Source organism: Pelotomaculum propionicicum (assembly GCF_048984525.1).
Lineage (GTDB): Bacteria > Bacillota > Desulfotomaculia > Desulfotomaculales > Pelotomaculaceae > Syntrophopropionicum > Syntrophopropionicum propionicicum_A.
The window spans coordinates 1-115,343 of sequence record NZ_JBMGJC010000010.1 but is presented as its reverse complement, the minus strand read 5'-3'; the positions used below and the strand labels follow the sequence as shown (position 1 = coordinate 115,343).

The window sequence follows — 115,343 nt, the reverse complement described above, 5'->3', positions numbered from 1 at the left end:
CAATTGTATTTATTGCCAATAAAATACAATCAAACATCCGTATTCTGGAAGGAGCTTTAAATCGTGTCATAGCCCGTTCATCCTTAAACGGAGAAGAAATAAACCCTGAAATGGCCGCGGATGTGCTGAAAGATATTCTGCCAAACCGTCCCCGTCAGATTACCATTCAACTGATTCAAGAAGTTGTAGCAGATTTTTACAGCTTAAGGGTTGAAGATTTTAAATCTAAAAAAAGAAATCGCTCAATTTCTTTTCCCCGCCAGATAGCTATGTACCTGTCAAGAGAATTGACCGACTCTTCTCTGCCGCAGATCGGCAATGCTTTTGGCGGTCGTGACCACACCACCGTTATCCACGCTAATGAAAAAATAAACGATGAATTAAATAAAAACGGTAATTTTCAGGAAACCGTCAAAGACCTTATAAACCTGATTAAAAAAAGTTAAGATACAGTGAATAAAATGTTATTTTTTTTGTGGGTATCCTTAAAATTTTTTTAGTAATTATTTTGGACAGCCAAAAAACTATTTTTTATAAACAGCCGTTACTCTTTTTTGTTTAACGTTTATTTTGCCTTATGCACATAGTCACAGCTATTACTATTACTATTTAAAAAAATAAACATAACAATAATAATAATGGGGGAAGTAAAATGAATTTTGCGAGCAATAAAGAAGAATTGCTCAACGCCGTACAGATTGTGCAAAGAGCAGTCTCGTTAAAAAATCCCCTGCCAATATTGAGCGGCATAAAATTCGTGGCGGGGGAGGGCAGTGTCAATATCTCGGCAACCGACCTCGAAATGGGTATCAGCTGTTCGTTTCCGGCCGAGGTAATTGAGCAGGGAAATGCTGTCCTGCCGGCAAAGGTAATAACAGAATTAATAAGGCGGTTTCCAGACGTGACAATTTTCTTCCGGTCTGATCCTCTGAGCGGAAGTGTAACCCTGCAGTATGGCCAGTCGGAAGCCAATATTAACGGTTATCCGGTGGAAGAGTTTCCTGAATTTCCATTGCCGCAGGGTGATATAAAATTCAGTATTCCCGGCGAAGTTTTAAGAGAGGTAATCACGCAGGTAATTTTTGCCACCGCCAGGGATGAAAACAGGCCGCTTTACACGGGGGTGCTTTTTGAAATCGTCAATGGTGAGATAAATATTGTGGCCACCGATACTCACCGTTTGGCATGGCGCAAAATTTTAATTGAGAACACTGGTGATCTTAATATAAATTTAATAATTCCTGGTAAAACTCTTAATGAGCTGATCAAGGTCGCCGGACTGTCGGATGAACCGTTAGAAATTATCGTGGCCGAAAACCAGGTTATTTTTAAAACAGAAAATATATGTTTAATTTCCAGGCTGATAGGCGGTAATTTTCCAAATTACCGGCAGGTCATCCCAACAGAATATATATCCAGAATACGTTTGAAAGCCAGGGACCTGGCAGAGGCGGCGGAAAGGGCCGCGCTGCTTACCAGGGAAGGATCACCGGTAATTAAAATTAACATTGGTGATAATATTCTGGTGGTTTCAGTCAATACTGAGGCAGGCCGTGTGCGGGAGGAAATGCCTGTTTTCCAGGAGGGGGAGAACCTCCAGTTTGCTTTTAACGCGAGATATTTAAGCGATGCATTAAAGGCAATCGGTACGGAAGAGGTAGTGATGGAGTTTACAGGCCCCTTGAGCCCGGTAATTATTAAACCAGCAGGGGAGATGGAGTACCTTTCCCTGCTCCTTCCGGTCCGGCTGCGCGAGGAGAGCTGATTGATTGTACCTCAAGCGCCTGGAAATCGCCAACTTCAGGAATTACAGCAGTCAGGTAATTGAGCCGGATAATTTTTTTAATGTATTCAGCGGCTCTAACGCGCAGGGTAAAACCAATTTACTGGAGTCAATATTTCTTTCCTGCACGGGTAAATCGTTTCGCACGCAGAGAGAAGCTGAAATAATATCCTGGCAGAAAGATTTTTCGTATATAAACAGCCTTTTTGAAACCGATAGCAGGCAGGTTGAAGTAAGGGTGGAGCTCCTGCCGGGCAAAAAGAAAATAGGGGTAAACGGTGTTTTAACCCGCGGTTATCCGCTGGGATGGCCGGGCGTAGTATTGTTTAAACCCGAAGACCTGGTCCTGGTCAAGGGTTCACCTTTTGAGCGGCGGCGCTTTCTGGACCTTGAGTTTGGCCCTTTTCTCCCACAATACAATCATTTGCTTGGGCAATACAACAGGGTGCTTTTTCAGCGCAACAACCTGCTGAGGGATATTAAAGAAAAAAAATCAAAAAGCGACTCACTGCAGGTGTGGAATGATCAGCTCTGCCGGTACGGCGCGAGGCTGCTTTCCCTGAGGATAAAAATATTTAAAGATCTAAGTCCGCTGATCAGAAATATCCACCATGATTTAACCGGTAAGCAGGAAGATCTTGATATCAGGTACCTTTCATCGCTGAAATTAAACATGCCTTCTTCGGAAGATGATTTATACGGGCAGTTTCAAAAAGGGCTGCGGGAAGTTGAAGAAGAAGAAATTAAACGGTCTCAGACTTTGATCGGCCCGCACAGAGATGATTTTGCTTTATATATTAATGACAAGGACGCGCGTACTTACGGTTCCCAGGGACAGCAGCGGACCATAGTTTTAACCTTAAAGATTTCTCAAATACTGCACTGGCATAAAGAAATAGGTGAATACCCGATCCTGCTTCTCGACGATGTTCTCTTTGAGCTCGATGAAGGCCGGCGCCGGGCTTTGTTAAACAGGGTGAGGGGATTCGTACAGACATTTGTAACCTCCACCGGAGAGCATAAAATTACGGTCAAAGATAATTTTGCAGTGAAAAAATTTTTTATACGCTCGGGCAGGGTCGCTGATACTAAGGAGGAGTAACATGTTTTTACACCTTGGAGCAGACGTCGTGGTCCTGAAAAAGGACATTATCGCCATCCTGGATATAACTACCGCGCAGGCGGCCGTGACAAAAGAATTTATAGAAATTGCCAGGGATGAAGGTTTTATAAGAAATATTTATGAAAAGGACAGGGAGAAATCGTTTGTGGTAACGACCAGGGACATATACATGTCCCCGATTTCATGCAGTACGCTGAAGAAAAGGTCGAAAGATATTTTTGAACTTTAGATGTCCATAACCAAAAACAAATTGACAGGATTAACAGGATTTTAAACAAGATTTACAGGATTTTAAAGAGTTTAAATTCTTCACGGACATGTTTATCGGCGATTATTAGGAGTTATTGAGGATTATTAAAATTTGTTGTTATATACTTAAAAAGCATTGTTTAAATCCTGTTAATCCTTAATAATCCTGTAATCCTCTGTCAATGTGTTGGACCTAAAAGTTTTGACCCCACTTATTTATTTTTCTAGATTATATAGAATTTTTTAATTAAAAAAGGAGTGGTTTCGTATTGACTGAAGTCAGCGAAAACAACCGCTACGGAGCTGAAGAGATTCAGGTTCTGGAAGGGCTGGAAGCAGTAAGACGCAGGCCCAGCATGTACATTGGCAGTACAAGCTCAAGAGGTCTGCACCACCTGGTTTACGAGGTTGTGGATAACAGCATAGACGAGGCCATGGCCGGGTTTTGCAACAAGATAGAGGTGGTTATCAATGAAGACAATTCCATTGTCGTAATTGATAACGGCCGTGGCATCCCTGTCGGTATACAATCCCAAACGGGGCGGCCGGCAGTGGAAGTGGTGCTGACCATACTGCACGCCGGAGGCAAGTTCGGAGGCGGCGGCTATAAAGTATCCGGCGGGCTGCACGGTGTGGGCGTTTCAGTGGTAAACGCGCTTTCCGAGTGGCTTGAGGTGGAAGTCAGGCTTAACGGGAATGTTTATTATCAAAAATATCACAGGGGCATACCAGTTACCGAGTTAAAAATCATAGGTAAGAGCAAAACAAACGGGACAAAAATAAGTTTTAAACCTGACTACCAAATATTCGAAGACCTTATTTTCAACCAGGATACACTTACCCATCGTTTAAGAGAGCTGTCTTTCCTGAACGCTGGCGTAAAAATCACCCTTAAGGACAAGCGTACAGGCCAGGTGGTAGAGTACGAGCACGAAGGCGGCATTAAAGATTATGTTAAACACCTGAACAGGAGCAAGACGCCGCTCCATTCCAAGCCTATCTATTTCCAAAAACAGAGGGAAGACGTAATGGTGGAAATAGCCTTGCAGTACACAGATTCCTATGCTGTAGATAATATATTTTCTTATGCCAACAACATCAACACCATTGATGGAGGGACACACGAGGCGGGTTTCAAAGCCGCCCTCACCAGGGTTATAAATGACTACGGGCGCAAATACAACATTCTGAAAAACGGAGTGAGCAACCTTTCGGGTGAAGATATCAGGGAGGGGCTAACAGCTGTTATCAGCGTCAAAGTGCCGGAGCCGCAGTTTGAAGGACAGACCAAGACCAAGCTTGGAAACAGCGAGGTAAGAAGCATAGTCGATACGGTTATGGGCGAAGGGCTGGGGACATTTCTTGAGGAAAATCCCCCGGTGGCCAAACGTATTCTGGAGAAAGCGATCACCTCTTCCAGGGCGCGCGAGGCTGCCCGCAAGGCAAAAGAACTGACCAGGCGTAAAAGCGCCCTGGAAAGCTCAACCCTGCCGGGCAAACTGGCGGACTGCTCCGAACGGGACCCTTCAGCTTGTGAGCTGTATCTTGTGGAGGGTGACTCCGCCGGCGGATCTGCCAAGCAGGGCCGTGACAGGCGGTTTCAGGCCATCCTGCCCCTGCGGGGCAAAATTTTAAATGTTGAGAAAGCCCGCCTGGACAAAATCCTGGCCAATGAAGAAATACGAACCATGATCACCGCACTGGGGACAGGCATCAGTGAAGAATTTGACATATCCAGGGCCAGGTACCACAAGGTTATCCTGATGTCAGACGCCGATATTGACGGCGCTCACATCAGGACGCTCCTGCTGACGTTCTTTTACCGGTATATGAAGCCGCTGGTGGAATCAGGATACGTTTATATCGCTCAGCCGCCTTTATACAGGGTGAAAAAGGGCAGAAGCGAAAATTACGTGTACAACGACGCAGAGCTGGAAAAACTTTTAAGCAAGATCGGCAGGGGAGGCATTTCCATCCAGAGGTATAAAGGTCTGGGTGAAATGGATGCCGTCCAGCTCTGGGAAACCACCATGAATCCTGAAACAAGGACCGTGATGCAGGTTACCCTGGAAGACGCCATCGAGGCTGACTCTATTTTTTCCATGCTGATGGGGGACAGGGTGGAGCCGCGCCGGGACTATATCATGGAAAACGCCCACCTGGTGCGAAACCTGGATGTGTAAACTCAGTCGCCGGTCGTCAGACGTCGGATGTCAGTAATATCTGCATTCCTGGTATTTGTCTACACTTGAAACCACCCGTTTTTCAGGGTGGTTTTTAAATTTTTTGGAAGAGCCAAATTATTGGTAATGCAGAGAAATAAGGAGTTTATAAAAGACAGGCGGAGCTAGTTTCCAAATTTTACCTAAAAACGGATTTGCACCGGTGTGGTAGTATGTAAATCAAAAACGGGTGGCAATAAATGTAAATTTTAACAAGACAAATTCTGTCTGACTGCTGATAAAAAATAAAGAGATGGCGGCAGACAATTTAATATAAACGACAAAGATTAATTGAAAGGGAGCTGAAAGCCTGCAGTAAACAGACAAATAAGATAAGCAGTTTAATCCACCGGCCTTTATCAATTGGGTGACCAAGGAGAGGATAAGAATGAAAACGATCACTGTTTACAGGCCGACGAAGACAAAAAAGGCAAAATCCCTGTTTCTTGTGGCGCTGCTCCTGGTGATGGCTTTTTTAGCCGGCGCTGTCACGGAGAAATCTGCCCACTTCCTTCAGGATGTTATAGCGGCTGCGCCTGTGGCGCTGGACGGGGTAAAAGCGTTTCTCCGGGAAAAAATTATATTCAGGGTTGGCACTGCAGTCGAACAGGTTAAATGGGCAGCGGTAATTATAATTTCAATAATAACGCAGTCAGGTTCTCATATAATCAGGGGGCCTTAAAATCAGAAAACAGGAGCGGGGGAGGTGTGTAGTTGGCGGAAACGAAAATAATAGTTATTTCGCGGCGGTGGCCGCAGACATTACTGGGCAGGTTTGGGCAGAATTTAAAACTTGCCCCCCGCAATGCTGGCAGAAAGATCTTTCGTACGTACGAATCGATTAAGAGAAAGAAAGTATAATAAAAGGATTTGAGGTGAAGCAGCTTGATTGTGTGAAACCCTCCAAGGTATACGTGCAGATTACAAAAACCTGGAGGGGAAAACAGGCTAATACTGCCGCAGCGGCTAAAAGGCTGTAATTAACGGGGTTGCGTGCACAATTTCCCCGGGGCGGATCGGCCCTTATTTTAAGCCAGGCCGCATAAGGCAGCTTTAAATAACAGTTCCATATTTACAAAAATGGAATTTGAGCGGGCTAAAAAAGCCTGCTTTTTTTGCCCCGCAGGAGTTTCGCTTAAAATTGCATTTAAGCTTTAATTTTGGTATAATTCCCCTGGTAGTTTAATGTGGAGGTGACCGGTTTGCCGTCTATAACCGGTAAAGTGGTTCCGCTTGATATAAATGAGGAGATGAAACACTCCTACCTGGACTATGCTATGAGCGTTATTGTGGCGAGGGCGCTGCCGGACGTGAGGGACGGCCTAAAACCTGTGCACCGCCGTATACTTTATGCCATGCATTCCCTTGGCTTGTCGTCGGATAAGCCTCACCGCAAATCTGCTTACATTGTAGGGGAAGTCCTGGCAAAATATCACCCGCACGGTGATACTTCCGTGTATGATGCTCTGGTCCGGCTGGCCCAGGACTTCGCCTGCCGCTACCCCCTGGTGGACGGCCACGGCAACTTCGGCTCCGTGGACGGTGACTCAGCCGCGGCCATGCGGTACACCGAGGCGCGCATGGCCAAGATTACCGCGGAAATGCTGGTTGATATAGAAAAAGAAACAGTTGATTTTATTCCCAACTACGATGATAAGAACGAGGAACCAACAGTTTTGCCTGCCCGGATACCAAACTTGCTTATTAACGGTTCCGCCGGCATAGCTGTGGGAATGGCCACCAATATTCCGCCCCACAACCTGGCCGAGGTGATCGACGGGGTAATCATGTTAATTGATAAACCTGAAGCTGAAGTGCAGGAGATCATGACCGTAATCAAGGGGCCTGATTTTCCGACCGGCGGCAAGATTATGGGCAGGGAAGGTATCTGGAACGCTTACCGCACCGGCAGGGGAACTATAAGAGTACGCGCCCAGACAATGATCGAAAAAACCGACAGCGGCAGAAACTGCATCATTGTTAATGAAATACCTTACCAGGTTAATAAGGCCAGGCTTATCGAAAAAATAGCCGAGCTGGTTAAGGACAAGAAGATCGACGGCATCAGCGACCTGCGTGACGAGTCGGACCGCCGCGGGATGAGGATTATGATTGAACTCAAGCGGGATGCTAATCCGCAGGTGATCCTAAACCAGCTTTACAAGCACACCCAGTTGCAGGACAGCTTCGGGGTCAACATGCTGGCCCTGGTCAACGGGCAGCCCCGGGTATTAAACCTTAAGCAAATTTTATTTTACTACCTGGAACACCAAAAAGATGTGATTGTCAGGAGGACCCGCTTTGATCTGAGAAAGGCGGAGGAGCGGGCGCATATTGTAGAGGGACTGCGCATCGCTATTGCCTACCTGGACGAGGTCATAAAAATAATCAGGTCTTCACAGACTACAGACCTGGCCAAGAAAGCTTTGTGCGAAAAATTCGGACTGACGGAAAGACAGGCTGAGGCTATCGTTGAAATGAGGCTTAAGCAGCTGACCGGTCTGGAGCGTGAAAAACTCGAGCAGGAATACAAGGAGCTTCTAAGTAAAATTGCTTACCTGCGCTCCATTCTGGAGAGCGAGAAGAAGGTCCTGGATATCATTAAAAAAGAGCTATTAGTTATTAAGAAAAAGTTTGCCGACCCTCGGCGATCTTTCATATCAGACGAAGAAGTGGCACTGGGAACAGAAGACCTTATTCCCGAAGAGGACGTCGTGATTACAATCACAAACCAGGGCTACACAAAAAGAATTCCGCTGGACACATACCGCAACCAGCGCAGGGGCGGCCGCGGCGTGATGGCCATGGGCACCAAGACCGAGGATTTCGTGCGGCACCTCTTTGTGACCACGACCCACCACTTTTTCTTGTTTTTTACCAACCAGGGCAAGGTGTTCCGCCTCAAGGTGCATGAAATACCGGAAGCCGGGCGGCAGGCCAAGGGCACCGCTATCGTTAACCTGTTGTACATTGGCGGTGACGAAAAAATAACGGCTGTAATCCCGGTAAAAGAATTTGATTCAGAACAGTACCTGTTTATGGCCACCAGACACGGCCTGGTCAAAAAGACATCTCTTGACCAGTACGACACTTCCCGGCGGGACGGCATTATTGCGATTTCTTTGAATGAGGAAGACCAGCTTGTCGATGTAAAACTTACCAGCGGCGAAGAACAGATTGTCCTGGCCACCAAGAGAGGGCAGGCGATCCGTTTCCCGGAGGAGCAGGTGCGACCGATGGGACGCAACACCCGCGGGGTGAGAGGGATCAGCCTGGCCGCTAACGACGAGGTTGTCGGCATGGAAACCGTCCGGCCGGACGCTTATTTGCTCACTGTGACGGCGAACGGGTTCGGTAAGCGGACTCTGCTCACAGAGTACCGCGCCCAGACCAGAGCAGGTAAAGGTGTTATCAACATTAAAGTGAACAAGAGGAACGGTCTGGTGGTGGCTGTCCAGGTGGTCAAGAGCGATGAAGAAGTAATGATGGTCAGCGCTGAAGGAATAGCGATCAGGTTCAGCGCCGAGGACATCTCAAAAATAGGACGGGCTACCCAGGGCGTTACCCTGATGAAACTTGACCAGGGCGACACCGTGGTGGCGGTGGCCAGTGTCCTTACAGACGACTAATATATTGGGGACATACCTCTGCTTTTCCAATCGGGGACATTCCTCGCATGCAGGAATGCCTGTGAGAAAGGGGTGTCCCCATTCCTCTGTCTGGTACCATTTAACGATATATTTGGACCTCATAAAGAATGAGGTTCGTTTTTCAGGACGCTTGCGATAACGCAAAAAACTGTGAGAAAAGAAGATATAAAGAGCAGATTTTAAATTTTCGACCTTTAACACAGAATAAAGGAACTGCCCGTAGTTGACAGCATATGTTATTATTTACATAAAATAACATTAACAGGGAGGGGTGTTATAAAATAAAGAAAAAATTATTAATATTTTTTATGCTGGTCCTGTCCGTTTCATTATCGCTAAGCGCGGGCGCCCTTCTCGAAAAGACGCTTTACTATATACGCCCTTTCGTAGAATGACAGAAATTTGTTAACGCCTTTAAGGGCGTTTTTTTGTTATCCCAACAGATTTACTTGTTTTTGAATATAAATTATTATAGAATAATTTGATAGTTAAAAGGACTTGATTGGAGGCATTTTTCGTGGTTGAAAAGGGAACCTGGACTGTAAAAAAAGGCCTTGCTGAAATGTTAAAGGGCGGCGTGATCATGGATGTCACGACTCCCGAGCAGGCTAAGATAGCGGAAGAGGCAGGGGCTTGCGCTGTAATGGCTTTGGAACGGGTTCCGGCGGATATAAGGGCTGCCGGAGGTGTGGCCAGAATGGCCGACCCCACTATAATTACACGCATTATGGATTCTGTAACCATTCCTGTAATGGCCAAAGCACGCATCGGCCATTTTGTTGAAGCCCGGATCCTGGAAGCGCTGGGCGTGGACTATATTGACGAAAGTGAAGTGCTCACCCCGGCGGATGAAAACTTCCACATAGATAAAAACTCCTTCAACGTGCCCTTTGTTTGCGGCGCCCGCAATTTGGGGGAAGCACTCAGGCGCATTGGCGAGGGAGCGGCGATGATCAGGACCAAAGGAGAGCCCGGCACCGGAAACGTGGTTGAGGCTGTAAGGCATATGAGAATGGTAATGGGAGAGATCAGGCGCGTTCAGAATATGCCGAGAGAGGAATTAATGTCCGCGGCGAAAGATATGGGCGCCCCGTACCACCTTTTATTGGAGGTAGCGGAATCCGGGCGCCTGACGGTGGTGAACTTTGCCGCCGGAGGCATAGCCACCCCCGCAGACGCGGCTTTAATGATGAGCCTGGGCTGCGACGGCATCTTTGTCGGTTCCGGCATATTCAAATCAAAAGATCCAGCCGCCAGGGCAAAAGCAATCGTTGCGGCCACCACTCACTATAACGACCCGCAAATTCTGGCCGAAATCTCCAAAGGCCTGGGTGAGGCCATGCCCGGCCTGGAAATACAGACTATAGCCCCTGAACAGAGGATGCAGGACCGCGGCTGGTAAATTATTAATGAGAGAGGCCTGGATGGTTTGATGTAACCAGACAGCGGAATGGGGACACCTCTCACCTATGTCGGCAGACTCGTGTCTTAGAAAACATACTATGACAGAGGAATGGGGACACCTCTTTCTCACAGGCATTCCTGCATGCGAGGAATGTCCCCGATTGGAAAAGCTGAGGTATGACCCCGATCGGTATGGCTTTGATTATAGAAGTTAATTATTTTTAAAGGATGTTGGATATGAAAGTGGGGGTCCTGGCCCTGCAGGGGGCTTTCAGAGAGCACGAGAATATTCTGGCCGCCTGCGGAGTGGAAGCCGAACAGATAAGAAAGCCGCAGCAGCTTGATAAAATCTCGTCGTTGATTATCCCCGGCGGAGAAAGCACTACTATCGGCAAACTTTTAAACGAGTTCAGGCTTTTTGAGCCGATTGTTAAAATGGGGCGGGAGGGGCTGCCCATATTCGGCACATGTGCGGGCCTGATTATGCTGGCCAGGGAAATCGAAGGCTCCACGCAGCCTCGCCTGGGGCTGATGGATATCCGTGTTGAGAGAAACGCCTTCGGCCGGCAGGTGGACAGCTTTGAAGCCGGCCTGGACATAACGGCCATAGGCGGGCAGCCATTCCGGGCTGTGTTTATCAGGGCTCCTTATATCATTGAGACCGGCAGCGACGTGGAAGTACTGGCCACATTCCGTGAAAAAATTGTGTTGGCCCGGCAGGGCAGGTTCCTGGCAGCTGCTTTTCACCCGGAACTAACGGGCGATCTCCGCATCCACAAATATTTTCTTGAAAAATGTGTGCAAAACGACACAGATAAAAAATAGCAACACAAATTAACAAATTAAAAGGTAAAATCTCTAAATATTTAAAATAGCGCGTAATTATAAATCGCTATTGCAAATCAATCTTAGGTGTAGTAATATTTTAAACATATTTAATCGACACATACTAACCCGGTGAAGGGGTAAAGTAATCCGCCGAAATTTTAAGAGAGCCGGTGGTGGCTGAGAACCGGTAATTTCGTCAGGACGAAAAGGCTCCCCCGAGGGGGTCCGCTGAAAGCAGCAGTAGGCGGGCACGGGCAGTTCCCGTTATCACATGCTCGAGAGGACCGGATAATATCCGGTCAATAAGGGTGGCACCGCGGGAGTAACCTCTCGTCCCTGTATAATTTTACAGAGACGGGGGGTTTAAATATTTTAGGCTGAAAATTTTATTTTAATGAAAGGGGATATTATAAAAATGCAGGACAAACAATACCTAATGATACCAGGACCGACACCTGTGCCTCCGACGGTAACAGCAGCCATATCGATGCCTATCATCGGCCACAGGACTGAAAATTTTGCCCAGATGCACGAACAGATCGTTAAAAAAGTGCAAAAGGTTTTCCAGACCAAAAACGACGTCTTTGTAATTACAAATACCGGCACCGGCGCCCTGGAGACGGCCATAGCCAATACAGTGAGCCCCGGAGACAAGGTCCTTTCCCTGATTACAGGTAATTTTGGAGAGCGTTTTGCCAACATCGCCAAGGCTTACAACGGCGAAGTGATAGAGGTGAACTTCGGTTACGGCAACGATGTGGATCTAAATGTGGTCAAGGAGAAACTGGCTGAGCACCCCGATGTCAAGGTTGTGCTGGCCACCCAGAACGAAACATCCACCGGTGTATGCAACGATATAGAGGGCATCGGCGCCCTGGTGGCGAAAACCCCCGCGGTGCTGCTGGTAGACGGTGTCAGCGGCGTGGGCGGCATAGAAATAAAAGTGGACGAGTGGGGCGTGGATATGCTCTGCACAGCTTCCCAGAAGGCATTTATGCTCCCGCCCGGCCTGGCCATGGTAAGTGTCAGCGACAAGGCCTGGGAAGTATCGAAGAAAAATAAATCCCCCCGGTTTTATTTCAGCCTGCCGGCTTTCAAAAAAGTTTATGACAAGTGGAACACGGCTTATACACCTTCCGTTTCGCTGTTCTACGGGCTTGACGCGTCGCTGGACATGATGCTGGCGGAAGGGATGGATAACGTATACAAGCGCCACGCCATTTTGGCCAGAGCCACCCGTGCCGCCGTTAAAGCGCTGGGTTTGAAACTTTTGGCGGAGGACCGCTGCGCATCAAACGTGCTGACTGCCGTGTGGGGCCCGGAAAACATAGGCGCCGACGATCTGCGCAAAATAATCAAAAAAAATTACGGTGTGACTTTTGCCGGCGGGCAGGGACCTATCAAGGGTAAAGCCTTCCGGATTGCCCACATGGGATTTTGCGACAAAATGGATGTCATAATCGCGGTAAGCGCTCTTGAAATGGGCCTCGCGCAGGCCGGCTATCCCGTAGAGATGGGAGTTGGCGTTAAGGCGGCCCAGGAAGTATTTTTGGGGAGGTAGTCATACGATGAAAGTACTTGTGCTGGACAACGTTGAAGAAGAGGGCCTGCAGGCCCTTAGGCGTGAGCCTGATATTGAAATCGATACCAGAAACAAAATGACCGAGGACGAGCTTGTTGAAATTATCGGCGACTACGACGGGATGATAGTGCGCAGCGCCACCAAGGTAACCGCCAGGGTGCTGGAGCACGCCGCGAAAATGAAAGTAGTCGGCCGCGCCGGGGTGGGCGTGGACAATATAGATATTGCCGCCGCCACCGCCAGGGGAGTCCTCGTGGTGAACGCGCCGGGCGGTAATACAATAGCGGTGGCCGAGCTCACCATGGCCATGATGCAGGCCCTGGCCCGCAACATTCCCCAGGCCAACGCCAGCCTGCGCGCGGGCAAATGGGACAAAAAGGCGTACAAGGGTGTTGAGCTCAGGGATAAGGTCCTCGGCGTAATCGGCCTGGGACGGATCGGCTCGGCCGTGGCCAAGCGGGCGCAAGGTATGGAAATGAAAATCGTGGCCTACGACCCATATATCACCGAGGAAAAAGCGGAAATGCAGGGTGTCAAGCTCCTGCCCCTGGAAGAAGTATTCAAAACAGCAGACTTTATCACTGTGCACCTGCCCCTGACCAAGGAGTCCAGGTACCTCCTGGGCAAAGAAGCTTTTGATTTGATGAAGCCGGGAGTAAGGATTGTCAACTGTGCCCGGGGCGGCGTGATAGACGAAGCTGCCCTGTATGAGGCAATGAAATCAGGCAAGGTTGCCGGGGCGGCGCTGGATGTTTTTGAAAAAGAACCTAATACCGACAGCCCTCTTTTTGAATTAAACAACTTTATCGCCACACCCCACCTGGGCGCGTCAACATCTGAAGCGCAGCTGTGCGTGGCCGTTGATGTTGCCGAAGAGGTTGTATCCGCGCTGAAAGGGGACTTAGTGAAAAACACGGTGAATATTCCGTCCCTCAGCCCGAAAATCATGGCTGTAGTCAAACCGTTTTTGCCGCTGGCCGAAAAGATGGGCCGGTTTACCGCCCAGCTGATCGACGGGCGGGTTAATAAAATAGAGATCACCTACAGCGGCGACCTGGCCAACCAGGAGGTAGTGCCTATAACTACCGCGTTGTTAAAGGGTTTTCTTGACAACATCCTGCAGGAGATGGTCAACTATGTAAACGCCCCGCTCCTGGCAAGAAACCGGGGCATCACCGTCGTCCAAAAACAGGCGGAAAAAGAAGGAGACTACGCCAACCTGATTTCAGTGCAGGCAGTATCAGACAATGATGATATTTCTGTAGAAGGCACTGTGTTCAGGGGACACGACCCACGCATAGTATCCATAAACGGCTACCACGTCGACGCGGTCCCCGAAGGGCATATCCTTTATGTGCCGCACATTGACAAACCGAGGATTATCGGGCCGGTGGGCAACCTCATCGGCGCCCATAACGTGAACATCTCGGCGATGCAGGTCGGGCGCAAGGTAGTCGGCGGAAAAGCCGTTATGCTGCTCAGCGTCGACGGCCCTGTTCCGGATGAGACACTGGCGGAGATCGCCAAGATCGACGGGGTGCTGGGTGTTAAAAACGTCAGCATCTAAAAATTCGGGGACATACCTCGTATGCGAAGGCAAGCCCTAAACAGAGGTGTGTCCCCATTCCTCTGTCATAGTATGTTTGTTAAGACACGAGTTTGCTGACAAATGTAAGGTGGGTCCCCATCCCGCCAAAGATGTGCGGCTGAAGCCGCACCTACAGGATCCTGATCGGGGCCTCCCCCAATTCTGTAGGGCGGGCTTCAGCCCGCCATCCCAGTATGTTTATAAAGACACAAGTCTGTTGAGGCGCCTTTGCGGGCGCCTTTTCAGTGTATCCATAGTTTTACAAACCTGGCGTCCGTGTAGTATAATAGATAAGCTTTACAGATCGTTAACTTCCAATGGAGGCAGATTACATGCTTGATCTGAAATTTGTGCGCGGCAACCCGCAGAAGGTACAGGAAGCCCTGGCCAGCCGCGGATCAAACCTTTCACTGACAGAATTTCTCCAGCTTGACGAGCAGCGCCGCGAAAAATTATTTGTTGTTGAACAGATGAAAAACCGGCGCAATGTCGTTTCAGAAGAGATAGGACGGCTGAAAAAAGCCGGCAAAGACGCGCCGGACATGGTACTGGAAATGCGCGACCTCTCCAGGTCGATAAAAGAAAAAGACGAAGAGATTAAAGAAGTGGAAGGCAGGCTGCAGGAAATCCTGCTGGACATTCCAAACATCCCGCACGAGTCTGTGCCGGTGGGAGAGAGCGCTGACGACAATCCCGTTGTCCGCAAGTGGGGGAAGCCGAGGGACTTTGGCTTTACTCCCAAGCCGCACTGGGAAATCGGGGAAAACCTGAATATACTCGACTTTGAGCGGGGCGGCAAAGTCACTGGCGCAAGGTTTCTTTTTTACAAGGGGCTCGGCGCGAAGCTGGAGCGGGCGGTAATCAGCTTTATGCTGGACCTGCACACCAGTGAACACGGTTATACTGAAATATTTCCACCTTTCATGGTAAACCGCGACAGCATGATCGGCACCGGGCAGCTGCCCAAGTTTGCCGAGGATATGTTTAAAATAGAAGGTACGGAATATTACCTCATCCCCACGGCTGAAGTGCCGGTAACCAACCTGTACCGCAACGAGATCCTGGACGGCGGGAAACTGCCAATTTCGCACTGCGCCTACAGCGCCTGTTTCAGGGCCGAGGCGGGCGCCGCCGGACGGGACACCAGGGGCCTGATCCGGCTGCACCAGTTCAACAAGGTGGAGCTGGTCAAGTTCTGCAAGCCGGAAGAATCATACGACGAATTGGAAAAACTGACCGGCAACGCGGAAAAAGTCCTCCAGGTCCTGGGGCTGCCCTACCGGACCGTGGTCCTGTGCACCGGCGACATGGGCTTCTCATCGGCAAAAACGTATGACCTTGAGGTGTGGCTGCCAAGCTACCAGGATTACAAGGAGATCTCCTCCTGCAGCAACTTTGGGGATTTTCAGGCCCGCCGGGCCGGCATCAGATACAGGAACGACAAAGGCCGGGTTGAACTGGCGCATACCCTGAACGGCTCCGGGCTGGCGGTCGGCCGGACGGTAGCCGCGATCATGGAGAACTGCCAGGAGGCCGACGGGACGGTAACGGTACCGGAGGCACTGCGGCCATATATGGGTGGTTTGGCTAAAATCGGCTAAAGAAAAAACCGCGAAAACGGTTTGAAGCTGGTTTATTGACACCGTTTTTAATCTATGTTAGACTTGATAATGCGTTTGGCAACCGAGAGTAAAAAGGAAATAGCCAAAGGCGATTTCCAACAAGCAATCCGACTACTGACGTCTGACGACCGACGACCAAATTGGAGGGGTGTCCGAGCGGTTGAAGGAGGCGGTCTTGAAAACCGTTGGTCCTTAACGGGTCCCGTGGGTTCGAATCCCACCCCCTCCGCCAATATTTGATACCCGGCATCTTTACAGTTATTTTGACTGGAAGGCAATAAAACTGTAAAATATATTATAAATAGATTATGGAGAGTTGGCCGAGTAGGTTGAAGGCGCTCGCCTGCTAAGCGAGTATACGGGCATAAACCTGTATCGAGGGTTCGAATCCCTCACTCTCCGCCATGAGATAAAAAGCGTATTTCTTTAAGGAAATGCGCTTTTTTCAATGTGAACGTTTTTATTAACTAACTAAAAAGGTATATGAAATTTTTGCATAAACCAGTCGTCGTCATGTTTGCGGCGGGCAAAGTAATCAAGGCGCTGTTCGCCGGCACCGCCCTTTAAAACGCGCTCGTTTATTCTTTTGGCGCTGCCGGCTTCGTCAATAAGGTCCAGGACTTTTCCGATCCGTTCGTTATTAAAATGGGAATAGGCCAAGCGCAGCATATTGTAAAGGAAGTGTTCCATTTTTACCGGGTAGGGGTGTTTTCTGCGAAAAAGGTGAAGGATTTTCACCTGCGGCGCTACGAATAAACGGTACCCGAACAGCCAGAGCTTGAGGGAAAACTCCACGTCCTCGTGGCCCCAGGCGATAAAGCCGGGGTCGAACCCTCCGGCCCGCCGGAATACATCCCTGCGGGCGGCGACACAGCCTCCCGGCAGCAGGGGCACTGCTGCGGTTTTCAGACCCGGCGGCGGCGGCAGCCAGGCCACCTGGAGCCGTTCGTTCCAGGTCTGGCCGTATCCCGTGGCGCCCGGGTTTTCCAGGGAGCCGATAGCTGGAGAAACAGCGTCAACCCCGTCAAGGTTAAAAGCGCTGAGCAGGTTGTCCGGCCAGCCTGCCGGAACGGTGATATGGGCGTCACAGAAGACTAGATACTCGCCCCGGGAGGCCGAGGCGCCCAGGTTCCTGGCCCGTGAAACCCCCAGCCGGGAGGACGAAATAAGATTTACGCTGCTGTATTTATTGTTTTCTTTTATAAATTCGCAGCAGCCGTCGTTGGAGCCGTCGTCTACAACAATGTATTCCACCCGGGCGGCCGGGGCCGCGGCCAGGAGCGAATCGAGCGTCATTTTAACGTTTTGCCCTTCGTTTTTACAGGGGATTATTAGAGACGCGTCAGCTTTATCAGCGTGGGACAACATGAACACCTGCCAAAAAAGGTTTTTAAACATTTTATTAAGCGGAGTACAAATGCTGTCCCATTTAAAAAATATTTTTCTTTACTATAATTTTCTTTACTATAAGCGGAAGTTAATATGTCGGGTATTTGAAGCTTCCAGCCGGTTTGCCTTGACTAGCTATTATGATTTTGTTACAATGGAACTTGCCACGGAAACGAGGCTAAAAAAAATGCGCCTGTAGCTCAGCTGGATAGAGCGTCTGACTACGGATCAGAAGGTCGGGGGTTCGAATCTCTCCAGGCGCGCCACTGAAATTAAAGGCTCCGGGAAACCGGAGCTTTGCTGTATCTACCCGTTTACTGCATATTTACTGAAAAAGTTTAAACCGCCAGCCTGGTACGCCGGCAGTTTAATATATGCTCCGTTTTTTTAATAGCTATTGTAAATCCCCTAGGCTCTAGAGGTTGTCCGTCATTCCTGCAAAAAAGCGTCTCAGAGATTTGAGTTGCTTTTGATTTTAATATACTTATTCAGAAGAGGAAGTTTGATAATTATGTAGAAAAAAACATAAAAAGTTTTTTATGGAGGGCATGGGGGATGCTGGCATTTACTGATCAAAGCGGAAATATACATAGAAACGCTCCTGAAACCAGGCCAGTTTTGCTGACTTTATGTATGATGGAAAATGAAGTAGGAGACCTTACAAGGAGAATTCATAATATTAAAGAGCGTATATTTGGGCTTGATGACCAGGAAAAGCCAAGGGAAATTAAGGCAATAAATCTTATTAATCCAAAGAGTATAACTAGAAGAACAAATAATAAACAACTGGCTGATGAAGTAATAAATTTAATGCCATCCTATAATGTTGCAGTATTTGCTGCTGTTATGGAAAGACCTGATATAAACCTTCCGAGAGAAAATGCCGATATATTACCTAACAGGTATAGATTTCTTTTAGAAAGGGTTGGTTTTGTTGCTTCAGAAAAGAGGTCCTATGCTCTATTAGTTTATGATGAAGAAAGTCAAGAAAAATTAATGTGGAAAGCAATAAATAATTATTTGTTTAAGCATCCGACAGGAAAAAACTTACGAGTTCTTGAGATGCCGCTTTTTGTTAAATCTGTGATAACACCAGGAGTACAAGTTGCTGATTTGATGGCAGGCATTATTAGGCATTATTTTGAAAGATGTCTTGATAAACGGGAACCCGAAGAACCATTTGAAAAGTGGTTGTGCGAATTATTTAGTATTATTAGAAGTATGTCTGTTGATTATATTAATGAAAGAGGAACGAAAAACTACGGTATTTTCCAAATGGCAAAGAATAATTATTAATAAAAAGGAAATACTAGTTTACATATTAAGTAAAATATGATAGCATATTTCTGAGGCTAGCGTAACCCCTTCAAAGGGTTATAGTGTAGTTCCTTCCAAGAGCTATAATAGCCTTAGGATTAAAAACAGGCAACAAGCCTGTTTTTGTTTTTAATGGAAAATAATATAAAGGGACAAGAAAGCAAGAAACCATTTCGGAAAGGGTTTATCCTTTCAGATTTTTCTATTGGGTCTCCAGGCTTCAAGCTGGGCTTCAGCGGTGGTTTGAAAATATAATAGTTTAAAATATTAATCCTGTATTATCTCAAGAGCGCCTGATTCTTTCATCATGGACCTTACCCGGTCGGCCTCATGCTTCGGGGTTTCTACCGCTACAATAATGCCTCTTTTACCGGGCGTAAGCCCTTTAACGCCTTCGGCAAAAGGACCTGATTCCCATAACCCTTCTCTCTCGGTTTTTATAAAAGCAATATCACCGGCGAGTTCAACCGGATCTTGGGGGTCCTGTTCATCTGCGTCGTTTAAGGAAGAGACGACCATATCCTTCCGGTCGAATCCTCCATTGCGGAGGGTATCAATCAGAAATCCCACCGGCTGTTTATCTTCAAACCTTGCGATTAAACGCATTTTTTAACCTCCTGCATTTATCTTCTTTATTTATTAGCGTCCTCAAGGCTTATGCTGAAGGACTCTTTTTTTTCCGGAGCCTTATCGTCCCCATAGTCAGGGGGAGGGAACTTTTTATCATCTGCGGGATTGAAAAAAGTTGACTTAATGGGGAACCCTTTATCGATGGCTTTTTCCTCTTTTTTCTTGACTTTATCCAATTAAGACACCTCCAGGGTTAGGATGTTTCTTATTCGGATTATTATGCAAAACTCTATGTGTTTCAAATAAAGCAAAAACCCGCAAACTTGCGGGTTTTGTTTTTAGTCCGGTTGCTCAAGGCCGGGATGTATTTACCCCGGTAGCGGCAGCTACCTTCTTTCAGTCGAAACCTGCAGTCCCTCCCCGTCAGTTTCGAAAACAACATCTCCGTCAAGATCAGTCCGGAACAACTGAATACCCCTGAGCTTCTGCAGGGTTGCCGCGTGGGGAAAACCATAATCGTTTCCCGCGCCACAGGAGATAACTGAATATTTCGGCCTGACAGCGTTAAGGAATGCCGGTGAAGTGGAAGAATAGCTGCCGTGGTGTCCCACCTTTAACACATCTGCCTCGAGACTGTATCCATCTGCCAGCATCTCCCGTTCAGACTGCGACTCGGCGTCCCCCGTTAACAGGAAACCGGTCTTGCCGAAGGAGAGTTTAATGACTGTGGAATAATTATTTATTTCTTCGTACGCGGCGCTGTTGGGAGCAATCATCTCCGCTCTCAGCCCGCCGGAGTTAATAATTTCAACGCCGTCTGAAGCAGCATTTATTTTCAGCCCTTCAGCCTGTATACCCTTCAGCAGATCTTCGTAAACTTTAGTAGTGTATGTGACTCTGGGCATGTAAACCCGGTCGATGTCAAACCTCCGGATAATAGCTGTCATGCCTCCGATGTGGTCTTCATGCGGGTGGGTGGCGACAAGGTAGTCTATTTTTTTAACCCCGGCTTTTTTCAGGTAATTAACAACATCCGTACCTGCTTCTCTGGGGCCGGCGTCCACCAGCATATTATGGCCATTTGGCAGCTGCACAAAAATGCTGTCGCCCTGGCCGACATCGAGGAAATGGACTATCATCCGGCCCTGGGTATTCTCTGAGGTTTGAGCGGTATTTAAAAGTGGTCCGGTAGAGGAAGAGCTGCCGCAGCCTGCGGTAGCCAGCAGTAAAACAAGCAGAATAAGAGCGCCTGGCAGTCTTTTGATCAAGTTTAAGCTCCTATTCTTTAAATAATTTATCAGCCAGATTGTCCGCAGACTGCTTCCGCTGCCTGGCAGCTTCCTTATCGACGGTAATTTGTATTGTTATGACGTCTCCTTCCCTGGCGCTTTTAGGCAGGAGGACCTTGGGTATGTGAAAAATCCTGCGGTTCATTTCTATGAGTGCGTATTCGCCCTCAAAGCGATCAATGGTAAGCATTAATTAACCTCCTCCAAATAGACGCTGGAGCGTATACAAGCTCCGGTTTAAAAATTTTTACTCTCGCGTGTGCTGTATCTCTATTAATTCTCTCTTTTGTTTTATTAGCCTGCCAGGTCCGGCCACATTTATGTGTTAATCCTCGCAGGTATCAAACCGGTTATTTGAAACAAGGAAACAAGGAATAATTGCGGCCCGCTTCTTGACAAAGGATCCTTATCCCGCTATACTATAACTCTGTAATGTAAGCTCACCTTCGTTATAAAATTTTTCATAGTGCAGGCGCCCGTAGCTCAGGCGGATAGAGCAGCGGTTTCCTAAACCGCGTGCCGGGGGTTCGAGTCCCTCCGGGCGCGCCAGAAAAGACAGGCCCCGCAGGGATTTGCGGGGCTGTTGTTTTCCCGGGTAAAAGTTTGTATTTAGGTGGCAGGAGATGTGTTGGGCGAGCTGCTATTTGGCCAGCCAAATAAGGGACCATATAAAAGCCCAGCCGACTTTATCCAGGATAAACCAGGCCAGGGCAAAAGCAGCTATCATAAGCAGGTACTGCTTCATTGGCGACATCATAATAACAGATACCTCCGCATGACAAATTTTACCCGGCCGGACTGGAAATTTCAATACTTATCTTACAGGTTGATAAATTATCGGGCAATACTTTATAATGTAGAAAATATTTAAGGGAGTTCCTGATAGTATGGAGAAAATTTTAAAAGATGATCTGAGAAATTTGCTGGGCCGTTTGGAAAGCGATGAAACCTTTCGGAAGTTAGTAAAGAAATGGCTTCGTTCCGAGTATGAAATGTCCGATTATAGGCTTAACCAGTTGTTTTTAATGCTGGAGGAAACATGCGGGAACGAAGATATCAAGGAATTTTCCCTGGAAAGTGCCGGCAGTGAGTTTGAAGAGCCTTTGATTACACTGCTCAGTGTTTATAAAAACCAGTGCGGTTAAGCCTGTTGAGTAAAGCAAAATTTAATCTGCCTTGAGCAGGGAAAGGGTGCGTTATGGCTGAATACCTGGTCCTGAAAGCGGAAGATATTTGTGATGATAATAATTGCGTTAAGTCAAGGTTAATATTTTATTATAAGCATTATGCCTTATTCAATGAAGATTTTTTCCGTGAAACCGAGCCCAAGACAGCAGAGGCCCCAATAGATATTTGTTTAGACTTTAATGTCTTCCCGGGTATCTACGAATTGATTTTTGAAGGGGAAGAGGAAGGACAGCCCGGCCTGGTGTCGATAAAATTTGTTAAGCCGGTTGACCTGTGGGAAACACAGGACATAGAGAATGAGCCTGCAGCTAATCATTGTTCTTGCTCTAATGAATAAAGAAGATTAGTCTAACTTGGGTCGGCTTCATCATATGAGAGGGTAGTTTAAAACGGAATGCAACGGCTTTTCAAAGTTGAAACACATTGTTTTAGAAGTGTGCTTTATCTTTCTTGACATGCCTCGCGGGGTTATGCTAAGCTTATAAAGCGCTTGATATAACCATATATTTTTATGGTTTACCGGGCGCGCCATTACAGTTTTTCTGAAGGGGAAAGCCTTGTGGATCACGCCGGATATATGCGCGAAGCCCTGGTGGAAGCCGAAAAAGCTTATGCCCTGGGCGAGGTGCCCGTTGGCGCCGTTGTGGTGCTTGACGGGTTAGTAATCGGGCGGGGGCACAATCTGCGCGAGATCCTGAAAGACAGTTCCGCCCACGCTGAAATGCTGGCCCTGCGTGAGGCCGCCGCACAACAGGGGGACTGGCGGTTGAGCGGCGCTGTGCTGTACTCGACCCTGGAGCCCTGTCCCATGTGTGCCGGGGCGCTGGTGCAGTTCAGGGTCAAAACACTGGTCTACGGGGCGGTTGACCCAAAGGCCGGCGCGATAGATTCAGTGATTGACGTGGTCAGGCAGCCTCGCTTTAACCACCGGGTTGAGGTGGTGTCCGGTGTGCTGGAAGAGGAATGCCGCAGTGTTTTGCAGAAGTTTTTCCGGGAATTAAGAGTAAAGAAATCAGCTGGAGAGATGGCCGAGCTGGTCGAAGGCGCTCGACTCGAAATCGAGTAGGCCGTGATGAGCGGTCTCCAGGGTTCGAATCCCTGTCTCTCCGCCAATATTGCTTTAAAATCAAGGGTTATCGCAAAAAAAGCGATAACCCCTTGAATTTTTGTCTTTAAAAATTATGCGCATTAAACACTTTAGGAGCGACAGACTCCGTCATTTCAACCCGGCCACGACTGCCTCCAACTCCGCTATAGTATGGTCCCTGTTCGATCTCTCGTTAGCCAGATGGTTCATGTAATCCCAGAAGGCTGCCGTCATATTGCTTTCATTGATAGCGAAAACAACCGAGGGCGGCATAGTTTTTCCCATCAATACTCCCACATCCTCCCGGACATAAACCAAACTTCCGTCCAGGTGCTTATTGCGGGTTAGATGCACATGGTAGTTATCATAAGTCTTAAGAAGCAGGATAATATTTTGCAGATGTTGGCGATATTCCCCCGGTGTGTAGAACAGCAGGCTATCGTTGAGCATGTCAGAGAAATTTACCAGCACTTTTCCGGCCAATATATTCTCCGGGTCCGGGAGGGAGGCTATTTCAGTAAAACGACATCTTTTCAGGCTGTCTAGAAACCTGTCGATCCTTATTTGCTGGTAGGATAAAAGACGCTCTCTGGCGGGACTTTCTATTCGTGCCAGTATGCTTTTAACAACACCGGGAGGCATAGTAACATTGGTAAGGGTATCGGTTTTTACAATCGCGTGCCCCTCCTCGCCCTCGAACTCAGCCAGGAGCGCTAAATAATCGTCGTTGCCAAAAGGAGTATATATACGCATCAGCAAACGGCAGCGGGACAGCAAATCGTTATATTCCTCGATTAACGCTTTAACAGTGTTTTTATTAGTGAATAGGAAGTTGGCCGCTTTCTTGGTGCTGTTTCCTACAGAGCCGGATGTTACGGCGGCGGTATCCGGGGCTATGAATAATGTCCTGCGGAATAAACCGTCGCGTATTCTCGGATAGTAATATGGTTCAATGCTGCCGGTCATATACAAGGGCACCCATTCTCTTATGGCCGCAAGCATCTCATTAAAATCACGGTTTACCGTATGGATAATTTTTATTTTATGGCCGCTTTTCAAGACCTGGGCCAGCAGGTTCGACCATTTCAAGGTAAACTCGCGGTTTTCAGTCAGCCATCCCATGTCCTCGTCGCTGTAGAGAAGCAGTGTTTGCGGACTCTTGCTTTGCAGCACCAAAGATAAAAAAGTAAGCACCGCTTCCTGCTTGCCCCCGGTTCCATAATACTCTTCGACCTCGGAGACTGCCTGGCAATACGGCGTATGAGTATCAACAGACTTCAACGGATCTGTTTTTTTAAACTGAAAGTGGCCGAGGTCATTTAGAAATTTGTTAATCGAGTCAGACCTGTCTTGATTTTCATCCCCGAGCCATTTATAAAGCAGTTCTTCCATATTACCGGTTTTTTGCTGCTGTTCTTTAAAGCTGCTCTTCATGGCTTCCTGAAGGGCGGCTTTTTGGTAGTCGGTTTTGCAGCAGCGAGTAAAATATTCAACCATGGCCCGTATATAGTTGACGTTTCTGGCAGGTGTGCGGGTTCCCCTGCGCAGGCGGCTGATAAAAGACGCGTCCAGCGAAATGTTACGGGCCAACATGCTATTGGAAGTTTTTGTGATGTTCATCAAAAAATCAAGTTTTTCCGCAAATGTCATATTTATAACACCTCTTAGTTTATATTATCAAAATAGACGACAATATAACAAGCAAATTGACATGTTTTGTGCCTGTAAATTGGCATTGCCAGTTTCCTTGCAGAAAATATTTTGGTTAGCAAAGCTGGTAGAATCTAACCTGAGGGGTGAATTCCATGACCTTAGAGGTTAAGCTTAAAGCCGGTTTTTTTAAAACCAAGCACTATTATCTTTCAATTGGTCACGGGCAGATATTTTTAACACCTCATGATGCTGATAATGAAGAGTTTATTATTGATAATAATGAGTTGATTTCTATATGTATCTTTAAAAAGAGCTGTCAAACAGGAGAACTTGAAATTGTTGCCCAAAGCCGGGTGTACACCTTGGATTTTGCTATCCAGTCGAACCTGGATAGCGTGCGCCAGGCTTTCGCTAAAGAGTTCGGCAACAAATTTATTTCTCAATAAGAAAGTCTAAACAGTTTATATATATAAAGCGCTTTGAGGGACCAAGCGGGATAACATTTCACAAACAGGTTGCCTGCATTTTAACACTCACAGAGAAAAAAACGACGGGAGGGATTTTAGCATATGAACACTATGGCGCCCATCCAGACGCCTCGCTGGAAAACAGCGCTGAACATGATCCTGAATCCGGGGGAAGTAGTCAAAAGCCAAATGTCCAGGGTTCCCTGGCCTTATTCCCTGGCGGTATCCGGGTTGTCATTCACCCTGTTTTTCCTGCAAACCGGGCTTGATATGCAGAGGTCGGGTCAAATCCAGATGTCAACCGTTGTGTTGATTACCCTGCTGGGGCTTTTCTACGGCACGGCGGGGGTGGTATTGATTGCGCTTCTAGCCTGGGCTTCATCTCAGGCCGCGAGCCGCGCCTATACTTTTGACTGGGCCATATCTTCTTTCGCCCTGGGTTATTCCGCCACACTGGTCTACACGCTGTCCGGGCTTGTATTCTCTTTGGCCCTGGGTTGGAATACCGCGGTGGCCTTTGGGGTCACCGGTGTTTTATGGGCTTTGAGGCCTAATCTCTTTACCATCCGGCAGATGTCCGGCGACCGGGTTGCCTTCAGCATAGTTTTAACCACTGTCTGCGGCGCCCTGCTCCTTGCCGGGTGGGCCTTGCTCGGCCGCTTTGGTGCGTAAGATCCAGCTTAATGCTATTTAAAGGAGGCCTGATATTATATGGAGATGAAACTTGGCCATGCCGGGGGTCCCGGCCAAAAGGCAGTATTAATGTGGCCGGTTTATTTGTGCTTTATGGTGTTTGGCATGTTGATCCCTTTCACCAAAACCGATTTTCAAGCAATGACCTTTGTATTTTCGGTATTGCTCTCTCTGGCAGCCGGCCTGCTGACGGTAAAGCTGCTTATTATGCTGTTTAATATGGTTAACCCGCAATTGCTGGCTGCTGCCGGCCAGTTTGCCGGAGAAGCGGTGGGTACCGGCATGTTGTTCATGGTCCCGTTTACCGTGCTGGCCGTTTTAGCCCAGTTTTTACTGGGCTGGGATGCGGTAATGCCCTTTGCATCAGCGGCAGTTATGACCTCGGTGGCTACTGCCGGCTCAGAAGTGATGAAAAAGGGCGCCCAGGGGATTAAAAATATGATCATCCCGTCGGTTGTAGCCTTTCTGATCTCGACCGGCTGGATGCTTTTGATTGGTTTGTTACCATGAATAGGGGGGTGAACAGCTTGTCGAATCTGCAAAAATACATAAGCATAATTTTTGTTGTTACGGCATTTATGCTGCTGTCAATAAGTTTGCCGGAACCGGCGGCAGCCGCCGACCCCGGTGAAGTGGTCTTCAGAGTTGCCAGAGATAATTTACATAACTTAGATAATGATGGCAAGGTCAGCCCCGGCACAGAACCGGTATCCGGGGGCAGGTTTAAGTTTTATGAGATTATAGGGGACCTGGGCAGCGGCTGGGCTTCTATTTCAGTTGACCACCCTGTCGACGGCGCGACCATGCAGGCAGTACTGAATTGGAAAAATAATGATAATTTAAGGTATGCGGTAGACTTCAACAAAATCAGCGCCACTTCCATGCCGGGCTATGAACTGCATGAGTATACCGCCTCCGATATGGCTGGGGTATGGTTTGTATTACCTGACTATTTGATTGAGGTTGAAATATATGAAACCGGGAATGACAGCGCGGTTGATTTTCAGACGGCCAAAAAAATTGCCGGGCAGGTTATGGAGGGGCTGCAGCAAAGCGGGCCGGCCAGCCAGCCTGCCTTAACTGAACAGGAAAAGCCGGCGAGCCAAGGCGAAAAGATCCCGGCCGCTGCGGCGGGAGTAACCGGAAAACCGCTGGATGAGCCGGTCAAGGTTTCCGATACCATGAATATTGCAGGGGTTTATAACGGAGCGACGGTCCCTACCACATTCAGCGTCAGCAGCCCCCATCTGGTAACCTACATATCGACCTATCACTGGAATAATGCCCGGGGAGTGCCTGGCGGCACTATAGCCCTGAAGGGCAGCGATGGAAAAATATACGGACCCTGGCAGGTCAGCACGAGACCGGGACAGGGGGGAGTACCCAATGCATACTGGGAAGTAACGCCAAATATCGTAATACCCGCCGGTACTTATACAGTAATCGATTCAGACCCGGCCACCTGGTCCCAGAATACACAGTCCGGAGGCAAAGGAATGGGAGAAGTTCGCGCTACTCCTCATTTTGAAACTGCCGGCGGTTCAGTAAACGATTTAAAGAAAGGCACTTCCGGAAGCAGGAAGTCGTCAGCCGCCGGGGGCCATACTGAAAGCCCGGCCGGAGTGGGTTCGGTAGGCAATATACCGGGTCCCTCCAATACAACTGAAGCCCTGGTCGGAGTGGCGGTGCCCGGTTTAATCGCCACAATTTTGGGCGCTATGGCCGGGTTGGGCGGCGGGGGCGGCGGCTTTACCCCGACCGCGGCCGCACCTTTGTCTCCAACTGCGGGAGGTCCGGCGCCGGGTGCGGGAGGAACACCTGGAACTGGCGCCAGGAGCAGCGCTCCAGTCCAGGAGGCCGTAAAGTTGGGGAGAAGGCGGCCCGGAACTCAACCAGGCCCCGGAGCGGATAATTTGAGCATGAACACCGAAGCTCCGCACGCTCAGAAAGAGGGCGGGGACGAACCGGACATATTCATCGATACGGTAGATATGTTTGAAGGGCCGGGGGCCACTACAACAGGGGCTCAAGGCGCACCGGCAGATAAAGGGCTGATTATAGATACCGCGGATGAGGCGGGCATATTTGTACAGCCCGAATCCGGAATAATAATCGAAACTGCGGCAGAAGAGGCCGGGGTTATCAAGCCTGACTCCGGGATTATTATAGATACCGCAGATGAGGCGGGAGTATTTGTTGAGCCTGAACCCGGCTTAATAATCGAGGGTCCTGGAGAAGCCGGTGTAATCAAACCTGGATCCGGGACTTTCATTGACGATTCTGACGGAGGAATACTGGTTGATACCAGTGCCCTGGAAGACAAGGCCCCTGCCGGAGCAGGCGCAGCCCAGGCCGGCGGAGAAGCCGGGGCGGAAGCCGCACCGGTCTCTGGAGCGGAAGCAGCCGGAATTAGTGAAGAAAGCGCCTACGGCCAGGATGGTTACAACAGCGAAGGATTTGACAGGGACGGCTTTGACCGGGAAGGCTTCAACAAAGAAGGCTTTGATAAAGATGGCTTCGACCGTGAGGGCTTTGATAAAGATGGCTTTGACAGCGAAGGCTTCGATAAAGAAGGTTTTGACAAGGACGGGTTCAATAAAGAAGGTTTTAATAAAGATGGGTTTGATAAAGAGGGCTTCGACCAGGAAGGCTTCAATAAAGAGGGCTTCAATAAAGAAGGCTTCGACAGGGACGGGTATAACAAAGCAGGCTTCAACAAAGATGGGTTCAACAAGCAAGGTTACGACAAAGATGGATTTAACAAAGAGGGCTTCGACCAGGAAGGCTTCGACAAAGCAGGCTTCAATAAAGAAGGCTTCGACAGGGAAGGTTTCAACAAAGCCGGCTTTGGCAAGGACGGGTATAACAAAGAAGGCTTCAACAAAGATGGGTTCAACAAGCAAGGTTACGGCAAAGATGGATTTAACAAAGAGGGCTTCGACCAGGAAGGCTTCGACAAAGCAGGCTTCAATAAAGAAGGTTTCGACAGGGAAGGTTTCAACAAAGCCGGCTTTGACAAGGACGGGTTTAACAAAGAAGGCTTCAACAAAGATGGGTTTAACAAGCAAGGTTATGATAAAGAAGGCTTTAACAAGGAAGGCTTCGACCAGGAAGGGTTTAATAAGGAAGGTTTCAACAAGCAGGGTTTTGATAAAGAAGGCTTTAATAAAGATGGTTTCAACAAAGACGGTTTTGACAGAGAAGGCTTTAACCGGGAAGGTTTCGATAAAAACGGCTTTGACCGGGAGGGCTACGGCAAAAACGGCTTTGACCGGGAGGGCTACAACCGGGAAGGTTACGATGTAAACGGTTATGACCGCAAAGGTTATAACCGCAGCGGGTATGACGCCAAGGGATATGACCGGCAGGGTTATGACAAAGCAGGCTTCAATAAAGAGGGATGGGACCGGGACGGTTACGACCGCAACGGTTTTAACAAGGACGGCTTTGACCGGGAAGGCTACGACAAGGCCGGTTATGACAAGGACGGCTATGATCGTGACGGTTATGACCGGAAAGGTATGGAGCGGGAAGGTTATGACGCGGACGGTTATGATCAGGACGGATTTAACAAAAACGGCGTCGACAAAGACGGTTACGACCGGGAAGGCTTCAATTACGAAGGGTATAACCGCGATGGCTATGATCCCTGGGGTTATGACAAACAGGGTTATGGCAAGGACGGCTACCACTGGAGCGGCTACAACGCCGACGGATACAACCGCGATGGGAGACATTGGAGCGAGAATCCCTTTGAAGGGGACGGCAATCCCTTCAATGTAGCCAAGCAGGATCCATTTGGGGAAAAAGAAGTGATACCTTTTGGCGCTGAATGGAAGCCTACCAAACCTAAATTGGGAGAACCGTATCCCCGGACCGTGGAAAAATACGGGCCCAAGCCCTGGACTGATGAGATACCCAAGCCGGAACCGGAAAAACCCACCGTTCCCGCGACGGAAGATACTGGTGTCATCGGCCCTGAAGACCCCATGAATACCTTAAAAAATCATGGACTGGATAAAGGCGCCCCGGCAGCGCCGGAGGGTCCGGATGGAACCGGGCTGCCTATCCCGGAAGAAGATCTTCCGGAAACCGGGCCAGACGGGCGGGACATCCCTGATCAGCAAGTGAAGACCGGGGATTCAGACACCTTTACCTATACTGATCCGGAAACAGGCAAGACTTCCACTTATGAATATGAAAAAGGTTATACCGGCCCCAGGCATGGCGATACTCAAATATTGGTCGGCAAAAGCGACGGGCAAACCTATGAATTGGAATTTGACGCGGTAAAAGGCAAGTGGGTCAATACCGAATCCGGCAATGAATTTAACCCTGACGACTTTGACCGCTGGCAGAATGACCTGGTCGAAGACCATCGCCGGGCGGCCATTGACCTGGAAAAGATGGCCAAACGCGAGGACGCCACCAGCAAATCCATTGATAAGAACCTGGACGACTGGAGAAAGCTGGAGCAAATGCAGAAGGCTGCCGACAAGTATAATATCGGTGAACCCGGCGGCCCCGGAGATGTGGACAAGGCTATCGAAGATTTGAAAAAGGATATGCTGGACGGCAAAGAACTGGACCAGGAGAAAATGGCTAAAATCAGGCGGGTCATCGATAACCGGATTTTAGGGAAAACCACTGGCGACACCGGGGAGCGATGGGAAGAGGATTGGTTCAAAAACCTGGGCTGGGCTCTGGAAGCCAATGCGGCAACCGCCAAAGAAGTTGTGACCGGGGAAAAAGCCGACGGCAGCATTTCCTGGCTGGGTATGGCCGCCAGGATTATGATTACGGCAGCTACCGGCGGCGGCGCAAGCCTTACGACCTTGGCGGGGGAAATCACCAGACAGGGCGCTATGGACGGGATCCTGACGGTGGCGGAAGCCATGTACCGCATCAAGGACTCTATAGACAAGGGAGAGTCGGATTTCAGAGCAGTATCCAAGGCGCTCGGCATGGTCATCCTGGGCGAAGAAATCGGCTGGTTGGCCGGCCAGGCGGGCGGTAAGATAATGGGAGAAATGCTGGAGAGATTCCCGGCGTTTACCAATAAAGCGGCAGATTTACTTGAGAAGCTGATATTGACAGGCAAGGCAGGAGATCAAATGCTCAGTAGTGCGTTTGGCTTTGTAAGCAAGGAATCAGCCGAGGAAGCCATCGACCAGATTAATAAGCGGTTGGTAGACTTAGGCGGTGACGCTACTGCAGATTATATTAAAAAAGGTGCTAAAGCTCTTGACCTGGGAGTAAGCGACTCTTTTGTTGATGTATCCAAAGGAGCTGGAAAAGGATTTGCCGGCAGCCCTTACGATGACATAGCCACCGGGTTTGGCAAAGCGCCCTCCGGCAGTGCTGACATATCTGCAGGCGCCGGCAGGGCAGCATCCGGCAGTGATGATATAGCCGGGGGGGTAGGCAAGGCAGCATCCGGCAGTGGAGATGATTTAGCTAAAGGAGCCGGCAAGGCAGCTCCCGGCAGCGGTGATGAGCTGACAAAAGGAACAGGCAAGGCAGCATCCGGCAGTGACGATATGGGCGCCGGAGCCGGCAAAACCGCCCCCCGCAGGGATGATATGGCCAAAGGGGCCGCTGGTACAGCTGACAGCCCTCAAGCTCCCGATGGTCCGGGTGCGCCGCAAAAAACTGCCGGCGCAGGCGGAGATGGTCCGGAAGGGCCTCCGCGAACAGGCGACGGCGGCGGAGACGGGCCGGGAGATCCGGGCGGGCACCCGCCCGGTGACGGAGATGCCGGATGCACACTTAATCCTAACGCCAGGACGCGAGAAGAAGTGCTGGCCGATCCGGCGGCAGTTGCCAGAGCAGAAAATACTGTGCGAAACAGTACCAGAGATTTTGACAATCTGCCTCCGGCCCGGCAGCAGGAACTGATCCGGGAACAGGCCATCTACGATGAATACAGGATGCAGGCCCAGGAAAGAAACTATAACCTGGCTGACAAAGTCCAGCGGGGAGAACGGATAAGCGTTGAAGACGTCATGGAAATGAAAGCTGACCCGGCTTCCATGAGGACCCTGAAGAACCTTGAGCGTACTGATGGTATTGGAGCGGAACTGGGTGAGCTCAGGACCCGCCAGGTACAGACAGAGTTTAACCAGGTGCTGGATACACAGGTACACCAACCCTCTTACCGGGCGGTTGAAGACCATCTCAGCGCCAGGTATAACGGTGCGCAAACACGTTGTAACACGGTGCGCACACCCGGCACCGAGGACGTTCCCTGGAACGTAAATACCGACAACGATGTTATCGCCGAACGCCTGGTCGTTCGCCCCGATGGGACCGCTGAATGGGTGGAGATCCCCAAATGCGAATGGGAAGACGTGTACTATGAATCCTTTGCCAGGAATTCCGGTTTTAGTGTCGATGAGGCCGCGCGCCGGTTCCCGGGCAGGGATTGGGCCAATATGGATGATGCCGCCCGCTGCCGGGAATGGGCCAACCTGCATGAAGAAACTCCTATGGATGTGTTTGATCCTATGGCCGCCCGTGATTACAGCAGCCAGCGCACCGCTATCCTAAATGGAGAAAGGCCGTGCGGGCCATTATTTGACCGGGACGGTAATATGCTCAGAGATCCCATTGATGCCGAACAACTGGGGATGATGGAAAAACATAAGGCAAACGACTATTGGAACAAGGGCGAAACCCCGGCCGAGATTATGAGAAACCAGACCGAGTCCCTGGAACAGGTGCGCAAGACGGCAAACGTAGTCCGGAATCTTGAAGGAGGCACGCACAATATGCCGACTAATATGCAGGAAGCGATAAGAGTAGTAAATAACAACAACCTGTCGCCGGCTTTAAGGGCGGCCCGCCTGCGGGAACTGGGATACAATACGCCGGGAGACCTGACTGAAAAATTAACCAGCCGTATCGGCTCTTTCCGGGCCGGGAACAGGTAGCGGTTTAACAAATTATCAAGTGGGGAGGCAAAATAATGGATAATAACCAGAACGAACTGGTTGGTACCGAGGTGTTTAAGCTGGCGCCGGATGACATTAACCATCTGTTCAGGCGCTCGGGGGTAAAAGGGAACAGCCTGTCCCCCTTTACTTACAATCCCGAACAGGCGGCCACCAGCAGCCCTTCCGAATTGTTTAAGTCACTATCCGAGAGCCCCAGGCTGGGCCAGGTTGCCGGGAGGCTGCTGGAACCGGATTTGAAAATCGAGTTTAATCGCGGCGGGGCCGGCGCGGCTGACGATAAGTATTACGTCCTGCTGTCTAATGCCGATAAAACTGTTTTAGCACAGATGGTGAACTCTCAGGGAGATATCCTGCTGCTGCTGTTCGATGACTGGCAGTCGTTCCTGGAATGGTGGACCGGTGTTTATGCCTCTCCGGGTATGGGTAACTACCAGAAAGTGTTCCCGAATGTTATGGAAATCGAAGTCCTGGTCTGTGCCCTGCACTGTATAGATATTTACCGCCGCTCTTATATGGAAGGCATGCTGGATTTCCGCAGCGGGTTAAGTTTATCACTGACCACCAACGATTTTGTGCAGCTGTTAAAACGTTCACTGGCCAGTAAAGATAAACGGTGGCTGCTGCCCACCATGTTCGAAGTTACCCCCGGCCTGAAAAACAGCAGCATCGCTTTAAAACCCGAACATATTAAGCAGGCCGGGGAGTTAGGCTTTGTGACCAGTAATGAATCCACATTGACTTTGGGCGAACGGTCAAGAATTATGGGAACCGAATTTATGACCAGCTGGCTGGGAGCCATCGGCTGGCAGGCAACTGCTTCGGTAAACGGCGGAGAACGCAGCCTTTCCCGGGTATACCTGGCGCCGACCGCGTTTGCCAATCACCTTTTTTCCTTTGAGACCGGGGCTAACGGAGAGGGCCGTTTCAGGCACCAGGCCAGTACCGCCGCTGAACTCAAGCAAACGCTGGTGAAATGGATGGAAGCATTACAAAAGGCAACCGGCCGGCCGGCCCCGGCAAAAAGCGAGAAAAAAGACACGGCCAAAGCTAAATTCTGCGGCCAGTGCGGCACTGAAATCAGGCCCGGCAAAAAATTCTGTACCAAATGCGGCGCCGCGCTGTAAAAAGGAGTGAAGGAACGTGAGCGACCTGAAGTTTTGCCCCCAGTGCGGGGCCGGGCTGGTACCCGGTGACAGGTTCTGCGGCGATTGCGGCTTTGATACTCAATCTCCGGCCACGCCGGCCGCGAGCCCGCAAGCGCCGGAAAACAAGCCCGCCCAGGCTCCGCCCCCCGCGGCTGTTAATAAGCAGCCCCCAGCAACACCGCAGCCTCCTGCTATACAGCAGCCTTCCGGCGGGCGATTTGCGCCCGGGGGTCCGGCCCAGCCGCTGGGTACCAAGAGCGGGGGAAATAAAAATGCTTTAATGATCATGATTTCTTTACTGCTTGTGCTTTTTCTGGGGGGAGGGGGCCTTTACTGGTGGTTTTCCAGGGGCGAAGACCCCGGTAAGGCAGCCACCGTACCATCCGCCCGGAACAACGGGGCGGCAACCCCGGCCGCCTCACCGTCGAATTCACCTGCAGCGGCGACGGTTGACCTGAGCCGGGCCTCCACTTACCTGTCGGAGCCAGGGCTCAAATGCACCTTTTTTGTCAATTACCCGGATGGAATGTCGGGGGTGGTGGAGCGCTTCAGCGCCCGGGTGGTTCCCAATGAAACAGTGCGGGTGAGCGAGGTGGAAACCGGCGTGGAACGGGGCGAGGCCTTTGGTTATGGATTTCATTATGTGGAACGGGCGGATGGGACCTATTACATTTTAGATGAAACCCCCTTTGAGATATTCCCGGCCTTAAAGAATAATTTAACCGTGGGACAAACCTGGTACTACCAGGATGAGTTCGGGAAGGTTACCTGGACAGTAGTGGATATGAACGTGGACCTGGACCTGGGATTTGCCGTTTTTGAAGACTGCCTGCTGGTGAAAGAGGACAACCAGGCGGCACAGTTTCAGTCCATCACTTATTATGCTCCCGGCCGGGGCAGCGTCCTGGTCAGGGACCCGAGCGGGTCAGTTGACTATTACAAACTGACGGCCCTTGCCCGGATAGACGCGGCCCAGGCGGCAGCTGCCGTAAAACAGTGGTCTCCCAACTATGCGGAGATTAAGGATGACCGCAGCGTGTCATAGAGCGTGTCAAGGGGACGGTTCTCTTGACACAAACGTGTCAAGGGGACGGTTCTCTTGACACGATCAGGATGATTAATACCTCTACCCCTCACTAAAAAAGGAGGATTTGGGATGCCGGTTGCTTCAGGTCGGATGGAATTGTGGCGGCGCATGGCCTTGCTCCTTGGCGTTATTGCCGGTTTAGCTTTGTTTTTCTATGTGGCGCCGGCACTGGTCAGCGTAACTGCGGTGGACTGGGCACAGGAGCAGGCCGATGAGCTGAGATCGCCAAGCGGTTATGTTTCCGCGGAAGACAAAAGGCTCAGTCAACTGCCCCTGGAGGACTATATAAAGGAAAAGACAGGCGGCAAAGCAACCCCGGTTGATTCCAGGCAGTGGGCGGACTTCTTCCAGCAGGTGCAGTTGGCCAGCGGCAGTCAGTATGGAGTGTCGTCTTATGGAGACCGGGTCAGTGATGAGGATAAAGATGCTTTCTGGAAGCCGATAGGCCCGGTGCAGGTCTTCTTCAAACCTGACGAAATTCCCTGGGCCCAATGGGGACTTGCTGCCGAAGACGGGGACGGAGTTTATGTCAGTACCACGGTGGGCGGCAAAACGGCTTATTTACTATTGCGCTATCTGGATTACAACAACAGCGTTTCGGCTATGTCCAAACCATACCGGGTAGCGCCAGGCTGGCTTTATCACCCCTATCGCAACCTGGGACTCGGGATAATGGCTGCTGGCCTGCTGCTCTATATCTTTTTGCCCCGCCGCAGGAAACAGCCCGATGACATTGCTTACTCTGCAGGGAGTATGCTGGCAGGCGATATTGTCGCTTTGATCCTCTTGCTGCCTTTTTATGGGCTGCCCTTTTTAGTCAACGGAGGGACGGTGCAGGCGGTTACAGGCATGTGGCCGGTCAGCGCGGCGATGTGGTTCCTGGCCTGTATCTGTGTGATGCTGCTCTATTACAATGCCTGGTATGCATCCTACCGGATTGAACTGACTCCCGAGGCCATGTACCGGATAACATTCAGGGGTGTACAGGAGTACCGCTTCGATGAAATTGCCACTGCCGGCCTGGTTACATTAAGAAATCCGGGCTGGTTTCGCAAGCTGTTTATGGCCCTGGCCCTAATATCGTTTATGGGGAGGCGCAGTTCACCCCAGCCGGTCGGCAGTGCCATACTGGCAGCGGGCGCGGCTTATGGCGGCCTGGAGATCAGCGGGCGCGGAAAGCCTCTTTATATCTGGTTTACAGATCAATGGGGAGGTACAATAATCCGCAACTTCAACCGGGTGCCGGAGGCCTTCCGGTCGGCCGGTGTGCGCATTAACCAGGAACCCAGGGAAATAGAGGGATTCTCAATGTTCCTGTAGACGCTAAAAGAAAGGGAGGAGAAAAATGTTAATAGGAGTACTGGCAGGACTGCTGCTGATTGTAGCCGTTTACTTAATAGCCACCTACAATAAGCTGGTGCAGCTGCGGCAAAGGGTGCAAAACGCCTGGTCCCAGGTGGATGTGCAGCTCAAAAGGCGCTATGACCTGATCCCCAATCTGGTCAACACGGTCAAAGGCTATGCCCAGCACGAAAAAGATACCCTGGAAAGAGTGACGCAGGCAAGAAATATGGCCATGGAGGCCGGTAACATTACCGACCAGGCCAAGGCGGAAAATATGTTAAGCGGAGCTTTAAAATCCTTGTTCGCGGTGGCGGAAGCCTATCCAGACCTGAAGGCCAATACCAATTTTATGCAGCTGCAGACCGAGCTTAGCGATACCGAAAGCAAGATTTCCTTTGCCCGCCAGTTTTTCAACGACACGGTGCAGATTTTCAATACTAAAATAGAAGTATTCCCCAACAACCTGGTTGCCGGTATGCTGGGTTTCCAAATGGTTGATTATTTTACCCTCCAGGGTGAAGTGGAAGCCAGGCAGAATGTAAAAGTGAATTTCTAAAAGGGGCTTTATCGCATGAAAAGATACAACAGACAACGGTTCAATTTTAAGAGCTGCCTGGTCATTTTAGTTATAGGGCTGCTGCTGCCCCTGGTGTTTACCGATACAGCCAGGGCAGAGCGCAGTTTTGACATGAGGCAGATAGTGGTCGAAGCGAAAGTGCTGCCGGATGCTTCCATGCAGGTTGCGGAAAGGTTGACGGTTGATTTTTCCGGCCAGTGGAGCGGCTTTTACATCAGCATCCCCCGGGGTGACTCGCCGGTCACGGAAGTGGCGGTGTCCGAAAACGGCCAGCCTTACAAATTCAATTCAGGCAGTCAATACGGCCCTCCCGGCACTTACCTGGTTAAGAATGAGAACAATAAAACGACCATCGACTGGAGTATTAACGCCAAAGATCAAGTGCGCACATTTGACATATCCTACCGCGTTGTCAACGCGGTTAAGCTCCACAGCGACGCAGCCGAGCTCTACCGCAAATTTATCGGTTCGGACAATGCCCAAAAAGTCCGTGAAGTAAAAGTAAACCTGCAGCTACCGGCGGGAGCGGCGAATTACGAGCAGGGCAAAGACATACGGATCTGGGGCCACGGGCCGCTCAACGGAGAAGTGAATTTCACCGCTCCGGGTGTCGTCACCTGGCAGGTTAAAGGCCTTCCCGCCCGTACATTTGTGGAAGGACGGGTAGTCATGCCGGCGGCATTATTCCCTGCCGCTCCGGCCGAAGCTTACACGGGTAAAACAGCCCTGCCGGGCATACTGGCCGAGGAACAGAAATGGGCCGGGGATGCCAACCGGCAGCGCCTGCTGGCGCGGGCGGAAGTCGGCGGGGCGGCGGCCGCCCTAATGCTCGCCGCGGGGATCGTATTTCTCTTATGGCGCAAATACGGGCGCGCCTACGCCACTCAGTTCGACGGCCCTTACTACCGCGAGCTGCCCGGCCAATACAGCCCGGCGGAACTCAGCGCGCTCTGGAATTTCAGGAAGATAAAATCCCATGACCTTACCGCCACTATACTGGATTTAGCCCGGCGCAAGTTCCTGTCAATTGAGGAGGAAAGACAGGAAGTGCGTAAAGTGTTAGGCTCCAGGGAAGTCAAGACATATCGCCTCACCTTCCTTCCCGCGCCTGAGCCGGCTTCTCTCAGAAAGCCGGAGGAAGCCGTTTTGAGCCCCCATGAGCAGGCCCTGCTGGACTATTTGAACCACACCGTTGCCGGCGGCCGCGACTTTCTATATTTAACCGATATAGAAAATTTCGCCAGGAAATACGGCAGTTCTTTTTACGGCTTCTGGCAGCAGTGGACGGCGGGCGTAAACGGGCAGGGAGAAGAATTGGACTTTTTTGACCACAGCGGCAATATGCCCCTGGTAACCTTGTTAGCCGGACTCGCGTTCTTTATCCTGGGATCGGCGGCCGTCGCCAACACCAACATGGCTATATTAGGCGCCGCGCTGATGGTCGCCGGGGCCGTCATAGGCCTTGTTCCCCGGTCGTTTAAAAAACGCTCCCCCACCGGGCAGGAGGATTTTACGCGCTGGCAGGCCTTCCGTCGCTTTCTCCAGCATTTTTCGCAGATGGACCGCCATGAAATACCCAGCCTGATCATCTGGGAAAACTACCTGGTCTACGCGGTAACCCTGGGGGTGGCCAGGGAGGTGATCAAGCAACTGGAAATAGTGTTTCCCAGCATGCAGGACGGCGACTACCGTTTTGGTTACGGCTGGCTGGCCTATGGCTCCTGGCACAGCTTTAACGCCTTTCACGATTCCTTTAACGACATAGGGACTGTAATGGAACGCTCGCTTAAAACCGCTCATAAGGCGGTTAGCAAGTCGTCGTCAGGTTCCGGCGGCGGGGGCGGATTTTCCTCCGGCGGCGGCGGTGGCGGCGGTGGTTCGAGCTATGGCGGCCGTTAGCGATATACAAATCAAAGCGTTGGGAGGAGAGATATAATGCTCTGTCCGCACTGTGGGGCCGACTCTGAAAAAAACGTCAGGTTCTGTGTGAACTGCGGCGGCGCCATGCCGGAAGCTGCGAAAAAAGAAAAAACTGTCAATAAAAAATTGATCGGCTTTTCAACCCTGATAAAAGATCCGGCTTTTGCCCGGTATATAAAGAATTCTAAACGCTGGTCGTATATATTCGCATCGATCCTGGCGCTGGCCGCCGTAGTGGGTTTTTATATCTATGGCGAAACCAGTACGGAGATGGATAATCCCGAGGCGCTCTATATCGGCCTGGGCATCGGCGGGATGTTCCTTGCCATTGCCCTGTTCCAGAGCATAGGAAGAAACAGGAGCACTACCTGGGACGGTGTGGTGGTTGATAAACAAATACACCAAAAAAGGCGCAAGCGGCACTCCGGGGGTAATGATTATCACTGGGAGCAATATGTTTTGTTCACAGTAGTTGTACAGAGGGATGACGGCAAGACGCACACCATAAGCGCCGAGGATGACGATACGGTTTTCAACTATTACCAGGTTGGCGACAAGGTGCGGCATCATGGCGGTTTAAATTCAATGGAAAAATACGATAAATCAAGGGACGAGATTATCTTTTGCAACGCCTGCGCTTATTTAAACGACATAAAGGATGATTATTGTGTCAAGTGCAAGTGCCCGCTGCTGAAATAGTAAAATGTACAAGGACACGGATTTATCACACCTAATGGTTTCGTATTAATAAGGCATCATAATAGACAGTTATTTGATTATCCGGGGCTGCTGACGTTTTATCGGTTAGAAGCCCTGGTTGTATTTTGGGAAGTATTGGAGTGAGCGCCGCTGCGGCAGTGGTTATATACTGCAAGCTTTTTGCCGGGGTGCTGCGTGCTGATAATCCTTCGAGCCAGGGCGCATAGCAAGCGGTTGATTAACTGCTTGTATCGATTTATAATTGGTGGTAGTGTTTTGCGCTGCTTTCGTTAAGCGCTTCCTAAAATTTAACATATAATATTTTAGCTATGATGGCAGAACGGGAGGATAAGGAGAAAATGCCTATCACGGAGATATTGGCGCGCAATGCCAGGATGTATGGACCGGAGATATGCCTGACCGAGATTAATCTGGATCTCCAGGAGAGCCATAATGTCACCTGGCGCGAGTACGAACTGATTGAAAACAGCCCCGCGGGTGAATACCGGAGGGAAATGACCTGGCATGTTTTTAACGAGAAAGCAAACCGGCTGGCCAACCTGCTGCTCAGGAGGGGGATAAAAAAAGGAGATAAAGTAGCTATACTTTTAATGAACTGCCTGGAGTGGCTGCCGATTTATTTTGGCATATTGAAAACCGGCGCAGTCGCAGTGCCGTTAAATTTTCGCTACACTGCCGAGGAAATTAAATACTGTTTGAATTTGTCCGATACCATTGCCTTGATCTTCGGGCCCGAGTTTATCGGCCGGGTAGAAACGATTTATGACCAGATACCTAATGTGAAGACGCTATTTTTTGCCGGAGAAAACCGCCCGTCCTTCGCTGAAAACTATGACCGGCTTACCGCCAATTGTTCCTCTGAAGCGCCGCTGATCAAACTGGCGGACGAAGACAACGCGGCAGTATATTTCTCTTCGGGCACTACCGGATTTCCAAAAGCAATCCTGCACACGCACCAGAGCCTGATGTCGGCTTGCCATACGGAATATCAACACCATGGCCAAACGAGGGAAGATAATTTCTTGTGTATTCCGCCGCTTTACCATACCGGCGCCAAGATGCACTGGTTCGGCAGCCTGCTGTCGGGGAGCAAAGCCGTTTTGCTGCGCGGAGTCAGGCCTGAATGGATCCTGAAAACTGTCTCCGAAGAAAAAATTACTATTGTCTGGCTCCTGGTCCCCTGGGCGCAGGATATTCTGGACGCTATTGACAGAGGAGACGTGAAGCTGGAAGACTACGAGCTTTCCCAGTGGAGGCTGATGCACATAGGCGCTCAGCCGGTTCCGCCCAGCTTAATCCACCGCTGGAAAAAATATTTCCCCAACCATCTTTATGATACCAATTATGGTTTAAGTGAATCGATCGGCCCCGGATGTGTCCATTTAGGCACTGAGAACATTCATAAAGTCGGCGCCATCGGCATTCCGGGTTACAATTGGGAAGCCAAGATTACCGATGAGAATGGAAGCCCGGTAACCCGGGGTCAGGTCGGGGAATTGGTTGTCAGGGGACCGGGTGTGATGAAATGCTACTACAACGACCCGGAAGCGACTGCTGAAGTGATCAAAGACGGCTGGCTGTTTACCGGGGACATGGCCCGCATGGATGAAGACGGTTTTATTTACCTGGTTGACCGGAAAAAAGACGTTATTATCAGCGGCGGAGAAAATATATACCCGGTGCAGATCGAAGATTTTCTGCGAGCGCATGGTGCAATCAAGGACGTGGCAGTCATTGGATTGCTGGATGAGCGCGTGGGTGAAATAGCGGCGGCGATTATAGAAATAAAACCGGGCTGCCGGTGCACGGAAGAAGAAATAACTGCCTTCTGTGCTCCGCTGCCGCGTTACAAACGCCCGCGAAAAATTATTTTTGATAAAGTGCCGCGCAATCCCACCGGCAAGATTGAAAAACCTCGTTTAAGGGAAAAATACGGCGCGATAAGTTTAGTGGCGGCCCAGACGGAAAGATAAATACTCTTAAAAAAACGGGGGATTTTCACTGTTACAGGTGAGAGTCCCTTGTTAATTTATGGGAGCCTGCGCAGTTAAAATGAACCAAACCCGACAATTTGGCGTCTAATGATTATGATAGGCGTCTGCAGGGTTCGGGGGTTTTTGAAGCGCCCGGTGTTGCGACAAAATTGCAACAAAAACTACATTTTCAGCAAAAATTAAGGTTTCTTTCAGCAGGGATTTACCCTTGCTCTGGTAAAAGTTAATGTATATACTCAAAATATAAATATTTATGATTTTTGTAAATAAAAGTCTAAAATATTTTTGTTTACCACATGCTGGGGGGTGTTTTATGCCCGAATACAAGTTTTTGGGCCGTATATATTAGTTAAGCAACTAAAAAATACTATGAAGGGGTTGGTAAGATGAAAAAAAGGATTATAATTGGACTGCTGGTGATGGCTTTAGTGCTGACAATAGCTGTGGCTGCGAGCGCCACCACGGGCTCCAAGCAGATCAATGCCACCTACCGCGGCATTATGCTTATGGTGAACGGCAATATAGTCACAGCACAGCCTGGTATGGGGGAACCGTTTATTGTAGATAGTGAAGGAAGGACTTACATACCGGTCAGGATGGCGGCGGAGGCGTTAGGACTTAATGTCGAGTGGGTGGACTGGCTCAACGCGGTGCAGATAACCGGATCCGCTTCTACGGATGAACTTGAAGCCCTCAGGGCTGAAAACGCAAGTTTAAAAAAACAGTTGGAAGAATATCAAGACGGTGAAAGTGACGGTGACTTGGGCGACCTTGAAGAAAACTTGATCGACGATTATGACTACCTGGTAGACGTGGAAATTGACGATATCAGCCTTGACGGCGACGAAGACGATGTCGATGTAACGATTGAAGTTGACCTCGGTGATTATGAGGACGAATGGGCGGATTTGGACGACAGCGACATCGAGGACTTTCTCAAGGACCTGGTGAGCGATATACAGGATGAATTCTCAGATGACACGGTAGTTGACGGCGTGATCACCGATATCGACAGTGACGATGATCTGGTTGAATTTTATAAAGACGGGGACGAAGACCTGGAAGTGGATTACTACGATGAAGACTACCGTGACGGCGGTTCCAGCGGGGATGAAGATGATGTCATAGACGAGTTGGAAGACGACACATACTATGTTGGCCCGGTAGAATTTGAAATGAGTTTAGATTATGATGATGACGATGACAGCGTATCCGCAGACCTTGATGCGTTTGAGGACGGTTCGGCCGATGACTGGGACGACATGAGCAGCTCCGAAATAGAGGACGATGTGATAGAAATCTGCGAGGATATCGCCAGCGCTTTTGATGACGATGCGGACATCAGTCTGGACACCATTGAAATCAAGTTCTATGATGAAAACGGTGACGAGCTTAATAGCTATGAATACGATGTAGATGATGAGGAGCTCGACGAAATCTAAACAAATAAAACCCGACAGGGCCGGAACAGAGTGTTCCGGCTCTTTTGTTTATTATGCCATATTATGCGAGGACGTAAAAAGATTTGTGTAAATGGTTATACTTACCACCTGACTTGACCGCTTTTTGTGAATTGCGAACCTTTCATGCCAAAAAAACCTTGAAAAATAGGCATTTTGCTATAGCGTCAGGGCAAAAATGTATGCACTAACGGGGTGGTTACTAACGGCATTTCGGTATACAATCAACGTATGCCAGCTTACATCCGAAAAGTAAAAAGCAAAAGCGGCGCGACCTCTGTCCAGATCGAGTACAAACGTGGGCGTGAGCGTACCGGTATCGTGCACATCGGGACGGCGCATAACGACGCCGAACTCAAGCTTCTCTGCGCCTTGGCCAACGTGAAGATGCACGAAGGCCAATTGTCCCTCGCTTTTGACCTTACGAAACAAAGCGACAGGGAGGCGCGGCTTAAAAGGTCGTATTCGGGGCTGCTATGGGACGTGCTAAACGGCGTATACGACACGCTCGGGTTTAACGCGGTAGACGACCCTGTTTTCAGGCAACTCGTCCTCGCGAGGATCATCGAGCCGGCCTCCAAGCTCGATGCGATCCGCATCCTTGACGGGCTGGGTCTTGATGCGACGTCCAATACTTCCATCCATCGCTGCTTGAAACGGATTGTCGACAACAAATACAGGGACGCCGTCAGCGGCATGTGCTTTAAGCGAACCGCCAAGGCCGCTCTGACACTCGTCCTCTACGACGTGACCACGCTATATTTCGAGATACAGAAAGACGACGAATACAGGAAGCCGGGGCTTTCGAAAGAGCGCAGGCTCGAGCCGCAGATCACGGTCGGATTGCTGGTCGATAGGTCGGGCTTCCCGCTCGAAATCCAGAGCTTCGAGGGCAACCGCGCTGAAGTCAAGACGATTGTCCCGGTGCTCGCGGGCTTTAAGGAGCGCCACGGGCTTTCCGGCATCACGGTCACTGCTGACGCCGCCATGCTTTCCGCAGGGAACATCGAGGTTCTCGAGCGTCTTGGATACCACTACATCATCGGCTCGAAACTCGCAAAGACGCCGTACGAAATCGAGGCACACCTGTCGGGAGACGAAGATTTCGAAGACGGCCAGATCTTCGAGTCGCGCAAGACTGTCACAATCGACGGCAAGCGCACAAAACGCCGAGAGATTTTCCAGTATCGCCAGAAACGGGCCGCGCTCGACTTGTCGAACATCAACAAAACGGTCGCGAAGGCTCAGAAGATTATCGACAAGAAGGCAGACATCAAGCGGAACAGGTTCCTGAAAATCACGGGCGACAAAAGGGAGATCAACCTTGCGCTTGTTGAGAAGGCCCGCCACCGGGCCGGCATCAAAGGATACATCACAGACCTGGGCATCCCGGCGCAACAGGTGATTGACGCGTACCACCAGCTGTTCCAGGTAGAGAAATCTTTCCGCATGTCGAAGTCAGACCTGAAGGCCAGACCTATCTTCCACCACAAACGGGATTCAATCGAGGCGCATCTGACGATTGTGTTCACGGCGCTCGCAGTCGCGCGCCATATCGAAGCTCGGACTGGAATCAGCATCAAGAAGTTCGTCAAAACGCTTGAACCCGTCCGCACCGGTGTCGTTTCGATTGGAAGTGACACGTTTGAACTAAAGCCGGAAATTCCGGATGCGGCTTCGTCGCTTCTCAAGAGATTGTCATCCGGTAAAAGTATGCACTAATTCGGTCAAGTCGGGGGACGACATGAGCAGCTCCGAAATAGAGGACGATGTGATAGAAATCTGCGAGGATATCGCCAGCGCTTTTGATGACGATGCGGACATCAGTCTGGACACCATTGAAATCAAGTTCTATGATGAAAACGGTGACGAGCTTAATAGCTATGAATACGATGTAGATGATGAGGAGCTCGACGAAATCTAAACAAATAAAACCCGACAGGGCCGGAACAGAGTGTTCCGGCTCTTTTGTTTATTATGCCATATTATGCGAGGACGTAAAAAGATTTGTGTAAATGGTTATACTTACCATAAAAGGAGCTGACCATTTATGCAAGACTTACAGGACAAAACAATCAAAGAACTGGCCAGAGAATGTGAAACCGTAGAAGACGTACACAACATGCTAAAGAACCTCTTCAAAGACACTCTGCAGCAAATATTCGAAGCTGAAATGGAAGAACACCTGGGCTACCAAAAACACAGCCTGGAGGGCAACAACACTGGCAACAGCCGTAACGGCTACAGCAGGAAAACTATCCAAACAAAGCTGGGTAAAACGGAAATTGACATACCTCGAGACCGTAACGCTGATTTCGAGCCCAGAGTTATCAAGAAATACGAGACCACATCCAACGACCTTGAAGACCAGATTATCGCCATGTACGCCAAGGGCATGACCACACGGGATATCGAGGACCATATGCGTGATATCTACGGCATTGACGTATCCCCTACTATGGTCAGTAAAGTAACAGACAAAGTGCTGCCTTTGGTTGCCGAATGGCAGTCAAGGCCGCTGGATCGCATCTATCCAATAGTTTATCTTGACGCTATACATTTCAAGGTGCGCAAGGACAACAGAATCATAAACAAAGCTGCATACAGCGTAATGGGTATCAATATGGCCGGCCAGAAAGACATACTGGGCATCTGGATTGGGGAAAATGAAAGTGCCAGCTTTTGGCTTGGTATATGTAACGACCTTAAAAACAGAGGGGTGCAGGATATCCTAATCGCCTGTAAAGACGGGCTTTCGGGGTTTTCCGAAGCGATAAACACAGTATTCCCCAATACCGAAATCCAGCTATGTATAATCCATCAAATCCGCAACTCCATGAAATATGTCTCCTGGAAGGAACAGAAAGAAATCATAGCCGACTTAAAGAAGATATACCAGGCCCTGACTTTAGAAGAAGCGGAACTTGGCTTTGATATGTTCAAGGATAAGTGGGGTAAAAAGCACCCGATTATTATCCGTTCCTGGGAAAACAACTGGCTGGAGCTGACTGCTTATTTCAGATATCCGTATGAAATTCGAAGGATTATTTATACTACCAACATCATCGAAGGATACCACCGGCAGCTGCGCAAGGTTACCAAGACCAAGACTGCTTATCCTGCGGATGACTCCTTGCGAAAGATTGTCTACCTGGCTACCGTAGAAGCATCAAAGAAGTGGACCATGCCAATACGGGAATGGAAGAACTGTATATCCCAGTTTGCCATCCATTTCGGAGACCGGCTGGATCAGGAAATGATGGTCGGGTAAAATGAGTTTATCGCTTTTATTCTCCACGGAGATAATGTCTGGAAAGGAAACGAGGGTGGCTGAAAAACCACCCCCGGTTATCCCCGGCAGAACCCCGCCAGGCGCTCGGGTTGCTCTCCAGCAGAGCCCTATCCTCCTGGCAGGTAAGAGCCATTAATAGCTTAACCAAATAAAAGCTGAAATTTCCATTTACACAAAATTATTTACATACCCTATTATGCATCATTGTTTGATAAAAAAATGACTGCGGCATTTTAAGATCGAGATCGGTCGATCTGCCGCAGCCATTATTCTTTACCGGTTCCCGGATTGAATGTTCTCCTGCCTAGTAAGACAAATAGAGTTTCAAGGATACTGTTGCGCTTAGGCCGCCCTGTTCTTTTCTTTTTCTTTGATAAAAGTAAGCCAGGCCTCTTCAATTCTTTCTTCCAGCATTTTTTCCCTGCCAAGTTCCGCTTCCAATTCCCGTACCAGTTCCTGGGGCATTGTACTAGTCATGCTTGAAGACTCCTTTCTTTTTTTTCGGGGGATCTTCAGAATATTATCAAAGTTCTGAAATCCGCCGCTCAGATATTAGTGATTATCTGGCTCTTTTTCACTCAAAGACACTCAATCGGGCTGGCGCGCCGGTATGTTTAAAATTAACATTTGTTTACGCAAGAAACATGCCACCTATTTGTTTTGCTTGGATATTTTTATAGCTCATAAATGAGCAACGTGGATAACTTTTTATCAAAAAAGACCGCACCAGGTTATTGTTCCACTTTGAGATCTTAATCGATCAATTTTGGAGCAACTGTTTTCCTGTCCGAAAACACTGAAAAATCTAATAATCACCTGGTTTTCAGGTTCTTTGAGGCTATAAAAAAATAAAGCCCCGTAAAAATTTTTGCAGGATAAAAAATTGCTTGTATTATTATAAAACCTTATATGGAAAGGGGAACAAAATTTTGGAGCAAAAACAAGCCATATTCGCAAAAAGCAGGATAATTTTCATGGTTTTACTAATAGTGCTGATCGAGATCGGTGAAATACTCCTGCACAAATTTAATATTACCGCGTGGCCGGCCATGGTCTGTATGATCCTCTATTTTTTTGTCCACATGGACTACAGGCAAATACCCCATATAGTCATTGGCTCGGCATTCGGGATCCTGAACTATATGTTGATCAATCCCTTCATAAAAGCTTTAACGCCGATAACCGGGGCCTTCCCGGCCCAGCTGATATACATCGCCGTATTCGTGGCAGCGATAGTACTTTTAAAGGACCACATACCCTGGGTTTTTAATACCAGCGCTTTTTTGCTGTTTGTTATCGCTTCCATCGCCGGCAAAGCACTGCCTGGTCCGGACCCGCTTAATTGGATAACAGTGCAGGTGGTCGGAGGGACTGTCCTGATTCTGGGTGTCTTTGCCATCCAGACAATACTGAAGCGCTTTGGTTTAAACTGAAAAAAGGGCCGGAGAAATCATCTCCGGCCCCAGGTTGTAGACAAAGAGTCCATGGTGTTGAATCCGCTTGGCTCCGCTGTTTGACTGGTTAGCCAAGGATGGCCCGCAGGTCCTCGTCAGGTGTGCTGACCGGCTTAATGTTGAACTTCTCAACAAGTACATTCAGCACGTTCGGCGATATAAACGCGGGCAGCGTTGGGCCCAGGTAAATGTTCCTGATGCCGAGGGACAGCAGGGTCAGCAGGATGCAAACGGCTTTCTGCTCATACCACGAGAGAACGAGAGTCAGGGGCAGGTCGTTCACACCGCAGTTAAAGGCTCCGGCCAGGGCGACCGCCACCTGGATGGCGGAATAGGCGTCGTTGCACTGGCCCATGTCCATGATCCGCGGCAGTCCTCCGATTTCACCGATGTCCAGGTCGTTAAAGCGGTACTTGCCGCAGGCCAGGGTCAGGACGACGGTGTCTTGGGGGGTTTTCTTAACAAACTCGGTGTAGTAGTTTCTGCCGGCCCTGGCGCCGTCGCAGCCGCCAACCAGGAAGAAATGTTTGATAGCGCCGGCTTTTACTGCCTCTATAACCTTGTCGGCGACGCCCAGCACAGTGTTGCGGGCGAAGCCGGTCATAAGCTCAGTGCCGCCGTTGATGCCGGTAAAGGTCCGGTCTTCCGGCCAGCCGCCAAGTTCAAGGGCCTTGTTGATAACAGGGGTAAAATCCTTTACGCCCTTTTCCCCTTTTATATGTTTGAGGCCGGGGAAGCCGACGGCGTCAGTGGTGAAAAGCCGGTTTGAATAAGAAGCTCTGGGCGGCATCAGGCAGTTGGTCGTATAGAGGACCGGGGCCGGTATGCCGTCAAATTCTTTCTGCTGGTTCTGCCAGGCGGTGCCGAAATTGCCTTTCAAATGCGGGTATTTCTTTAACTCCGGGTAGGCGTGGGCGGGCAGCATTTCACCGTGGGTGTAGATGTTTATGCCTTTGCCTTCGGTCTGCTCGAGCAGGTGCTTCAGGTCGTGCAGGTCATGGCCGGTGATCACGATAAACGGCCCTTTTTCAACTGTCATTGGGACTTTTACCGGCACGGGGTGCCCGTAAGCGGAAGTATTGGCTTCATCCAGCAGGGCCATGCACTTGAGGTTAATCTGCCCGAACTCCATAATCAGCCCCAGCCATTCCTCGACGGTATGCTCCCCGCCGATGGCGCGCAAACCCTTGTAGAGCCACGCGGTTACTTCATCATCCTTTTTGCCCAGCACCCAGGCGTGCCACGCGTAAGCGGCCATGCCGCGCATCCCCAGCAGCAGGGTGGAGCGAAGGGATACGACGTCCGGGTCGCCCTGCCAGAGGGTGCCCGGGTCAAGGTCAGCCGCGCCTCCCAGTTTTGCTTTCTCAGCCTGGATCAGGCTTTTCAGTTCGTCAATACGGTCGCCGTCAAAGTTGACGTTGGTGACAGTGGCAAATAGGCCCTGCATCACCAGTCCGTCGGCTTCCCTGCCCGGTGTACTGCCCTGTGCGGCACGGGCCAGCCCTACCAGGGCGCAGGTCAGTTGGTCCTGCTTATCAGCTACTTCAGGCTGTTTGCCGCATACGCCAGCCTTGGTGCAGCCTTTGCCGCCCGCGGTCTGCTCACATTGGAAACAAAACATGATTAACCCTCCTTGTAAAGTCCTCAAAATTCTGAGGTGTATTCTCAATTGAGCGGCCGGCTGAAGCCGGCCATGTCTGTTGGCTTTATCCATTTGCCCTGTCCCATCAGATGTTGTTAATTATAATTAAAGTGGCTTACGGGCAAATTATTAAATCCTTAAATTTTCATTAAAATAAAGCAAAAGACTGTTGGCAACACTAAACCGGCAAATATGGTCGGTTAATGGATCCTACTCTTCGATAATTTTCCCGTCGGTGGAGACTGTGACTATGCGCCAGGGTATCATTTTACCGCTGTTTATCAGGGCCTGCTTAACCGCGTTGACAATACCGCCGCAGCAGGGCACTTCCATGCGCAGCACGGTGACGCTTTTTATTTCATGAGATTTTAAAATGCCGGTTAGTTTTTCTGTGTAGTCGATGTCGTCCAGCTTAGGGCAGCCGATTACAGTGATTTTGCCGCGCATGAAATCATTATGGACGCCGGCGTAAGCATAGGCCGTGCAGTCTGCCGCTACCAGCAGCTGGGCATTGTCAAAATATGGCGCGTTAACCGGTACCAGCTTTATCTGGCAGGGCCACTGGCGCAGCTGAGACGCGGCCTGAATGGACTGTCCCGCTGGGCCGCAGGCCGGCATAGCTTCATCTTTTCTCTCGATGGTCCGCGCGTGGGTACCGGGGCAGCCGCAGGCCAGCGTTTTGGGAGCCTCGCTCTTCCGGGCTTCCATGTGTTCTTTTACTGCTTCCTCGTTAAAAGCATCAGCTTCACGTTCTTCAATAGTTATGGCCCCGGCCGGGCACTCCGGCAGGCACGCTCCCAGCCCGTCGCAATAGCTCTCCGAAACAAGCCTGGCCTTACCGTTGACCATCTGCAGGGCTCCTTCGTGACAGGCGTCGACGCAAAGCCCACAGCCGGTGCATTTCTCTTCATCGATCTTAACAATGTTCCTTTTCATAAAGAAACCCCCTCTTTTAAAATTTTCCCTTGCAGCTTTGGTAAGGTTATTTTATTATAATGAAGAAATAAATTCGGTAACTATGGTTACCAAAATTGCAGGGGTGAATAAAAATTTATAAAAAGTGGATAGATGTTATGTCCAAATGCGAATTATTCAGGGGGATAACCCCGGATGAACTCAATATAGTATTTGGATGCCTTAAACCAAAGGTAAGCAGTTATGAAAAAAATGAATGGGTTGCGGCCGCAGGTGAAAAATTTGACGGGCTGGGCATAGTCCTGTCCGGCGAAGTGGTGGTCGCCAAGGAGAATGCGGCCGGCAGCCGGGTCATTATGGCCGTAAACGGCCCCGGTGAAATGTTTGGAGAGATGGCCGCGTTTTCAGGCGAAGGAGTATGGCCAGTTACGGTGTCCGCCAGGACTGCGTGTACAGTCATGTTTTTGCCGGCCGGAAAGATCGTCGGCAACTGTGAAAGGTTATGCGCGAGCCACAGGCAGCTGGTCATAAACCTGCTGGAAATAGTTTCCGGCAAGGCGCTCATGTTGCACCGCAAACTGGAATACCTGGCCATTAAGAGCCTGAGGGGAAAGGTAAGCTCTTTCCTGCTCGAGCAGTATAAAAGGGCCGGCAGGGCAACTTTTATGATGCCCATGAAACGGAACGAACTGGCCGACTTCCTGAATGTTTCCCGCCCCTCCCTTTCCCGCGAGATGTGCAGGATGAGGGACGAGGGGGTTATAGAGTTCCACATGGAGTCAATAAAAATTAAGGAATTAGAATCCTTGAGAAGTATGGCTGAATAACGCATCGGGGACATTCCTCAGCATACAGAAATGCCTGTGAGAGAGGTGTGTCCCCGTTCCGCGTACATATGTGTCACGAGGACCATGCCGCCCCATTATTTGTAAAATTTAAGGAAAACAAAAGAAAATACAAATAAAAAATTAATCTTTATCGACTATTGTTAATTTAAGTCGCTTATGGCTATAAAAATTCTAGGAGGTGCGGTTGTGAACAAGGGTGAGCTCAGGTGGATGATTCACGAATTGAACGAAAAGTCTTCTGTAATCAAGGGCTATGCCCAGCTGGCGCTGGAATGCGATCACCCTCACTGGTCTAAGAAATACATCGCTTCAATTATCCAGCAGGTCGATAAAGTAACTGCTCTTACCACCATAATTTCAGACCTCTATCTTGACAGGGACGACAGCTGCGGCAAATCGAAAACTCTGGACAACTTAATTCGCGGAAAGCAGAATACCAGATTTCATTAATACCATTGTTAATGAAATTGAAAATACACCTGAAGGAATTTTGGCCTCCCGGAAGAAAACCTCTTTAATCACTAGTTTAAGAGGTTTGTTTTTTTGGGACATTACGGAATGAGGCAGCCATGTACAATATGAAGAAGGGAGCCGGTAGCCATTAGCAGTTACATTGTTGGCGTTATTGGCGGCGGTGAGGATGTTTTACAGGAAAATTATGAGCTGGCCTACCGTTTAGGCGGGTTGATCGCCAAAGAGGGATGGGTACTGCTGAACGGGGGCAGGCCGGCTGGTATTATGGAGTCCTCGGCCAGAGGGGCTAAGGAAAGCGGCGGCCTGACCGTAGGCGTGCTGCCCGGCCGCAGCAGCAGCGAAGCCTCCGCTTACATAGATATAGCCATTATTACCGGTATGGGCAGCGCCCGAAATAATATAAATGTTCTCTCCAGCGACGTGATTATTGCCCTGCCGGGAAAAGCCGGGACAATATCCGAGATCGCGCTGGCCCTGAAAAACGGAAAAAAAGTATTGTTATTAAACTTTGATCCGGGGAGCATTTTTGCTGAATACAGGGATACAGGCTTGCTGCAGTCGGCAGGAAGTCCGGAAGAGGCGATCTCTATAATTAAAGCCGGGATGGGCTCATGTGACTGACAGTCAATTTTTTTAGGCTGCTTTGCCTATGACTCGATCTGCAAAAAATAAATATTGCACATTTAATGGAAATAGTGTAAAATGACATTTGTTTCTTTAACTAAAATCTTTTTCCGCCACCAAAAAGCTTTGACATTTAAGGGGTTATCGCTTTGATAAGCGACAACCCCATTGTTTTTATATAAGTAATATGGTGTTTGAATATTATGCTGTGTGGTTAAGAGAAGAAACAAGATGGATATGATATAAGTAAACATCCCAGATAGTAAAGGAGTAGAGGAAGCAATGACCACTTTCAATGATTTTGGCTTAAGCGAACCAGTAATTAGCGCTTTAAAACATATGGGTTTTGAAGAAGCGACGCCCATACAGGAACAGTCTGTGCCACCGGGTTTGCAGGGCAAAGACCTGATCGGGCAGGCGCATACGGGGACCGGTAAGACAGCGGCCTTTGGAATCCCGATGGTTGAGTTTTTTGATGTGGAGCGGGATCGGATACAGGGTATTGTCTTAACCCCCACCCGGGAACTGGCCATCCAGGTAGCCGAGGAACTAAACAAAATTGGGCAGTTTAAAGGTATTAACACGCTGCCGATCTACGGCGGCCAGGATATCCTCCGCCAGATCAGGGCGCTTAAGAACAGACCCCATATTATTGTTGGGACACCTGGCCGGCTGATGGACCACATGAGGCGAAAGACAGTACGCCTGCAGCAGGTTAAAATGGTGGTTTTAGATGAGGCTGACGAAATGCTGAATATGGGATTTATCGAGGATATAGAGACCATACTCACGGAAGTTCCTGAGGAACGACAGACCCTGCTTTTTTCTGCAACCATGCCCGCTCCGATCCAGGCCCTGGCGCGGCGGTTCATGAGAAACCCGGAGGTAATCAGGATTGAAGGCAGGCAGGTGACTGTCGCCAACACAGAACAAAGCTATATTGAAGTCGAAGAGAGACAAAAATTCGATGTCTTCTGCCGCCTGCTGGATATCCAGTCGCCGGACCGTTCCATTGTCTTTGGCCGCACCAAGCGCCGCGTGGACGAGCTTTTTGAAGCACTTGGCAAACGCGGTTATTCAGCCGAAGCGCTGCACGGGGACCTTGCCCAGTCCAAGCGGGATATGGTAATGCGGCGGTTTAAGGACGGCACTATTGAGGTGCTGGTGGCCACTGACGTAGCCGCCAGGGGCCTTGATATTTCCGACGTAACCCACATCTATAACTTTGACATCCCCCAGGATCCGGAGAGCTACGTCCATCGCATCGGACGTACCGGCCGTGCCGGCAAAACAGGTACAGCCATTACTTTTGTTACTCCAAGAGAGATACACCACTTAAGGGTCATTGAAAACATGACCAGGGGGAAAATAGCCCGCATGCCCGTGCCGACTGTTAAAGAGGCTATTGAGGGACAGCAGCGTCTGGTCGCGGAAAAACTACTGCTCGTTGTGGAAAACGGGGATACAGGCAACTACAAGGGGCTGGCCGAAAATCTACTGGGGGAAAATGACGCGGTTACCCTTCTCTCGGCAGCGTTAAAGCTGCTGACCAAAGAAACCGACCGCACCCCGGTGACACTCACTGAGGAGCGGCCGCTCAGGGTCAGGCATGATAAATTTAAAAAACCCAGGGCGGGAGGATACGCCAAAGGTGGCGGCAGAAAAGGCCCCGCCCGTACCGGCGGCGGACAGCCGCCGAGGGGTAAAAGCAGGTTTGGCAGCCGTGCTTTTTAACACGTTTTTAGGGTTTATAAAATGTAATCTATAAGCTCAATATGTGACTGACATGCCAATATTTTTAGGGGGTTTTAAGCTCCATAGTGGGTAAAACTGCTTGCAGATGAGCGAAAATAAAGGTATAATGTTTTTTACGTAGTGCACGGAGAGATGGCCGAGTGGATGAAGGCGCACGCCTGGAGAGCGTGTGGACGGGTAACCGTCTCCAGGGTTCGAATCCCTGTCTCTCCGCCAAAACACCGGGGCAGCCCTGCACATGGCAGAATCTGTTTCCTGCAGGCCTGTCCCTCACTTTAAACGATAGTTTTGCCGTGCTAGACGGGGAGGTAGCGGTGCCCTGTACCCGCAATCCGCTGCAGCGGGGTTGAATTCCCGCCCGAGGGTTTAGCTTGTGGGGTCCGGCTTCCGTAAGGAGCGTTGACGATTGGGTCTCGTGCGACGGAGTTTCCTGAACCGTGTCAGGTCTTGACGGAAGCAGCACTAAGGGAAATACTCCGGGTGCCGCGAGGGCGCCTGGTCTGAGCCGCCTGCGGTTGTATCGCCCGGAAGTTAATATTCGAAGGCAGGTGCACGGCTTATATTTTTGAATGGACCGCCCCCGGGGTTTCCCGTGAGGCGGTTCTTATTTTGTTTGCGCTGCATGCAACAATTAACAGGAAATGTGTATTGATCGACGAAATATAAAGGTAAAATATAGTGTAGTAGGAAGTTGTGAAAGGAATACTCCATGACCTATCTGGCTCTCTACAGAAAATGGCGCCCCCAGACATTCGGGGAAATCATCGGGCAGGAACATATCACCCGGACGCTGAAAAACGCGGTCGAGTCCGGCAGGACCGGCCATGCCTACCTTTTTTGCGGCACTCGCGGCACGGGCAAAACCACGACCGCCAAGGTGCTGGCAAAAGCGTTGAACTGCACGGAGCGGGTAGGCCCCGAGCCGTGCAACCGCTGTGAGGTCTGTAAAAATATTACCGATGGGCTGTCCGTTGACGTTATCGAAATAGACGCCGCCTCCAACCGTGGCATTGACGAGATCAGGGATTTAAGGGAAAAAATTAAGTTCGCCCCGGCCGTGGCAAAGTACAGGGTGTATATTATCGATGAAGTCCACATGCTTACCAATGAGGCTTTCAACGCCCTTTTAAAAACCCTGGAAGAACCGCCGCGGCACGCTGTTTTGATCCTCGCCACTACCGAGCCCCACAAGGTGCCCCTCACAATATTGTCACGATGCCAGCGTTTTGATTTCCGGCGTATCGAGCCTGCGGATATCATCAAGCGGCTGAGCGAGGTTGCCGCGGGCGCCAACCTGGAGGTGGAGGCGGAAGCCCTGCGGTTAATCGCCAGGGCGGCCGAAGGCGGCCTGCGTGACGCTCTCAGCATCCTGGACCAGGGAGCGGCTTTCGGGGAATTGAAAATAACAGTTGCCGACGTGCATAATATTCTGGGGACAGTTAGAATTGACGCCTTGAACAGGATGGCGGGCCACCTGGCTGCGGGTGAAACGGGATCGGCCCTGAACCTGGTTGCCGATCTGACCTCTGAGGGAAAGGACCTTCGCTTTTTTGCCAGGGAAATGGCCGCATACCTGCGGGCGCTGCTGTTGGAAAAAATTGTGCCCGGTTCTTCAGCCCGGGAAGCATGGGGAGACCCGGCCATGATGGCGGCAAAAGCGGCGGAGTTTACCACGGAAGGCCTGCTGCGCGCTGTGGAGATAATGGCAGGCACTGAGCAGGAGATGAAATGGAGCTCGCAGCCCGGCATCATCCTGGAGCTGGCCCTGGTCAAAGCCTGCCGTGCCGTGACCCTGACCCGCGAGTCGTCATTGTTGGCCCGCCTGGAAGCGCTGGAGGAAAAACTGAATAAACCGGTCCAGGCGGCGCCGGCGGAAAAGGCAGGAACTATAAAAAAGGCTGCGCCGGGAGCAGGCAAACCGGCCGGGCTTGTGAGAGCGGGCTTGCCTGGAGAGACAATAAAGGACCCCGCCGGCAGAGGGGAGAAGCCATATCAGCCAGCGTCAGTCGAAACAAATCCGGACCCGGGAAGATCATCAGAAGAACCGGGTCGTGGGCCCCAGCCAGCCGGGACGGCCCTGGAAAGGGTTAAAAATTCCTGGAGGGAGATAATGAATATAATGCGGAGGGAACGCCTGCCGCTTTACTATAATTATTTAAGGGCGCAGCCGCTGGACTTAAAAGGCGAAAGCCTCGTGGTCGGCTTCCCGGAGGGTGAGGGCCTGGCCAGGGAGATGGCTGACCGCCCGGAACAAAAAAAGTACCTGGAGAGCCTGTTGAAAAGAATTCTGAAGGGAGAATGGCAGGTTTCCTTTAAGTCTTACCGCGGTACAATTGAACCGTCTGAAAAGAGGCATGATGACCTGGATAAGGTTGTAGATGTTAAAAGACGCTTCGGGGGAGAGGAAATTATTCTGGATGGAGAAGATGAGGGGTCTTTATTTTAACAATATCAAAGGGGGAGCTTTAATATGATGGGCGGCAACATGAACAAAATGATGAAACAGGTCCAGAAGATGCAGCAGGATATGATGAAGCTGCAGGAGGAACTGGGTGAACGCAAGGTGGAAAGCACCGCCGGAGGCGGGGCGGTGAAAGTAGTAGCCAACGGTAAAAATGAAATTATTTCTATTGAAATCAAGCCGGAAGCGGTAGACCCTGAAGACGTTGAAATGCTCCAGGACCTGATTACCGCCGCGGTTAACGAGGCCCTGCGCAAAGCACAGGAAATGGTATCCCAGGAAATGGGCAAAATTACCGGCGGCCTGAAAATACCCGGTATGTTTTAAATATGAACTATTATGCCAAAACGGTGGCCAGGTTGATCGACCAGCTGTCCAAACTCCCCGGCATCGGGCCAAAAACAGCTCAGCGCCTGGCCTTTTACCTGCTAGTCGCGCCGCCGGAGGTCGCTGCGGACCTGGCCGGGGCGATTGAAGAAGCGAGGAGCACAATCCGCCACTGCCAGGTGTGCGGTAATTTTACTGACAGCGAACGCTGCTTTATCTGCAGTGACGAACGGCGCGGCGCTGAAGTTATATGCGTGGTGGAACGCCCCAGGGACGTTGTTGCCGTGGAGAAGGCCAGGAGCTTTAAAGGCCTGTACCACGTGCTGCACGGGGCGATCTCGCCGATGGACGGGGTCGGGCCGGAGCAGCTTCGGATCAAAGAACTTTTAAGGCGCCTGGAAAGCGGCAATGTAAAAGAGATTATCCTGGCCACAAACCCCAACGTGGAAGGGGATGCGACAGCCCTCTACCTGGCCGGCTTGATCAAGCCCCTGGGAATTACAGTGACAAGAATTGCCCACGGGCTGCCGGTCGGGGCCGACCTTGAATATGCCGACGAGATGACGCTCGGCAAAGCGCTGGAGGGCAGGCGCGAAATGAAATAGGAATATATTTCATTCGCGGCCATATAATGGTTCCAAGGAGGTGCAGCGGCCTTGGAATGGAAATTGGTAATTGTCGCTCTAGCCGGGCTTTTTGGACTTTATCTGGTGGGGTCTGTTTTGCTTCGCCCCTTGCGGTTTCTTATCCGCCTGGCGGCCTGGGCTTTGGTCGGCGCGGTGCTGCTGGCGGCAATCAACGCGCTGTTCGGGCAGTACGGCTTTCACATCGCCATCAACCCTGCTACCATACTGACAGCGGGCCTGCTTCAGCTGCCCGGCGTGGTGCTCCTGGTGCTGCTTAACTGCTTTTTTATCGGTTGATAAAGACACCTTGTACCATACGCAAAAAACAAATTCTAAAATGATGACCGTAAACATAAGCCTGTGAAATAACCGAAACCTTCTGGCTTTTGGCTTATTTGGCCTTTACCAGGAACAAGGAGTTATATAGCAGCAGGGAGGGTAGAATAGGAAGAGTTTTATACTCTATTCCTAATGCCAACCTGCTTTTTTGTTTATTTAGTTCTGTTATTTAATTCAACAATTATTTACATGGCATTTTCCGCTTAAAATAACAGGAGGTCAAGCATACTAATGACAGACCGGATCGTGGAGGCCTACATAGGTGAATATGCGGCAGGCAAAAGTGAGAGCGCCATCAACCGCGCCCTGGAGCTGGCCCGGCAGGGCAGAAAGGTTAACCTGGTTGATATGGACATGGTTGAGCCTTTTTACACCCTGCGCCCGCTGCAAAAAGAACTTTCGAACCTCGGACTGGATGTAATTGCCTGGAAAACCGAAGAAACTATGGGGCTGGGCGAGGCCGGGACATTGGTCAAACCGGCGGCCCGCTGGGCGTTGAAGCGCGAGGGGGATATTATCCTGGATATCGGCTACGGGGTGGATGGAGCCAGGACCCTGAACCTGCTGGAAGGCGCTGTGAAAGACCCGGATTTGAAAATTTTTGCGGTTATAAATGTTTCCCGGCCGATGACGTCCAGTGTAAAAGATATTGTTGCGGAAGTCAGCGCCATGGGCCGGGTGGACGGCTTGGTCAACAACACTCACCTGGCGGGGGAAACTACTGTGGAATTGGTCCAGGAAGGCGCCAGAAAGGTGAGTGAAGCAGCCGCTATCCTTGGCCTGCCGGTGGTGGCTACCTTTGCCGGAGCCAAAATTGCCGAAAAAATAGGTCCAAAGGATTGTATGGGCAACCCGGTCCGCCCGCTGGAAAGGTTTATGCAAAAAGCGTTCTGGTAATATGGGACGTGAGACGTGTAGGTGCGGCTTTAGCCGCACATCTTTGGCGGGATAAATCCCGCCCTGCAATGATCTCATAGGTAAAAGACCCCACAGGAATGCAGGATATACTCACGACCCACGACTCACGTCTAACGACTCATAGGCTCACGACTCAAAGGGGGGTAATGCATGTCAGAGAAAGCTGTTATGGAAGAAAAAAGAGTTTTTATGACCGGGAATGAAGTGGTCGCCTGGGGGGCGCTGGCGGCCAGGGCTGATATCATGTACGGTTATCCGATTACACCTCAAAACGAGATTATGCATTACTGGACCAGGCTCGCCCCCAAGTACGGAAAGACGTTTCTGCAGACGGAAGACGAGCTTTCAGCCGGCTTTGCCACGGCCGGCGGGGTGCTGGCGGGGCGCAAAGCTTTTACGGCGACTGCGGGCAGCGGCAGTGTGTTGATGCAGGAGCCCCTGGCAATGGCTGAAATGATGCGGCTGCCTACCGTGACGGTGGTGCAGCAGAGGGGCGGCCCTTCCACGGCCACGGTTATTTACTCCCAGCAGGAAGTAACTCTTACAACAATAGGCGGCAACGGTGAAGGAATGAGGGTGGTTTACTCCACAGACGGACACCAGGAACTGTACGACTATACGATAAAAGCTTTTAACACGGCCTGGAAATACCGTTTTCCCACCTTTGTGCTTGGGGACGGCTACCAGGCTAAAATGCGCGAACCTTTAACAATTTATGACCCGGAAACGCGGGGGATCTCCCTGCTTGAGCCGGAGCCCTATGTGGGCAAAGAAGGTGAACCCGGCAGGGACAGGCCTCCGGCCCAGTACAGAAACACTTATAACCTGGAAGAAGAGCTCTATGAAAAAGTGATGAGCGATATCAGTGATTTCGAAAAGATAGCTGCCGAAATAGCGGAATATGAGACTTTAGAAACAGAGGGAGCGGACCTGGTAATCATAGCTCACGGCATCGTTTTCCGGGCGGTCAGGGAAGCGGTCGGCAACCTGCGCGCGCAGGGCCTGCGGGTAGGCGCCTTCAGGCCTGTCACCCTGCGGCCGCTTCCGGTGGCTCAAATAAAAGACCTGGTGGCGGGGGTGAAAAAAATTCTGCTCGTGGAGTCCTCGTACGGGCAGATGGCAAGGCTGCTGAAGGAGGAAGCCTGCGGCGCCGCCTGCGAAATGGCAACTCTGTTTAAGCCCGGCGTGGGTATAACGTCCGGGGAAGTGGAGGACAAAGCAAAAGAAATACTGCAGGCAAATAACGAATTGGCACAGGATTGACAAGATTTATAAGATTAACAGGATTTAAAACATATATATACTTATAAATTTTAGTAATGCCGTTCTCTCGAGGGTAATTTAATCCAGAACTACAATATATAAGTTTTACTGATCATTTAACATTGATTTATAAAAATCTTGTTAATCCTAATAATCCTGTTAATCCTGTGAAAGTAATATTTATATTTAATAGGAGGTCTATTATGCAACCGGCTCCTGCAATGCCAAAAACGTGGCGGGTCGAAACCAAGCCGCATAAATTTTGTCCGGGGTGCGGCCATGGCTTGATTTTAAAATGCCTGGGCAAGGCAATAGACGAACTTGATATCCAATCCAGGGTCGTCTATGGATGTGATATAGGCTGCTCCCTGCTGTCCTGGGACCTTTTCAACCTGGATACAGTCCAGGCCCACCACGGGCGGACCACCCCGGTAATGACCGGAATAAAAAGAGCCAGGCCGGAGTTGATCTGCATAGCTTACATGGGTGACGGCGGGGGATACTCTATTGGTGTACAGCACCTGGTCAGCTCGGCCATGCGCAATGAAAAAATCACGGTGATTGTAGCCAACAACACCCAATACGCCATGACCGGCGGCCAGATGGCACCTACCACGCTGCCGGGCCAAAAGACAGAAACCTCCCCTTACGGCCGCGATCCCGGCGCAACCGGAATGCCTTTCCGGGGAGCGGAAATGGTTTCTTCAATAGTGCAGGAAGGGGCTTACGTAGCCAGGGGCAGTATTTCTAACCTGGGGCAGTTAACCGGGTTTTTAAAGAAGGCTCTAAAAAATCAAATAGAAGGGAACGGTTTTTCCTTTGTCGAAGCGCTTTCGGCCTGCCCCACCAACTGGCGGACCGATGCGGCCGCGACATGGGAGTTCATTGAAAAGGACATGGCCGGGTACTTTAAAACAGGAGAAATAGGCCCGGCGCGAGGGGAGGCGGCAGCGAATGCCTGAAACCACACGTATGGTTTTAGCCGGTGAAGGCGGCCAGGGGGTCCAGGCCATAGCGGAGATCCTGGCTGAGGCCGCCAATGAAGAGGGCCGGCAGGCTCTTTACATCCCCAATTTCGGGGTGGAGCAAAGAGGAGGCGTCTCAGTCGCTTTTCTCCAGATCAGCGACAGTTCCATCGGGTCGCCCAAGTTCTTAAAAGGGGATATTGTAGCTGCTTTGAGCGACCGCGCTGTACACCGCACCGCGCAGTACGCCGGGCCGGAAACCACTTTCATTTACGACAGCGCCATGGAGGGCGTGGCGGATGAACTGCCGAAGAACGCCGGCAGGGTTATGCCAATCCCGGCCATGGAGGTAGCTAAAAAAGAATTTCAACCGCGGGTTTTCAACATGGTAATAATGGGAGCGGTAATCGGCGCTACCGGGATTATTCCTCTGGAAAAGGCCAAAGCTGCTTTAGAAAAAAAACTCGGCTACAAATTCGAGAAACAGCCGCAGCTGCGGGATTTGAACTTTAAAGCGCTGGAGCGCGGAATTGAATTGGGTCGGGGGACGGGAGGACTAAACTAATGACACTGGAGTTTAAAGGCAGGACCATGGAGCTGGAAAAAGGCTTCTGGACATTATTCCCCGGGCTCTGTAAAGGCTGCGGCCTTTGCGTTGAGAAATGTCCGGTGGACTGTATCGACTGGAGCGATGTCCTGGGGGTTTACGGCACCCCTTCGGTCCAGGCCGACAACAGGTGTATCGCATGCGGCATCTGCCAGAACGTATGCCCCGACTGCGCCATCAAGATTGAAAAGAGGAAACCGCTGAAAAATTAACGTTATTTTTTGCCATTGTACATTTTTCACCAAAGGAAGGACTAATTCATATTTTACAACAGGATAATAATTTGGTATCAATAATTATACGGGTGGTGAAAAGCATATGGCCGTGGAGTCCCGGGACTGCATCCTGTGCGGGCGGTCCTGTCCGGACGGCAATCAAGGTCTTAACTTGAGAGGATTCTTTATCTGTCTGGACTGCGAGGCAAAAATAATATCTATGCCGGTAAGCGATCCTATTTATCAGATATATATGAAGAAGTTAAAAAAAATCTGGTCTTATGCTGGCTGACTGATCCTGCGCCAGCTTAAGTTTTTTTTGGGCAAGGCGTATATGCCGGTGCGTCAGTTCAATATCCTGTTTGATCAGGTGGAGAGTGGCCGGCGTTATTCCGGTTTTGGCAATGATTTCCTGGTCTGAAATACCGCGTTTCCACGCCCTGATCAACCTGCCGACATTAGTCCGGTACTTTTTTGACAGCTCTTTGTCATCGACTTTCCACGGCATATCTACTGTCACGTTAACCCTCCTTCAAGAAAACATTTTAATTATTTTAGCCGCTTATAAGACATCTATAAGATTAAACTGATGGGAATATTGGAGGATGGAATTGGTAATGTCAATCAAGTTGTGATAAAATTAAAGCTCAGTATTATTTGTATTGTTTTAAAAATTTTTCCGGGAGTTAAAAATTTGTGCTTGATAATCAGCGCCGGGCTCCGCTTTTTGAAGCTTTAAAAAAACACGCCGGTAAAAACCCGGCATGTTTTCACATCCCCGGGCACGGACAGGGGAAGGGCCTGCCGTTTGAATTGTCCTCTCAGGGGGGACAAGCCTTATTTGGCCTTGACCTTACTGAACTGCCGGGGCTCGATGACCTGCACAACCCCGCGGGGCCCATAGCCGAAGCCCAGGGCCTGGCAGCAAAAATTTACGGATCTGACAGGTGCTTTTTCCTTGTTAACGGCACTACCGCAGGGATCCACGCCCTGGTTACCGCCCTGGTAAGGCAGGAGAAAGTAATCATATCCAGAAACGCTCACCGCTCAGTGCTGGGGGGAGTAATCCTTTCCGGCGCGGACCCGGTCTATGTCTGGCCTGAGGTTATTCCTGAATTTACGGTTGACTGCGGTGTGGCGCCTGCAGTTATAAAGCAAGTGCTGGCTGACAACCCCGGCGCCGCGGCGGTGCTCGCCGTGCGCCCGAATTATTACGGAGTCGCGGGAGACCTGGACATTGTGACCCGGGCTGCCCATGAGGCGGGCATACCGGTCCTGGTGGACGAAGCGCACGGCGCGCACCTGCGTTTTCACCGCGACCTGCCCCGGGACGCTATGGATGCCGGGGCTGACGCTTCTGTCCAGAGCACACATAAACTGGGCGGCTCACTGGGGCAGAGCTCGATGCTGCACCTGCGTGAAGGCCTTGTGGATGCCGGCGCGGTCGCCGCGTCCTTAAGGCTGCTGCAGACTACCAGCCCTTCTTACCTCCTGATGGCTTCGCTGGACCTGGCCAGGCGCATGATGTCCCTGCAGGGCGGCGACATTATGGAGAAAGCGCTGGACCTGGCCCGCGGCTTACGGGACCGGCTAGCCGCAATCGAAAATTTGCGGGTTTTAACCGGTGACTGCCTGCCGGAAAACTGTGCGCTGGACTCCACAAAACTGGTCATTTCAGTGCGGGGCCTAGGACTTACCGGCTACCAGGTCAACGGGCTGCTGGCCGGGCGTTACAATGTTTTTGTCGAGATGGCTGATTTTTGTAATATAGTGGCTTTCATATCAACGGGCACCACCGCTGAAGACTGCGACAGGCTGGTGGGGGCGCTGCGGGACATCGCCGCCAGGGATAAACGGCCTGCGCTGCCGCCGCCCCCCGCGGCGCCTTCCATATGTAGAAAAGTTATGAAACCGCGTGATGCGTGGTTTGCCCGGTCAATAAAAGTGCCCCTGGCGGGAGCCAGGGGGAAAATATGCGCGGAGGCTGTGGCGGTCTACCCGCCGGGCATCCCCGTGGTAAACCCGGGAGAAGAAATTACCGCTGAAATATATGAATACCTGCGCATGGTAAGCGAGGCCGGCCTGTCCTGCCAGGGGCCGTCCGATCCCACATTAAATACTATTAAAATTGTGATAGAATAACAGTATAAAGCTGTGTATATACAGCCCAGAGTGTTGACAAAGTCTCCATGGCGTTGAAGCCGCTTGGCTCCGTGCTTCGCGTCGAGTAAACTTAGCGCTTGCTTCGGGCTCAATTGGACCGGCCTCCAACTCGCCGTCCAGGCGATGAAGGCCTTTCGCAGAATTCGTTGGGGACATTTCTCGGCCACAGAGACAGGCCCCAAATAGAGATGTGTCCCCTGACCGCTGTCCTGCTCATCCAATTTCGCATCCTCAGCTTCGCTTAGTTTACTTGCGACGCTGCCGCAATGGAGCAGCTGGTTTCAACACCATGGACTCTTCAGAATTTAATTTATACGACACTCTGAACTGTATATAAAGCTGCTTGCTTTTATGCTCTTGCTTAAGGAAAGGGTTTACAGATGAGAGGCAAATTCATAGTTTTCGAAGGAATAGACGGATCGGGGAAAACCACCCAGCTGAAACTTCTTGGCGACAGGCTGAAGGAGCGGGGACTGCCGGTATTGCATACAAGGGAGCCAGGCGGCACCCGGGTAGGGGAAACGATCAGAGAAATTTTGTTAAACCCCGATTACAGCGAGCTGGTTCCCCGGGCCGAAGCCTTTCTATACGCCGCGGCGAGGGCGCAGCACGTAGCCCAGGTAATTATGCCCTCACTGGCCGCAGGCACGATAGTGCTGTGTGACCGTTTTTTGGATTCAAGCCTGGCCTACCAGGGGTTTGGGCGCGGCATAGACATCAGTTTGCTGGAAAAGATCAACGAACCGGCCACTTACGGGCTGGTGCCGGACCTGACCGTTATCCTTGATTTTTGTGCTGAAGACGGTATGGACAGGATCAGCAGCTCCGGCCGGGGTATTGACCGGATAGAACGCGAAGCAAGGGATTTTCACGCGAAGGTTGCGGCTGGATACCTGGCTCTGGCCGGACGCGACCCCGCCCGTTACAGGGTAGTTGACGCCAACAGGCAGGCCAGGCAGGTGCACCTGGATGTGATGAAAGCGGTAGAGGTTGTTCTAAATGAAATTGCTTCAGGAAATAGTAGGACATAAGCAGTCGGTAAAAATTTTGTTCAAAGCGGTTGCCGGCGGCCGGGTGGCGCATGCTTATTTATTTGCCGGACCCGAGGGGGTCGGCAAGGAAACAACCGCCCTGTCTTTCGCCAGGGCCCTGCTTTGTTCCAGTCCCACAGGCGGGGACGCCTGCGGTGTTTGCCGCGAGTGCCGCCAGGTCAGCGGCGGCAACCACCCTGATTTTTCCCTTGTAGAACCGTCCGGCTCATCTATAAAAATAGAACAGGTAAGAGAAATCCAGCGCCGGGCTCCTTACCGCCCCTACCAGGGCGGCCGCAAGGTTTTTCTAATCCGCCAGGCTGAGGCAATGACTGCGGAGGCTGCCAACTGCATCCTGAAAACATTGGAGGAACCGCCCGCGGACACAGTGTTTATTTTAGTTTCAGCACGGCCCCAGCTTCTTCTGCCGACAATACTGTCCCGCTGCCAGGCGATTTATTTTAAAGGTATGGCTGCCTCCGAAATAATCCATGGCCTTGTTACCCTAAAGGGGATATCGGGTGAAGAAGCGCGTTTATATGCCTCGCTGGCCGGCGGAAGTATGGGCAGGGCTCTGTCTTACGCGTCCGGCTCGCTGCTGTCGGACAGGGACGAGGCGAATGCCCTGGCCGGCGCACTCAGGCAATGCGGTCCCCTTGAGGCTGTGGAAATGGCGGAGAAAGCTTCCGAAAGCAAGCCCAGGGCGTTGTTTACGCTTGATACACTGGCCTGCTGGTACCGCGACCTGATGGTGTGCCGGGAAGCGGGAGACGCCGGCTGTCTGTACAATACCGACCGGGTGGATAGTATTAAAAAAGAAGCGGGACAATATGATACCGCCCGCATTTTGGAAATAATAGAGGAAATCGAGTCAACAAGAAGAAAAATTGAAGTAAACGCCAATACCAGGCTGGCCCTTGAGACGCTGTTTCTGCATCTGAGCGGCGGCTCAGCCGGCTAAAGGCAAATAAACCTGCCGGTCCGGTTGCCTGGCTCATAGCATATTGCTGTCATGTATGTCTAATAAGAGTTGCCGGCTGGCCGGATTTGGGATCTAATGGTATGAGCCGGTATTTGAGGAGGTATATCGATAAGTGAGGGTAAAGGTCGTGGGGATCCGCTTTAAGAAAGCGGGCAAAATTTATTTCTTCGACCCGGGAGATGTTTCGCTTACAGCGGGAGATGGAGCTATTGTTGAAACGGCCAGGGGAGTGGAATTCGGGCATGTGGCGGCCGGGCCTCTTGAAGTGGAAGAAAGCGAAATCGTCGCGCCGCTGAAAAAGGTGATCAGAAAAGCCACCGAACAGGATCATGAGCAGCTGGCAGCCAACAAGGAAAAAGAAGAAAGCGCCTTTAAAACAGGGTTGGAAAAAATAGCGGCCCATAACCTGCCAATGAAGCTTGTTGGCGTGGAACAAACTTTTGACGGAAATAAAATAATATTTTACTTTACAGCAGACGGGCGGATTGATTTCCGGGAACTGGTCAAAGACCTGGCCTCTGTTTTCAGAACCCGCATCGAACTGCGGCAGATCGGCGTGCGTGATGAAGCTAAAATGATTGGCGGGCTTGGCTGCTGCGGCAGGGAGCTCTGCTGTTCCGTGTGGCTTTCAGACTTTGCGTCGGTTTCCATCAGGATGGCCAAAGATCAGAACCTGTCATTGAATCCCACCAAAATATCAGGTATCTGCGGCCGGCTGATGTGCTGCCTTAAATATGAAAACGAATCATATGAACAAGCCAGGGAAGACTTTCCCGAAGCCGGCTGCCTGGTCGCAACTCCTGACGGTGAGGGCAAGGTGGCAGGCATAAATATATTTAAAAACACCGTAAGCGTTGAATTAAGAGAAAGTAAAATAATAAAAGAGTATAACTGCGAGGACATAGTCGTAAAAGAAGGACAGGCTAAAAGCTGCGGGGGCTGCAAAAAAGACTGCCCCGCGCAGCCCGGTGAGGAGATATCCTGATGCAGTCTCTATATAAAATAACAAGGGAAATGGAAATGAAGCTGCACGCCCTGCTGGCGGAGGTGCAGGAATTAAAAAACAAGGCGCGGGAAATGGAAGAGGAGAACATACGCCTGCGGAAAGAGCTTGCCGCCATTTATCGCGCGGGCCTGCTGGAAGGAACCGGCGGCGGGGACGCTGGATTGCAGAGGGGTTTTTTTAACCTGCTCGGGCTATATGATCATGAATTCCATATCTGCAATGTTTATTTTGGGCGAAAAAGGACCGGGGACTGTCTTTTCTGCATGGCCTTTCTGAGAAAGGAACAGGAACCTGCGGTAAAAGCGGAAAAAGAGCTGTAGGATTAAAAGTGAGGTAAAAGCTTTGGTTGAAGAGCAAAAGGGAACACTGTATTTATGCGCGACACCAATCGGCAACCTGGAGGATATAACCCTCAGGGCACTGAGGATCCTGCGGGAAGCCGACCTGATCGCCGCGGAGGATACCCGCCATACCCGCAAGCTCCTAAGCCATTTTGAAATTCATACCCCGCTGACAAGTTATCACCGGCACAACTGCAAAAAAAAGGGAGAATACCTTCTGGACCTGGTATCATCAGGTAAGAATATCGCGCTGGTATCTGACGCGGGCATGCCCGGCGTCTCCGATCCCGGATCGGAACTGGTGTCGGAAGCTGTGAAAAATGGCTGTGCGGTGATACCGGTGCCGGGAGCCAGCGCGGCTGTTACAGCCCTGGTGGCCTCGGGGCTTCCCACAGATTCTTTTGTTTTTGTCGGTTTTCTTCCCACAGCCAAAAAAGCCCGCGCTGATAAACTGAAGGAACTCTCGAGCCTGCGGTGGACCATGATCTTTTATGAGGCCCCGCACCGGATTAAAGAAACACTGGCCTTACTGTTAAAAGCGCTTGGAAGCCGCCCTGCCGCCGCGGCCAGGGAACTGACCAAATTACACGAGGAAGTGATCAGGGGCACTTTAGAAGAATTAGTAGAACATTTTAATTTGGTTGAGCCAAGGGGTGAATTTACACTGGTTGTGGCCGGGTCCACGGAACCAGAAAGCCGGTCCGGCCGGGAGACAGACTGGATGCATATCGGGGCGGCTGCACATGTTGCCATACTGGAAGCGGAAGGGATGGACCGGAAAAAGGCCATCCAGGAGGTTGCCCGCTTGCGCGGCCTGCCCAAAAAGGATGTTTACCGCTCGGTGGTCGAGGATAAAGAAACCAGGTAAAAATAAAAAAAAGAGAGACCAAGTCTCTCAAAACAATATCTGTCGATTATTAAATAGCTTTGGCGTTTTCAAACATAGCCACCGCACACTCACGGCAGACCATTTTGTTCTTATAATGCTGGACATCGGAAGCATTTCCGCAAAAAACGCAGGCAGGCTCGTACTTTTTAAGGATAATCTTTTCGGCATCCACGTAAATTTCAAGAGCGTCTTTTTCATCAATTCCCAGTGTGCGTCTCAGTTCGATGGGAATAACCACCCTGCCTAGCTCGTCTACTTTTCTGACAATACCAGTTGATTTCATTTATCTATCCCTCCCTCTTCAACAATTTTCGACAAATATATAAAAAATTTTACAAGTAAATGGTACCAGTAATTCCATTAAGAGTCAAGATATTTTTGTAAATTTCTACAATTTTTTTCTAGCTATGGTGACACCTTGACAAAGAAGACGTATTAATCTAGAATCTAAAATAGTTATTTTTCAACAGTTCAAAAAGCTGTGAAGGGAAGAGTAAGCCAGTCGAAGTATCCGGACAGCGAGCGGGGTCAGGTGGAAGCCCGCCGGATGAAGTTGGCCGAACATGGCCCCGGAGCTGCCCGGCTGAAAAAACAGTAAGCCGGGCCGGTGTTAGCCCCGTTAGAAAGCTAGGGTATCGGGATTATTCCCTGTACCTGTCAAGGCCGTCGCCGCAAGGTTCCGGTATAAAAAGGGTGGTACCGCGAAAGTATAAAACTTCGCCCCTCAAAACAGGGGCGGAGTTTTTTGTTTTTAAAAAGTAATAAGGAAGGAAGGATTTTAAACGTGAGCAGGGGTACATTCTACATAACCACACCGATATACTATCCCAGCAGCAACCTGCATATCGGGCACGCTTACACTACTGTGGCGGCGGACGCCGTCGCCCGCTTCAAAAAAATGACCGGGTATGAAACACGCTTTTTAACCGGCACAGACGAACACGGGCAAAAAATTGAGAGGGCGGCCAAGGCCATTGAAAAGACCCCGCAGGAATTTGTGGACGAGGTCGTTGCCGGTATTAAACACCTCTGGGGTAAACTTGAGGTGGACTACGACGACTTTATCAGGACTACCGAAGAGCGCCATAAGAAAGTGGTATCCGTTATATTCCAGAAGCTGTACGACCAGGGGGACATATACAAGGCCAGTTATGAAGGATGGTACTGTACGCCATGCGAGGCTTTCTGGGCTGAGAGCAGGCTGGAGGAGGGCAATTGCCCCGACTGCGGGCGGCCGGTGGAACTGCTCCAGGAGGAAAGTTATTTTTTCAAAATGTCCAAATATGCTGACCGCCTGCTGAAGCATATCGAAGCTCACCCGGAGTTTATCCTGCCCACCTCCCGGCGCAATGAAATGGTAAGCTTCATAAAAAGCGGCCTGGAAGACCTGTGCGTGTCACGGACTACTTTTAACTGGGGCATACCTGTGCCGTTCAACGACAAGCACGTCATCTACGTGTGGGTGGACGCTCTTACCAACTATATCTCCGCCCTTGGTTACGATACGGATGACGACAGCCTGTTTAAAAAATACTGGCCGGCCGACGTGCACCTGATGGGCAAGGATATCGTGCGTTTTCACAGTATAATCTGGCCAATGCTCTTAATGGCTTTGGGAATAGAACTGCCCAGGCATGTGGTGGGCCACGGCTGGATACTGCTTGAGAGCGGTAAAATGTCCAAGTCCAAGGGGAACGTGGTGGACCCCGTTGTACTGATTGACAAGTACGGTGTTGATGCCATCCGCTATTACCTGCTCAGGGAAATGCCTTTTGGGGCTGACGGCTCGTACAGCGAGGACGCACTGGTGGAGCGGATTAACAAAGACCTGGCCAACGACCTGGGCAACCTGGTCAGCCGCTCCATAGCCATGGTGGAAAAATATTTCGGCGGGCAGGTCCAGGCGCCTGCCGCAGCGGAGGGCCCGGACCGGGAAATAATTGACCTGGCGGAAGAAACCCCCGCCATTGTCGAAGAATATGTTGACAGGACCGATATATCCGGCGCCCTGAGCGCTATCTGGCGGCTGGTGGGGCGGGCCAACAAATATGTGGATGAAACAGCCCCCTGGGCCCTGGCCAAGGACCCGGCCAAAAAGGATCGGCTCTCCACCGTAATGTACAACCTGGCGGAATCGCTGCGTTTTATTACGGTCATGGCTTCGCCGTTTATGCCCAACCTGCCTGCCAGGGTCTGGGCCCAGCTGGGGATCGACGGGCGGCCGGAACTCCATACCTGGGAGTCCCTGACCTGGGGCAGGCTGCCGGCCGGCACTGTTGTAAAGCGCGGGCAGGCGCTGTTCCCGCGGATCGATATAGAGGGTAAAAATAAATAAGTAAATATCACAAGATTTACAAGATTACCAGGATTAACAGGATTTTAATAAATTCTTTAAGTATAAAACAAGATAATTTTTTAATCTTATAATACTCGTAATGGATTTTAACCTTGTAAGAGTAGTATTGATGTTGTTATTTTAAAATAATTATTTTAAATCATGTTAATCTTTTAAATCTTGTTAATCCTGTGTAATTATTTTTAAAATCTGCAAAGGAAAGGCATAAAATGGACCTGTTTGATACGCATGCTCACCTTAATGACGAAAATTATAACGAAGACCGGGACGAGATGATCCAGCGCGCCCGCCAGGCCGGGATCAGGCATATTGTAAATATAGGCTTCAACCTCGCCTCGTCCCGCGAGTCCATAAAACTTGCCGACAGTTATGACCTGATTTACGCCGCCGTGGGAATTCACCCCCATGACGCGGCGGAAGCCGGCCCCGGTTACCTGGAGGAACTGGAGAAAATGGCCCTGCACCCTAAGGTGGCGGCAATTGGGGAAATAGGACTGGACTATTACCGTGACCTTTCACCGCGCCCGGTGCAGCGAAAAGTTTTCGTGGAACAAATGGCACTGGCGAAAAAACTGCAAAAACCCATTATTATTCATGACCGGGATGCCCACGGAGATATGATGGACATTTTGAGGAAGGAAAAACTGGGGCCTTCCGGCGGGGTAATGCACTGCTATTCGGGCAGCTGGGAAATGGCCAGGGAACTGCTTGACATGGGGTTTTATATTTCTATCGCGGGGCCGGTCACCTTTTCCAACGCGGCGCGGCTGAAAGACGTGGCGGCCAGGGTGCCGCGGGATCGCCTGCTGATCGAAACAGACGCCCCCTATCTTACCCCCGCGCCTTACCGGGGCAGGAGGAATGAACCCGCGCATATACAATATACCGCCGAAGAGATCGCCAGGCTCAGGGGTATGGAAAAAGAAGATTTAGCCAAGATGTGTGCGGAAAACGGCAGGAAATTATTCCGAATTGCTTGAATAAATAGTAAAGTATAAGTGAAAGGTCCGAGATGGTTTTGAATAAAGGAGGGAAGGTTATGGCTGAGCAGAAGAAGAACGGGTTAATTCTGGTAAACACAGGCAACGGCAAGGGGAAGACCACAGCCGCGCTGGGCATGGCCCTAAGGGCCTGGGGGCAGGGGATGAAGGTGCTTGTACTGCAGTTTATCAAGGGCGGCTGGAAATACGGGGAACTGAAAGCCGCTGAAAAACTCGGGCCAAACTTTGAAATGCGCCAGATGGGTGAGGGATTTATCAAGGGGCCGGGCGACCAGTCTCTGGAAGAGCACCGCCATGCGGCGGCGGAAGCCCTGGCGGCGGCCAGGACGGAAATTTCCTCCGGCAAATACGATCTGATCATCCTGGACGAGATACTGTACGCGGTCAACTACGGCCTGGTTACCCTCGCTGACACGATTGACCTTATGGCCAAAAAACCTGATGCCCTGCACCTTGTCCTGACCGGACGCAATGCCCCGCCGGAGATCATCGAGCGGGCCGACCTTGTTACCGAAATGAAAGAGATTAAACACCATTATAACCGGGGAATACCCGCCCAAAAGGGTATTGAGTTTTAATAAGCGCGGATTAATGCTGCAGGTTGTGTATTTATGTTTAGATAAAAGTAAAAGGAGGGTTTGGTGAATGCGGCAGGTACCCGTCACAACTGCATGGATTATTAATGCTTTTGAAAACAGCAGCCAACACTCCGAATACTACATTGATCTTCAAACGGGTGACGTCAGGTTCTTTTCACCCCTGGATTTTCCCGAGCATGAAGAGATTATGAAGAAGCTTGACCGGCAGCCGGAACGGTTCGTCAGGCTGCCGAAGCTGGAAAAAGAGTTTTCTTTGCAGGTAAAAAAAGATTACATAGAAACTCTGGAGAACCAGGATTTAAAAAGCCAGCTTGAAAGTGAGCTGGAAACAGATGCCAGGTACAGGAGGATCCTGATGGATTACGAAGACGAACGCCGACAGTGGTACAAATTTCAAAATGAAAAATATGCGGACTACTTAAAGCAATGGTTCATGGAAAAAGGGATCGAGCTTGTAGAGAAATAAATACACAAATATATTATCAGCAACAATAAAAAACTACCGGGTGCACGCGCACCCGGTAAAATTTTTTATTCTCACGTCTCACTTCTCACGTCCCACGTCTCATCAGGGAGTCATAGTTGTCACGTAAACCTGCTTACCTTCTTTTACCTGCATGACAGCCGCTGGTTTTATCGGGTTGCCGTCAGCAGAAAAGGAAATCTTACCGCTTACGGCCGGGAAATCCCGGGTTGCCTGGAGGGCATCCTTAATAACGGCGGGGTCGTCGCTGTTGGAGACCTTGATGGCGTTCAGAAGCAGGTTGGTGGCATCATAGTAAAGGGTGGAACGGGCATCCGGAGCCGAGCCGTATCTGGACCTGTAATCTTCCACCCATTTTTTGACTTCCGGCCGGGGGTCACTGGCTGAAAAGTGGTTAGTGAAATAACCGCCTTCCATGGCGCTTTCATATTCAGTAGAGTCCCAGCCGTCGCCGCCAATAAATATCGCGTTTATTTTTTTCTCCCGGGCTTGTTTGGCAATCAGGCCGGCCTTCTGGTGAAGATCGGGCAGGTACAGGATATCAGGTTTCAGCCTGGCGATATTATTCAGCTTCTCTGAAAAATCAACATCGTTTTGCAGGTATGATTCAAAAGCCAGGACATTGCCGCCCGATTTTATAAAGGTGTCCTTAAAAGAGGCAGCCAGCCCGGTGTTGTAATAGCTGTCCTCCTTGTTATAAAGGACCGCGGCTGTTTTGGCTTTAAGGTTGTTCGAGGCAAACCTGGCTGCTATTGCGCCTTGAAGGGGATCTATGTAGCAGGCGCGAAAAACAAAGTCCTTGCGCACGCCGTTCTCCAGTGTTACGGCGGGGTTTGTCGCGGCGCCCGCAACCATTACGACCTTGTTGCCGTTGGCTATCTGTGATATGGGAAATGTTGTCCTGTGTGTTAATGAGCCTACTATCGCTTGAACTTTATCTTCGGCAATCAGCCTGGTGGCGACGTCGGCGGCAACAGCGGCATCGTTGCGGTCATCCAGGATTATGGTCTCAATGCTATAGTCGCCGACTTTGCCGCCTGACTGTTCAACAGCCAGGTTGAAGGCATTCCTGGCAGACTCGCCAAAAGTCTTCATATCTCCGGAAATGGGGCCGATAAAGCCGATTTTTATAACTTTTTCATCCTGCCGGGCCGGTTCTTTGCTGCTGCTGCAGCCGGTGACAGTAAACGCCAGGACCAGCACTAAGACCGCCAGAAAAATGTATAGCCTGGGCTTGAACATTTTATTGTTCCCTCCATGTCGTTACCACATTATACTATAAATTGTGTAAGATTTAATAATATTATGATGATGTCTTAAAAAAAGACAATATTGTTAATATATTGACAACCAATATTAAACTAATAGCTAAAAAATTCTTCACTGTTTAATATTTTCCTTCTTTATAATTTTGTTAAAACAATAGTAAGATTTTCTGTTGATGTCATAAGTGTATAAAATGCGACATAAATTAACCCTACCCAAAACTGCCAACTTGTTGTAAAATAATAATGTGTTAGGAAATATCCGGTTCGGGCAAGATGATATACTAATAATGGTAATGGTTATATAAGTTTTATGTTGAAAAATTTCCTTATGGATGAGAGCCGGGCCTGTTTAAAGGAGGCATTTGATGAGTTGGAGATCTTTGCGGGACTGTTTGATAAGCGCAGGTTTAACAAAATTACGCGACAGGAAGTCTGGGTTTTTTAGCCGTTGGGCTGCCGTCTCGATTGCGGCGGTAATAATATTGGTGGTGATATGCGCCTGTTTTCAAAGTTCAGTGGTAATTATCGCAGACGGCAAAGAGGTTGCAGTCAGGACCTTTTCCCGATCGGTAGGCGCAGTTTTAGAAAGTAAAGGTTTTGTACTGTTAGAAAATGATATAGTCGAACCTTCATTAGATACGCAGCTTGTCAGCGGTATGGTTGTGACAGTGAACAGGGCGGCGGATGTCAGCATAATCGTGGACGGGCAGGTTTTGCCGGTGAGGACCCAGTGCCGGACGGTAGATGACCTGCTCAGGGAGGCAGCTGTTGTGCTCGGCCCGGAAGACGAGCTGAGTCCAGCCAGGGATGCTGCGATTACTCAGGGTATGAATGTTATAGTATCAAGGATCATTACCAAAACCGAATCAATGGAAGCGGTTATGAGTTTTGAAACTAATACGAAACACACGGTTAACCTGCCTCAGGGCGTCACCCGGATTGCCGAGGAGGGCAGGGACGGAACAGAGCAGCAAACCTGGAACATTAAATACAAGGACGGCATTGAGGTAGCGCGCCAGCTGGTCTCGAGAGAAACGATCACACTTCCGGTTAACAAGTTAATCATGGTGGGCAGCGGCCTGGTAGTGTCCAGGGGCGGCGAAGATATAAGGTATTCCGAGGCCGTTGATATGTTATCATCCGCATACTCCCACACAGGGTATAATACCAGCAGCGGAGTCGCTCCCTACTATGGAGTGGCAGCGGTTGACCCGGATTATATACCCCTGGGGACAGAGCTATACGTGGAAGGGTATGGCTACGCCACGGCGCTTGACGTGGGCAGCAGTATAACAGGCAACAGGATCGACCTCTTCTTTGACTCGCACGATGAGGCAATGTCCTGGGGCATAAGAAATGTCAAAGTCTACATCATAGATTGATTTAAAGGGCCGGCAAGGCAAGGCCCTTAAACTTTTTATGGACATTAAATATAATTGTAAGGGGCACATAAGCCCTTTTTTTTTGTTTGGGTCAAAATCGGGAATAATAAAAAAGGAAACATTTGTGAAACTGTCGAATGACAGATTATTACTATATAAACTGTCAGGAGTGCAAGGATTGATTCAGATAACTTCGCCGGCTGCCATACGCAATATCATGCAGAGCCACGGCATCTCCTGCCGCAAAAGCCTGGGGCAGAATTTCCTGGTTGACAATAATATTATTAATAAGATAATTGCCTCGGCCGAACTGGCAAAGTCTGACCTGGTTGTGGAAATAGGGCCGGGTTTGGGCGCTTTAACCGCGCAGATTGCCAGTGCCGCGGGAAAGGTGATAGCTGTTGAGGTGGACCGCGGGCTGCTGGCAGTTCTGTCTGAAGTGCTCGAGGGTGTACAGAACCTGGAAGTGATACTGGATGACGCCCTTAAAATAGATTTTGACCGGCTGGTTGGAGAAAGCACCGGGGGGGAATACGGCCGCAGCGGCAAAAAGTACAAGTTGATGGCCAACCTGCCGTACTATATAACCAGTCCTGTTTTAATGCACCTGTTGCTGGGGCGCTTTAACATATCAATCATATTGATCATGATCCAGGCCGAGGTGGCTGAACGCCTGGCGGCCCCGCCAGGCAGCAAAACTTACGGCTCCCTGAGCCTGGCTGTACAGTATTTTACTGTTCCGGAGATACTATTCAGAGTTCCCAGGACGGTTTTTTACCCCAAACCCGGGGTCGATTCCGCGGTGGTCCGGCTGACTGTCAGGTCTGAACCGGCTGTTGTTGTGCGTGATGAAAACATGTTTTTTAACATTGTAAGGTCAGCCTTCGGCCAGAGGCGAAAGACGCTGTTAAACTCCCTGGCCGGGTCCGGCCTTGGCATTGACAGAGAGGCCTGCCTGCGCGCCCTGGAAAACGCGGGCATTGATCCCGGGCGGCGTGGTGAGACTTTAAGTATGGCTGAGTTTGCCTCTTTAACAGACAGTATTTTAGAAGTCAGCGGTTAAGTTGCTTGCCGTATTGTGTCATCAAAATAGCAGCCCATTAACGTAAAAAGAAGGTGGGGAAAACGTATTTTATCAGTCCTTCCAAGGGGAAAATGCACTTTTCGGTAATGATGACTGATATAATTAAATATATCAAGGACCTCCCCACATCGGCTTACAAAATTATTATCGGCTCCGACTCCATGGTGAGAAACGAGACCTGTTTTATCACCGCGGTTATCGTCCACCGGCTGGGTAAAGGGGCGCGCTATTTTTACCATAAGAAGACGCAGCGCAAAATCAAAAGCCTGCGGCAAAAAATATTTTACGAGACGGCCCTAAGCCTGGAAGTAGGCGGCCTGGTGCATAAGTACTTTGCGGATTTCGGGTTTGAAGACCCGGACGACATGAACGTGGAAATCCATATTGATGTAAGTGTCCATGGTGAGACGAAGGACCTGATCCGCGAAGTGGTAGGCATGGTCACCGGCAGCGGTTTCAGGGCAAAAATAAAACCGGAGGCTTACGGCGCCTCCACTGTGGCAGACAAACACACCAAATGAGGCGTGGGATCTGAGGAGAATAAATAAATAAAAATTAATCCCGGCTTTTTAAGCCGGGTCAGAGTGTTGACAAAATAATACTGGATAATCCATGGTGTTGAAACCGACTGCTCCATTGCGCAGCGTCGTAAGTAAACTAAGCGAAGCTGAGGTTGCGAAATTGGGTGAGCTGACATGGACGTCAGCGAAAGGCCTTCATCGCCCGGATGGCGAGTTGAAGGCCGGCCCATTTGAGCCCGAAGCAAGCGCTAAGTTTACTCGGCGCGAAGCACGGAGCCAAGCGGATTCAACACCATGGAGACTTTGTCTACAACCTGTCCCGGCTTTTTAAGCCGGGTTAATTTTTTGTCATGGTTGGGCGATAAACCGGTCCAGCAGGTCCCACCGCCTCTGGGAGTGGTAACCCAGGTATTCCACGGAACCGGACAACCGCTGCCTTTTTGTATTTTTATAAACATGCAGAGCTTCAATACAGTCGCCAATAATAGTCTCGGCGATTAAATCCGAGTGCGCAGAGTCCTTTCCGGGTGAACCCAGCTTATTATGGGGTATGGCTGTGCCGACGCAAACAGAAAGGCCGTACTTAGAGGCCAGGGCAAGGGATACGGGGGGTATGGCGATCTCACGCAGCGGAACGGAAAGAAGGAAACGGCGGGATACCGCATGAGGGCCATGGCTGGGCGAAGCCGCCCCTATAATTTCTTCCAGGCCGATTTCCCGGTTAAGCCTGATCCGGGCGTTCAACACATCAGAGGCCAAGTTGGACAGCCGCGCCATGTGATTTCCGGGATAACAATTGGTCAAAGCCATATCGGCCTGGTTATCATATACGGTTGAGATTAAATCGGTTAGATTTTTTGCGATGTCGCCGCTCATGTCACCGTCAAGAAAGAGTACCGCCGCTGCGCCTTTGTCCAATGCGGCTTTGGCCCCGATGGCCCGGGGAACGTCTATACCGAGGGGTTCTATAAAATAAAGGGGCTGGATCCGCTTCGACCGGACCTGGCGGATAATGCCGCAGGAATTATCGCTGCTCCCGTTGATAACCGGAATGATTATGTCTGAAGGGACTGACAAAAGTGTTTCAATTGTTTTTTTCAGGCGCTTCTCTTCGTCTTTAACAGGCATCACTACTGCAATCATAAGTATTTCCTTCTCTCGGTTTTGACTCTAACATTCGGTTTTTCTCTAATATATGGAAATCGGGCTAAAATGTTGCCTGGCCGATACACAAACGCTGTTCCCCATTTCATATGATATAGAAAAATAAAAGGGGTCTTAATAATGGAAAAAATTAAAAAGGGCGACGTGGTCGGGCGTAAGTCATATAATAAGGACATTTATTTCAAAGTTATGGATATCTATGGAGGTATTGGAGAAAAGGAATACTGCAAACTCAAGGGTATTCACTACAGATTATTTGCCGATTCCCCACTGGAGGATTTGGTGAAGATTGATTCGGCTGAACTTGCCCAACACCTCCGCGAGCAAACGATGAAAAGCAGCGAGCATATGAACCGCATTTTCGCCAGGCGGGAAAGGGACAGAGAACTTGTTTTCGGCAGGGCTGTACAGCACGGGCATAACAATAAGGCCAGCAACGGAAATGGGGTGAACGGTTTTGAGGTGCCCGGGACTGTCCTGCATATAGACGGTGACAGCGACTACCTTGATCTATGCTTAACCACATACAGGCAGCTGAACATTCCGGCTGACGGTTACAATATCGAAGAGGAACAGCAGTATACAATGGTAGAAGAACTGCTGAAAAAACATACTCCGGATCTGCTTGTCCTGACCGGACATGACGGTTTTGTAAAGGGCAAAACCGATTTTGCTGATATCAACAACTACTATTCCTCAAAATTTTTTGTGGAAGCTGTAAAAGCAGCCCGCCTCTATGAAAAGAGCAGGGATGACCTTGTTATTTTTGCCGGCGCCTGCCAGTCGCACTATGAGGCCATTCTGAAGGCTGGCGCTAATTTCGCAAGCTCCCCCCAGAGGGTAATGATCCATGCCTATGATCCTGTTTTTGTAGTTGAGAAAATCGCTTATACTTCAATTTACGACCCGATTTCGATTAAAGAAATTATAAATGGCACAATCACAGGCTTTAACGGCATCGGTGGTATGGAAACACGCGGCAAATACAGGTTTGGGGTGCCTAAATCACCTTATTAGGCCGAGTACCCCTTTTTAGTGTCCTGCATATGATGTTGTAGGATTCCAAAGGAGGGGATTAAAGCGGATGGATCGCTATTTCAAGGCCTATAAAAAGAGCCGCGGTAAAATATTAAGCTTCAAAAACGTTGTTGGTGTGGGTGTCGGTTATAAATATACCGGAGAAGAAAGTACAGGGGAACCTGCTTTCATAGTATATGTTGAAAAAAAACTGCAGCCCTCAGAAATGTCCAGGGGGCAGATAGTGCCGGCTAAAATAGACGGGCTGGAAACGGATGTTGTTGAAATTGGCAGGGTCAGGATGCTCGGGGTCCGCACAACACGGGAAAGGCCCTGCCAGCCGGGGGTAAGCGTTGCCCACTATAAGTCCACAGCCGGTACTCTGGGGGCGGTTGTAAAGGATAAAGCCACCAGACAGTTGATGATCCTTTCGAATAACCATGTTCTGGCCAACGGCTCCAGTATACAGGAAGTCAGGGCCAAAACGGGCGACCCGATCCTGCAGCCCGGGCCATACGACGGCGGCAAGCTGGAAGACCGTATCGGGACGCTGTACCGTTATGTTCCCCTGGTAAAAAACGTTGCCAAGTCAGACTGCCCGGTTGCGATGGCAGTGTCCAGTGGGGCCACCAGGATCCTGAACCTGATAAAAAAGGATTATGAAATACGCTTGTATAAGCGTTTTAAAACTGAAAACACTGTCGACTGCGCCCTGGCGAAGCTGGATTCAATGGAAATAGCCACGGCCAGCATCATGGATATAGGTGATATCAGGGAAATTTCTGAAGCCAAGCCGGGCGACAAGGTGCAGAAAAGCGGCAGGACCACAGGCCTGACCAAAGGCGTAGTAAAATCAGTCGGCACTACCCTGCAGGTTGAAATGAGAGAAGATGAAAAAATCTGGTTCTCCGATCAGGTTGTCACCAATATGCCGTCTCAGCCGGGTGACAGCGGCGCCCTGGTCCTTAAAGAGAACCGGGACGTAGTGGGCCTGCTGTTTGCCGGATCAGAGAAGTTGACTATTTTTAACCGGATATCCAATGTTATAGATCGCCTGGCAATCGAGTTTTAATGAGGGGGCGGCTATCACATGGCTTACCGGCCTATTGTTTCAGGAGATATGGCGTTAACATTTTTATGTGAAAATATCCCGGCCATCGGCCCCACGTTTAAAAACAGGGAAGAAGCTGTTAAGAAAGCCAGGCAGTACCTGGAAGGGATTGATAAGTCAGCGGGGGAGCTCCGGGAAACACCTGTTAAGATAGAAATCAATAAGCAGGCTGACGGCCGTTATACTATTATGGTGGAAGGGTTTCAACATACAATGGGAAAGCTATTAAACATTGATGAGCTTTTTCTCAAAAGGTTCTGCAAGGGTTTAAAAAAAAAGATGTTTATTTTGACTTGTTTTGTGGAAAAAGTTGATGAGCTGGAGTGCCTTGTATTGACAGAAGGTCTGGGCGCTGTGCTATATGCCCCCCATTCTATAAAAAGATGGCGGCCGTGATATTAAATCCGGATGGCCGCTGACGCATCGTTTGTTTTACCGGGTATTATTTGCCGGCTTTCAGGGATTAACCATTGCAGGAAAGGGCGGTGACCATGGGCGAAAATTTCACCGGGGATTTTGAGCAAGGCTATGCCCGTGGAACGCGGGAAAGCCGGCCAGATAATAAAAAGATTGAAGAGGAGGCCTACCGCGCAGGGAAAAATATGGGTTATCACCTGGGATACAACCTGGGCTTTGAGTCTGGTTATGAAAAAGGATACTCAGAAGGGAGCACGCTAGGCTATAATAATGGTTTTCTGGCCGCCCTGGGACTGGGAGAGGGAAGCTTTAGTCCGCACAATAAACTTGAAGATTGTGTATGCCAGACCCTGCAGAAACTGATCGCCCTCGGGCAGGCCAGGGTAATCCTGACCGGTTGCGCCGCCAGGGAGGCCGGGGAGCTGTTAAAGCTGGTCAAAATAGACGCTGTTGTGGCCGGATCGGGAAAAAAACTTTAGATTGTTAACATTTAACATTATTTAATAATTAAAAGCAATAATAAATATATCGCAGGAGTCTGCCAGTCCTGCTAACATTATACGTGATATACTGAAAATACCGGCTTTGCCACCGGGCGACATTTTCTTATATATTAGGCTTGTACATTTTTTCCTTTGTACAAGCTTTTTGTTTTTTTGTTAATTGACCTGTAACCATGTATCTCAAAACAAGGACTAATCCTGAGATCATTGGGCGCGGAGGACCCATTTTAAGGGGTAAATCCATTTGAGAGTGAGATATAAGAATATCGCGATATCTTCTACGGTTTAACAGACCCAATAGGACTATCCTGCTGTTCACGGCTCATCGCCACAAAATTGCAGCGAGAGACGTATATATAAAGTGGATAGCCTTCTTGAGTTTAAAAAGACCGTGAGAAATATCAAATTCAAGTCTCACTGGTATTCCGGTTAATTAACCTGAAAACGTGCTTCAAAACATGGCCGAATCCTAAAAAGAGTTTAGGTACGGAGGACCCAGTTATCAGGGGTGAATCCAATTGAGACGTGAGACGTGAGAAATGAGACGTGAGAATGAATGACAGAATTAAGGGGTCTAAAAGGCCCGGTGTTAATGCATGAATCTCACTGCTCAGACACACGACCCACGACCCAAATGGTAGGGTTATCTTTTACCGAACCCGTCAGCTAACTCCGGAGGCTTAAAAGAAAGGGGAAATTAAATGAGATTCCGTCCGAAATGGGTACCGGCAGTATTCGCAGCTTCCCTGTTCCTTTTAGTGTTTCTGTTGTCCATGAGCGTGTTTGCTCCGGCCAGCGCGTCGGCAGCTGCCCTCACGGCTGATGAACAGCAGATGGTAGACCTTGTAAACGAGGCCCGGAGCTCCGCCGGACTGCCTGATCTTACCTATGACCCGGCGCTGTCCGGCCTGGCAAAAATTAAAGCCCAGGATATGGCTTCCAACAACTATTTCAGCCACACCTCACCGACTTACGGCTCAGCATTCGATATGATGAGCAAGGCGGGAATTCAATACCGTTATGCGGGAGAAAACCTGGCCAAGGCTTCTTCGGTGAGCTCAGCTTTTAATGCGTTAATGGCTTCCAGCGGCCACCGGGCAAATATGCTCAGCACAAATTTTGACCGCATTGGTGTTGGAATTGTAACGCAGGGTTACTACAAGATAGTAGTTCAGATGTTTACAGGCGGCCAAAAAACGACTACTGTTACCCAGACCACGCCCACTGCGCCGGCCCAAACGGTAAGCGGCTTGAACGCTGACGAGCAGGCCATGTTCAACCTGGTCAACCAGGAGCGCTCCAAAGCAGGGCTGCGCCCTCTGCAGATAGATATGACCCTGGTCAAACTGGCCAGGCTGAAAGCGCAGGATATGATAAACAAGGGCTATTTCAGCCACACCTCGCCCACTTACGGTTCACCTTTTGATATGATGAAGGCATACGGGGTGCGGTACAGCTACGCCGGGGAGAACCTGGCCGGCGCGCCCACCGTACAGAGCGCGCATACCAATTTAATGAATTCCCCGGGCCACCGCGCCAATATCCTTAACGCCAACTATACTAAAGTGGGAATCGGCGTTGTCAGCGGCGGTCCTTACGGCAAGATGTTTGTCCAGATGTTTATTAAACCGCTGACAACTACAACGACACCAACCACACCGACTACACCAACGACGCCGACAACACCGACCACGCCAACGACACCGACCACGCCAACGACGCCACCGACGCAAACAGTGAGCGGCATGAGCGCGGACGAGCAGACCATGTTCAACCTGGTCAACCAGGAGCGCTCCAAAGCGGGGCTGCGCCCCCTGCAGGCGGATATGGCCCTGGTCAAACTGGCCCGGATGAAAGCACAGGATATGATAGACAAAGGATATTTCAGCCACACCTCGCCCACTTACGGTTCGCCCTTTGATATGATGAAGTCATACGGGGTGCGGTACAGCTACGCCGGGGAGAACCTGGCCGGAGCGTCCACCGTGCAGAGCGCGCATACCAATTTAATGAATTCCTCAGGCCACCGTGCCAACATTCTTAACACCAACTATACAAAAGTGGGAATCGGCGTTATCAGCGGCGGTCCTTACGGCAAGATGTTTGTTCAGATGTTCACCGGTTAAGGGAATATAACTTAATATTGAATAATTTCAAGTAGTTTCAGTTAACAAACATGCATTAAAAAAAGAATGGCAAATTTAACATTAAAAGGATAAATAGCAATAAAAGGAAGAGGACATTAGTCCTCTTTTTTTCGTTTTTTAAATGGTTGACTGCACTTTTTGGTACTTTTTCGTATCACACTCATATATTAGTATAGAAAAGTTTTGAAAGGAGGATTAAGTATGGCTGAAACCGAACGGCTTAAAGTCCATCTGGTTCAGGGTGAAAATAGAGTCCAGGCCGTAGTCAGGGGACAGATTGAAGTTCCGGAAGCCAAACCAGACGTAGAAAAGATCCTGTCAAAAGAAGCAAAGGCAAAAGTAAGAGACGTCAGCATCGTTCCGGATAAAGTTATCGTGAACGGTACCTTGAACTTGCAGGTGACTTATGTTGCCTTTAAGCCGGATCAATCTGTCAACTTTTTTCATGACAGTGTGAATTTTACCAGCTCTTTAGACGTGCCGGGCGCCGAGCCAGGGGATGACGTTGATGTCGAGTTTACAGTGGAGGATGTGAGCCTGACACAGAGTTCCAGAGACCCTCGTAAGTTTGATGTTGCGGCAGTGCTCAGTGTTTTTGCCAAAGTTACTGATATAGACGAGATCGAGATACTCACTGAGACCCCTGAAGGCAACACAGCCCTGGAAGAACAGGACATCACAGTCGAACACCTGGTAGGCGAAAGGGAAACCAAGCAGATAATTGTCAGCGACCAGTTTGATGTGCCCGAAGAGAAGCCTGATGCGGAAAGAATTTTAAACACCGAAGCAGAGGTCGTTATAACTGACAAACGGATAATTGCCAACAAAGTTATTGTTGAGGGCGAGGTCAGGCTCCAGATCATGTATGTAGCCATGAAGCCCGATCAAACAGTCCATGACCTTCATCACACCATCAAGTTCAGCGACTTTGTGGAAGTGCCCGAAGCCGAGCCGGGTATGAATGTCCAGGTGCGCGCGGTGGTAGAGAGCGCCGAGGCCGGGCTGATAAAAGACCCTGCTTTATTCGCCGATGTAATTATTCAGCTGACTGTTTTTGTTACCGAAACAAGGACCCTGAGAGATGTCCCGACCGAACTGGAAGACGAGGAAGGTTTTGAAAGGATTCAGCTCAAAGTCGAACAGGAAATCGGCACCGGGGACACCCAGGTAGTCTTGCGGGAAACCACGGAGGTCCCGGAAGAAAAGCCGGATATTGCGAAAGTCCTGGATACCAGGGTGGAAGATACAGAAGTAACTGATACCAATATTCTCAGCGGGAAAGTATTAATCAGGGGCTATGCCGACGTTGAGATCGTTTATGTGAGCGCGGCGCCGGACCAGGCAGTCCACGCCATGCACCAACGCCTTAATTTCCGCACTTTTGTGATTGTCGAAGGCGCGGAGTCTGACATGAAAGTAAAGGTAGAAGTTGATCCCGAATATGTCAATGTGGACCAGGACGGTATGGACCTGCATACGGAAGTGGTGCTGAAGATTACCGCCACAGTTTGGGAAATGTCCCAGCCCATGGTCTACACGCCGGTTGAGGTGGAGCCTACAGCGGAACCTACCGCCACACCCTGCCCGCCGACACCGTACACAGTCAGGGCCGGCGATACTCTTTCCAGAATTGCCGCGGCCAACAGGGTTACTGTCCAGATGATCCTGGATATAAACCCGCAGATCACCAACCCGGATGTTTTGGAAGTCGGCCAGGTAATACAGATACCCTGCCCTGCCATGGGCTAATAAATATTAAAAAGGAGGTTTTTAAAGAATGTCCGTACCTTCGCAGTTTTTATTTACTGAGCCCTCTACGGTAAGATGCCTTGAGATTAAAGTACCGGTAGTTCTCGAAGCTGTAGATGTGGAGCAGGTGGTGGACAGCACCATTACCCTGCCCGAACTGGCCATGAAAATAGATCATATCACCGCATCCGTCCGTGACCTGAAGGGCACCCCGGTATTTGTGGACCAACTTTCATCCGGAGATATCATTTTAGTTCCCACGGTAAGTCCGGAGAGAGAAGTATGGATTAAAAAGGTTATTGTCAGCGGCACCATCCACAAGCAGATCTTCTATGTGAATAAAAATAATGAGGTCAGGCATTTTGCCGAGGACGTGCCGTTTTCCAAAATGCAGGAATTTAGAGAGATGAAAAGGGTTAAAAACAGGAACGATGTTTTCATCCAGTTCCACAACATTGACGTGGATATAAATTGGGAACTCCCGCGCGCCAGCCGGCTCCACCAGACTGCCGTGGTCCAGCTTACCGCCAAGGTTGTTGAGGACCAACAGATATTCGTGCAGATCTGTCCGAGCCCGAAAGTCTGCCCGGCAGGCAACCGGCTCAGGGACGGCGGCCTCGAGAACTGGGCTGATCCGTTCCACCCGGTGTTCTGGGGCAGCAGCAATGTCCAGCAAACCACTTTCGCGCACTCCGGCTCGTTCGCGGCGGATTTAGGGATCCTTAACCCGCTGCTGCCCGGGTCGCTTTTCCAGATGGTCTCCAACGGGATTGTGGGCGGCCGCCAGTACAGGCTGACCTTCTGGGTCGCGGAGGATGTCCTGGGTCAGGCCAGCGCCTTCGCTCTCAACGCTGAAGTTGTGTTCTTTGATGAGAACGGTGTCCAGGTGGGAATCGGCTCGCAAACTTTTACCAGCACCGGGATCCCGGATGGGGCATATACCCAGGTCCAGTTTACCACGCCTGTGACAGATACAAACGCTACCAGCGCCATGGTCCGCTTCTCCTTTATTCCGGCGGCCGGCAACACAAACACGGTCAAGATAGACGATGTTGTACTGGAATGCGTACCTTTGATGACTTAATAAAAAACAATTTCTTTAACCAGCTGGAAAAGAAAGCTGTTGAAAAAAAGCTGTTGTATAACAGCTTTCTTTTTACACCAGCAAAGAGTGTTAACCCACATAAGAAGGAAGTGAAAACCGATGATGAACATGGGGCCGATTTTTGCTGAACTGCAGAGACTTCAGGGTGAATTAAAACAAATGACAATCGAGGTTGCTGAAGGGGAAGGAGCATTCCGTGTATTGATAAACGGCTACCAGGAGGTGCAGGGCGTAGCGTTTGATCCCGCCGCATTGAGCCCCGACAATGCTGAAGCGCTGCAAATAATGGTCGCCAGCGCTTTTAACAGGGCCATTTTGCAATCGAAAGAAATGATTAAAACTGAGATAGCGAAAATAACAGGCGGACTTAACCTGCCCAATATACCCGGGTTGTTTTAAATGGTTTGAGGGAGTGGTAAACTTGGCTGAGGAAATAAAGGGCGATAGTGTGCCGGAGGATCCGGTAATCAGGCTTCTGGAGCAGACGTCCAGGTACGGCCTGGATCAGGAAACAATGCTGATATACATCAGCTCCGTTAATTTGATGAGCATTTTAGGGCTTATCGGGCGCCGTTACGGTGGTAATGCAAATTTGTCGCTTCCTCTCCCGGCGGCGCTGCCCGCGCTGCCCGCGCTTTCACCGGTATCCCCCGGGGCGGCTCCGGCCGGTGGCCAGTCAATGGAGAACCTGATGGGAATAATGATGAAAATGCTCGGCGGCCAGGGCGGCGGCAGCACACCGGCAGGGCAGGGAATCAATACCGCGACGCTTTTAAATATGCTGAGCGTCCTCGGGCAGCACGTTGATCTGAACAGCCTGATGAGCATGATGGCCGGAATGCTGGGCAGCGGCTCCAAGGCGCCGCCGGGGCACGAGGGTGGTGGCGCCCTCCAGCCGGCGGCCGGGGCAGGCCAGCCCGCTGCCGGGGTAAAGGAAAACGCCGCCGCGGCAAAAACAGCCGGGGAGGAGAAACAAGCCAGGCGGGAAGCGCCAAAAATCATGAAGTGGGACCCGCTTGACGACCGCAAAAAAGCTTAACCAATTAAAACAATCTATCACTAGATTTACAGGATTATCAAGATTTACAGGATTTCTTTTTAATTTTATTATTTAGGTTTACTTGTTAATAATATCCTGTATTGTTTTAATGTTATTGTTTTAAATTGTTTTGTTTAAAACTTGGGGCGCCGAAAACGGCGCCCTGTTTTTGTTGTTGTGTTGTTTTAAACCTCCTCGAAAGGCATCTGGATAGAGGGTACCGGATCGAAGTCAACCGCCGGTTCCGCGGGGGCTTCTGTTTGGACGGCCGGTTTCGTCGGGCCGGCGGGTTTGTTCACATTAAGGTGGGTGCCCGGCATGCTCTCGGCTACTTTAATAATAGTCGCGTTAAAACTATCAAAGCCGCTTTTAATATTTTTAACCGAGTCGGCAGCCGTCTGGAGCAAGGATGTCAGGAGTTCCATATTTCTTTCCACATCAGGAGTATTGGCCATCAAAAAAAGCATGGGGTTAAATAGACGTTTCAAAGTAACACACCTCCATATTCTTGATCATTTTATGTTTTAATGTGGCAATTTGTTACAGCGGCCGTATATTTAACGGATATTGATCCTGCAAGGTCTGTGGAATAATGGCTGTAAAAATGGAAAGGAATAAGAAAAAGGAGGTTGACGGATGCCTATAAAAATACTACCCCTGTTGATAGCCGCGCTTTCCGGTGTGGCTATGGCTATTCAGGGCACTATTAATTCAGCCCTGGGCAAGGTGATAGGGTTGTGGGAATCCACCTTTATCGTGCACCTTACCGGGCTTTTGCTGGTATCGCTGCTTCTTTTTATCTGCAAGCTGGGGGACGGCTGCCTGACCGACATCCTTAAGGCTCCCTGGTATTCCTACCTGGGCGGTTTACTGGGTGTTTTAATTATATATAGTGTAGTCCTGAGTATTCCAAAGGTAGGAGTAGCGCCGGCCACTACCGCCATCGTCCTGGGCCAGGTATTTACGGCGGGGCTGGTGGACCACCTGGGGCTGTTCGGCATGAACAAAATCCCGTTCAGCCTTTACAATGTCCTGGGGACATTATTGATGGCCGGAGGGGCCTGGCTGATCCTTAAACGATAATGTTTAAACCAATAATCAGCAGCAGGCCGCTGAGCATCCCCAGGTAAGCGAGAAAACTGCTGTTGCGCCTTGATTCCGGCGCCAGCTCGTGCAGCACGATATAGGTCATAGCTCCGGCGGCAAAGGACAGGAGGAGGCTGATAAACAAAGAGGAGGTCTTTACCAGTATCAGCCCGATAAACACGCCCAGGGGCGTTACCAGGCTGATCAGGACATTCACCAGCAGCACCCGTCCGGCGCCGAGCCCGCCGACTCTTAAAGGGGCCGCGCATACCATCCCCTCGGGAATGTTATGGACGCCTATGGCGAAGGCGAGTATAGGGCCCAGTTTTTCAGCCGCGGCAAACCCCGCTGCGATAGCCAGCCCTTCCGGCAGGTCGTGCAGCGCTATGCCGGTGGCGATAAGGAAGCCCATCTTCAGGTAACCTTTTCCTCTCAAAGTGGCCGGGTACAAGATGTTGAGCGCCAGGTCCAGTATAAACATAAGCCCGATCCCACCCAGAAATCCGGCTAGGGTAAAAATAAAACTTCCGTAATTCAAAGAAGAAGGAAGCAGATCGAAGATAATAACAGAAGCCATTACCCCGGAGGCGAAGCCAAGCAGCAGGGAGAGGGTGCGCGGGCGCAAATGCCCGCAGCATGTTACAAGAATTGCGCCAAGACATGTTCCAAGACCGGCAATCAGCCCCATTATTACAATGCTGCCCATTCCCCCACCCCTTTATTTAAGAGTGCCTAAAATCAATAATATTAGGCGGGAGAAGGCGGTAGACCAAATGATATTAGATTTTTGAAGCGGAACACGGCCCGGTTTCTACAGATTATGGGATTATTATTTGCTGTCCGGGGAAAATAACATCAGGGTTAGAGATTTTATTAACCTGGATAATGAGATCTAAAGATTTGCCGTATTTGCGGGCGATATCCCACAGGCTTTCACCGGACCGCACAGTGTGGATAACCCCTCCGCCTTGTGGGTTGCCGGGCGTATTAACCGGTTTTGTCCCGCCTGTTCCCAGTATGATTTCTACCGGTGTGCCGATTACAACGCGCGGGAACAGCTCCTCAACATCCTGGTTGTGCATCCTGATGCACCCGTTTGAAACATAGCCCCCGATAGAAGCAGGGTTGTTGGTGCCGTGGATGCCGTAGTTGCCGGTTGAGACAGACAGCCCCATCCACCTGGTGCCAAGCATGCCGCCCGGCTGCACAATCTTGCTTACTACTGAATACCTGCCGGTTGGTGTAGGTGTGGAAGGCTTGCCCACGCCCACCGGGTAGGCCTTTATCAGCCGGTTGCCCTCGTTATAGGAAAGGCGACGGTTCGCAAGATTTATAGAAATCTGGCTGCTTAAAGATCGCATCATAGGTAAGATTTGCCCCCTTTTCAATAGATTCTTATTAAATCATATGAGGCTGCCGGCATGTTAAGTAATTTTATTGTTATATAGAGGATTTTTTTGTCCTGGCAGCTAACTGATTTACTGAAAGAAAGGGATGTCTCTTATGGCGATTGCAGCTGCTGCCAGGGCCAAAATCAACCTGACCCTGGATGTCCTCGGGAAGAGACCGGACGGGTACCATGAAGTGGAAATGGTCATGCAGTCGATAGAACTGCATGACGACCTTGAGTTCACTCCGGCCGGCAGGGATATCACTCTTACAGTTGAAGGGGGTGATCTGCCGGCCGGGCCTGATAACCTTGTCTGCCGGGCGGCTGAACTTATACGCAGGCGCGGTAAAATCAGGGCCGGCGTAAATATCCGGCTGGTAAAAGCAATTCCGGTGGCGGCCGGCCTGGGCGGAGGATCAGCCGACGCCGCGGCGGCGCTTAAAGCGCTGAATGAATTATGGGAAATCGGTCTTTCTCTATCAGATCTGATGTCGCTCGGTGAGCAGTTGGGCTCAGACGTGCCCTTCTGCATTTTGGGCGGCAGCGCCCTGGCCCGGGGCAGGGGAGAACGGCTGGAGCAGCTTCCATCCTGCCCGCGCCTGGGCCTGGTCCTTATAAAACCGCGCTTCAGCGTTTCCACGGCCTCAGTCTACCGGGCTTATACGGCAGGCCCGGAGGTGAAACGCCCGGATAACCTGGCCATGGTCGGCGCTATTACAAACAGAGATATTAACGGTATAGCACATAACCTGGCCAACGCCCTTGAGTCGGTAACAATCAGGATGTACCCAGAAATCCGGCAGATAAAAGCAAAATTAACCAGTGCAGGCGCACTGGGAGTGCTTATGTCCGGCAGCGGCCCCACTGTTTTTGGACTGGCCGGGGACGTCGAATCGGCCAGTGACATTGCCGCCCGTTATAAAAGTGATGGTGAAGAAGTGTTTGTAACCGCTACTGTCGATGAACAAAAGGGTTGACACTTGCAGGAATGTTCGCGGGGAGTTAAAATAAAAATAGTTTTTTGTATGTGTTTTGGTATATATGGAGAGTAGGGGGGACAATGCATGGAACAACCAAGACTGGTTCCGATTAAGCTGGATAATTACAAACCCCTGAGGGAAATGGTTTTCGAATCCCTCCGGGAGGCGATTATCCTGGGCAGGCTTAAGCCCGGAGAACGCCTGATGGAAATCCAGCTGGCGGAAGAAATGGGGGTAAGCCGCACTCCTGTGCGGGAGGCTATTCGTAAGCTCGAACTGGAAGGTTTCGTGGTGATGGTTCCCCGCAAGGGAGCATATGTGGCCGGTGTTTCAGTTAAAGATATCGCGGATGTTTTTGAAGTGAGATCTGCTCTGGAAGGGCTGGCGGCGGGCCTGGCGGCGGAAAGGATTACCGAGGAAGAGATGGAGGACCTGGAGAAGGTCATCCTTCAAATCAGCGGCGAGGAAGATATTTTAACCGTTGTAAAAAAAGACAATGAATTTCACGAGTTAATTTACAGGGCGTCCCGCAACCACCGGCTGAAACAGATTATTACCCACCTGTCGGAACAGATCAGCCGTTTCAGGTTGACTTCCTTGTCCGTCCCCGGCCGGCTTAGAATTGCCGTATATGAGCATAAGAAGATAATTGAAGCCATATGCGACCGCAATGTGGACTTATCATGTAAACTGGCCAGTGAGCACATGGAAAACGCCGAACAAAACCTGTTAAATGCGATAAGAGAGGAAGAAGCTTAATGGTAGATGCCGTTGTCCTGGCCGGCAGCACCAACAACGGCCCTTTAAAAGAATGCAGTCCGGCCCGCCATGAAGCGTTGATACCGATAGGAAACAAAACAATGGTGGAGCACGTGGTGGATGCGCTGTTGAAAGCACGGAACGTCAACAGGGTTTTAATCATTGGCCCTGTTGACGAGCTTTCCGGATTGGCCTTTGACAGCAGGACATCAACGGCCGCATCATGCGGCGGTATCTTAGAGAATATCGAGGCCGGACTGGAAAAGCTGCCCGGAGAGAAAAGGATCCTGCTGGTGACATCGGACATTCCGCTGCTGACACCCCAGGCCGTTGATGATTTTCTTGGGCTCTGTGGCGATATGTCGGGAGACTTGTATTATCCCGTTATCGGGAAAGCTGTTGTGGAGAGCAAATTTCCCGGTACCACACGGACATATGTAAAATTAAAAGAAGGGACTTTTACCGGGGGGAACCTTTTCTTGCTCAATCCCGCCGTATTTAAGAAATGTGTTGAAAACGGCCGGGAGATTATTAACCTCCGCAAAAGCCCCATTGGTCTCTGCCGTTTGCTGGGCCTGAAATTTGTAGTAAAGTTCCTGATGCGCTCGCTTACCCTGAGAGAGGCTGAAGAAAAGGTCTCCCAGCTGCTGGGCGGGATTAAAGGAGTAGTAGTAATTTCTAAACACCCTGAAGTAGGTGTGGATGTGGACAAGCCGGGCGATTTTGAACTGGCGTTAAAGACCATAGGGGACATTCCTCGGCCTTGTAGGGCGGGTTTTAACCCGCCAAAGACGTCAGGCTGAAGCCGCACAATTCAGACGTTGGCCGTGAGAGGTCGGATGCCGGTATTTACTACATTCCTTCTTTGCTATTAAAAGCTGCCACCTGTAGGGTTGGATTTAGACGGCGATGTTGTGCGGTTTCAACCGCACCTGCGACAAACCTAACGGAGATAAACCGGAGGGTTTTTGTTTTTCCCGGCGTCCGACGACCGAATCTAAACCGGTTATAATTAACCGGTTTTATATTTTTGTGGCAAAGCGCAAACTCCCGGCATAGTGTGGTTAAAAAGCCAGGTGATTTCATGGCTGTTGAAGTAACCGAGGTCTTGACGCAGAGGACCATGCAGTTCTTTAACAATTTCCCCCGGAATATTTACGGGAATTATTACAGGGCACCCTCTTTTCCGGTACTTGAAAGGTCAAGCCCGCACTTTGACAGGTTGTTTTCCAGGGTGGAAGCCCAGCCGTTTCTGGCTCTCAGGAAAGGGCAGGTGGTGGGAAGGATAGCCGCCTGTGTCAACCATAGCGTTCCAGATGCAGGTTCCGGCTATTTTGGCTATTTCGAGACGGTAAATGACACCGCTGTGGCCGGGGCGCTCATAAAAGCAGCGGCCAGGTGGCTGGCAGACCGCGGCAGGTCCCGGATGACAGGCCCGGTGGATTTAACCCCGCACGAACGCCTGGGGCTCCTTGCCAGTGGCTTCAGCGGCTATCACCATCCCGGCATGCCTTACAACCCTCCATATTATTCCTCCCTTTTAGCCCGGAGCGGCCTGGAGACTGATGTAACCCTTTTCGGTTACCATTACGACCTGCGCCAACCGCCGCCGGAGAGATTGGTCCGGGTTGCGGCCCGGGCAGTACGGAACGGGAGATTAGTATTAAGGCCTGTAAATTTTAATGACCCGGATGGTGAAGGGGAGATCTTTTCCCGCATCCACAACGGTTCAATGCATGAAATATGGGGCTATGCAGCATTGTCCCCGGAGGAAGGAAGCGCTATCTGGCAGAAACTGAGGGGACATTACGACCCGTCATTAATCCTGGTGGCCGAACTTGACGGTATGCCGGCTGCCCTTTGCCTGGTGTTTTGCCCGGTCCAACAAAAATTTTTTTCGGGTCCGGCCGGCGGTTTAAACGCCCGCCTGGCCGTTCTTTCAGTACTCCCGCGGTACCGGCTGAAAGGGCTGGAAGCGGCTTTGATCATTGAGTCCGCCAGGCGTGCCCGCGCCAGGGGAGTTGCCACTTTGGAGCTATCCCTGGTGGCTGAAAACAATACCATGATGAACAGGATTATACTAAGCCTGCCGGGTGTTACCAGGAGCAGGGCATATAATGTATATAAACAGGCTGTTGACAGTGTTTAACGGTAACAAAACAGAGGAACGGGTCACACCAAATTAGATATGAGAGTTGAGACGTGCGACGTGAGAATTGTAGGTGCGGCATCAGCCGTTCAGCGGAATGGGGACACCCCTTTCTCACAGGCATTCCTGCATGCGAGGAATGTCCCCGATTGGATTGGCGGGTTAAAACCCGACCTACAGGCGTGCAAGGGGACGGTCTCGTGACACGTATTTCAGCAGGCTCTCCCAACGTATGGCTGTAGTGAAGCGGACACGACACCTCCTTAGAATAAAAAAACCGGGGGGGTCCAATACTATTTCTGGCAGATCGAGGAATGCAAGGGAAGGGTTTATCATGGCAGAGGCGGCACTGACCATTGAGAAAATAGAAGTAGCCAGAAAGCGCCTGGACGGGGTTGCTTATCACACCCCGCTGGACTATTCCACCAGCTTCAGCGAGATGAGCGGCAGCGCTGTTTACCTGAAGTTGGAAAATATGCAGAAAACGGGCTCCTTTAAAATACGCGGGGCTTATAACAAAGTGATGAGCCTTGGCGATAAAGAGCGCTCGCGCGGTGTGATCGCGGCCTCCGCCGGAAACCATGCCCAGGGCGTGGCCTATGCCGCCGCCAGGGCCGGGCTGCCCTGCACCATTGTGATGCCGTCCGGCGCCCCTATCTCCAAGATTATGGCGACCCAGGGATACGGCGCGCGGGTAGTACTGGCTGAAGGCGGTTATGACGAGGCTTACACCCGTGCTGTTGAGCTGCAGGAAAAAAGCGGGGCCACCTTTGTGCACAGCTTTAACGACCCGGATGTGATAGCGGGCCAGGGCACCATAGCCATGGAACTGCTGGATGATATTCAGGATTTAGGGGCGGTTATAATCCCGGTTGGAGGAGGGGGGCTGATCGCGGGGGTATCCTATGCCCTGAAGCATTTCAAGCCGGGTATACGCGTCATTGGCGTACAGGCCGGCGGCGCCCCGGCCATGTACCTTTCTTTAAAAGAGCAAAAGTTGGTGGAGTGCGAAAGCACCTGCACGTTTGCCGACGGCATTGCGATTAGAAAACCGGGCGCTTTGACCTTTTCGATTATACGTGACTGTGTGGATGAAATCGTCACTGTTGACGATGAAGAGATTGCCGGCGCCATCCTGATGCTCCTGGAAAGGTCCAAGATAGTGGCTGAAGGGGCGGGAGCCGCCGGCCTGGCGGCGCTGCTATACCGGAAAACCCACCTGGCGGGCGTCAAGACGGTCGTCCTCTTGAGCGGGGGTAATATAGACGTCAACATCCTGTCCATCATCATTGAACGCGGTCTGGCCAAAACGGGGCGCTATGTGCGCATCCGCGCCCTGGTGACTGATCAGCCGGGCAACCTGAGCAGGCTGCTGGCCCTGGCGGCGGCCGCCCGCGCCAACGTTATTTCTGTTTCGCATGACCGGATCAGGCCAACTATCCCTTTGAAACAGGCTGAAGTAGAGCTGGTTTTGGAGACCAGGAACAGGGAACATATTGATGAAATAATGTCACTGCTGACACGCAATAACTATACCCCGGTAATAATTTCATAATTAAGGAAAAATTTTCTTAAATTATTGGAAATAAGAAGGAAATTGGCAACATATGCAGAACATAACAGCAATAGGGGTAAACAGCGTGGAAGGTGGTGAGTTTTCATTCAAGTCACTGATGTGCGGGTAAGGAAGGTATTAAGTGAGGGAAAGATGAAAGCTATAGTTTCAGTAACCTTTGATGATGCCTTTGTTATCCATGATGTTAAAGTGGTAGAGGGGCAGAACGGTTTGTTTGTGGCAATGCCAAGCAGAAAAACCCCGGATGGAGAGTTCCGCGACATAGCGCACCCGATCACATCTTCAGCCCGGGAAGTAATCCAAAGCGCTGTATTAAATGCATATGAAGAAGCCAATAACTTTTAATGGATCACTGTGGGAGAGCCGCGAGCTCTCTTTTTGTTTCAAAAAGGTTTGTTTCAAAAATTAAAGGGTTTGATAATTTTTTGTTGAATAGACTTATAACATCGGGTATAATGTTATAGTTTTTATAGAAAATTATGTTTGTATAAAGGAGGTCGCCGGATGGATCTGGCGACGGTCATTCTTGCCGCCGGTAAAGGCACAAGGATGAAATCGAAATTGCCAAAAGTCCTGCACAATGTCTGCGGCAGCACGATGCTTTCATATGTAATAGATTCCGCCGTGGGCGCAGGAGTCAAAAAAATAATAGTTGTTGTTGGGTACGGCGCTGATGTGGTTGCCCGCGAAGTTGGAGTCAGGGCACAGGTTGCTCACCAGGCAGAACAGTTGGGAACGGCTCACGCATTGATGCAGGCCGGTCCTTTTTTGAGTGATTTCAAAGGCCGGCTGCTTGTGCTGTGCGGCGACACACCGCTTATCGAATCCAGGACCCTTCTGGATCTTATCCGGAGCCACCGTTCATCCGGAGCGGCGGCTACGGTCCTGACCGCGATTATGGAGGACCCGGCCGGGTACGGCAGGGTCGTCAGGGATAACCAGGGCGGAGTTGTAAAAATTGTAGAACAAAAGGACGCCTCACCTGAAGAAAAGCAGATCAACGAGGTTAACACGGGTGTTTACTGTTTTGAATCTGAAGGCCTTTTTGAAGACCTGAGCACTCTTTCACCCAACAACGCCCAGGGAGAGTATTACCTTACCGATATTATAGAGATGAACGTCAGGCGCGGCAGGCGGGTAGGCGCGGTAACACTGGAAAACCCAATGGAGCTGACGGGCATAAACGACCGTGCGCAGCTGGCTGAAGTGGAACGCTTCATGCGCGGGCGGATTTTAAAAGATTTAATGATCTCCGGCGTGACTGTGATCGACCCGCATTCCACTTTCGTTGACAGAAAGGTGAAGATAGGGCGGGATACGGTAATCCATCCGTTTACTTTTATTGAAGGCAGCACGGTTATAGGAGAGGACTGTAACATTGGCCCCGGTTCGCGCCTGATAAACGCTGTCGTGGGCAATGGTGTTTCCATTCAAAATTCTATTGTTACCGACAGCAGCATGGAAGACGGCTGTTCCATCGGCCCTTTTTCACACCTGCGTCCCGGCAACACCCTGGGACGGGAGGTAAAAGTAGGCAATTATTCCGAGCTTAAAAAGTCAGTTGTCGGTGACGGCAGCAAAGTGCCCCATTTAAGCTATGTCGGCGACGCTACCATCGGCAAAAACGTAAACATCGGGGCCGGTACGATTACTTGCAATTACGACGGCCGCAATAAATGGCCGACCATGATTGATGACGGCGTGCTGATCGGGAGCAATACCAACCTGGTAGCGCCTGTGAAAATAGGCGCCAGATCGGTTACCGGCGCCGGGTCCACGATAACCAGGGACGTACCGGAGGGGTCTTTGGCTGTGGAAAGGGCAAAAGTGAAAGTCATACCTGACTGGGATAAGAGGGACAAGAAAAAAAAGGATTAATATGATGTTGAATGGGCTTTGTATACTACCCTGCAGAAGATTTGGAGGTCGGCTTAGATGTCATCGCGCAACAGGCTAAGGATTTTTTCGGGCAATTCCAACCCTGAACTGGCTGAAGAGATAGCAAGATACCTCGGGGTGTCGGTAGGAGCGGCAAAAGTTACCCATTTTAGCGACGGAGAGATCCAGGTTACCATTAACGAAAGTGTCAGGGGGGCTGATGTCTATATCGTGCAGCCCACATGCACACCTATTAATGAACACATCATGGAACTCCTGATCATGGTCGACGCCTTGCGGCGCGCCTCAGCCAGGCGTATTACCGCGGTTATGCCGTACTACGGTTACGCCCGCCAGGACCGCAAAACCAGGGCGAGAGATCCCATTACCGCCAAGCTGGTCGCCAACCTGGTTACCGCCGCCGGCGCGAGAAGAGTCCTCTGCATGGACCTCCATGCCGGACAGATACAGGGATTTTTTGATATCCCGGTAGACCACCTGCCCGGTGTCCCTATCCTCGCCGAGTATATCCTGCAGAGCAAGCTCAAGGACGTTGTGGTAGTATCACCCGACCTGGGTGGGGTTACCAGGGCCAGGGACCTGGCCGAGCGGATTGGGGCGACTATAGCGATTATTGACAAGCGCCGCCCGGAGCCAAACGTGGCTGAAGTGGCCGGCCTTATAGGCGGCATATACGGCAAGACTGTCGTGATTGTCGATGACATAATCGACACCGCGGGGACCATCACCAAGGGAGCTGTGGCGCTGAAGAGCTGGGGCGCCAAGGAAATTTACGTGTGCTGCACCCACGCCGTGCTGTCCGGCCCTGCCATCCAGCGGCTGGAGGAAGCCCCGATCAAAGAAGTGATCATGACCAACACCATCCCGGTCCCAAAAGACAAGATGATTGATAAAATAAAGGTGCTTTCCGTGGCGCCGCTCCTGGGCGAAGCCATTATCCGCATCCACGAGGACCTCTCCGTGAGCAAGCTGTTCGATTAAGTCTTAAAACAATTTTCACATGATTTACAGGATTATCAGGATTTACAGGATTTAAAACCATGGAAAGACTCTGCGTAAAATCTAACGGGCACAAAATTGTGCCCGTTAGATTTTTAAATTGGGGACATTCCTCGCGTGCAGGAATGCCTGTGAGAAAGGGGTGTCCCCATTCCTCTGTCATAGTATGTTTGCTAAGCCTTGTAGGGCGGGTTTTAACCCGCCAATAATGTGCGGCTGAAGCCGCACCTACAATTCACACTTCTCACGTCCCACGTCCCACATTTACGCGCTGGTGGCGAAGACGTGGTTACCGATCCTGTTTACCACCGGGAGGGTCTTGATCCACTGGTCCCCGGCGATGTCGGGATTGTAGAAAAACAATGCCCCGCCGGTGGGATCATCGCCCGCAAGCGCCCGCAGGGCGGCCTGCACGGCCTGTTCGTCCGGCTCCATGTTGATAGAACCGTCGGCTACCGGCGAAAACTGGTAGACCCTGTTGTTTTTCTCGAAAATCACCTTTGTCAGCGTCTTGGGGAAGTGCGGGCTGGCCAGCCTGTTCAATGTGACGGCGCCGACCGCGACCTGGCCCAAAAAGCTTTCGCCGCGGGCTTCCGCGTAAATCAGCCTGGCCAGGAGCATTACTTCCTCCTGCGATATGCCGCCCCGCAGGCTGCCGCCTGTTAATAAGGCCTCCTGTTGGGGCAGGGTAAGCACGTCACCCGGCCTGATCAGGCTGCCGGTCAGGTTATTGACCCTCATCAGCTCAGGCAGCTTTACCCGGTGCGTTATGGCGATATCATATAAAGTATCGCCTTTTTGCACTGTGTAGGTCAAAACATCAGAAGCGCCGGAGCCTATTAACAGGCCGCCGGAAATCTGCGCGCATGCGGCAACCGGCGCTAATGCGCAGGCGGCAGCCAGTGCTATCGCAAATATTCTGGTGAGCACTTTATTAACACATTTAATCATTACTCCTTTCTGGATAAGGGCGTGCAAAATTTTTAAGTTGCATCATTCCCTAACTAAATTATGTACAAATTATTCATAATTAATTCCTGCCGCATGGTTTAAAGGCATATGTTTAATAAATAAAAAAAGCCTGAAAAGGCAGTCCTTTCAGGCGCTCGCGGATGTAATCAGTATTTCATAATAATATGATTTAAGTCAATTATTGTGCTAACTCAAAGGTGGTGCGGGAGGTTTTAACTGGCCCGCCTCTTTGGTATCCCCGCGGGCATCGCCGGGGTATTCTTCGGGCTTGCCGTTTGTTGTGTCTTTGCTGCTTTCTTCATCTTTTTCTGCAAAGAGATCTTTTTCATCTTCTTCGATTTTTTTAATTTCTTTTTTTACTTTTTCAATTGATTTATTAACACTGCTGCCAAATTCCCTGGTTTTTTGCCTGGTGCTTTCCCATATGTGGCCGGTGGTCTCCCGCACATTTTTAATAGTTTCCTGCAGCCCGCCGTCAAGTTTAAAAACATTATCGACGGCTTCGTTGATAACCACGATCACTTCTTTGCCCACGGTCCTCACGTAGGATATGTCAAGAAAGGCGCGGCCTTTAATCACGTTGTTAATGATGCTGCCCGAAAATTCAAGCCCGGTAATATTTCCGGTGTCCACCTCAACGTAATATTCGTCTATGAAACCCAGCACATTTCCGTTTTCAGCCACTATTTTGGCCCCGATGATCTTAACTTTGTCTTTTAAAAGTTTGACTATATCGGGAAGGCCGGCGGCTTTTTGCACTCCGCTGGTCTTTTCGATAGTGATGGCGTCATCACCCACACTGTGGACTTTATGATAAGGGATGAATCTTTGTTCCTTAAACCAGCCTTTTTGTTCAATTACCAGCGCGGCAATTCTTTTACCGGCGGGATCCACTACAAGTTCCTTAACACTGCCGATCTGCAGGCCTTCCTCCAGGCTGAACACAGGCATGGAAGCAAACCGTTTGCTTTTCCGCATCTTCTTGCCCCCCTTAAATCCAAAAGTATCTTAGCTAATTCATATTCCCGGAGCGGAATGTTTATGACAAATAAAGGGAATAATAAACAGCAAAAGGGGGCCTTATAAAAAGATGGAAGCTGAATTAGACGGCAGGGTAAGGATGGACAGAAGCAGCGCCAGCAAACATAAATTAAGAGAGAACGGGATGATCCCGGCTGTTGTTTATGGAAAAAACGCCGGCAGTATTTCAATTGCGGTTGACGCCAGGATGCTGAAGAAAATCCTGGAGGAAGCAGGTTCCAACGCGCTGATAAACATGAAAATCAAAGAAAACGGCAAGACAAAGAAGTACAAGGTACTGGTCAAAGCGGTCCAATATGAACCGGTGCGCCGTGACCTGATCCACGCGGACTTTCACCAGATTTCACTTAAGGACAAGGTGCATGCCACCGTCCCTGTGCACCTGGCCGGGACCGCGCCCGGCGCTGCCGCCGGCGGTATCTTGACGACCCTGATGCGGCGGATCGAGGTGGAATGCCTCGCCACTCAAATTCCGGAGTTCATAGAAATAGACGTTTCCAGTCTGGATATCGGCGATGTCGTTACAGTATCCGACCTGGTCCTGCCGCCTGAAATAAAAATATTGGAGGACCAGCACGCGCCGATAGTTTCTGTGACAGCCGCCGACAGGGCCGAGCCCGAAGCGGCCGACGCCGCCAAAGAGGAGAAGGCGGAGGCTGCCGCGGATACGGGCGAACCCGCGGAATAGACGAAATAAAGGTAAACAATTTGACAGGATTACAGGATTAAATTTAAAACAATTATCACATGATTTTCAAGATTATCAGGATTTACAGGATTTAAAATAATATTTCATAAAGTAAAAGACAGGGCAGAATTTACAGAGTGTCAACAAATATATTTTCTTTAACTTAAATATTTTAAAAATCTTGTTAATCTTATAAATCCTGTTAATCCTGTGGAATTATATTAATTGTCTCATATCTCACGTCTCACGTCCCACGTCCAAAATGGCCCTTCCATCCGCTGCCGCACTGGGGTAAAATAGGTGGGGAACGTACCGGGAGGTGCCATTTCATGAAACTGATTGCAGGCCTGGGCAACCCGGGCAGGGAATACGCCGCTACCAGGCACAACATCGGCTTTATGGTCATTGACCGCCTGGCCCGCAGGCTGGGATTGGCAGTGGAGAAAAAAAAGTTCAAAGCACTGTTTGGTCAGGGGCAAATAAGCTCGGAAAAAGTGCTCCTGGCAAAGCCCCAGACATATATGAACCTCTCCGGGGAAGCTGTCGCGGCGCTCCTGCGCTGGCACAAGCTTGGGCCCGCGGACCTGCTGGTCGTTTATGACGATATGGACCTGCCCCCCGGTAAACTGCGGATCCGGGCGGAAGGCGGCTCCGGCGGGCACAAGGGGATGGATTCTATTATCAGGGCCCTGGGGACTGAGGGCTTTCCCAGGCTCAGGATCGGGGTGGGCAAGCCGGAGGTCCCTGGCTTTGACGGCGCTGATTTTGTTTTGAGCCGCCTGACCGGTGAAGACGCCAAAACATTTGAGGAATCAGCGGATACGGCGGCTGAAGCAATACACTGTATTGTCAGTGAAGGGTTAGAAAAGGCCATGAATGAGTATAATAGAAAATAGGCCTTGCTAAAAGGCGCTTTTTATCCATAAAACGGGAGGCCGGACTTTGAAACTGCTTTATATATGCGAGTGCTGTGACGAAGTAGTTGATAGTTTAGAACTTCCGGAGCGGCTTCCTGACGGCATGTCTGCCAGATTGACTGAAGCAGGGGCGATGGATATAATTAGTATGGACGGCAGCGCGAAAAGCATTGTGCTGACGACCCTTTGCGATGACTGCCGGGAAATGATGTACGGCGGCTCGGATATTAGCTTTTTCAACGGGCCGGCGCTGCATTGACATAACATAAGAGTGTAAAAAATACTGAGCTTTAGCCTTGTGCTGTTAAAGCTCTTTTTGTGATGGAGAAAACTTCCCCGGAGGTTGCCATATGCGCGGTATATTAAAGCCGCTCAGCCTTGCGCAGGAATACATCAGTTTAGAGCAGGGACTGGCTAAAAATTTTAAACAGCAGCTGGTTTACGGCCTTTCCGGCTCCCAGCTGAGCTACCTTTTTGCCGGCCTGGCCGAAGCGGCCGCCCCCGGCCCGGTTTTAATAATTACGCCTGGTGAGAGGGAGGCAAACGTCCTGGCCGATGAGCTGGCAGTATATCTGCCCGGCCTGGCCGTACGTATTTTCCCGGTCTGGCAGCTTCCTCCCTACCATGTCCTCGCCCACAGTAAAGAGGTCGCCGCCCAGAGGCTGCAGGTGCTGGAAAGTTTGGCCAGGGGGGAGCGGACAGTGATCATAGCGCCGGCGGAGGCGCTTTTACGGCGGCTGATCCCGCCGGGGGATTTCAGCGCGGCGGTTTTAAAGCTGGCCACCGGCGACCGGGTTGAACTGCCGGAACTGCTGCGCAGCCTGCACATAATGGGGTACGAGAGGGTTGAACTGGTCGAGGAGCGGGGCCAGTTTGGCCTGCGCGGCGGCATTCTGGACATTTACCCCATGACCGCCCACCGCCCTGTCCGCCTGGAGTTTTTTGACGACGAGGTGGATTCTATCCGGCGTTTCAGCGCGACTACTCAAAGATCAGAAGAAAACATGCGGGAGCTCACACTATTCCCGGCCAGAGAGCTGGTGGTGAAGGATCCCCTCCGGGAAGGCGCGCGTCGGGCTCTTAGAAAAGAATATGATCAACAGGCCGCTAAACTTAGAAAGCTGGGCGATCCCAGGCCGGAAAGGCAGCTCAGTGAAATATTCCACGAGGCAGCAGAAGGCTTTGATGGATATTTCAACGGTATAGAACATTACCTCCCTTACTTTTACAATGAAATAGTAACCGTAATAGACTATTTGCCGGAGCATTCCCCGGTGTTTATAAGCGAACCTGCCAGGGTCATGGACTTGATCGGCGCCGTGCGGAGGGAACGGGCCGAAACTTACAAAGACCTGCTGGGGCAGGGGAGAATACTCCCCTCCCAGTTCCTTGATTATGCCGGGTGGGACCATGTAAGCAAGTCCCTGGAGGGCCGGCGGGCTGTTTACTCCTCGCTGCTTCCCCGCCAGCCGGGATTTATCAAGCCCCGGAATATTGTTAATTTCCCAGGTAAAGCAATGCAGAATTTCCTGGGTAATATTGAGATGCTGTCGGAGGAAATCCTCCGCTGGCGCAGGGCGGGATACGCCGTCGTCCTTTTGATATCGGGCGGCCAGCGGCCGCAGCAGCTTATTTCAGCGCTGAGGGACAATAAAATAGACGCGTTTTATACGGCTTCCCTGGAAGGGCACGTGAGAAGCGGGAACGTGGTGATAGCGCCTGGCAGCCTGGCGGGAGGGTTCGAGTTGCCCGGCTGCAGGCTTGTCGTAGTGACGGAAAACGATATTTACGGCCAGCGCAGGAAGGCCCGGAAGGAATGGAAGCGCACCGACCGCCTGGCCCCCTTCGTCGATATAAAAGTCGGCGACTATGTCGTCCATGTAAACCACGGGATCGGGCGCTACCTTGGCGTGGTGCCCCTGACCATCGAAGGCATCCAAAAGGAATACCTTCTCTTAAAGTACAGCGGGGAAGATAAACTGTACGTGCCGGTCGACCAGGTCGGCTTAATCCAGAAATACCTGGGCGGCGAAGGTGAGCCGCCCAGGCTGTCCCGGTTGGGCGGCGCTGAGTGGGCCAGGGCCAAGGGGAAGGTTAAAGACGCTGTCCGGGAAATGGCCAATGAACTGCTGGCCCTGTATGCCGCCCGGGAGACCTTGATCGGGTATTCATTCGGCAAAGACACGGTCTGGCAGAAGCAGTTCGAGGAGGCTTTTCCCTTTGAGGAAACCCCGGACCAGCTGCGCGCCATAGAAGAAATCAAATCCGATATGGAGCGGGCAAAGCCTATGGACCGCCTGCTCTGCGGCGACGTCGGGTATGGGAAAACCGAGGTGGCGCTGCGGGCGGCCTTCAAGGCGGTTAATGACGGAAAGCAGGTGGCTATGCTGGCCCCCACAACCATCCTGGCGCAGCAGCATTACACCACGTCCCTGGATAGAATGGCCAGTTTTCCGGTTAAGGTCGAGGTGTTAAGCCGTTTCCGCACTCCCCGTGAGCAGCGGCGGGTGCTGCAGGGACTGGCCAGGGGAACCGTCGACGTGGTAATAGGGACCCACCGCCTGCTCCAGGACGACGTGCGTTTTAAAGAGCTGGGCCTTTTAATTATCGATGAAGAGCAGCGCTTCGGCGTAGCTCACAAGGAGCAGCTGAAAATGCTGCGCAAAGGAGTGGACGTCCTTACCCTTTCCGCCACTCCGATCCCCCGCACGCTGCACATGTCGCTGGTGGGCATCAGGGATACCAGCATCCTCGAAACGCCGCCGGAAGACCGCTACCCGGTACAGACCTTTGTCCTGGAAGAGGACCCGGTCTTAATCCGGGAGGCCATCCACCGGGAAATGAGCCGGCAGGGCCAGGTGTTTTTTGTCTACAACAGGGTGGCTGAGCTGGACCGGGTGGCCGCCTGGCTGCAGGACCTGGTTCCCGAGGCCAGGATCGTCATGGCCCACGGCCAGATGAAAGAAGAAGAACTTGAACAGGCAATGCTCGACTTTATGAACAGGGAGTACGACGTGCTGGTCTGCACCACTATCATTGAAAACGGGCTGGACCTGCCCAACGTCAATACTCTGATTGTAAAAGAATCAGGCATGATGGGGCTGGCGCAGCTTTACCAGCTCAGGGGCAGGGTCGGCCGCTCCAACCGCCTGGCCCACGCCTACTTCACATTCCGCAAGGACAGGATACTGGGCGAGTCCGCTGAAAAAAGGCTGTCGGCGATCCGGGAGTTTACCGAGCTGGGTTCCGGTTTTAAGATAGCCATGCGCGACCTGGAAATCCGCGGCGCCGGGAACATCCTTGGCGCTGAACAGCACGGCCACATCGCGGCTGTCGGTTTTGACCTGTACAGCCGGATGCTGGAAGAGGCTGTCCGGGAGGCAAAAGGAGAAGATCCTCCAAAAGTTGTGGAAACCACTATCGAGCTTCCGGTGGAAGCTTATATTCCGGGTAAGTATATTTCCGACACCAACCAGAAAGTTGAGATATATAAACGCCTGGCAGGCCTTACTTCGCCTGCGGACCTGCCGGAACTGGGAGATGAACTGGTTGACCGCTTCGGGGACCCGCCCGAACCGGTGTTGAATTTACTGGCGGTGGCCGGGGTGAGAATACTGGCCTCAAGCCTGGGGATAAAGACAATAAGCCTGCTGCCGGGGCAGTTCCGCCTGCTTTTCGGCGCGGGGCATCCCCTCACCGGGGAGGCTCTGGTAGCAGTAGGTAGACATTATCAGAACAAAGTAAAATTTATAAATGCCGGGGATGAATTTGAAATCAAATTTCGTTTTGCCGGAGACCGCGGCGACAGCAAGTTCCTGCTCAGCCAATTAGAAAGTTTTCTGGTCAAACTGGGCGATACCGGGGGCGCAGCCGCTTCAGGCAGTGCTGACAAAAACCGGGAGGTTGCCACAGGCAGCCAAGTTAATTTATAATGGTTCTATGTTTATTTAAAGGAGATGAATTTGTGAAAATTAAAAAATGCTTGGCAGCCCTCGTTTTGCTGGCCCTGGCCGCCCTCGTTTTTGCCGGCTGCGGCAAGGATATTGCAGCTACGGTAAACGGCGAGAAAATTACCATGGACGAGCTGACCCTGCAGGTTAACGAGTTGAAAGAAATGTATGAACAACAGGGTTTGGATTTTAGTGGTGACAACGGACAGGCCCTGGTTGACTCACTGCAAAAAGATACTTTGGAGTCGATGATAGAGACGAAGATCATGCTGCAGGAAGCCAAAAAACTGGGAAAACTGGAGCCGCAGGCTATTCAGGAAAAACTCGCGCCGCTGAAGGGGCAGTTCCCGTCGGAGGACGATTTCAAAAAATTTTTGGAACAGGTAAAATTAAGTGAAGAAGAGGTGGCCTACATTTTATTTTTACAAGATGAGGTCACCAAAGATGTCGCCGCTCCTACAGAAGAGGATTTAAGAAAATATTATGATGAGAATACAGACCAGTTCAGCCAGCCGGAACAGCTTGAGGTCAGGCACATATTATTTTTCGTGGACGACGGGACGAAAGGCCTGCCCGCGCAGCACAGTGACGAGGAGGCCAGGCAATTGGCCGACGACGTTATTGCCCAGTTAGACGAGGGCAGTGATTTTGCCGAGCTGGCCAAGGAAAAATCTGAGGACACCAGCACCAAGGCCGAGGGTGGGCTTTATACCGCCACCGAGTCCAGCACAGTGACAGAATTCTACACAGCCGCGGCTGCCCTTTCAGAGGGGGAATACACCGCGGAACCGGTTAAAACAGATTACGGCTACCATATAATAAGGCTTGAAAAAGTAATTCCGGCCCAGCAGCAGCCTTTCGAAGAGGTCAGGGAAGCCTTGATGGAACAGCTTACCGACCAGGCCAAGCAGGAAAAATTTAACCAAAAAATACAGGAAGCAAAGGACAAGGCTGTAGTAGTGAATAAGCTCGAAGAAAAACAAGGAAAAGAAGAGCAATAGTAAGAAACAAAGAGAAAGCTGAAAACTTTTTCAATACGATTGGAAAAAAATGAATAACTGTTTCCCTCCGGATATATACTATCATTAGAAATGTTTTGTGAAATCAGCCAAAAGGAGGGAAGAGTAAATTAATGAAAGCCACGGGCATAGTCCGCCGTATTGACGATCTCGGCAGGGTTGTTATCCCCAAAGAAATAAGAAGGACGCTCAGAATTCGTGAAGGTGATCCCCTCGAGATTTTTGTGGACAGGGAAGGTGAAGTAATCCTAAAAAAGTATTCGCCCATCGGTGAGCTGGGAGATTTCGCTAAAGAATACGCCGATTCATTATATGAGGCCTTGGGTCATATCGCATGTATAGCCGACCGGGACAACATCATCGCTGTTTCCGGCGCTCCAAAAAAAGAGTTCTTGAATAAACCGGTAGGAAATGCCGTAGAAAAAGTTATGGAAGAACGTAAGGCCGTAATTATCAATAACCCGGGGGAAGACGCGTCCTGCAAGGAGTGCCTTCTCATCGAAGACGGTGAATGTAAATTTTCTTCTGAGGTTATCGCTCCGATTATAGCAGAGGGAGATCCGATCGGGGCAGTTATACTGGCATCAAAAGAACCTGATACCAAAATGGGCGAAATGGAGCTCAAGCTGGCCGAGACCGCAGCGGGTTTTCTGGCCAAACAAATGGAACAATAACTGCAAGTGGCCTCTAGCGGGCCACTTTTTTATATATACGGCGTCATGCCTGCTGTATAAATACCGCGCCGCCGGGAAATTGTCTGTATTACAGGACATATCTTCATTATTGTGATAACATGTAACATATCCCAGATTTAGCTGCAAACATTGAAAGGAGATGCGGTATGCCCTCTCAGCCCAAGATAACTGTCGCCGGCCTGGGGCCCGGTGCGCCCGGCGGCATTACCCTGGGGACATGGGAGTCCCTGAAATCATCCCCCCGCGTTTTGCTCCGCACCGGCATACACCCGGTAGTGGATTGGCTCCGGCAGGAAGGGGTCGCCTTTTCTACTTTTGATTATATTTACGAGGCAGAATCCGACTTTCAGAGGGTCTACGCCAGGATTGCGGAAGAGGTGCTTTCAGAGGCGCGAACGGGGGAGGTATTATATGCCGTACCCGGACACCCCCTGGTGGCGGAGGAGTCAGTGCGCCTTGTAATCGAAATGGCGGAATCGGCGGGCATAAATATTGAAATTCTGCCTGCGTTGAGTTTCCTGGACTCTCTTTTTCTGTCGCTCAGGATTGATCCGGGCCCGGGGCTGCAGTTGGTTGACGGCCTCAGGCTTGATCAAAAGCCGCCCCTGCCCGGCCGGCCCGCTGTTATAACCCAGGTCTACAGCCGGCTGGTAGCCTCCGATATAAAAATTTCGCTGCTTGACATTTATCCGCCGGAACACCGGGTTACGATAGTAAGAGGGGCCGGTATTCCCGGTGAGGAAAGGGTGGAGACCATATCGCTTTTTGAGCTGGACAGGCTGGCCTGGGTGGACCACCTCACCAGCCTTTATGTGCCGGAATTAACCGGTGGGAACTCTGCCGCCGGGCTTGACGGAAGCATTGACAACTCCAAAGAAACAGGGGCGCCGGTAGTAATACAGGTATATGAAAATGAAGGCGCTGATCCGGCTGCGGAGAGCGTCTCTGATGAAAGAACCGGGGCAGGAAGAGACAGTTCAGACCAGCCCTGCAGCTTTCCCCTGGACCCGCTGGTCGATATCCTGGCGCGGCTGCGCGGAGAGGGAGGCTGCCCCTGGGACAGGGAGCAGGACCAGCGCAGCCTGAGGCCCTACCTGATTGAGGAGACATATGAAGTTTTAGAAGCCATAAGCGAGGGCGACAGGTATAAAATATGTGAAGAATTGGGAGACTTATTACTACAAATTGTATTTCACGCCCAAATTGCCGCTGAAAACCAAAATTTTGACATGAATGATGTTGTAGCCGGAATATCTGAAAAAATGATCCGGCGCCACCCCCATGTTTTTGGCAGCGTTAACGTGAAGGACAGCAGCGAAGTCCTCTTGAACTGGGAAAAGATAAAAACGGAAGAAAGGGCGGGGAACAAGCCTGAAAGTTTGTTGTCAGGAGTGCCGCAATGTTTCCCGGCGCTTATGAGAGCGGCCAAGCTGCAGGAAAAAGCCGCCGGCGTCGGCTTTGACTGGCCGGATTTCCGGGGAGCCCTGGAAAAGGCCCGTGAGGAGATGAGTGAGCTTGAAGCTGTAATTAAAACGGGGGATCAGGTTAGAATAGAAGATGAATTGGGAGACCTGCTGTTCTCCGTGGTCAACCTGGCCAGGCTGCTGGGTGTTGAACCGGAGACAGCCTTAACCGGAACTTCCGTGAAATTTACCAGGCGCTTTAACCATGTCGAAAAGATGGCCGGGCTTTCCGGCAGGAAATTATCATCTTTCAGCCTGTCTGAGCTGGACAAGTGGTGGGAAGATGCAAAAAAACTAGAAAAAATATAGGAAACATTTTCTTGCAGGAAGGATCTGCAAGAATTTTCGCGAATAGTAAGGGATTAATATTTCTATTTATTAAAGGAGGGGTCGTATGAACAAGGCAGAATTGATTTCCAGTGTTGCCGAAAAAACTGAGTTAACCAAAAAAGATTCTGAAAAAGCTGTGAATGCTATTTTAGAAGCTATTGGCGCTGCTTTAGGGAAGGGCGACAAAGTCCAGCTAGTGGGCTTCGGCACTTTTGAAATCAGAGAGAGGGCAGCCCGCAAGGGTAGAAATCCGCAAACAGGTCAAGAGATCAATATCGCCGCTGCCAAGGTTCCTGTCTTCAAGGCCGGGAAATCACTCAGAGAAGCGGTGGTTAAATAATATTGCTGCCTGATCAGACTGTATAAGTCTGATTTTTTTTCAAGGCTTTAAAGGACGGTGGCGGCTGGTTTGCGGCTTGATAAATTTCTGAAGGTATCACGTGTGATCAAAAGGCGTACCCTGGCTAAGGAAATTTGTGACCGCGGTCAGGTTGAGGTAAACGGAAGGACCGCGAAGGCTGGTACCGAAATTAAACCCGGTGATATGGTGAGGATTAATTTTGGGGGTAGAAAAATCGTTTTTGAAATCGCCGCAGTCAGGGAAAATGTGCCTGCCAAGCTAGCCGCCGAACTGTATAAGATGATTGAAGACAATGCTACATAATTAACACCCCTCCTGCCAAAACTAAAAGAAAAGGCAGGAGGGGTTTTTGTGTTACGGCAAACGCGTGTACTGATAATTTTATTTTGTCTGGCCACACTTTTATATACCGCGGGCTGCAGTAAAAAACCGGCGCCAAAGATCGAGCCCCCGGCAAAAGATGAGCCGACAATTTCTCTGTATGACAACAAGACCGGCCAGAAGAAAAATATTAAAATTGAAGAATATGTGCAGGGAGTTGTCGCCGCGGAAATGGATACCAAATGGCCGGTCAACGCACTGGCCGCTCAGGCTATTGTGGCCCGTACCTTTACCATGGAAAACATAGAGTCAGGCAGGGTGAAGCAGCTACATGGCGCCGACGTTTCAACAAGTGTAGAAGAATCACAGGCCTACGACCCGACAAAAATCAATGATAACGTCCGCCAGGCGGTGGAATCGACCAGGGGCGAGGTTGTAACTTACGGCGACAAATATATCCGCGCCTGGTTTTCCGCCTGTGACGGCGGCATCTCGGCAACCGCGGAAGAGGGTCTGGCATTCACCAAGGAACCCACCCCTTATTTAAGAGCGGGAGCGCAGGACGGCTGTCTTTCGATAACCGAACCGAAGAACAAAGCCTGGGAGGCCAGAGTACCGGTAAGTCAGGTCAGGTCGGCCGTGCAGGGAAAAGCCGGCAAAGATCCCGGTTCGCTCACTTCAGCGGCTATTGAAAAAAAGGGACCCTCGGGAAGGGCTGAACAAATTAAACTGGGCAGCGCCACAGTAGGGGGGCCGTCCCTGAGGCTGGCCCTGGGCAGCGAAAAGGTGCGGTCAATGCTGCTGTCTGATGTCAGGGTGGAAGGCGGTCAGCTGGTCTTGACCGGCAAAGGCTTCGGCCACGGGGTGGGCATGTGCCAGTGGGGCGCCAGGCTCATGGCGGAACAGGGCAAATCTCCGGAAGATATCATAAACTTCTATTTTAAAGATATTGCTATCAAAAGAGAGTGGAAGTGATAAAAAGGACATCTTTTAAGCGGCCTCCCTGGCGGGGGGCCGCTGTTCTTATAAAAGATTATCCTGTAAATCCTGTCAATGTGTTTTAAACTAAAATATTTATACAAACAAGAGGAATCTTTTCCAAAAATGTCGAAACTTCCTTATAAAATGGAATTTAATCTATTCATTGACCGAGGAGCCTGGTATGCCCTACAAGAAGTTTTTTGACCAGAGCCCGGATGCAGTATTGATTTTTCGGGGCAGCGACGGAAGCATTATTGACGCCAATGATGCTGCTGTGGCTGCTTTCGCCTGCCAACGCGGAGAGCTGTTAAAGAAGAACTTTTACAACCTGCATATTTCTGAAGATATGTTGTCAGTTATCTCCGGGATGGAGGCTTCCCACTCCCGTGTCATTGAAACAACCCACAGGCGCGCTGGAACCGCTGAAATTCCTGTTATTGTAAAACTGAGCTGCGCGGTTGTAAATGATGAGAAAATTTTCTTTTGCACAGCCAGGCAAAGGAAAGGCAACATCCAGCTGCAGAAGGAAATCGAGGAGCGCAAGCTGGCGGAAGAGGCGCTGCGCTCTGAAAAACATAAGTTTGAAAGTCTGCTGGAAAAAGCCCCTTTCGGCATGGTGTTGTTTGATGAAAATTTCTCGTTCAAATATGTTAATCCAAAATTTAAAGAACTGTTCGGTTATGATCCATATGAAGTCCTGAATGAAAGAAGATGGCTTAAGAAGGCGTTTCCCGGCCCTGCAAACAGGCATATTGCAATAAAAGACTGGTTTAACGATATAAAGGCACTTGTGACCGGGGAAAGCAGGCCAAGAATTTATACGGTAACGAGCAAAGACGGAATTCAAAAGACAGTCCGTTTCGTAGGCGTAAAACTGGAAAGCGGCGAGCACCTGATAACATGTGAAGATATCACGGTGCGCAGGTGGGTGGAAACCGAGCTGCACAAACAGGCGCTTTTCCTGCAGCGGCTGATTGACAACATTCCCAGCCCCATTTATTACAAGGACGTCAACGGTGTCTACCAGGGCTGCAACAAAGCTTATGAAGCGCTCCTGGGCAGAAATAAAAATGACATAGTGGGAAAGTCGATTTATGACCTGACTCCCTTAGACCTGGCTGACGGATGCCATAAAATGGACGAAGCGCTCTTCAGAGAACAGGGTGTACAAATATATGAATCCTCCGTGCTGTATGCCGACGGAGTCAGGCACAGCGCCATCATCAACAAGGCCGCTTATTTTAACACTGACGGTACGCTGGCCGGGGTGGTTGGAGTTATCAGCGATATTGAAGAGCGTAAAAAGGCCGAAGAAGAATTACGGCAGTCCGAGGCACTGCTGAGGTCCATTGTTGAAAGCCCGCAAAACATCATAACGTTTTCTCTTGATAAGAACTACCGCTATATATTCTTTAATAAAGCCCACCATAGCACAATGAAAAACATCTGGGGGGCTGACATCCAGCAGGGCAAAAGCATGCTCAATTATATCACTTACCCGGAAGACAGGGAAAAAGCGGCTGTAAATTTCAACCGGGCCCTGTCCGGGGAGCACTTCAGTGTAATCGAGGAATATGGCGACGAAAATTTGAACCGCAGGTACTGGGAGGATATTTACAGCCCAATCGTTACGGATAACGGAGTAATAATTGGGGTGACTGTTTATTGCAGCGATATCACCGATCGCCTGCAGGCGGAAGACAAACTGCTCGCCACAAACCAGCAACTCCTTGATATTATTGATTTCCTGCCGGACGCCACCTTTGCCGTCAACCGGGACGGCAGGGTGATTGCCTGGAACCGGGCCATAGAAGATATGACGGGTGTTTGCAAGGAGGACATACTGGGCCGCGGGGATTATGCTTACTCTCAACCTTTTTACGGCCTGCGCAGGCCGATCCTGATAGATTTAATCCTTTTAGAAAACAGCAATGCTGAGACAGATTATAAAAACACAGAACGAAAAGAAAATACTATCTGCGCCGAGGCTTATACCCCGTGCGTATACCAGGGAAAAGGCGCGATAATGTGGGGCAAGGCTTCACCGCTCTATAACAGTGAGGGAAATATTATCGGCGCGATTGAATCCATTCGCGACATCACAGATCGCAAAACAGCCGAGGAAAAGCTGCAGGCCGCCAACCAGCAGCTCCTGGACATAATTGATTTTCTGCCTGACGCCACCTTTGTCATCGACCGGGAGGGCAGGGTAATCGCCTGGAACCATGTGATCGAGGAATTAACAGGCGTGAAAAAAGAAGATATCCTGGGCCAGGGCGATTACAGCTACGCGGTACCGTTTCACGGGGAGCCCAGGCCAATTTTTATCGACCTCATTTTTGCGGACGAAGACATGATCAAAAACCATTATGACTATGTCAGGAAGGAAGGCAACACCTTTTTCGGTGAGACTTACGCCCAGACTGCTTACAGGGGAAAGGGCGCGTACCTGTGGGTAAAAGCCTCGCCGCTGTTTGATAAAGGCGGGGAAATTGTCGGGGCTATCCAATCCATACGTGATATTACCGGCCTGAAGCACCTTGAGGAAAGGTTCAGAGCAACCGGCAGGGAACTTCAGCTGGCTTTGGAAAAACTGGGTGAGCGCGAGCTGATAGACCGTATTATTGAGACCAGCCCGGCTGGCATTTTAGTTGTAAATAATGATTTAAAAATTACGTTTGCCAATGCCAGGGCAGAGCAGCTGCTGTGTTTAAAGTTAAAGAACAAAAACAGAAGCGCCTATAAAATGCCAAAGTGGTTTTATACAGACTACCAGGGCATCCCTGTCCCGGATGAGGAACTGGTCTACAAACAGGTCATATCCACCGGCCGGCAGGTGCTTGACGCCGCCCATGCAATCCAGTGGCCGGACGGGAAAAGGACGCTGCTCTCAATTAACGGGGCGCCTCTGTACGACCGGTCAGGCAGGATTGAGGGAGCGGTTTTAAGTATTGAGGACGTTACTCTGCGCAGTGAAGCGGAGGAGAGAATAAACAGCTATCAAAAACAGCTCAGGTCGCTTGCCGCCAAGCTGGCCCTGGTTGAGGAGCGGGAAAGGAGACGTATAGCGGAAGGTATCCACGACCATATCGGACAGTCTTTGGCCGTTGCCAGGCTGAAACTGGGAGCGTTAAAAAAGGCTGCACCAACGGAATCAGTTTTAAGTACCCTTGATGATATTAACGCCCTTATTGAGGAAGCTATTAAAAATACGAGGTCGCTGACCTTTGAGCTGAGCCCCCCGATCCTATATGACCTTGGTTTCGGGGCCGCGGTGGAGTGGCTTGGCGAACAGCTGCTGGAGAAGAACGGTGTCGGTTTTAACCTGGTTAACCGGTTGAAACCCAAATCCCTGGGCGAGGAGCTAAGGATCATTCTTTTCACGATAGTGAGGGAGCTGTTCTTTAACATTGTAAAACACGCCGGTGCGAAAAAGGTAAATATATTGGTCCAAAAGCTGGGTGATAACATACAGGTGGAAGTCGTGGATGACGGGGCCGGTTTCGATACCGCATTAATAGGACCTGGGTATCGCAAAAACGAAGGGTTCGGGCTTTTTAGCATTCACGAACGGCTGGAGCACCTTGGCGGGCGCCTGGAAATAATATCGAAGCCGGGGCATGGCACCTGTGTTACAGTTGAGGCGCCGCTGGCAAATAGAGATTAGCTTAATGGGGGGTATGGTACTTTGGGTATTAGAATCATCCTGGCCGATGACCACAAAATATTTTGTGAAGGCCTCCGTTTCATGCTGGAAGATCAGCCTGGTATTGAGGTGATTGCCACCGCGCCTGACGGCTATACAGCCGCGAAGATGACCAGAGAGCTTTCGCCTGATGTCGTCATCATTGATATCGGTATGCCCAACTTGAACGGCATAGAAGCCACCCGCAGGATTAACGCGGAAAATCAGGACGTTAAGATTATTGCTCTGTCGATGCATTCAGATAAAAGGTTCGTCGCGGAAATGTTTAAGGCCGGCGCTTCGGGTTATTTATTAAAAGACAGCGATTTTGACGAGCTGATCATCGCCATAAATACCGTCATGGAAGATAACCCGTATATCAGCCCCGCAGTTGCGAAAATGGTAATCAAGGACTACGTGAAGAGCCTGCGGGAAGACAACACCTCGGTCTTTGACATCTTAACCGCCAGGGAACGGGAAGTACTGCAAATTCTGGCGGAAGGGAAAAACACCCACCAAATTGCCGCCGCCCTGTATGTCAGTGAAAAGACTGTGGAGGCCCACCGCAGGCAGATCATGAACAAGCTGGGCATAAACAGCGTGGCCGGGCTGATCAAGTATGCCATTCGCGAAGGCCTGACCACAGTGGAAAAGTAAACCTGTAACAATTTAAGGGATTGGAAAGGTCAAAATCAGGAAAACCCCAATAACCTTGAAAATCGTGGTTACGATTATTTAAGGGAACAGGGGTATTTTTTTCTTTAAACAGAGGTGTATTATGAGCAATGACAATATGGACGAAAGCATGGTAATGCTGAGGTATTTTATCATGGACAGCCGGGAGATGCTGGACGACGTAGAGCCGCAGATAATAGCCATGGAAGAAAAAGCGCTGACCGTGGGAGAAATAGACGAGGCCATCCTAAACGCCATCTTCAGGCTGTTCCACTCGCTCAAAGGCTCCGCGTCATTCCTAGACCTGCAGACCATCATCAGCGTGACCCACGAAGCAGAGACCCTGCTTGACATATTCAGGAGCGGGCAGGCCGTAATAAAACCGGCCCACGTGGACCTTTTAATCAGGACCACCG

109 protein-coding genes, 6 tRNA genes, 1 other RNA gene, 1 riboswitch and 2 other annotated features (1 of these 119 running past the window's edge) are annotated in these 115,343 nt (G+C 50.4%); of the genes, 98 read left to right on the top strand and 18 right to left on the bottom strand.

The window, feature by feature from the left end; genetic code table 11:
- From dnaA to ACOBQJ_RS12240, 15 genes are all read left to right on the top strand, one after another.
- Nucleotides 1–446, top strand: partial view of a chromosomal replication initiator protein DnaA gene (dnaA, locus tag ACOBQJ_RS12310; protein ID WP_421072061.1) — the 3' portion only. The gene continues 883 nt to the left of window position 1, outside the view; only the last 446 of its 1,329 coding nucleotides appear in the window; its start codon lies beyond the left edge, outside the window; it ends in the stop codon at nucleotides 444–446.
- 206 nt (nucleotides 447–652) lie between these two features.
- Nucleotides 653–1,765, top strand: coding sequence for a DNA polymerase III subunit beta (dnaN, locus tag ACOBQJ_RS12305; RefSeq protein WP_421072060.1), 1,113 nt, complete (start codon nucleotides 653–655; stop codon nucleotides 1,763–1,765).
- A 4-nt stretch (nucleotides 1,766–1,769) separates the two neighbouring features.
- Nucleotides 1,770–2,885 carry a DNA replication/repair protein RecF gene (gene recF, locus ACOBQJ_RS12300; protein WP_421072059.1) on the top strand — a complete coding sequence of 372 codons (1,116 nt, stop codon included), beginning with the start codon at nucleotides 1,770–1,772 and terminating at the stop codon, nucleotides 2,883–2,885.
- 1 nt (nucleotide 2,886) lies between these two features.
- Nucleotides 2,887–3,135, top strand: a complete 249-nt coding sequence (gene remB / locus ACOBQJ_RS12295; RefSeq protein WP_421072058.1) for an extracellular matrix regulator RemB — start codon at nucleotides 2,887–2,889, stop codon at nucleotides 3,133–3,135.
- A gap of 289 nt (nucleotides 3,136–3,424) precedes the next feature.
- Nucleotides 3,425–5,338, top strand: coding sequence for a DNA topoisomerase (ATP-hydrolyzing) subunit B (gyrB, locus tag ACOBQJ_RS12290; protein WP_421072057.1), 1,914 nt, complete (start codon nucleotides 3,425–3,427; stop codon nucleotides 5,336–5,338).
- 427 nt (nucleotides 5,339–5,765) lie between these two features.
- Nucleotides 5,766–6,059 (top strand): hypothetical protein, encoded by a 294-nt coding sequence (locus ACOBQJ_RS12285; RefSeq protein ID WP_421072056.1) that lies wholly within the window; start codon nucleotides 5,766–5,768, stop codon nucleotides 6,057–6,059.
- 32 nt (nucleotides 6,060–6,091) lie between these two features.
- Nucleotides 6,092–6,238 (top strand): hypothetical protein, encoded by a 147-nt coding sequence (locus ACOBQJ_RS12280; RefSeq protein ID WP_421072055.1) that lies wholly within the window; start codon nucleotides 6,092–6,094, stop codon nucleotides 6,236–6,238.
- Nucleotides 6,239–6,579: 341 nt separating this feature from the next.
- Nucleotides 6,580–9,006: a DNA gyrase subunit A gene (gyrA, locus tag ACOBQJ_RS12275; protein WP_421072054.1), complete on the top strand. Its 2,427-nt coding sequence runs from the start codon at nucleotides 6,580–6,582 to the stop codon at nucleotides 9,004–9,006.
- Between the two features lie 538 nt (nucleotides 9,007–9,544).
- Nucleotides 9,545–10,429 carry a pyridoxal 5'-phosphate synthase lyase subunit PdxS gene (gene pdxS, locus ACOBQJ_RS12270; RefSeq protein ID WP_421072053.1) on the top strand — a complete coding sequence of 295 codons (885 nt, stop codon included), beginning with the start codon at nucleotides 9,545–9,547 and terminating at the stop codon, nucleotides 10,427–10,429.
- 239 nt (nucleotides 10,430–10,668) lie between these two features.
- Entirely contained in the window at nucleotides 10,669–11,256 is a 588-nt protein-coding gene (gene pdxT / locus ACOBQJ_RS12265; protein ID WP_421072052.1) for a pyridoxal 5'-phosphate synthase glutaminase subunit PdxT, read from the top strand.
- Nucleotides 11,257–11,379: 123 nt separating this feature from the next.
- Nucleotides 11,380–11,600, top strand: a binding site (T-box leader).
- Between the two features lie 74 nt (nucleotides 11,601–11,674).
- Nucleotides 11,675–12,820, top strand: a complete 1,146-nt coding sequence (locus tag ACOBQJ_RS12260; protein ID WP_421072105.1) for a pyridoxal-phosphate-dependent aminotransferase family protein — start codon at nucleotides 11,675–11,677, stop codon at nucleotides 12,818–12,820.
- A gap of 7 nt (nucleotides 12,821–12,827) precedes the next feature.
- Complete coding sequence (gene serA / locus ACOBQJ_RS12255) at nucleotides 12,828–14,408, top strand: phosphoglycerate dehydrogenase (protein WP_421072051.1); 1,581 nt, start codon at nucleotides 12,828–12,830, stop codon at nucleotides 14,406–14,408.
- A 353-nt stretch (nucleotides 14,409–14,761) separates the two neighbouring features.
- Nucleotides 14,762–16,030 carry a serine--tRNA ligase gene (gene serS, locus ACOBQJ_RS12250; protein WP_421072050.1) on the top strand — a complete coding sequence of 423 codons (1,269 nt, stop codon included), beginning with the start codon at nucleotides 14,762–14,764 and terminating at the stop codon, nucleotides 16,028–16,030.
- Nucleotides 16,031–16,193: 163 nt separating this feature from the next.
- Nucleotides 16,194–16,283 (top strand) — tRNA-Ser (locus ACOBQJ_RS12245).
- A gap of 78 nt (nucleotides 16,284–16,361) precedes the next feature.
- Nucleotides 16,362–16,456: transfer RNA gene (locus tag ACOBQJ_RS12240), tRNA-Ser, on the top strand.
- Nucleotides 16,457–16,522: 66 nt separating this feature from the next.
- On the opposite strand, the gene ACOBQJ_RS12235 is transcribed toward ACOBQJ_RS12240, so the two are convergent.
- A complete protein-coding gene (locus ACOBQJ_RS12235) occupies nucleotides 16,523–17,449 on the bottom strand; it encodes a glycosyltransferase family 2 protein (RefSeq protein ID WP_421072049.1) in 927 nt (308 codons plus the stop codon).
- Nucleotides 17,450–17,629: 180 nt separating this feature from the next.
- Here ACOBQJ_RS12235 and ACOBQJ_RS12230 point away from each other — a divergent pair.
- Both ACOBQJ_RS12230 and ACOBQJ_RS12225 read left to right on the top strand, forming a co-directional pair.
- Nucleotides 17,630–17,706 (top strand) — tRNA-Arg (locus ACOBQJ_RS12230).
- A 289-nt stretch (nucleotides 17,707–17,995) separates the two neighbouring features.
- Nucleotides 17,996–18,736, top strand: a complete 741-nt coding sequence (locus tag ACOBQJ_RS12225; protein WP_421072048.1) for a DUF3800 domain-containing protein — start codon at nucleotides 17,996–17,998, stop codon at nucleotides 18,734–18,736.
- 288 nt (nucleotides 18,737–19,024) lie between these two features.
- On the opposite strand, the gene ACOBQJ_RS12220 is transcribed toward ACOBQJ_RS12225, so the two are convergent.
- The 4 genes from ACOBQJ_RS12220 to ACOBQJ_RS12205 form a co-directional block, all read right to left on the bottom strand.
- Nucleotides 19,025–19,363, bottom strand: a complete 339-nt coding sequence (locus ACOBQJ_RS12220) for a hypothetical protein (protein WP_421072047.1) — start codon at nucleotides 19,361–19,363, stop codon at nucleotides 19,025–19,027.
- Between the two features lie 26 nt (nucleotides 19,364–19,389).
- Entirely contained in the window at nucleotides 19,390–19,563 is a 174-nt protein-coding gene (locus tag ACOBQJ_RS12215; RefSeq protein ID WP_421072046.1) for a hypothetical protein, read from the bottom strand.
- Between the two features lie 150 nt (nucleotides 19,564–19,713).
- Entirely contained in the window at nucleotides 19,714–20,595 is an 882-nt protein-coding gene (locus ACOBQJ_RS12210; protein ID WP_421072045.1) for a ComEC/Rec2 family competence protein, read from the bottom strand.
- Between the two features lie 10 nt (nucleotides 20,596–20,605).
- Nucleotides 20,606–20,806 carry a DUF3006 domain-containing protein gene (locus ACOBQJ_RS12205; protein ID WP_421072044.1) on the bottom strand — a complete coding sequence of 67 codons (201 nt, stop codon included), beginning with the start codon at nucleotides 20,804–20,806 and terminating at the stop codon, nucleotides 20,606–20,608.
- Between the two features lie 282 nt (nucleotides 20,807–21,088).
- On the opposite strand from ACOBQJ_RS12205, the gene ACOBQJ_RS12200 reads away from it, so the two are divergent.
- The 5 genes from ACOBQJ_RS12200 (at nucleotide 21,089) to ACOBQJ_RS12180 (ending at nucleotide 22,916) form a co-directional block, all read left to right on the top strand.
- Nucleotides 21,089–21,165: transfer RNA gene (locus ACOBQJ_RS12200), tRNA-Arg, on the top strand.
- Between the two features lie 338 nt (nucleotides 21,166–21,503).
- Nucleotides 21,504–21,761 carry a hypothetical protein gene (locus ACOBQJ_RS12195; protein WP_421072043.1) on the top strand — a complete coding sequence of 86 codons (258 nt, stop codon included), beginning with the start codon at nucleotides 21,504–21,506 and terminating at the stop codon, nucleotides 21,759–21,761.
- A gap of 53 nt (nucleotides 21,762–21,814) precedes the next feature.
- Entirely contained in the window at nucleotides 21,815–22,141 is a 327-nt protein-coding gene (locus ACOBQJ_RS12190; RefSeq protein WP_421072042.1) for a hypothetical protein, read from the top strand.
- A 240-nt stretch (nucleotides 22,142–22,381) separates the two neighbouring features.
- Complete coding sequence (tadA, locus tag ACOBQJ_RS12185; RefSeq protein WP_421072104.1) at nucleotides 22,382–22,870, top strand: tRNA adenosine(34) deaminase TadA; 489 nt, start codon at nucleotides 22,382–22,384, stop codon at nucleotides 22,868–22,870.
- Nucleotides 22,823–22,916, top strand: a tRNA-Ser gene (locus tag ACOBQJ_RS12180). The genes tadA and ACOBQJ_RS12180 overlap by 48 nt, the downstream gene beginning before the upstream one ends.
- Nucleotides 22,917–23,020: 104 nt before the next feature.
- Here the strand turns inward: ACOBQJ_RS12180 and ACOBQJ_RS12175 are convergent.
- A complete protein-coding gene (locus ACOBQJ_RS12175) occupies nucleotides 23,021–24,541 on the bottom strand; it encodes a transcriptional regulator (protein WP_421072041.1) in 1,521 nt (506 codons plus the stop codon).
- A gap of 155 nt (nucleotides 24,542–24,696) precedes the next feature.
- Between ACOBQJ_RS12175 and ACOBQJ_RS12170 the strand changes: the two genes are divergently transcribed.
- The 15 genes from ACOBQJ_RS12170 to ACOBQJ_RS12100 all read left to right on the top strand — a co-directional run bounded on the left by ACOBQJ_RS12170 (nucleotide 24,697) and on the right by ACOBQJ_RS12100 (nucleotide 46,178).
- Nucleotides 24,697–24,990 (top strand): hypothetical protein, encoded by a 294-nt coding sequence (locus ACOBQJ_RS12170; protein ID WP_421072040.1) that lies wholly within the window; start codon nucleotides 24,697–24,699, stop codon nucleotides 24,988–24,990.
- Nucleotides 24,991–25,113: 123 nt separating this feature from the next.
- Nucleotides 25,114–25,683: a hypothetical protein gene (locus ACOBQJ_RS12165; RefSeq protein WP_421072039.1), complete on the top strand. Its 570-nt coding sequence runs from the start codon at nucleotides 25,114–25,116 to the stop codon at nucleotides 25,681–25,683.
- 39 nt (nucleotides 25,684–25,722) lie between these two features.
- Complete coding sequence (locus ACOBQJ_RS12160; RefSeq protein WP_421072038.1) at nucleotides 25,723–26,214, top strand: hypothetical protein; 492 nt, start codon at nucleotides 25,723–25,725, stop codon at nucleotides 26,212–26,214.
- Nucleotides 26,215–26,231: 17 nt separating this feature from the next.
- On the top strand, nucleotides 26,232–32,636 hold the full coding sequence (locus tag ACOBQJ_RS12155) for a hypothetical protein (protein ID WP_421072037.1): 6,405 nt from the start codon (nucleotides 26,232–26,234) through the stop codon (nucleotides 32,634–32,636).
- A gap of 35 nt (nucleotides 32,637–32,671) precedes the next feature.
- Nucleotides 32,672–33,784 (top strand): zinc ribbon domain-containing protein, encoded by a 1,113-nt coding sequence (locus ACOBQJ_RS12150; RefSeq protein WP_421072036.1) that lies wholly within the window; start codon nucleotides 32,672–32,674, stop codon nucleotides 33,782–33,784.
- A 16-nt stretch (nucleotides 33,785–33,800) separates the two neighbouring features.
- Nucleotides 33,801–34,850, top strand: coding sequence for a zinc ribbon domain-containing protein (locus ACOBQJ_RS12145; RefSeq protein WP_421072035.1), 1,050 nt, complete (start codon nucleotides 33,801–33,803; stop codon nucleotides 34,848–34,850).
- A 111-nt stretch (nucleotides 34,851–34,961) separates the two neighbouring features.
- On the top strand, nucleotides 34,962–36,212 hold the full coding sequence (locus ACOBQJ_RS12140) for a hypothetical protein (RefSeq protein ID WP_421072034.1): 1,251 nt from the start codon (nucleotides 34,962–34,964) through the stop codon (nucleotides 36,210–36,212).
- 25 nt (nucleotides 36,213–36,237) lie between these two features.
- Nucleotides 36,238–36,792: a LemA family protein gene (locus tag ACOBQJ_RS12135; protein ID WP_421072033.1), complete on the top strand. Its 555-nt coding sequence runs from the start codon at nucleotides 36,238–36,240 to the stop codon at nucleotides 36,790–36,792.
- 15 nt (nucleotides 36,793–36,807) lie between these two features.
- Nucleotides 36,808–38,712 carry a DUF2207 domain-containing protein gene (locus tag ACOBQJ_RS12130; RefSeq protein WP_421072032.1) on the top strand — a complete coding sequence of 635 codons (1,905 nt, stop codon included), beginning with the start codon at nucleotides 36,808–36,810 and terminating at the stop codon, nucleotides 38,710–38,712.
- A gap of 36 nt (nucleotides 38,713–38,748) precedes the next feature.
- Nucleotides 38,749–39,432, top strand: coding sequence for a hypothetical protein (locus ACOBQJ_RS12125; protein WP_421072031.1), 684 nt, complete (start codon nucleotides 38,749–38,751; stop codon nucleotides 39,430–39,432).
- A 359-nt stretch (nucleotides 39,433–39,791) separates the two neighbouring features.
- Nucleotides 39,792–41,426 carry a class I adenylate-forming enzyme family protein gene (locus tag ACOBQJ_RS12120; protein ID WP_421072030.1) on the top strand — a complete coding sequence of 545 codons (1,635 nt, stop codon included), beginning with the start codon at nucleotides 39,792–39,794 and terminating at the stop codon, nucleotides 41,424–41,426.
- Nucleotides 41,427–41,833: 407 nt separating this feature from the next.
- Complete coding sequence (locus ACOBQJ_RS12115) at nucleotides 41,834–42,889, top strand: stalk domain-containing protein (RefSeq protein ID WP_421072029.1); 1,056 nt, start codon at nucleotides 41,834–41,836, stop codon at nucleotides 42,887–42,889.
- 249 nt (nucleotides 42,890–43,138) lie between these two features.
- Nucleotides 43,139–44,629: an IS1634 family transposase gene (locus ACOBQJ_RS12110; RefSeq protein ID WP_421072028.1), complete on the top strand. Its 1,491-nt coding sequence runs from the start codon at nucleotides 43,139–43,141 to the stop codon at nucleotides 44,627–44,629.
- 22 nt (nucleotides 44,630–44,651) lie between these two features.
- Nucleotides 44,652–44,831 carry a hypothetical protein gene (locus tag ACOBQJ_RS12105; protein WP_421072027.1) on the top strand — a complete coding sequence of 60 codons (180 nt, stop codon included), beginning with the start codon at nucleotides 44,652–44,654 and terminating at the stop codon, nucleotides 44,829–44,831.
- Between the two features lie 126 nt (nucleotides 44,832–44,957).
- Nucleotides 44,958–46,178 (top strand): IS256 family transposase, encoded by a 1,221-nt coding sequence (locus ACOBQJ_RS12100; protein WP_421072026.1) that lies wholly within the window; start codon nucleotides 44,958–44,960, stop codon nucleotides 46,176–46,178.
- 363 nt (nucleotides 46,179–46,541) lie between these two features.
- Here the strand turns inward: ACOBQJ_RS12100 and ACOBQJ_RS12095 are convergent, their stop codons facing one another.
- The gene (locus ACOBQJ_RS12095; RefSeq protein ID WP_421072025.1) at nucleotides 46,542–46,676 is read right to left on the bottom strand and encodes a hypothetical protein; all 135 of its coding nucleotides are present in this window, start codon (nucleotides 46,674–46,676) and stop codon (nucleotides 46,542–46,544) included.
- A 452-nt stretch (nucleotides 46,677–47,128) separates the two neighbouring features.
- Between ACOBQJ_RS12095 and ACOBQJ_RS12090 the strand changes: the two genes are divergently transcribed.
- Entirely contained in the window at nucleotides 47,129–47,632 is a 504-nt protein-coding gene (locus ACOBQJ_RS12090; protein ID WP_421072024.1) for a hypothetical protein, read from the top strand.
- An 88-nt stretch (nucleotides 47,633–47,720) separates the two neighbouring features.
- Here the strand turns inward: ACOBQJ_RS12090 and hcp are convergent, their stop codons facing one another.
- Both hcp and ACOBQJ_RS12080 read right to left on the bottom strand, forming a co-directional pair.
- Nucleotides 47,721–49,274 carry a hydroxylamine reductase gene (gene hcp, locus ACOBQJ_RS12085; protein WP_421072023.1) on the bottom strand — a complete coding sequence of 518 codons (1,554 nt, stop codon included), beginning with the start codon at nucleotides 49,272–49,274 and terminating at the stop codon, nucleotides 47,721–47,723.
- Between the two features lie 231 nt (nucleotides 49,275–49,505).
- Entirely contained in the window at nucleotides 49,506–50,231 is a 726-nt protein-coding gene (locus ACOBQJ_RS12080; RefSeq protein ID WP_421072022.1) for a 4Fe-4S binding protein, read from the bottom strand.
- A gap of 137 nt (nucleotides 50,232–50,368) precedes the next feature.
- Between ACOBQJ_RS12080 and ACOBQJ_RS12075 the strand changes: the two genes are divergently transcribed.
- The 16 genes from ACOBQJ_RS12075 (at nucleotide 50,369) to ACOBQJ_RS12000 (ending at nucleotide 61,924) form a co-directional block, all read left to right on the top strand.
- Nucleotides 50,369–51,037, top strand: coding sequence for a Crp/Fnr family transcriptional regulator (locus ACOBQJ_RS12075; RefSeq protein ID WP_421072021.1), 669 nt, complete (start codon nucleotides 50,369–50,371; stop codon nucleotides 51,035–51,037).
- 207 nt (nucleotides 51,038–51,244) lie between these two features.
- Nucleotides 51,245–51,508 carry a hypothetical protein gene (locus tag ACOBQJ_RS12070; protein WP_421072020.1) on the top strand — a complete coding sequence of 88 codons (264 nt, stop codon included), beginning with the start codon at nucleotides 51,245–51,247 and terminating at the stop codon, nucleotides 51,506–51,508.
- A 150-nt stretch (nucleotides 51,509–51,658) separates the two neighbouring features.
- Entirely contained in the window at nucleotides 51,659–52,153 is a 495-nt protein-coding gene (locus ACOBQJ_RS12065; protein ID WP_421072103.1) for a TIGR00725 family protein, read from the top strand.
- A 285-nt stretch (nucleotides 52,154–52,438) separates the two neighbouring features.
- Nucleotides 52,439–53,890 (top strand): DEAD/DEAH box helicase, encoded by a 1,452-nt coding sequence (locus tag ACOBQJ_RS12060; protein ID WP_421072019.1) that lies wholly within the window; start codon nucleotides 52,439–52,441, stop codon nucleotides 53,888–53,890.
- A gap of 147 nt (nucleotides 53,891–54,037) precedes the next feature.
- Nucleotides 54,038–54,127: transfer RNA gene (locus tag ACOBQJ_RS12055), tRNA-Ser, on the top strand.
- Between the two features lie 75 nt (nucleotides 54,128–54,202).
- Nucleotides 54,203–54,467, top strand: an RNA gene (ffs, locus tag ACOBQJ_RS12050) — signal recognition particle sRNA large type.
- A 153-nt stretch (nucleotides 54,468–54,620) separates the two neighbouring features.
- Nucleotides 54,621–56,357 carry a DNA polymerase III subunit gamma/tau gene (dnaX, locus tag ACOBQJ_RS12045; RefSeq protein ID WP_421072018.1) on the top strand — a complete coding sequence of 579 codons (1,737 nt, stop codon included), beginning with the start codon at nucleotides 54,621–54,623 and terminating at the stop codon, nucleotides 56,355–56,357.
- 24 nt (nucleotides 56,358–56,381) lie between these two features.
- Nucleotides 56,382–56,699, top strand: a complete 318-nt coding sequence (locus ACOBQJ_RS12040; protein WP_421072017.1) for a YbaB/EbfC family nucleoid-associated protein — start codon at nucleotides 56,382–56,384, stop codon at nucleotides 56,697–56,699.
- Between the two features lie 2 nt (nucleotides 56,700–56,701).
- Nucleotides 56,702–57,304 carry a recombination mediator RecR gene (recR, locus tag ACOBQJ_RS12035; RefSeq protein WP_421072016.1) on the top strand — a complete coding sequence of 201 codons (603 nt, stop codon included), beginning with the start codon at nucleotides 56,702–56,704 and terminating at the stop codon, nucleotides 57,302–57,304.
- 51 nt (nucleotides 57,305–57,355) lie between these two features.
- Nucleotides 57,356–57,622 (top strand): pro-sigmaK processing inhibitor BofA family protein, encoded by a 267-nt coding sequence (locus ACOBQJ_RS12030; protein ID WP_421072015.1) that lies wholly within the window; start codon nucleotides 57,356–57,358, stop codon nucleotides 57,620–57,622.
- Nucleotides 57,623–57,895: 273 nt separating this feature from the next.
- A complete protein-coding gene (locus ACOBQJ_RS12025) occupies nucleotides 57,896–58,561 on the top strand; it encodes a hypothetical protein (protein ID WP_421072014.1) in 666 nt (221 codons plus the stop codon).
- Between the two features lie 171 nt (nucleotides 58,562–58,732).
- Nucleotides 58,733–59,845: a ferredoxin oxidoreductase gene (locus ACOBQJ_RS12020; RefSeq protein ID WP_421072013.1), complete on the top strand. Its 1,113-nt coding sequence runs from the start codon at nucleotides 58,733–58,735 to the stop codon at nucleotides 59,843–59,845.
- Between the two features lie 203 nt (nucleotides 59,846–60,048).
- Complete coding sequence (locus ACOBQJ_RS12015; RefSeq protein WP_421072012.1) at nucleotides 60,049–60,807, top strand: thiamine pyrophosphate-dependent enzyme; 759 nt, start codon at nucleotides 60,049–60,051, stop codon at nucleotides 60,805–60,807.
- Nucleotides 60,800–61,375 (top strand): 2-oxoacid:acceptor oxidoreductase family protein, encoded by a 576-nt coding sequence (locus ACOBQJ_RS12010; RefSeq protein WP_421072011.1) that lies wholly within the window; start codon nucleotides 60,800–60,802, stop codon nucleotides 61,373–61,375. The genes ACOBQJ_RS12015 and ACOBQJ_RS12010 overlap by 8 nt, the downstream gene beginning before the upstream one ends.
- Nucleotides 61,375–61,629 (top strand): 4Fe-4S dicluster domain-containing protein, encoded by a 255-nt coding sequence (locus ACOBQJ_RS12005; RefSeq protein ID WP_421072010.1) that lies wholly within the window; start codon nucleotides 61,375–61,377, stop codon nucleotides 61,627–61,629. Before ACOBQJ_RS12010 ends, ACOBQJ_RS12005 begins: the two co-directional genes overlap by 1 nt.
- Before the next feature lie 106 nt (nucleotides 61,630–61,735).
- Nucleotides 61,736–61,924, top strand: a complete 189-nt coding sequence (locus tag ACOBQJ_RS12000) for a sigma factor G inhibitor Gin (protein WP_421072009.1) — start codon at nucleotides 61,736–61,738, stop codon at nucleotides 61,922–61,924.
- On the opposite strand, the gene ACOBQJ_RS11995 is transcribed toward ACOBQJ_RS12000, so the two are convergent.
- The gene (locus ACOBQJ_RS11995) at nucleotides 61,895–62,152 is read right to left on the bottom strand and encodes a hypothetical protein (protein WP_421072008.1); all 258 of its coding nucleotides are present in this window, start codon (nucleotides 62,150–62,152) and stop codon (nucleotides 61,895–61,897) included. The two genes, ACOBQJ_RS12000 and ACOBQJ_RS11995, sit on opposite strands and share 30 nt — an antisense overlap.
- Nucleotides 62,153–62,328: 176 nt before the next feature.
- On the opposite strand from ACOBQJ_RS11995, the gene ACOBQJ_RS11990 reads away from it, so the two are divergent.
- The 6 genes from ACOBQJ_RS11990 (at nucleotide 62,329) to rsmI (ending at nucleotide 68,023) form a co-directional block, all read left to right on the top strand.
- Nucleotides 62,329–63,774: an aminotransferase class I/II-fold pyridoxal phosphate-dependent enzyme gene (locus ACOBQJ_RS11990; RefSeq protein ID WP_421072007.1), complete on the top strand. Its 1,446-nt coding sequence runs from the start codon at nucleotides 62,329–62,331 to the stop codon at nucleotides 63,772–63,774.
- Nucleotides 63,775–64,175: 401 nt separating this feature from the next.
- Entirely contained in the window at nucleotides 64,176–64,826 is a 651-nt protein-coding gene (gene tmk / locus ACOBQJ_RS11985) for a dTMP kinase (protein ID WP_421072006.1), read from the top strand.
- Nucleotides 64,795–65,787 (top strand): DNA polymerase III subunit delta', encoded by a 993-nt coding sequence (holB, locus tag ACOBQJ_RS11980; RefSeq protein WP_421072005.1) that lies wholly within the window; start codon nucleotides 64,795–64,797, stop codon nucleotides 65,785–65,787. The genes tmk and holB overlap by 32 nt, the downstream gene beginning before the upstream one ends.
- A gap of 133 nt (nucleotides 65,788–65,920) precedes the next feature.
- On the top strand, nucleotides 65,921–66,793 hold the full coding sequence (locus tag ACOBQJ_RS11975) for a PSP1 domain-containing protein (RefSeq protein WP_421072004.1): 873 nt from the start codon (nucleotides 65,921–65,923) through the stop codon (nucleotides 66,791–66,793).
- Nucleotides 66,793–67,134 (top strand): initiation control protein YabA, encoded by a 342-nt coding sequence (locus tag ACOBQJ_RS11970; protein ID WP_421072003.1) that lies wholly within the window; start codon nucleotides 66,793–66,795, stop codon nucleotides 67,132–67,134. Before ACOBQJ_RS11975 ends, ACOBQJ_RS11970 begins: the two co-directional genes overlap by 1 nt.
- A 22-nt stretch (nucleotides 67,135–67,156) precedes the next feature.
- Nucleotides 67,157–68,023, top strand: a complete 867-nt coding sequence (gene rsmI / locus ACOBQJ_RS11965; protein WP_421072002.1) for a 16S rRNA (cytidine(1402)-2'-O)-methyltransferase — start codon at nucleotides 67,157–67,159, stop codon at nucleotides 68,021–68,023.
- 49 nt (nucleotides 68,024–68,072) lie between these two features.
- On the opposite strand, the gene ACOBQJ_RS11960 is transcribed toward rsmI, so the two are convergent.
- Nucleotides 68,073–68,327 carry an AbrB/MazE/SpoVT family DNA-binding domain-containing protein gene (locus tag ACOBQJ_RS11960; RefSeq protein ID WP_421072001.1) on the bottom strand — a complete coding sequence of 85 codons (255 nt, stop codon included), beginning with the start codon at nucleotides 68,325–68,327 and terminating at the stop codon, nucleotides 68,073–68,075.
- Between the two features lie 189 nt (nucleotides 68,328–68,516).
- Nucleotides 68,517–68,772 (top strand) — a binding site (T-box leader).
- A 56-nt stretch (nucleotides 68,773–68,828) separates the two neighbouring features.
- Here ACOBQJ_RS11960 and metG point away from each other — a divergent pair.
- The 4 genes from metG (at nucleotide 68,829) to ACOBQJ_RS11940 (ending at nucleotide 72,466) form a co-directional block, all read left to right on the top strand.
- On the top strand, nucleotides 68,829–70,379 hold the full coding sequence (metG, locus tag ACOBQJ_RS11955; RefSeq protein ID WP_421072102.1) for a methionine--tRNA ligase: 1,551 nt from the start codon (nucleotides 68,829–68,831) through the stop codon (nucleotides 70,377–70,379).
- 230 nt (nucleotides 70,380–70,609) lie between these two features.
- Nucleotides 70,610–71,380 (top strand): TatD family hydrolase, encoded by a 771-nt coding sequence (locus tag ACOBQJ_RS11950; RefSeq protein ID WP_421072000.1) that lies wholly within the window; start codon nucleotides 70,610–70,612, stop codon nucleotides 71,378–71,380.
- Nucleotides 71,381–71,412: 32 nt separating this feature from the next.
- Nucleotides 71,413–71,979, top strand: coding sequence for a cob(I)yrinic acid a,c-diamide adenosyltransferase (cobO, locus tag ACOBQJ_RS11945; RefSeq protein ID WP_421071999.1), 567 nt, complete (start codon nucleotides 71,413–71,415; stop codon nucleotides 71,977–71,979).
- Between the two features lie 67 nt (nucleotides 71,980–72,046).
- Entirely contained in the window at nucleotides 72,047–72,466 is a 420-nt protein-coding gene (locus tag ACOBQJ_RS11940; RefSeq protein ID WP_421071998.1) for a UPF0158 family protein, read from the top strand.
- Between the two features lie 102 nt (nucleotides 72,467–72,568).
- Here ACOBQJ_RS11940 and ACOBQJ_RS11935 read toward each other — a convergent pair whose 3' ends face one another.
- A complete protein-coding gene (locus ACOBQJ_RS11935; protein ID WP_421071997.1) occupies nucleotides 72,569–73,726 on the bottom strand; it encodes an ABC transporter substrate-binding protein in 1,158 nt (385 codons plus the stop codon).
- 391 nt (nucleotides 73,727–74,117) lie between these two features.
- On the opposite strand from ACOBQJ_RS11935, the gene ACOBQJ_RS11930 reads away from it, so the two are divergent.
- From ACOBQJ_RS11930 to ACOBQJ_RS11920, 3 genes are all read left to right on the top strand, one after another.
- On the top strand, nucleotides 74,118–75,134 hold the full coding sequence (locus ACOBQJ_RS11930) for a ubiquitin-like domain-containing protein (RefSeq protein WP_421071996.1): 1,017 nt from the start codon (nucleotides 74,118–74,120) through the stop codon (nucleotides 75,132–75,134).
- A 178-nt stretch (nucleotides 75,135–75,312) separates the two neighbouring features.
- Nucleotides 75,313–76,197, top strand: coding sequence for a 16S rRNA (adenine(1518)-N(6)/adenine(1519)-N(6))-dimethyltransferase RsmA (gene rsmA / locus ACOBQJ_RS11925; RefSeq protein WP_421071995.1), 885 nt, complete (start codon nucleotides 75,313–75,315; stop codon nucleotides 76,195–76,197).
- Between the two features lie 107 nt (nucleotides 76,198–76,304).
- On the top strand, nucleotides 76,305–76,739 hold the full coding sequence (locus ACOBQJ_RS11920; protein ID WP_421071994.1) for a ribonuclease H-like YkuK family protein: 435 nt from the start codon (nucleotides 76,305–76,307) through the stop codon (nucleotides 76,737–76,739).
- A 348-nt stretch (nucleotides 76,740–77,087) separates the two neighbouring features.
- Here ACOBQJ_RS11920 and ACOBQJ_RS11915 read toward each other — a convergent pair whose 3' ends face one another.
- Nucleotides 77,088–77,882, bottom strand: a complete 795-nt coding sequence (locus ACOBQJ_RS11915; protein ID WP_421071993.1) for a glycosyltransferase family 2 protein — start codon at nucleotides 77,880–77,882, stop codon at nucleotides 77,088–77,090.
- A gap of 141 nt (nucleotides 77,883–78,023) precedes the next feature.
- Here ACOBQJ_RS11915 and yabG point away from each other — a divergent pair, with 141 nt between their 5' ends.
- The 9 genes from yabG (at nucleotide 78,024) to ACOBQJ_RS11870 (ending at nucleotide 86,991) form a co-directional block, all read left to right on the top strand.
- The gene (gene yabG, locus ACOBQJ_RS11910; RefSeq protein WP_421071992.1) at nucleotides 78,024–78,920 is read left to right on the top strand and encodes a sporulation peptidase YabG; all 897 of its coding nucleotides are present in this window, start codon (nucleotides 78,024–78,026) and stop codon (nucleotides 78,918–78,920) included.
- Nucleotides 78,921–78,987: 67 nt separating this feature from the next.
- Nucleotides 78,988–79,992, top strand: a complete 1,005-nt coding sequence (locus tag ACOBQJ_RS11905; RefSeq protein WP_421071991.1) for a hypothetical protein — start codon at nucleotides 78,988–78,990, stop codon at nucleotides 79,990–79,992.
- 18 nt (nucleotides 79,993–80,010) lie between these two features.
- Nucleotides 80,011–80,427 (top strand): hypothetical protein, encoded by a 417-nt coding sequence (locus ACOBQJ_RS11900; RefSeq protein WP_421071990.1) that lies wholly within the window; start codon nucleotides 80,011–80,013, stop codon nucleotides 80,425–80,427.
- Between the two features lie 74 nt (nucleotides 80,428–80,501).
- Entirely contained in the window at nucleotides 80,502–80,927 is a 426-nt protein-coding gene (locus ACOBQJ_RS11895) for a hypothetical protein (protein WP_421071989.1), read from the top strand.
- A 474-nt stretch (nucleotides 80,928–81,401) separates the two neighbouring features.
- Nucleotides 81,402–81,647: riboswitch (cyclic di-AMP (ydaO/yuaA leader) on the top strand.
- Between the two features lie 5 nt (nucleotides 81,648–81,652).
- Nucleotides 81,653–83,077, top strand: coding sequence for a CAP domain-containing protein (locus ACOBQJ_RS11890; RefSeq protein WP_421071988.1), 1,425 nt, complete (start codon nucleotides 81,653–81,655; stop codon nucleotides 83,075–83,077).
- Nucleotides 83,078–83,299: 222 nt separating this feature from the next.
- A complete protein-coding gene (locus ACOBQJ_RS11885; RefSeq protein ID WP_421071987.1) occupies nucleotides 83,300–84,847 on the top strand; it encodes a DUF3794 and LysM peptidoglycan-binding domain-containing protein in 1,548 nt (515 codons plus the stop codon).
- 28 nt (nucleotides 84,848–84,875) lie between these two features.
- Nucleotides 84,876–85,931 carry an SPOCS domain-containing protein gene (locus tag ACOBQJ_RS11880; protein WP_421071986.1) on the top strand — a complete coding sequence of 352 codons (1,056 nt, stop codon included), beginning with the start codon at nucleotides 84,876–84,878 and terminating at the stop codon, nucleotides 85,929–85,931.
- A 120-nt stretch (nucleotides 85,932–86,051) separates the two neighbouring features.
- Complete coding sequence (locus ACOBQJ_RS11875) at nucleotides 86,052–86,351, top strand: YbaB/EbfC family nucleoid-associated protein (RefSeq protein WP_421071985.1); 300 nt, start codon at nucleotides 86,052–86,054, stop codon at nucleotides 86,349–86,351.
- Nucleotides 86,352–86,373: 22 nt separating this feature from the next.
- Nucleotides 86,374–86,991, top strand: coding sequence for a hypothetical protein (locus ACOBQJ_RS11870; RefSeq protein ID WP_421071984.1), 618 nt, complete (start codon nucleotides 86,374–86,376; stop codon nucleotides 86,989–86,991).
- 185 nt (nucleotides 86,992–87,176) lie between these two features.
- Here ACOBQJ_RS11870 and ACOBQJ_RS11865 read toward each other — a convergent pair whose 3' ends face one another.
- Nucleotides 87,177–87,479 carry a hypothetical protein gene (locus ACOBQJ_RS11865; RefSeq protein WP_421071983.1) on the bottom strand — a complete coding sequence of 101 codons (303 nt, stop codon included), beginning with the start codon at nucleotides 87,477–87,479 and terminating at the stop codon, nucleotides 87,177–87,179.
- Nucleotides 87,480–87,627: 148 nt separating this feature from the next.
- Between ACOBQJ_RS11865 and ACOBQJ_RS11860 the strand changes: the two genes are divergently transcribed.
- Nucleotides 87,628–88,074 carry a DMT family transporter gene (locus tag ACOBQJ_RS11860; RefSeq protein ID WP_421071982.1) on the top strand — a complete coding sequence of 149 codons (447 nt, stop codon included), beginning with the start codon at nucleotides 87,628–87,630 and terminating at the stop codon, nucleotides 88,072–88,074.
- On the opposite strand, the gene ACOBQJ_RS11855 is transcribed toward ACOBQJ_RS11860, so the two are convergent.
- Both ACOBQJ_RS11855 and ACOBQJ_RS11850 read right to left on the bottom strand, forming a co-directional pair.
- Nucleotides 88,064–88,783, bottom strand: a complete 720-nt coding sequence (locus tag ACOBQJ_RS11855; RefSeq protein WP_421071981.1) for a ZIP family metal transporter — start codon at nucleotides 88,781–88,783, stop codon at nucleotides 88,064–88,066. The two genes, ACOBQJ_RS11860 and ACOBQJ_RS11855, sit on opposite strands and share 11 nt — an antisense overlap.
- Nucleotides 88,784–88,895: 112 nt before the next feature.
- Nucleotides 88,896–89,441 (bottom strand): L,D-transpeptidase family protein, encoded by a 546-nt coding sequence (locus ACOBQJ_RS11850; RefSeq protein ID WP_421071980.1) that lies wholly within the window; start codon nucleotides 89,439–89,441, stop codon nucleotides 88,896–88,898.
- A 139-nt stretch (nucleotides 89,442–89,580) separates the two neighbouring features.
- Here ACOBQJ_RS11850 and ispE point away from each other — a divergent pair, with 139 nt between their 5' ends.
- The 8 genes from ispE (at nucleotide 89,581) to ACOBQJ_RS11810 (ending at nucleotide 97,811) form a co-directional block, all read left to right on the top strand.
- Nucleotides 89,581–90,444, top strand: a complete 864-nt coding sequence (gene ispE / locus ACOBQJ_RS11845; protein ID WP_421071979.1) for a 4-(cytidine 5'-diphospho)-2-C-methyl-D-erythritol kinase — start codon at nucleotides 89,581–89,583, stop codon at nucleotides 90,442–90,444.
- 87 nt (nucleotides 90,445–90,531) lie between these two features.
- Nucleotides 90,532–91,206 carry a GntR family transcriptional regulator gene (locus ACOBQJ_RS11840; RefSeq protein WP_421071978.1) on the top strand — a complete coding sequence of 225 codons (675 nt, stop codon included), beginning with the start codon at nucleotides 90,532–90,534 and terminating at the stop codon, nucleotides 91,204–91,206.
- On the top strand, nucleotides 91,206–92,009 hold the full coding sequence (locus ACOBQJ_RS11835) for a nucleotidyltransferase family protein (protein WP_421071977.1): 804 nt from the start codon (nucleotides 91,206–91,208) through the stop codon (nucleotides 92,007–92,009). Before ACOBQJ_RS11840 ends, ACOBQJ_RS11835 begins: the two co-directional genes overlap by 1 nt.
- Before the next feature lie 257 nt (nucleotides 92,010–92,266).
- Nucleotides 92,267–93,355: a hypothetical protein gene (locus ACOBQJ_RS11830; RefSeq protein ID WP_421071976.1), complete on the top strand. Its 1,089-nt coding sequence runs from the start codon at nucleotides 92,267–92,269 to the stop codon at nucleotides 93,353–93,355.
- Nucleotides 93,356–93,689: 334 nt separating this feature from the next.
- On the top strand, nucleotides 93,690–94,910 hold the full coding sequence (gene ilvA / locus ACOBQJ_RS11825; protein WP_421071975.1) for a threonine ammonia-lyase: 1,221 nt from the start codon (nucleotides 93,690–93,692) through the stop codon (nucleotides 94,908–94,910).
- 105 nt (nucleotides 94,911–95,015) lie between these two features.
- Nucleotides 95,016–95,276 carry a septation regulator SpoVG gene (gene spoVG, locus ACOBQJ_RS11820; RefSeq protein WP_421072101.1) on the top strand — a complete coding sequence of 87 codons (261 nt, stop codon included), beginning with the start codon at nucleotides 95,016–95,018 and terminating at the stop codon, nucleotides 95,274–95,276.
- A 159-nt stretch (nucleotides 95,277–95,435) separates the two neighbouring features.
- Nucleotides 95,436–96,809: a bifunctional UDP-N-acetylglucosamine diphosphorylase/glucosamine-1-phosphate N-acetyltransferase GlmU gene (gene glmU, locus ACOBQJ_RS11815; RefSeq protein WP_421071974.1), complete on the top strand. Its 1,374-nt coding sequence runs from the start codon at nucleotides 95,436–95,438 to the stop codon at nucleotides 96,807–96,809.
- A 57-nt stretch (nucleotides 96,810–96,866) separates the two neighbouring features.
- Nucleotides 96,867–97,811 carry a ribose-phosphate diphosphokinase gene (locus ACOBQJ_RS11810; RefSeq protein ID WP_421071973.1) on the top strand — a complete coding sequence of 315 codons (945 nt, stop codon included), beginning with the start codon at nucleotides 96,867–96,869 and terminating at the stop codon, nucleotides 97,809–97,811.
- Nucleotides 97,812–98,093: 282 nt separating this feature from the next.
- On the opposite strand, the gene ACOBQJ_RS11805 is transcribed toward ACOBQJ_RS11810, so the two are convergent.
- Nucleotides 98,094–98,759 (bottom strand): cell wall hydrolase, encoded by a 666-nt coding sequence (locus tag ACOBQJ_RS11805; RefSeq protein ID WP_421071972.1) that lies wholly within the window; start codon nucleotides 98,757–98,759, stop codon nucleotides 98,094–98,096.
- Between the two features lie 228 nt (nucleotides 98,760–98,987).
- Nucleotides 98,988–99,779, bottom strand: coding sequence for a PRC-barrel domain-containing protein (locus tag ACOBQJ_RS11800; protein ID WP_421071971.1), 792 nt, complete (start codon nucleotides 99,777–99,779; stop codon nucleotides 98,988–98,990).
- A 112-nt stretch (nucleotides 99,780–99,891) separates the two neighbouring features.
- On the opposite strand from ACOBQJ_RS11800, the gene ACOBQJ_RS11795 reads away from it, so the two are divergent.
- The 13 genes from ACOBQJ_RS11795 to ACOBQJ_RS11735 all read left to right on the top strand — a co-directional run.
- Nucleotides 99,892–100,530, top strand: a complete 639-nt coding sequence (locus tag ACOBQJ_RS11795) for a 50S ribosomal protein L25 (RefSeq protein ID WP_421071970.1) — start codon at nucleotides 99,892–99,894, stop codon at nucleotides 100,528–100,530.
- Between the two features lie 329 nt (nucleotides 100,531–100,859).
- Nucleotides 100,860–101,426: an aminoacyl-tRNA hydrolase gene (pth, locus tag ACOBQJ_RS11790; protein WP_421071969.1), complete on the top strand. Its 567-nt coding sequence runs from the start codon at nucleotides 100,860–100,862 to the stop codon at nucleotides 101,424–101,426.
- 46 nt (nucleotides 101,427–101,472) lie between these two features.
- Nucleotides 101,473–101,706 carry an anti-sigma-F factor Fin gene (locus ACOBQJ_RS11785; RefSeq protein WP_421071968.1) on the top strand — a complete coding sequence of 78 codons (234 nt, stop codon included), beginning with the start codon at nucleotides 101,473–101,475 and terminating at the stop codon, nucleotides 101,704–101,706.
- 91 nt (nucleotides 101,707–101,797) lie between these two features.
- Nucleotides 101,798–105,379, top strand: coding sequence for a transcription-repair coupling factor (gene mfd, locus ACOBQJ_RS11780; protein ID WP_421071967.1), 3,582 nt, complete (start codon nucleotides 101,798–101,800; stop codon nucleotides 105,377–105,379).
- Nucleotides 105,380–105,411: 32 nt separating this feature from the next.
- A complete protein-coding gene (locus tag ACOBQJ_RS11775; RefSeq protein ID WP_421071966.1) occupies nucleotides 105,412–106,398 on the top strand; it encodes a peptidylprolyl isomerase in 987 nt (328 codons plus the stop codon).
- A 131-nt stretch (nucleotides 106,399–106,529) separates the two neighbouring features.
- Complete coding sequence (spoVT, locus tag ACOBQJ_RS11770) at nucleotides 106,530–107,090, top strand: stage V sporulation protein T (protein ID WP_421071965.1); 561 nt, start codon at nucleotides 106,530–106,532, stop codon at nucleotides 107,088–107,090.
- A gap of 167 nt (nucleotides 107,091–107,257) precedes the next feature.
- Nucleotides 107,258–108,883 (top strand): nucleoside triphosphate pyrophosphohydrolase, encoded by a 1,626-nt coding sequence (gene mazG, locus ACOBQJ_RS11765; protein WP_421071964.1) that lies wholly within the window; start codon nucleotides 107,258–107,260, stop codon nucleotides 108,881–108,883.
- Nucleotides 108,884–108,968: 85 nt separating this feature from the next.
- Nucleotides 108,969–109,244: an HU family DNA-binding protein gene (locus tag ACOBQJ_RS11760; protein ID WP_421071963.1), complete on the top strand. Its 276-nt coding sequence runs from the start codon at nucleotides 108,969–108,971 to the stop codon at nucleotides 109,242–109,244.
- Nucleotides 109,245–109,313: 69 nt separating this feature from the next.
- Nucleotides 109,314–109,568, top strand: a complete 255-nt coding sequence (locus tag ACOBQJ_RS11755; protein WP_421071962.1) for an RNA-binding S4 domain-containing protein — start codon at nucleotides 109,314–109,316, stop codon at nucleotides 109,566–109,568.
- Nucleotides 109,569–109,616: 48 nt separating this feature from the next.
- Nucleotides 109,617–110,561, top strand: coding sequence for a SpoIID/LytB domain-containing protein (locus ACOBQJ_RS11750; RefSeq protein WP_421071961.1), 945 nt, complete (start codon nucleotides 109,617–109,619; stop codon nucleotides 110,559–110,561).
- A 187-nt stretch (nucleotides 110,562–110,748) separates the two neighbouring features.
- Nucleotides 110,749–114,234, top strand: a complete 3,486-nt coding sequence (locus ACOBQJ_RS11745) for a PAS domain S-box protein (protein ID WP_421071960.1) — start codon at nucleotides 110,749–110,751, stop codon at nucleotides 114,232–114,234.
- A 21-nt stretch (nucleotides 114,235–114,255) separates the two neighbouring features.
- Nucleotides 114,256–114,909 carry a response regulator gene (locus ACOBQJ_RS11740; protein ID WP_421071959.1) on the top strand — a complete coding sequence of 218 codons (654 nt, stop codon included), beginning with the start codon at nucleotides 114,256–114,258 and terminating at the stop codon, nucleotides 114,907–114,909.
- Between the two features lie 121 nt (nucleotides 114,910–115,030).
- The coding region (locus tag ACOBQJ_RS11735; protein ID WP_421071958.1) for an Hpt domain-containing protein at nucleotides 115,031–115,343 on the top strand (313 nt) is incomplete at its 3' end.

Bases quoted from the DNA above. Each gene is read 5' to 3' on its own strand.
- ACOBQJ_RS11920 (WP_421071994.1), top strand. From the start codon at position 76,305: ATGATGACTGATATAATTAAATATATCAAGGACCTCCCCACATCGGCT.
- ACOBQJ_RS12105 (WP_421072027.1), top strand. From the start codon at position 44,652: ATGAGCAGCTCCGAAATAGAGGACGATGTGATAGAAATCTGCGAGGAT.
- holB (WP_421072005.1), top strand. From the start codon at position 64,795: ATGAAATTGCTTCAGGAAATAGTAGGACATAAGCAGTCGGTAAAAATT.
- ACOBQJ_RS12060 (WP_421072019.1), top strand. From the start codon at position 52,439: ATGACCACTTTCAATGATTTTGGCTTAAGCGAACCAGTAATTAGCGCT.
- ACOBQJ_RS11935 (WP_421071997.1), bottom strand. From the start codon at position 73,726: ATGTTCAAGCCCAGGCTATACATTTTTCTGGCGGTCTTAGTGCTGGTC.
- ACOBQJ_RS11835 (WP_421071977.1), top strand. From the start codon at position 91,206: ATGGTAGATGCCGTTGTCCTGGCCGGCAGCACCAACAACGGCCCTTTA.
- yabG (WP_421071992.1), top strand. From the start codon at position 78,024: ATGGAAAAAATTAAAAAGGGCGACGTGGTCGGGCGTAAGTCATATAAT.
- ACOBQJ_RS12225 (WP_421072048.1), top strand. From the start codon at position 17,996: ATGCTGGCATTTACTGATCAAAGCGGAAATATACATAGAAACGCTCCT.
- ACOBQJ_RS12000 (WP_421072009.1), top strand. From the start codon at position 61,736: ATGGCCGTGGAGTCCCGGGACTGCATCCTGTGCGGGCGGTCCTGTCCG.
- ACOBQJ_RS12140 (WP_421072034.1), top strand. From the start codon at position 34,962: ATGCCGGTTGCTTCAGGTCGGATGGAATTGTGGCGGCGCATGGCCTTG.
- ACOBQJ_RS11890 (WP_421071988.1), top strand. From the start codon at position 81,653: ATGAGATTCCGTCCGAAATGGGTACCGGCAGTATTCGCAGCTTCCCTG.
- ACOBQJ_RS12205 (WP_421072044.1), bottom strand. From the start codon at position 20,806: ATGCTTACCATTGATCGCTTTGAGGGCGAATACGCACTCATAGAAATG.
- ACOBQJ_RS12010 (WP_421072011.1), top strand. From the start codon at position 60,800: ATGCCTGAAACCACACGTATGGTTTTAGCCGGTGAAGGCGGCCAGGGG.
- ACOBQJ_RS11795 (WP_421071970.1), top strand. From the start codon at position 99,892: ATGGAAGCTGAATTAGACGGCAGGGTAAGGATGGACAGAAGCAGCGCC.
- ACOBQJ_RS11880 (WP_421071986.1), top strand. From the start codon at position 84,876: ATGTCCGTACCTTCGCAGTTTTTATTTACTGAGCCCTCTACGGTAAGA.
- ACOBQJ_RS11885 (WP_421071987.1), top strand. From the start codon at position 83,300: ATGGCTGAAACCGAACGGCTTAAAGTCCATCTGGTTCAGGGTGAAAAT.
- ACOBQJ_RS12170 (WP_421072040.1), top strand. From the start codon at position 24,697: ATGACCTTAGAGGTTAAGCTTAAAGCCGGTTTTTTTAAAACCAAGCAC.
- ACOBQJ_RS11960 (WP_421072001.1), bottom strand. From the start codon at position 68,327: ATGAAATCAACTGGTATTGTCAGAAAAGTAGACGAGCTAGGCAGGGTG.
- tadA (WP_421072104.1), top strand. From the start codon at position 22,382: ATGCGCGAAGCCCTGGTGGAAGCCGAAAAAGCTTATGCCCTGGGCGAG.
- mazG (WP_421071964.1), top strand. From the start codon at position 107,258: ATGCCCTCTCAGCCCAAGATAACTGTCGCCGGCCTGGGGCCCGGTGCG.
- ACOBQJ_RS12150 (WP_421072036.1), top strand. From the start codon at position 32,672: ATGGATAATAACCAGAACGAACTGGTTGGTACCGAGGTGTTTAAGCTG.
- ACOBQJ_RS11850 (WP_421071980.1), bottom strand. From the start codon at position 89,441: ATGATGCGATCTTTAAGCAGCCAGATTTCTATAAATCTTGCGAACCGT.
- ACOBQJ_RS12285 (WP_421072056.1), top strand. From the start codon at position 5,766: ATGAAAACGATCACTGTTTACAGGCCGACGAAGACAAAAAAGGCAAAA.
- remB (WP_421072058.1), top strand. From the start codon at position 2,887: ATGTTTTTACACCTTGGAGCAGACGTCGTGGTCCTGAAAAAGGACATT.
- ispE (WP_421071979.1), top strand. From the start codon at position 89,581: ATGGCGATTGCAGCTGCTGCCAGGGCCAAAATCAACCTGACCCTGGAT.
- ACOBQJ_RS12020 (WP_421072013.1), top strand. From the start codon at position 58,733: ATGTCAGAGAAAGCTGTTATGGAAGAAAAAAGAGTTTTTATGACCGGG.
- ACOBQJ_RS12165 (WP_421072039.1), top strand. From the start codon at position 25,114: ATGAACACTATGGCGCCCATCCAGACGCCTCGCTGGAAAACAGCGCTG.
- ACOBQJ_RS12025 (WP_421072014.1), top strand. From the start codon at position 57,896: ATGACAGACCGGATCGTGGAGGCCTACATAGGTGAATATGCGGCAGGC.
- ACOBQJ_RS12120 (WP_421072030.1), top strand. From the start codon at position 39,792: ATGCCTATCACGGAGATATTGGCGCGCAATGCCAGGATGTATGGACCG.
- ACOBQJ_RS12190 (WP_421072042.1), top strand. From the start codon at position 21,815: ATGGCTGAATACCTGGTCCTGAAAGCGGAAGATATTTGTGATGATAAT.
- serA (WP_421072051.1), top strand. From the start codon at position 12,828: ATGAAAGTACTTGTGCTGGACAACGTTGAAGAAGAGGGCCTGCAGGCC.
- ACOBQJ_RS11930 (WP_421071996.1), top strand. From the start codon at position 74,118: ATGAGTTGGAGATCTTTGCGGGACTGTTTGATAAGCGCAGGTTTAACA.
- ACOBQJ_RS12115 (WP_421072029.1), top strand. From the start codon at position 41,834: ATGAAAAAAAGGATTATAATTGGACTGCTGGTGATGGCTTTAGTGCTG.
- ACOBQJ_RS11900 (WP_421071990.1), top strand. From the start codon at position 80,011: ATGGCTTACCGGCCTATTGTTTCAGGAGATATGGCGTTAACATTTTTA.
- ACOBQJ_RS12130 (WP_421072032.1), top strand. From the start codon at position 36,808: ATGAAAAGATACAACAGACAACGGTTCAATTTTAAGAGCTGCCTGGTC.
- ACOBQJ_RS11840 (WP_421071978.1), top strand. From the start codon at position 90,532: ATGGAACAACCAAGACTGGTTCCGATTAAGCTGGATAATTACAAACCC.
- hcp (WP_421072023.1), bottom strand. From the start codon at position 49,274: ATGTTTTGTTTCCAATGTGAGCAGACCGCGGGCGGCAAAGGCTGCACC.
- spoVT (WP_421071965.1), top strand. From the start codon at position 106,530: ATGAAAGCCACGGGCATAGTCCGCCGTATTGACGATCTCGGCAGGGTT.
- ACOBQJ_RS12080 (WP_421072022.1), bottom strand. From the start codon at position 50,231: ATGAAAAGGAACATTGTTAAGATCGATGAAGAGAAATGCACCGGCTGT.
- glmU (WP_421071974.1), top strand. From the start codon at position 95,436: ATGGATCTGGCGACGGTCATTCTTGCCGCCGGTAAAGGCACAAGGATG.
- ACOBQJ_RS11950 (WP_421072000.1), top strand. From the start codon at position 70,610: ATGGACCTGTTTGATACGCATGCTCACCTTAATGACGAAAATTATAAC.
- ilvA (WP_421071975.1), top strand. From the start codon at position 93,690: ATGGCAGAGGCGGCACTGACCATTGAGAAAATAGAAGTAGCCAGAAAG.
- pdxT (WP_421072052.1), top strand. From the start codon at position 10,669: ATGAAAGTGGGGGTCCTGGCCCTGCAGGGGGCTTTCAGAGAGCACGAG.
- ACOBQJ_RS12040 (WP_421072017.1), top strand. From the start codon at position 56,382: ATGATGGGCGGCAACATGAACAAAATGATGAAACAGGTCCAGAAGATG.
- ACOBQJ_RS12100 (WP_421072026.1), top strand. From the start codon at position 44,958: ATGCAAGACTTACAGGACAAAACAATCAAAGAACTGGCCAGAGAATGT.
- ACOBQJ_RS12075 (WP_421072021.1), top strand. From the start codon at position 50,369: ATGTCCAAATGCGAATTATTCAGGGGGATAACCCCGGATGAACTCAAT.
- ACOBQJ_RS11800 (WP_421071971.1), bottom strand. From the start codon at position 99,779: ATGCGGAAAAGCAAACGGTTTGCTTCCATGCCTGTGTTCAGCCTGGAG.
- ACOBQJ_RS12125 (WP_421072031.1), top strand. From the start codon at position 38,749: ATGCTCTGTCCGCACTGTGGGGCCGACTCTGAAAAAAACGTCAGGTTC.
- ACOBQJ_RS12195 (WP_421072043.1), top strand. From the start codon at position 21,504: ATGGAGAAAATTTTAAAAGATGATCTGAGAAATTTGCTGGGCCGTTTG.
- ACOBQJ_RS11760 (WP_421071963.1), top strand. From the start codon at position 108,969: ATGAACAAGGCAGAATTGATTTCCAGTGTTGCCGAAAAAACTGAGTTA.
- ACOBQJ_RS11875 (WP_421071985.1), top strand. From the start codon at position 86,052: ATGATGAACATGGGGCCGATTTTTGCTGAACTGCAGAGACTTCAGGGT.
- ACOBQJ_RS11915 (WP_421071993.1), bottom strand. From the start codon at position 77,882: ATGATTGCAGTAGTGATGCCTGTTAAAGACGAAGAGAAGCGCCTGAAA.
- ACOBQJ_RS12175 (WP_421072041.1), bottom strand. From the start codon at position 24,541: ATGACATTTGCGGAAAAACTTGATTTTTTGATGAACATCACAAAAACT.
- ACOBQJ_RS11860 (WP_421071982.1), top strand. From the start codon at position 87,628: ATGCCTATAAAAATACTACCCCTGTTGATAGCCGCGCTTTCCGGTGTG.
- ACOBQJ_RS12110 (WP_421072028.1), top strand. From the start codon at position 43,139: ATGCCAGCTTACATCCGAAAAGTAAAAAGCAAAAGCGGCGCGACCTCT.
- ACOBQJ_RS12015 (WP_421072012.1), top strand. From the start codon at position 60,049: ATGCAACCGGCTCCTGCAATGCCAAAAACGTGGCGGGTCGAAACCAAG.
- serS (WP_421072050.1), top strand. From the start codon at position 14,762: ATGCTTGATCTGAAATTTGTGCGCGGCAACCCGCAGAAGGTACAGGAA.
- ACOBQJ_RS11970 (WP_421072003.1), top strand. From the start codon at position 66,793: ATGCAGTCTCTATATAAAATAACAAGGGAAATGGAAATGAAGCTGCAC.
- cobO (WP_421071999.1), top strand. From the start codon at position 71,413: ATGGTTTTGAATAAAGGAGGGAAGGTTATGGCTGAGCAGAAGAAGAAC.
- recR (WP_421072016.1), top strand. From the start codon at position 56,702: ATGAACTATTATGCCAAAACGGTGGCCAGGTTGATCGACCAGCTGTCC.
- ACOBQJ_RS11905 (WP_421071991.1), top strand. From the start codon at position 78,988: ATGGATCGCTATTTCAAGGCCTATAAAAAGAGCCGCGGTAAAATATTA.
- ACOBQJ_RS11745 (WP_421071960.1), top strand. From the start codon at position 110,749: ATGCCCTACAAGAAGTTTTTTGACCAGAGCCCGGATGCAGTATTGATT.
- ACOBQJ_RS12095 (WP_421072025.1), bottom strand. From the start codon at position 46,676: ATGACTAGTACAATGCCCCAGGAACTGGTACGGGAATTGGAAGCGGAA.
- ACOBQJ_RS11855 (WP_421071981.1), bottom strand. From the start codon at position 88,783: ATGGGCAGCATTGTAATAATGGGGCTGATTGCCGGTCTTGGAACATGT.
- ACOBQJ_RS12235 (WP_421072049.1), bottom strand. From the start codon at position 17,449: ATGTTTAAAAACCTTTTTTGGCAGGTGTTCATGTTGTCCCACGCTGAT.
- ACOBQJ_RS12135 (WP_421072033.1), top strand. From the start codon at position 36,238: ATGTTAATAGGAGTACTGGCAGGACTGCTGCTGATTGTAGCCGTTTAC.
- ACOBQJ_RS12005 (WP_421072010.1), top strand. From the start codon at position 61,375: ATGACACTGGAGTTTAAAGGCAGGACCATGGAGCTGGAAAAAGGCTTC.
- mfd (WP_421071967.1), top strand. From the start codon at position 101,798: ATGCGCGGTATATTAAAGCCGCTCAGCCTTGCGCAGGAATACATCAGT.
- tmk (WP_421072006.1), top strand. From the start codon at position 64,176: ATGAGAGGCAAATTCATAGTTTTCGAAGGAATAGACGGATCGGGGAAA.
- ACOBQJ_RS11810 (WP_421071973.1), top strand. From the start codon at position 96,867: ATGTCATCGCGCAACAGGCTAAGGATTTTTTCGGGCAATTCCAACCCT.
- dnaN (WP_421072060.1), top strand. From the start codon at position 653: ATGAATTTTGCGAGCAATAAAGAAGAATTGCTCAACGCCGTACAGATT.
- ACOBQJ_RS11940 (WP_421071998.1), top strand. From the start codon at position 72,047: ATGCGGCAGGTACCCGTCACAACTGCATGGATTATTAATGCTTTTGAA.
- ACOBQJ_RS12160 (WP_421072038.1), top strand. From the start codon at position 25,723: ATGGAGATGAAACTTGGCCATGCCGGGGGTCCCGGCCAAAAGGCAGTA.
- dnaX (WP_421072018.1), top strand. From the start codon at position 54,621: ATGACCTATCTGGCTCTCTACAGAAAATGGCGCCCCCAGACATTCGGG.
- ACOBQJ_RS12220 (WP_421072047.1), bottom strand. From the start codon at position 19,363: ATGCGTTTAATCGCAAGGTTTGAAGATAAACAGCCGGTGGGATTTCTG.
- pth (WP_421071969.1), top strand. From the start codon at position 100,860: ATGAAACTGATTGCAGGCCTGGGCAACCCGGGCAGGGAATACGCCGCT.
- ACOBQJ_RS12260 (WP_421072105.1), top strand. From the start codon at position 11,675: ATGCAGGACAAACAATACCTAATGATACCAGGACCGACACCTGTGCCT.